Source organism: Paraburkholderia sp. RL17-383-BIF-A, from assembly GCF_046028015.1.
Taxonomy (GTDB): Bacteria; Pseudomonadota; Gammaproteobacteria; order Burkholderiales; family Burkholderiaceae; genus Paraburkholderia.
Window position 1 is genome coordinate 1 of record NZ_JARESR010000033.1, and the last position, 87959, is coordinate 87959.

Annotated in this window: 92 protein-coding genes; 48 read left to right on the top strand and 44 right to left on the bottom strand. The window is 63.3% G+C overall.

Annotated elements, in window-relative coordinates; genetic code table 11:
* Window positions 1-343, top strand: a 343-nt coding sequence (locus P0D71_RS28745) for a hypothetical protein (RefSeq protein ID WP_408483208.1), incomplete at its 5' end; no start/stop codon positions are given.
* On the opposite strand, the gene P0D71_RS28750 is transcribed toward P0D71_RS28745, so the two are convergent.
* Window positions 331-1125, bottom strand: coding sequence for an SDR family NAD(P)-dependent oxidoreductase (locus P0D71_RS28750; protein ID WP_408483209.1), 795 nt, complete (start codon window positions 1123-1125; stop codon window positions 331-333). The two genes, P0D71_RS28745 and P0D71_RS28750, sit on opposite strands and share 13 nt — an antisense overlap.
* A 248-nt stretch (window positions 1126-1373) precedes the next feature.
* Here P0D71_RS28750 and P0D71_RS28755 point away from each other — a divergent pair, with 248 nt between their 5' ends.
* Window positions 1374-1904 (top strand): MarR family winged helix-turn-helix transcriptional regulator, encoded by a 531-nt coding sequence (locus P0D71_RS28755; RefSeq protein WP_408468809.1) that lies wholly within the window; start codon window positions 1374-1376, stop codon window positions 1902-1904.
* A 185-nt stretch (window positions 1905-2089) separates the two neighbouring features.
* Here the strand turns inward: P0D71_RS28755 and P0D71_RS28760 are convergent, their stop codons facing one another.
* The 3 genes from P0D71_RS28760 to P0D71_RS28770 all read right to left on the bottom strand — a co-directional run bounded on the left by P0D71_RS28760 (window position 2090) and on the right by P0D71_RS28770 (window position 5094).
* Window positions 2090-2806: a helix-turn-helix domain-containing protein gene (locus tag P0D71_RS28760; protein WP_408483210.1), complete on the bottom strand. Its 717-nt coding sequence runs from the start codon at window positions 2804-2806 to the stop codon at window positions 2090-2092.
* Window positions 2807-3095: 289 nt separating this feature from the next.
* Window positions 3096-4208 carry an NADH:flavin oxidoreductase gene (locus P0D71_RS28765; RefSeq protein WP_408483211.1) on the bottom strand — a complete coding sequence of 371 codons (1113 nt, stop codon included), beginning with the start codon at window positions 4206-4208 and terminating at the stop codon, window positions 3096-3098.
* Between the two features lie 82 nt (window positions 4209-4290).
* Complete coding sequence (locus tag P0D71_RS28770) at window positions 4291-5094, bottom strand: SDR family NAD(P)-dependent oxidoreductase (protein ID WP_408354442.1); 804 nt, start codon at window positions 5092-5094, stop codon at window positions 4291-4293.
* A gap of 140 nt (window positions 5095-5234) precedes the next feature.
* Between P0D71_RS28770 and P0D71_RS28775 the strand changes: the two genes are divergently transcribed.
* A complete protein-coding gene (locus P0D71_RS28775) occupies window positions 5235-6155 on the top strand; it encodes a LysR family transcriptional regulator (RefSeq protein ID WP_091793403.1) in 921 nt (306 codons plus the stop codon).
* 248 nt (window positions 6156-6403) lie between these two features.
* A complete protein-coding gene (locus P0D71_RS28780) occupies window positions 6404-6880 on the top strand; it encodes a nuclear transport factor 2 family protein (protein WP_091793405.1) in 477 nt (158 codons plus the stop codon).
* 235 nt (window positions 6881-7115) lie between these two features.
* On the opposite strand, the gene P0D71_RS28785 is transcribed toward P0D71_RS28780, so the two are convergent.
* From P0D71_RS28785 to phnA, 3 genes are all read right to left on the bottom strand, one after another.
* Complete coding sequence (locus P0D71_RS28785; RefSeq protein WP_353615888.1) at window positions 7116-7640, bottom strand: MmgE/PrpD family protein; 525 nt, start codon at window positions 7638-7640, stop codon at window positions 7116-7118.
* Window positions 7641-7844: 204 nt separating this feature from the next.
* Complete coding sequence (gene phnY, locus P0D71_RS28790; RefSeq protein WP_408483212.1) at window positions 7845-9299, bottom strand: phosphonoacetaldehyde dehydrogenase; 1455 nt, start codon at window positions 9297-9299, stop codon at window positions 7845-7847.
* Window positions 9300-9313: 14 nt separating this feature from the next.
* The gene (gene phnA, locus P0D71_RS28795) at window positions 9314-10549 is read right to left on the bottom strand and encodes a phosphonoacetate hydrolase (protein WP_408303322.1); all 1236 of its coding nucleotides are present in this window, start codon (window positions 10547-10549) and stop codon (window positions 9314-9316) included.
* 223 nt (window positions 10550-10772) lie between these two features.
* Between phnA and P0D71_RS28800 the strand changes: the two genes are divergently transcribed.
* From P0D71_RS28800 to P0D71_RS28820, 5 genes are all read left to right on the top strand, one after another.
* Window positions 10773-11828: a putative 2-aminoethylphosphonate ABC transporter substrate-binding protein gene (locus P0D71_RS28800; protein ID WP_091793411.1), complete on the top strand. Its 1056-nt coding sequence runs from the start codon at window positions 10773-10775 to the stop codon at window positions 11826-11828.
* Between the two features lie 119 nt (window positions 11829-11947).
* Window positions 11948-13039, top strand: coding sequence for a putative 2-aminoethylphosphonate ABC transporter ATP-binding protein (locus tag P0D71_RS28805; protein ID WP_091800390.1), 1092 nt, complete (start codon window positions 11948-11950; stop codon window positions 13037-13039).
* Complete coding sequence (locus P0D71_RS28810) at window positions 13036-14763, top strand: putative 2-aminoethylphosphonate ABC transporter permease subunit (RefSeq protein WP_408483213.1); 1728 nt, start codon at window positions 13036-13038, stop codon at window positions 14761-14763. Before P0D71_RS28805 ends, P0D71_RS28810 begins: the two co-directional genes overlap by 4 nt.
* Before the next feature lie 35 nt (window positions 14764-14798).
* Window positions 14799-15929: a 2-aminoethylphosphonate--pyruvate transaminase gene (locus P0D71_RS28815; protein ID WP_408354464.1), complete on the top strand. Its 1131-nt coding sequence runs from the start codon at window positions 14799-14801 to the stop codon at window positions 15927-15929.
* A 94-nt stretch (window positions 15930-16023) separates the two neighbouring features.
* Entirely contained in the window at window positions 16024-17412 is a 1389-nt protein-coding gene (locus P0D71_RS28820) for an FAD-dependent oxidoreductase (protein ID WP_408483214.1), read from the top strand.
* A 9-nt stretch (window positions 17413-17421) separates the two neighbouring features.
* Here the strand turns inward: P0D71_RS28820 and P0D71_RS28825 are convergent, their stop codons facing one another.
* Together P0D71_RS28825 and yghU are read right to left on the bottom strand one after the other, a co-directional pair.
* On the bottom strand, window positions 17422-18144 hold the full coding sequence (locus tag P0D71_RS28825) for a phosphonate utilization associated transcriptional regulator (protein WP_091793417.1): 723 nt from the start codon (window positions 18142-18144) through the stop codon (window positions 17422-17424).
* Between the two features lie 185 nt (window positions 18145-18329).
* Window positions 18330-19205, bottom strand: a complete 876-nt coding sequence (gene yghU / locus P0D71_RS28830; RefSeq protein ID WP_408303331.1) for a glutathione-dependent disulfide-bond oxidoreductase — start codon at window positions 19203-19205, stop codon at window positions 18330-18332.
* Between the two features lie 316 nt (window positions 19206-19521).
* On the opposite strand from yghU, the gene P0D71_RS28835 reads away from it, so the two are divergent.
* The 3 genes from P0D71_RS28835 (at window position 19522) to P0D71_RS28845 (ending at window position 20850) form a co-directional block, all read left to right on the top strand.
* On the top strand, window positions 19522-19941 hold the full coding sequence (locus tag P0D71_RS28835) for a DUF1810 domain-containing protein (RefSeq protein WP_408483240.1): 420 nt from the start codon (window positions 19522-19524) through the stop codon (window positions 19939-19941).
* A gap of 67 nt (window positions 19942-20008) precedes the next feature.
* The gene (locus P0D71_RS28840) at window positions 20009-20521 is read left to right on the top strand and encodes a hypothetical protein (protein WP_408483241.1); all 513 of its coding nucleotides are present in this window, start codon (window positions 20009-20011) and stop codon (window positions 20519-20521) included.
* On the top strand, window positions 20518-20850 hold the full coding sequence (locus tag P0D71_RS28845) for a DUF2964 domain-containing protein (protein WP_408483215.1): 333 nt from the start codon (window positions 20518-20520) through the stop codon (window positions 20848-20850). Before P0D71_RS28840 ends, P0D71_RS28845 begins: the two co-directional genes overlap by 4 nt.
* A gap of 24 nt (window positions 20851-20874) precedes the next feature.
* On the opposite strand, the gene P0D71_RS28850 is transcribed toward P0D71_RS28845, so the two are convergent.
* From P0D71_RS28850 to P0D71_RS28860, 3 genes are all read right to left on the bottom strand, one after another.
* Window positions 20875-21351 (bottom strand): hypothetical protein, encoded by a 477-nt coding sequence (locus P0D71_RS28850; protein WP_408483216.1) that lies wholly within the window; start codon window positions 21349-21351, stop codon window positions 20875-20877.
* A gap of 36 nt (window positions 21352-21387) precedes the next feature.
* On the bottom strand, window positions 21388-21762 hold the full coding sequence (locus P0D71_RS28855) for a DUF3564 domain-containing protein (protein ID WP_408185733.1): 375 nt from the start codon (window positions 21760-21762) through the stop codon (window positions 21388-21390).
* 95 nt (window positions 21763-21857) lie between these two features.
* On the bottom strand, window positions 21858-22193 hold the full coding sequence (locus P0D71_RS28860; RefSeq protein ID WP_091793432.1) for a c-type cytochrome: 336 nt from the start codon (window positions 22191-22193) through the stop codon (window positions 21858-21860).
* 227 nt (window positions 22194-22420) lie between these two features.
* Here P0D71_RS28860 and P0D71_RS28865 point away from each other — a divergent pair, with 227 nt between their 5' ends.
* Together P0D71_RS28865 and P0D71_RS28870 are read left to right on the top strand one after the other, a co-directional pair.
* On the top strand, window positions 22421-22705 hold the full coding sequence (locus tag P0D71_RS28865) for a DUF1488 family protein (protein WP_091800397.1): 285 nt from the start codon (window positions 22421-22423) through the stop codon (window positions 22703-22705).
* A 102-nt stretch (window positions 22706-22807) separates the two neighbouring features.
* Window positions 22808-23794, top strand: a complete 987-nt coding sequence (locus P0D71_RS28870) for a zinc-dependent alcohol dehydrogenase family protein (RefSeq protein WP_408185734.1) — start codon at window positions 22808-22810, stop codon at window positions 23792-23794.
* A gap of 89 nt (window positions 23795-23883) precedes the next feature.
* Here P0D71_RS28870 and P0D71_RS28875 read toward each other — a convergent pair whose 3' ends face one another.
* The 7 genes from P0D71_RS28875 to P0D71_RS28905 all read right to left on the bottom strand — a co-directional run bounded on the left by P0D71_RS28875 (window position 23884) and on the right by P0D71_RS28905 (window position 29789).
* Window positions 23884-24618 (bottom strand): helix-turn-helix domain-containing protein, encoded by a 735-nt coding sequence (locus P0D71_RS28875; RefSeq protein WP_408185786.1) that lies wholly within the window; start codon window positions 24616-24618, stop codon window positions 23884-23886.
* A 46-nt stretch (window positions 24619-24664) separates the two neighbouring features.
* The gene (locus P0D71_RS28880) at window positions 24665-25096 is read right to left on the bottom strand and encodes a response regulator (RefSeq protein ID WP_408483217.1); all 432 of its coding nucleotides are present in this window, start codon (window positions 25094-25096) and stop codon (window positions 24665-24667) included.
* A 208-nt stretch (window positions 25097-25304) separates the two neighbouring features.
* Window positions 25305-25955, bottom strand: coding sequence for a response regulator (locus P0D71_RS28885; RefSeq protein WP_408185735.1), 651 nt, complete (start codon window positions 25953-25955; stop codon window positions 25305-25307).
* Window positions 25952-27310, bottom strand: a complete 1359-nt coding sequence (locus tag P0D71_RS28890) for a PAS domain-containing sensor histidine kinase (protein ID WP_408185736.1) — start codon at window positions 27308-27310, stop codon at window positions 25952-25954. The genes P0D71_RS28885 and P0D71_RS28890 overlap by 4 nt, the downstream gene beginning before the upstream one ends.
* 274 nt (window positions 27311-27584) lie before the next feature.
* The gene (locus P0D71_RS28895; RefSeq protein WP_091793444.1) at window positions 27585-28412 is read right to left on the bottom strand and encodes a universal stress protein; all 828 of its coding nucleotides are present in this window, start codon (window positions 28410-28412) and stop codon (window positions 27585-27587) included.
* A complete protein-coding gene (locus P0D71_RS28900) occupies window positions 28409-28915 on the bottom strand; it encodes a universal stress protein (RefSeq protein WP_091793446.1) in 507 nt (168 codons plus the stop codon). The genes P0D71_RS28895 and P0D71_RS28900 overlap by 4 nt, the downstream gene beginning before the upstream one ends.
* 37 nt (window positions 28916-28952) lie before the next feature.
* A complete protein-coding gene (locus tag P0D71_RS28905; RefSeq protein ID WP_091793448.1) occupies window positions 28953-29789 on the bottom strand; it encodes a universal stress protein in 837 nt (278 codons plus the stop codon).
* A 229-nt stretch (window positions 29790-30018) separates the two neighbouring features.
* Between P0D71_RS28905 and P0D71_RS28910 the strand changes: the two genes are divergently transcribed.
* On the top strand, window positions 30019-30534 hold the full coding sequence (locus tag P0D71_RS28910; protein ID WP_091793454.1) for a flavodoxin family protein: 516 nt from the start codon (window positions 30019-30021) through the stop codon (window positions 30532-30534).
* Between the two features lie 173 nt (window positions 30535-30707).
* Here P0D71_RS28910 and P0D71_RS28915 read toward each other — a convergent pair whose 3' ends face one another.
* The gene (locus P0D71_RS28915; RefSeq protein WP_408483218.1) at window positions 30708-32339 is read right to left on the bottom strand and encodes an oleate hydratase; all 1632 of its coding nucleotides are present in this window, start codon (window positions 32337-32339) and stop codon (window positions 30708-30710) included.
* A gap of 172 nt (window positions 32340-32511) precedes the next feature.
* Window positions 32512-33729, bottom strand: a complete 1218-nt coding sequence (gene chrA / locus P0D71_RS28920; RefSeq protein WP_091800400.1) for a chromate efflux transporter — start codon at window positions 33727-33729, stop codon at window positions 32512-32514.
* A gap of 255 nt (window positions 33730-33984) precedes the next feature.
* On the opposite strand from chrA, the gene P0D71_RS28925 reads away from it, so the two are divergent.
* From P0D71_RS28925 to P0D71_RS28935, 3 genes are read left to right on the top strand one after another with little or no spacing between them, the layout of a single operon-like run.
* Window positions 33985-34350: a hypothetical protein gene (locus P0D71_RS28925; RefSeq protein ID WP_091793458.1), complete on the top strand. Its 366-nt coding sequence runs from the start codon at window positions 33985-33987 to the stop codon at window positions 34348-34350.
* Window positions 34351-34390: 40 nt separating this feature from the next.
* Window positions 34391-34864, top strand: a complete 474-nt coding sequence (locus P0D71_RS28930; protein WP_408185740.1) for a universal stress protein — start codon at window positions 34391-34393, stop codon at window positions 34862-34864.
* Between the two features lie 42 nt (window positions 34865-34906).
* Window positions 34907-35947, top strand: a complete 1041-nt coding sequence (locus P0D71_RS28935; RefSeq protein ID WP_091793462.1) for a zinc-dependent alcohol dehydrogenase family protein — start codon at window positions 34907-34909, stop codon at window positions 35945-35947.
* Between the two features lie 329 nt (window positions 35948-36276).
* Here the strand turns inward: P0D71_RS28935 and acs are convergent, their stop codons facing one another.
* From acs to P0D71_RS28960, 5 genes are all read right to left on the bottom strand, one after another.
* Complete coding sequence (gene acs, locus P0D71_RS28940) at window positions 36277-38253, bottom strand: acetate--CoA ligase (protein ID WP_091793464.1); 1977 nt, start codon at window positions 38251-38253, stop codon at window positions 36277-36279.
* 312 nt (window positions 38254-38565) lie between these two features.
* The gene (locus P0D71_RS28945) at window positions 38566-39237 is read right to left on the bottom strand and encodes a nitroreductase family protein (protein ID WP_408185743.1); all 672 of its coding nucleotides are present in this window, start codon (window positions 39235-39237) and stop codon (window positions 38566-38568) included.
* Window positions 39238-39276: 39 nt separating this feature from the next.
* Window positions 39277-40308, bottom strand: a complete 1032-nt coding sequence (locus tag P0D71_RS28950; RefSeq protein ID WP_091793468.1) for an Acg family FMN-binding oxidoreductase — start codon at window positions 40306-40308, stop codon at window positions 39277-39279.
* A 100-nt stretch (window positions 40309-40408) separates the two neighbouring features.
* On the bottom strand, window positions 40409-41872 hold the full coding sequence (locus tag P0D71_RS28955; RefSeq protein WP_408483219.1) for an MBL fold metallo-hydrolase RNA specificity domain-containing protein: 1464 nt from the start codon (window positions 41870-41872) through the stop codon (window positions 40409-40411).
* 68 nt (window positions 41873-41940) lie between these two features.
* A complete protein-coding gene (locus P0D71_RS28960; RefSeq protein ID WP_091793472.1) occupies window positions 41941-42180 on the bottom strand; it encodes a type 2 periplasmic-binding domain-containing protein in 240 nt (79 codons plus the stop codon).
* Between the two features lie 546 nt (window positions 42181-42726).
* Between P0D71_RS28960 and P0D71_RS28965 the strand changes: the two genes are divergently transcribed.
* On the top strand, window positions 42727-42987 hold the full coding sequence (locus tag P0D71_RS28965) for a hypothetical protein (protein WP_408185747.1): 261 nt from the start codon (window positions 42727-42729) through the stop codon (window positions 42985-42987).
* 13 nt (window positions 42988-43000) lie between these two features.
* Window positions 43001-43861, top strand: a complete 861-nt coding sequence (locus tag P0D71_RS28970; RefSeq protein WP_408483220.1) for a potassium channel family protein — start codon at window positions 43001-43003, stop codon at window positions 43859-43861.
* Here the strand turns inward: P0D71_RS28970 and P0D71_RS28975 are convergent.
* On the bottom strand, window positions 43806-44933 hold the full coding sequence (locus P0D71_RS28975) for a PAS domain-containing sensor histidine kinase (protein WP_408483242.1): 1128 nt from the start codon (window positions 44931-44933) through the stop codon (window positions 43806-43808). The two genes, P0D71_RS28970 and P0D71_RS28975, sit on opposite strands and share 56 nt — an antisense overlap.
* A 269-nt stretch (window positions 44934-45202) precedes the next feature.
* On the opposite strand from P0D71_RS28975, the gene P0D71_RS28980 reads away from it, so the two are divergent.
* Window positions 45203-45673, top strand: coding sequence for a hypothetical protein (locus tag P0D71_RS28980; protein WP_091793479.1), 471 nt, complete (start codon window positions 45203-45205; stop codon window positions 45671-45673).
* Between the two features lie 162 nt (window positions 45674-45835).
* Here P0D71_RS28980 and P0D71_RS28985 read toward each other — a convergent pair whose 3' ends face one another.
* Window positions 45836-47485, bottom strand: a complete 1650-nt coding sequence (locus P0D71_RS28985; protein ID WP_408483221.1) for a bifunctional aminoglycoside phosphotransferase/ATP-binding protein — start codon at window positions 47483-47485, stop codon at window positions 45836-45838.
* A 307-nt stretch (window positions 47486-47792) separates the two neighbouring features.
* On the opposite strand from P0D71_RS28985, the gene P0D71_RS28990 reads away from it, so the two are divergent.
* The 3 genes from P0D71_RS28990 to P0D71_RS29000 all read left to right on the top strand — a co-directional run bounded on the left by P0D71_RS28990 (window position 47793) and on the right by P0D71_RS29000 (window position 49344).
* A complete protein-coding gene (locus P0D71_RS28990) occupies window positions 47793-48221 on the top strand; it encodes an Hsp20/alpha crystallin family protein (protein WP_408483222.1) in 429 nt (142 codons plus the stop codon).
* A 74-nt stretch (window positions 48222-48295) separates the two neighbouring features.
* Window positions 48296-48946 (top strand): BON domain-containing protein, encoded by a 651-nt coding sequence (locus tag P0D71_RS28995; RefSeq protein WP_091793486.1) that lies wholly within the window; start codon window positions 48296-48298, stop codon window positions 48944-48946.
* A gap of 86 nt (window positions 48947-49032) precedes the next feature.
* Window positions 49033-49344, top strand: a complete 312-nt coding sequence (locus tag P0D71_RS29000; RefSeq protein ID WP_408185750.1) for a UDP-glucose 4-epimerase — start codon at window positions 49033-49035, stop codon at window positions 49342-49344.
* An 84-nt stretch (window positions 49345-49428) separates the two neighbouring features.
* Here the strand turns inward: P0D71_RS29000 and adhP are convergent, their stop codons facing one another.
* Complete coding sequence (gene adhP, locus P0D71_RS29005) at window positions 49429-50454, bottom strand: alcohol dehydrogenase AdhP (RefSeq protein WP_408185751.1); 1026 nt, start codon at window positions 50452-50454, stop codon at window positions 49429-49431.
* A 265-nt stretch (window positions 50455-50719) separates the two neighbouring features.
* Here adhP and P0D71_RS29010 point away from each other — a divergent pair, with 265 nt between their 5' ends.
* Together P0D71_RS29010 and P0D71_RS29015 are read left to right on the top strand one after the other, a co-directional pair.
* Window positions 50720-51409: a CBS domain-containing protein gene (locus P0D71_RS29010; protein ID WP_408185752.1), complete on the top strand. Its 690-nt coding sequence runs from the start codon at window positions 50720-50722 to the stop codon at window positions 51407-51409.
* A gap of 44 nt (window positions 51410-51453) precedes the next feature.
* Complete coding sequence (locus P0D71_RS29015; protein WP_408303364.1) at window positions 51454-51954, top strand: phasin family protein; 501 nt, start codon at window positions 51454-51456, stop codon at window positions 51952-51954.
* 65 nt (window positions 51955-52019) lie between these two features.
* Here P0D71_RS29015 and argF read toward each other — a convergent pair whose 3' ends face one another.
* Genes argF through arcD form a run of 3 tightly spaced genes read right to left on the bottom strand, consistent with a single transcriptional unit; the run spans window position 52020 to window position 55790 of the window.
* Window positions 52020-53018 (bottom strand): ornithine carbamoyltransferase, encoded by a 999-nt coding sequence (gene argF / locus P0D71_RS29020; protein ID WP_408185754.1) that lies wholly within the window; start codon window positions 53016-53018, stop codon window positions 52020-52022.
* Window positions 53019-53063: 45 nt separating this feature from the next.
* Window positions 53064-54281 (bottom strand): arginine deiminase, encoded by a 1218-nt coding sequence (locus tag P0D71_RS29025; protein WP_408185755.1) that lies wholly within the window; start codon window positions 54279-54281, stop codon window positions 53064-53066.
* A gap of 27 nt (window positions 54282-54308) precedes the next feature.
* Window positions 54309-55790, bottom strand: coding sequence for an arginine-ornithine antiporter (gene arcD, locus P0D71_RS29030; protein WP_408483223.1), 1482 nt, complete (start codon window positions 55788-55790; stop codon window positions 54309-54311).
* Between the two features lie 261 nt (window positions 55791-56051).
* On the opposite strand from arcD, the gene atpD reads away from it, so the two are divergent.
* From atpD to P0D71_RS29080, 10 genes are all read left to right on the top strand, one after another.
* Window positions 56052-57527 (top strand): F0F1 ATP synthase subunit beta, encoded by a 1476-nt coding sequence (gene atpD, locus P0D71_RS29035; protein WP_408483224.1) that lies wholly within the window; start codon window positions 56052-56054, stop codon window positions 57525-57527.
* Window positions 57524-57982: a F0F1 ATP synthase subunit epsilon gene (locus P0D71_RS29040; protein WP_091793526.1), complete on the top strand. Its 459-nt coding sequence runs from the start codon at window positions 57524-57526 to the stop codon at window positions 57980-57982. The genes atpD and P0D71_RS29040 overlap by 4 nt, the downstream gene beginning before the upstream one ends.
* Window positions 57979-58296 carry an AtpZ/AtpI family protein gene (locus P0D71_RS29045; RefSeq protein WP_408303371.1) on the top strand — a complete coding sequence of 106 codons (318 nt, stop codon included), beginning with the start codon at window positions 57979-57981 and terminating at the stop codon, window positions 58294-58296. Before P0D71_RS29040 ends, P0D71_RS29045 begins: the two co-directional genes overlap by 4 nt.
* Complete coding sequence (locus tag P0D71_RS29050) at window positions 58289-58582, top strand: N-ATPase subunit AtpR (protein ID WP_091793530.1); 294 nt, start codon at window positions 58289-58291, stop codon at window positions 58580-58582. The genes P0D71_RS29045 and P0D71_RS29050 overlap by 8 nt, the downstream gene beginning before the upstream one ends.
* Window positions 58579-59274: a F0F1 ATP synthase subunit A gene (locus P0D71_RS29055; protein ID WP_408483225.1), complete on the top strand. Its 696-nt coding sequence runs from the start codon at window positions 58579-58581 to the stop codon at window positions 59272-59274. The genes P0D71_RS29050 and P0D71_RS29055 overlap by 4 nt, the downstream gene beginning before the upstream one ends.
* On the top strand, window positions 59271-59519 hold the full coding sequence (locus P0D71_RS29060) for a F0F1 ATP synthase subunit C (protein WP_091793534.1): 249 nt from the start codon (window positions 59271-59273) through the stop codon (window positions 59517-59519). The genes P0D71_RS29055 and P0D71_RS29060 overlap by 4 nt, the downstream gene beginning before the upstream one ends.
* Window positions 59520-59528: 9 nt before the next feature.
* Entirely contained in the window at window positions 59529-60278 is a 750-nt protein-coding gene (locus tag P0D71_RS29065; protein ID WP_408354573.1) for a F0F1 ATP synthase subunit B, read from the top strand.
* Window positions 60256-61824: a F0F1 ATP synthase subunit alpha gene (locus P0D71_RS29070; RefSeq protein WP_408483226.1), complete on the top strand. Its 1569-nt coding sequence runs from the start codon at window positions 60256-60258 to the stop codon at window positions 61822-61824. Before P0D71_RS29065 ends, P0D71_RS29070 begins: the two co-directional genes overlap by 23 nt.
* The gene (locus P0D71_RS29075) at window positions 61821-62672 is read left to right on the top strand and encodes a F0F1 ATP synthase subunit gamma (protein WP_091793541.1); all 852 of its coding nucleotides are present in this window, start codon (window positions 61821-61823) and stop codon (window positions 62670-62672) included. Before P0D71_RS29070 ends, P0D71_RS29075 begins: the two co-directional genes overlap by 4 nt.
* 216 nt (window positions 62673-62888) lie before the next feature.
* Complete coding sequence (locus P0D71_RS29080) at window positions 62889-63365, top strand: universal stress protein (protein WP_408185763.1); 477 nt, start codon at window positions 62889-62891, stop codon at window positions 63363-63365.
* A 61-nt stretch (window positions 63366-63426) separates the two neighbouring features.
* Here P0D71_RS29080 and P0D71_RS29085 read toward each other — a convergent pair whose 3' ends face one another.
* Window positions 63427-64080 (bottom strand): nitroreductase family protein, encoded by a 654-nt coding sequence (locus P0D71_RS29085; protein ID WP_408185764.1) that lies wholly within the window; start codon window positions 64078-64080, stop codon window positions 63427-63429.
* 336 nt (window positions 64081-64416) lie between these two features.
* Window positions 64417-64704, bottom strand: a complete 288-nt coding sequence (locus tag P0D71_RS29090; RefSeq protein ID WP_408185765.1) for a hypothetical protein — start codon at window positions 64702-64704, stop codon at window positions 64417-64419.
* A gap of 456 nt (window positions 64705-65160) precedes the next feature.
* On the opposite strand from P0D71_RS29090, the gene P0D71_RS29095 reads away from it, so the two are divergent.
* The 4 genes from P0D71_RS29095 (at window position 65161) to P0D71_RS29110 (ending at window position 70072) form a co-directional block, all read left to right on the top strand.
* The gene (locus P0D71_RS29095) at window positions 65161-66114 is read left to right on the top strand and encodes a universal stress protein (RefSeq protein WP_408354588.1); all 954 of its coding nucleotides are present in this window, start codon (window positions 65161-65163) and stop codon (window positions 66112-66114) included.
* A 133-nt stretch (window positions 66115-66247) separates the two neighbouring features.
* Entirely contained in the window at window positions 66248-66736 is a 489-nt protein-coding gene (locus tag P0D71_RS29100) for a carboxypeptidase regulatory-like domain-containing protein (protein ID WP_091793556.1), read from the top strand.
* A 2-nt stretch (window positions 66737-66738) separates the two neighbouring features.
* Window positions 66739-69231 carry a cation-translocating P-type ATPase gene (locus P0D71_RS29105; protein ID WP_408483227.1) on the top strand — a complete coding sequence of 831 codons (2493 nt, stop codon included), beginning with the start codon at window positions 66739-66741 and terminating at the stop codon, window positions 69229-69231.
* A gap of 190 nt (window positions 69232-69421) precedes the next feature.
* The gene (locus P0D71_RS29110; RefSeq protein WP_091793560.1) at window positions 69422-70072 is read left to right on the top strand and encodes a BON domain-containing protein; all 651 of its coding nucleotides are present in this window, start codon (window positions 69422-69424) and stop codon (window positions 70070-70072) included.
* A 24-nt stretch (window positions 70073-70096) separates the two neighbouring features.
* Here the strand turns inward: P0D71_RS29110 and P0D71_RS29115 are convergent, their stop codons facing one another.
* Window positions 70097-71104, bottom strand: a complete 1008-nt coding sequence (locus P0D71_RS29115; protein WP_408483228.1) for an LOG family protein — start codon at window positions 71102-71104, stop codon at window positions 70097-70099.
* A 34-nt stretch (window positions 71105-71138) separates the two neighbouring features.
* Window positions 71139-71720: a lipocalin family protein gene (locus P0D71_RS29120; protein ID WP_408185770.1), complete on the bottom strand. Its 582-nt coding sequence runs from the start codon at window positions 71718-71720 to the stop codon at window positions 71139-71141.
* A 419-nt stretch (window positions 71721-72139) separates the two neighbouring features.
* On the opposite strand from P0D71_RS29120, the gene P0D71_RS29125 reads away from it, so the two are divergent.
* Window positions 72140-73150 (top strand): acetyltransferase, encoded by a 1011-nt coding sequence (locus P0D71_RS29125; protein ID WP_408483229.1) that lies wholly within the window; start codon window positions 72140-72142, stop codon window positions 73148-73150.
* A gap of 11 nt (window positions 73151-73161) precedes the next feature.
* On the opposite strand, the gene P0D71_RS29130 is transcribed toward P0D71_RS29125, so the two are convergent.
* The 4 genes from P0D71_RS29130 to P0D71_RS29145 form a co-directional block, all read right to left on the bottom strand.
* The gene (locus P0D71_RS29130; protein WP_408483230.1) at window positions 73162-73836 is read right to left on the bottom strand and encodes a phosphoribosyltransferase; all 675 of its coding nucleotides are present in this window, start codon (window positions 73834-73836) and stop codon (window positions 73162-73164) included.
* Window positions 73837-73932: 96 nt separating this feature from the next.
* Window positions 73933-74865 (bottom strand): 1-phosphofructokinase family hexose kinase, encoded by a 933-nt coding sequence (locus P0D71_RS29135; protein ID WP_408483231.1) that lies wholly within the window; start codon window positions 74863-74865, stop codon window positions 73933-73935.
* 37 nt (window positions 74866-74902) lie between these two features.
* Window positions 74903-77329 (bottom strand): phosphoenolpyruvate synthase, encoded by a 2427-nt coding sequence (gene ppsA, locus P0D71_RS29140; RefSeq protein WP_408483232.1) that lies wholly within the window; start codon window positions 77327-77329, stop codon window positions 74903-74905.
* 122 nt (window positions 77330-77451) lie between these two features.
* A complete protein-coding gene (locus tag P0D71_RS29145) occupies window positions 77452-77925 on the bottom strand; it encodes a hypothetical protein (protein ID WP_091793578.1) in 474 nt (157 codons plus the stop codon).
* A gap of 394 nt (window positions 77926-78319) precedes the next feature.
* Between P0D71_RS29145 and P0D71_RS29150 the strand changes: the two genes are divergently transcribed.
* From P0D71_RS29150 to ftsH, 3 genes are all read left to right on the top strand, one after another.
* On the top strand, window positions 78320-78970 hold the full coding sequence (locus P0D71_RS29150) for a BON domain-containing protein (RefSeq protein WP_408303395.1): 651 nt from the start codon (window positions 78320-78322) through the stop codon (window positions 78968-78970).
* Window positions 78971-79091: 121 nt separating this feature from the next.
* Window positions 79092-79604 (top strand): BCAM0308 family protein, encoded by a 513-nt coding sequence (locus P0D71_RS29155; protein WP_408483233.1) that lies wholly within the window; start codon window positions 79092-79094, stop codon window positions 79602-79604.
* A gap of 49 nt (window positions 79605-79653) precedes the next feature.
* Window positions 79654-81627, top strand: coding sequence for an ATP-dependent zinc metalloprotease FtsH (gene ftsH, locus P0D71_RS29160; RefSeq protein ID WP_408483234.1), 1974 nt, complete (start codon window positions 79654-79656; stop codon window positions 81625-81627).
* 91 nt (window positions 81628-81718) lie between these two features.
* On the opposite strand, the gene phaZ is transcribed toward ftsH, so the two are convergent.
* Window positions 81719-82945 carry a polyhydroxyalkanoate depolymerase gene (gene phaZ / locus P0D71_RS29165; protein WP_408483235.1) on the bottom strand — a complete coding sequence of 409 codons (1227 nt, stop codon included), beginning with the start codon at window positions 82943-82945 and terminating at the stop codon, window positions 81719-81721.
* 343 nt (window positions 82946-83288) lie between these two features.
* Here phaZ and P0D71_RS29170 point away from each other — a divergent pair, with 343 nt between their 5' ends.
* The 4 genes from P0D71_RS29170 to P0D71_RS29185 all read left to right on the top strand — a co-directional run bounded on the left by P0D71_RS29170 (window position 83289) and on the right by P0D71_RS29185 (window position 85969).
* The gene (locus tag P0D71_RS29170; RefSeq protein WP_408185780.1) at window positions 83289-83909 is read left to right on the top strand and encodes a LemA family protein; all 621 of its coding nucleotides are present in this window, start codon (window positions 83289-83291) and stop codon (window positions 83907-83909) included.
* A complete protein-coding gene (locus tag P0D71_RS29175) occupies window positions 83906-84763 on the top strand; it encodes a TPM domain-containing protein (protein WP_408483236.1) in 858 nt (285 codons plus the stop codon). Before P0D71_RS29170 ends, P0D71_RS29175 begins: the two co-directional genes overlap by 4 nt.
* 2 nt (window positions 84764-84765) lie before the next feature.
* Window positions 84766-85263: a TPM domain-containing protein gene (locus tag P0D71_RS29180; protein ID WP_091793592.1), complete on the top strand. Its 498-nt coding sequence runs from the start codon at window positions 84766-84768 to the stop codon at window positions 85261-85263.
* Between the two features lie 136 nt (window positions 85264-85399).
* The gene (locus P0D71_RS29185) at window positions 85400-85969 is read left to right on the top strand and encodes a hypothetical protein (RefSeq protein ID WP_408483237.1); all 570 of its coding nucleotides are present in this window, start codon (window positions 85400-85402) and stop codon (window positions 85967-85969) included.
* 228 nt (window positions 85970-86197) lie between these two features.
* Here the strand turns inward: P0D71_RS29185 and P0D71_RS29190 are convergent, their stop codons facing one another.
* The 3 genes from P0D71_RS29190 to cydB all read right to left on the bottom strand — a co-directional run.
* The gene (locus P0D71_RS29190) at window positions 86198-87217 is read right to left on the bottom strand and encodes a transporter (RefSeq protein ID WP_408483238.1); all 1020 of its coding nucleotides are present in this window, start codon (window positions 87215-87217) and stop codon (window positions 86198-86200) included.
* A gap of 181 nt (window positions 87218-87398) precedes the next feature.
* Window positions 87399-87524, bottom strand: a complete 126-nt coding sequence (cydX, locus tag P0D71_RS29195) for a cytochrome bd-I oxidase subunit CydX (protein WP_091800412.1) — start codon at window positions 87522-87524, stop codon at window positions 87399-87401.
* 56 nt (window positions 87525-87580) lie between these two features.
* A partial coding sequence (gene cydB, locus P0D71_RS29200) for a cytochrome d ubiquinol oxidase subunit II (RefSeq protein ID WP_408483239.1) occupies window positions 87581-87959 on the bottom strand: 379 nt, incomplete at its 5' end.

An 87959-nucleotide genomic window follows, 5' to 3' on the forward strand; every position in this document is an offset into this window, starting at 1 on the left:
CGTTGGAATTCCGATGTTCATTTACCCACTTACCTTCTGGTTAAACGTGCTCTTTGAATTGCATGTGCTCAATAGCTGCGTGTTCAATTTCGCCTTGCTTATCCGTCGTCCCCTGATTGATCGAGACAACAGCGAAGGGGAGGTGCAAGCGCTCGGGCAGAGTGATTCCGATATCGAACCGCCATGGCGTCGCCGCGACACTCGATCTATCGGCGCCGCCGTGGGGCAAATCGTATCGAGCGCCGATACCGCCGTTGTCGGAAACAGGATTCCGGCAACGGCGAATGTCCCGTCACTCAAAGATTTGGGCGGCCCGCAGCTTCGCGCGCGTTACGCCTTCTGATAGCGCGGCGCGGGCGTGCCGGTCTGGGTAGCGGCGAACAGAGCGGCGCGAGCGGCGTCGTACTTTTCCCACAGGCTTTCATCAGCGACCGACGGCCACGTCAACTTCTCGCCTCGGTCAAAACCAATCAGGGCTGCATCGACCATGTTTTCGGTGCTCATCACACTCTCCTCGCGCAAGGCCGACAGAGGGATACCCGACTCGTCCCAGATCTCGGTTGCCGTGGTCGCCGGCAGAACAACCTGCAGTCTCACACCCGTGTTCTTCAATTCATCCTGGAGACCGCGGCTGAATGCCAGAACGAAAGACTTGGTGCCGCTGTACACGGAGCTGACCTCCCACGAGTGGACCGATAGCACCGACGCAACATTGATGATGTCCCCTTCATTACGTTCGAGGAAACGGGGCAGCACAGCGTGGGTGAGTCGTGTCAGTGCCGCGATGTTGAGATTGATCTGTGCCATCGAGTCGCTGACGGGCGTCTTCCCCAACGGGGTGAAGCGCGCCAGGCCAGCATTGTTGACCAGCAGTGTCACGCTGGAATCGCTGGCCAGCACGTGCTCGACCTTGGCGAGTTCAGCTTCCTTGGCGAGGTCCGCTACCAGGACCTGAACCTTGACGCCATAGGTTTCCGACAATTTCTGCGACAGTGCCGACAGGCGATCCGCGCGCCGGGCAACCAGGATCAGGTCGTAGCCGCGCGCAGCCAGACGGTCGGCATAGACGGCGCCAATGCCTGACGAGGCACCGGTGACCAGGGCGGTTTTGTTGCTTGCAGTCATTTTGCTACTCCAGTGGGTTAGGTTGAGCCTTCAACCATATTGATTGAGGGCTCAAGTATAAAGCCGGGCTATAGGCTCGTGTCAATAGTGAAGTGCTCAACTATTTTTTGTCAGGAGAAAGTTTCAGCGATCGAACTGAAGGCGGCAGCCCCGATCGCAGAGGGGCGCCGGGCGTCGACCGTGCCGATCTGCGGAAACAAATATTGCGGGGGCTTGTCAATACTGCAGTACTCAACGATCCTTACGCCATGAAGAAGAAATCTGCTGATATGGCGGGCGCTGGCAGCCCGCGCGTGCCCCGGAACGAAGAAAAGAGCATCTTCGAGTCGTTGGTGTGCACAAACACTGCGCTCAGGCGAGCCGCGCGCCGGTTGGGCACGCTGTACGACGATGCGCTCGCACCGCTCGGGCTGAAGGCCACTCAGGTGGGATTGCTGGCGGAAATCGAGCGGATGACTGCCGAGTCCGGGGGGCAGGCCCCCACGCTCCAGGATCTGGCGACGAAACTTGCGATCCAGATTTCTGCCGTTACACATGCGCTGAGACCCCTCGTCCGAGATGGTTTTGTCGAACTGCAGCCCGACGAGCACGACAGACGGGCGAAGCGCGGAGCGCTCACCACCGCTGGGGAGGCGCGGCTGCACGAGGCTCTTGTGCTCTGGGCTACCGCAAATCAGCGAGTCGAACAGGTCCTTGGGAGCGATTCCGCCTCCGCATTGCGCGCTTTGGCTGACCACGTCGCATCCGATGAGTTTCTGGCGGCGTACGGTCGCAGCTAGGCGAAAGACGCTCGCCAGACCGTGTTCGCCCGGAGACCAGTTCGATAGCGTGTGGATTCTCGCAATCTCTGGACATTGACGACGGCTCGGGTGTAGACGCCAGTGCAAGGAGGAGCGCCGGTATTCGCGCGTGCCTGGTACAGGGAATGCGCGGAACGGCCGCGGGCGATTCATGGCAGCGATGTTCATGATGTTGCTGCCTCTTCTGAGCAACGCGTTGGCGAGATGGCAGCCACGGGGTGATCCACCATCGCCCGCCAGGAAGCGGGCGTCTCGCCGACTATTTTCTTGAACACGGTCGCGAAATGCGCATGCGACTGGAAGCCGCACTCGAGCGCGACGTCGAGCACTCTTTGCTGGGACGATCGCAACAGTTGCTGCGCGCGGTCGATACGTCGTTTCAGCAGATACTCATGAGGCCGCACGCCGGTGGCGCGCCGAAACTGGGAGGCGAAGTGCATACGCGAGAGACCCACGCTCGCGGCAATGTCTTCCAGCTTGACCTGCTCAGACAGGTGATCCTCGATAAAATCCATCGCGCGATTCAGACGCCATGGTTGCAACGGTGCCGCCTCACGCTGGACAGCAACGCGAGCATAGTGGCGAGCGACGATTCGCGACACGACGGCGAGGCTCACCTGCTCGACGAACATCTTGCCGAAGAGAGCGCCGTTGCTCCGTGCGGCAATGAGCGCCTGGCTGAGACTTTCAAGCACCGGATCGCGGATCATGTGGGGACTGTCGAGCATAATGGCGCCTGCGCTGGCACCCTCGAAAATGTCCTGATAGCACTCCGCCAATATCTGCTGTGAAACGAACAGATGAGTCAGGTCGGCGGACGAGTTGAAAATGGTTCGGGTCGATACGCCCGGCGCAGTGACCTGCGCAATGCCCGGCGTCATTCGACCCTGCGCGACGCGCCGGCCGGCATGGCTGAACGTGAAGTTAGCCCACTTCAGGTTCAGCGCAATACAATGCAATTCGTCATTGCCCGGGTTCGCCACTTCGAGTGGTGCATCACCGGCGTGAGTCCATCGCGTCACGACGACTGCGCCAGGATTCGCACGAGCCTCAACCCGATCTGCGTCGGCGCAGCGCCAGTGCACTTCGCTAGGAATGCTCGATGGGGGAAACGATGCCATAGCGTGTCCGTCCTTTCACAATGTTGAGCTTCGACATGGCGGCAGCCAGTCAGATCAGTTCTGCCAAGGTCGACTGCTCGAAGGTCACGATCGAGTCCTGAGCGCCGTCCCTGACTTTCCTCACCCAATTCGGATCAGCCGCCAGCGCACGTCCAACCGCAACGAGGTCGAACTCTCCATCGCCGAGGCGGTGCAACAGCGAGTCCAGCGAGGCAGCCTGGTGCTGGCCGTATTGCCGATCGGTGTCTCGAGCGTGGAGCGTGTGCAGAAAATCCGGCCCTTCGAGACCGATGGAGCCGACAGTCATAGCCGGCAAGCCGGTAATCTTTTTTGCCCAGCCCGCAAGATTAAGTGAGGAATCCGTAAATTCAGGTTCCCAAAAACGGCGCGTCGACGCATGAAAAATGCTCACACCTGCGTCCGCAAGAGGAATCAGCAGTTGTTCCAGTTCGCCGGGCGTGCGGGCTAGCCGGCTGCTGTAATCCTGAACTTTCCACTGCGAAAAACGCAGCGACACGGTGAAGTCATAGCCGACCCGGTTGCGGATTGCCTTGACGATTTCAGTGGCGAATCGAGTGCGTCCAGCGATGCTGCCCGCGTACGAATCGGTGCGGCGGTTCGTCGCCTCCCAGAAGAACTGGTCGACAAGATAGCCGTGCGCACCATGTATCTCGACGGCGTCGAAGCCGATCGCGCGCGCTGTTTGTGCGGCTTGCGCAAAAGCTTCTATCGCGTCCGCGATCTCGCTGTCGGTCATTGCATGCGAGTGGGCTCCCTCTGAGGAGGGACCCTCAGACGGTGCGCTGGGTTCGGGGCCCGTGCCGGGTTCGCGCCGCAGCCCCATATGCCAGAGCTGGACCGCAATCTTGCCACCGGCAGCATGGACGCCGTCGACTACATGCTTCCACCCGAGGATGCTTTCGGGCGAATGGATGTTCGGAATGGCTTCGTCACTCGACGCCGCCGGCCGCCCGATCGTCGTTCCTTCAGTGATGATCAGGCCGACGCCTCCCTCGGCGCGGCGTCGATAGTACGCAGCCACGTCCTCACCAGGAACGCCGCCCGGGCTCTTACGCCGCGTCATCGGCGCCATCACGATCCGGTTCGCCAATTCAAGTCCCGCGCCGTTAAACGGAGTAAACAGGTTAGTCTTTTCGCTCATTCGAAGCCTCGAATCGGTTATGCCGATAAACTTTGCGGCTGTGTCGGCGGTTCGCCAACGAACCCCATTCATGCAGAAGCGGTTACGCGACGTTGTAACGGGAAGCCGGCTTACCCGATTGGGATGCCAGGAACAGCTTTTCGCGCGCCTGGTCGTACTCTTCCCACAACCTCAAGTCTTCAACCGACGGCAAGGTGATCGATTCGCCTTGTGCCAAACCGGCCAACGCGGCGTCGACGAGATGGTCGGCGCTCATGACAACGCTCTTATCCAGGTTGGAGACAGGGAAGCCCGCGATGTCCCAGAAACCTGTGTGAGTCGCCGCCGGCATGACCAGTTGGACTTTTACGTTGGTGCCCGCGACTTCCTGCTGAAGCCCGCGAGTGAAGCTCAGGACATAACCCTTGGTGCCGCTGTACACGGTGCTGACAGGAAGTGTATGAAGCGCGAGGACGGAGCTGATATTGACGAGCGTCCCTTTGTCCCGCTGCTTGAACAACGGAAGAATGGCGTACGACAGGTGGACGAGTGCATCCACGTTCAGTGCGTTCATCGTTTCGAGGTTGCTGAGCTTCGAGTCCGTGAAACCGCCGAGCGTGCCGGCGCCGGCATTGTTGACGAGCATCGTGATGGTTGCGTCACGGGTAATGGCGGTCACCACCGTCTCGACGCCGGATTGTGTCGTCAGGTCTTCGGCGAGGAACGTCGCACGAATGCCAAACTGCGCTGACAGGCTTTGGGCCAGTTCGCTCAGACTATCGGCACTCCGGGCGATCAACAGGAGGTCATATCCCTGCTTTGCAAGACGGTTGGCATAGACCTTGCCGATGCCGGCCGATGCGCCAGTAATGACTGCAGTACCTTTGCCTGAAGAATGGGTGCTCATAAAACCTCCGTGGGACGGGTTGGATTGCGTGCTGGGTGGATCTCGCTTTCGATGGGTGGACTTTGCTGGTTTTTTTGGCATTGATATAGACGGTGGGCGCTCATATCATTAAGTCCACCCGGGAATAGGTGCCGCTCAAAATGGATAAGCTGCAGGCCATCACCGTCTTTGTCCGCGTCGTCGAGGCAGGCAGTTTTTCGGCGGTCGCACTTCAAACCAACACGACGCAGAGCGCAGTCAGCAAACAGGTGGCGGCGTTGGAGCGCGAACTCGGCACCAAACTGCTGACGCGTACGACCCGCTCGCTCGCCCTGACGCAAGAAGGTGAACGCTATTTCAACCGGGTGCGACGCCTTGTGGCCGAGATGGACGAGGCCGAGGGCGAGTTGCGGCGCGGTGAGCAGCAACTGGTTGGATGGCTGCGAATCGCGGCGTCGGTTGGGTTCGGTCGAATCAAGCTCATGCCAATGATTCAGACCTTCCTGGCTGCGCATCCCGCGGTGAAGATCGATATCCGTCTGCAAGACAGCGTTGTCGATCTGGTTGAAGAGGGAATCGATGCGGCGGTTCGTATCGGCGACATGCCGGACAGTACTTTAATTGCGCGTAAGGTCGGCACTTCTCCCCGGCACATCGTCGCACACAACCGCTATTTGTCGTCGCTTCCGAAGGGACTGATGGCGCCCGTCAAGCCTGAGGATCTCGCTGCGCACAACTGCGTTGTCTACACGGAATTGCCCATGCGCAACAACTGGACTTTTACCGCGGGCAGCGCTGCGCTGGAGCCAGAAGGGACAACGCGAGTCGTTCGTGTAGCGGGTAATCTGCAAAGTAACAGCAGTGAAGTGATCCGTGCATCGGTCCTCGCGGGAATGGGCATCGGGTGTTCGCCGACCTGGCTTTTCCATGAAGAAATCGCCAGCGGCGAGGTCCAGCTACTGTTGGCCGACTGGCGACCTCCGCCGGTCTCTATTCATCTGGTCTATCCACGCGAACGACGGAACTCAGCGAAAGTGAAGGCCTTCGCGCAGCACGTCGCGAGCGCATTGGCTGACGGGTAGCAGTACTGTTGGATTAGCCAGGTCAATCTGGCGGCACATAAATCGCTCCTGCACGAATGACGACTCAGAGGCAGATCAAAACTTGAGGGGCCCGCTTCGCGCGGACAATGTTTCCGTGCGAATCCTAAATCGCTCGGCGCGGAGTAAAGCCCCTGTCGAGGTAGTCAGACAGACTGGCGGCGTCTCAACACAAAAGCGTCGCCGGTGTTTCTCTGCATGCGGCGGCGCCCGCAACCAAAGGAGCTGTCATGTCTGAAAATACCCCCATCCCTCCGTTCCCACCGTTCACTCTGGAGACAGCCACGCAAAAGGTGCGCGCCGGGGAAAATGGCTGGAACTCTCGCAATCCGGAGAAAGTGTCTCTTGCCTACACGGTTGATAGCCGTTGGCGCAACCGTTCCGAATTCATCACCGGCCGCGAACAGATCGTGCCCTTTCTGCGCCGCAAGTGGGAGCGCGAGCACGAATACCGCTTGATCAAGGAGATTTGGGCGTTCACGGAAAATCATATTGCAGTCCGATTCGCTTACGAGTGGCACGACGATGCGGGCAACTGGTACCGTTCATTCGGTAACGAAAACTGGCAGTTCGCCGAAAACGGTCTGATGGCTGTGCGCCATGCATCCATCAACGATGTGCCGATCAAAGAAGCCGATCGCAAGTTTTTCTGGGCGCTGGGCCCTCGCCCGGAGGATCATCCGGGACTCAGCAGTTTTGGGTTCTAGAAACGACGCCGGTCTCTTTCTCGTCGGTTCATACTCCTCTGCCGCGCGAAATGTAAGGGGGCGATACCTATCGTCGACTCAATGTCGGATTGCGGCAGGGGAGTACTCATGTGGCGGTGAATTTGCGGCGATGCCGTTGCGTTCGAAACGGGTCGTTCGTTCAAGCGGTGAGCGCGGCCTCGCCAAACCTTCAGTCTCCTTCGCGAGCCGGTGAGACGCCACTTCCGGCTGCTTTTCAGCTACTGTGGCAGCGCGGACAAGGCGATTCTCCGGCGCTGTCCAGTTGTTCGACGTGCCAGCATGTGTCGATCAGTTTGCGGGTCCTATCCGGCGATAGAATTCCTTCGGCCAGGTCCGAGAATTTCTTCTCGAGTTGCTGATCGGTCATCGGCACTTCGGTGCTGCCGATCGCGTGCTGGATGAATTTATGCAGCTTGCGCCCGTCCTTCAGTGTGATCGTCATGTCGACCTGCTCCGGCTTGATGGCCTGGTCGACGATGGTATTCACCTTCTGGCGCAGTGCCACCGTCATCGGGTCACGCACCTTCGCGTCGCTGAACTGCTTCTCACCCGCCGCGCCGTCGATCACGGCAATTGCCACCGCGTGATAGATGCTGAACTTGCCCTCGAGTCCGATCTGCGGGGTCTTCTTGCCGGTCGCCGCGGCCGCACCGAATACGCCACACGGGCGGCGCGCCGATTGATTAAAACGTCGGGCCGAGATAGCCCGGAAGTCCCGGTGCGCTTTGCTGTTCGCCAGTCGAAGCGCTCGTCGCTGTCCGGACGAGGCAGTGCGGAGCGGAAAAAGCGGCCCAACGGAATTCTTTCAGCTTCGTGGTGGGTGAAAGATAAACATCTATCACCAACCACGAGACGAGCAATGTTGCTGACCGCCGGAACGCCTGCACACGGTCCCACGCGGTCAGTGTCAACTCAGCATAAAAGGCGCCTCAACATATCTCCCTCACCATGGCAGCGAGTAGGTCTTGGTATTGGTGAAACTCTTCATGGCTTCCTGCACGCCTTCCTTATAACCGAGTCCCGAATCCTTCACGCCGCCGAACGGCGTCAGTTCGAGTCGATAACCCGGTACTTCGCGTACATTCACGCTGCCCACTTCCAGTTCGGTGACGAACCGCGTGATGTAGTCGAGTCGGTTCGTGCAGACCGACGATGACAACGCATAGTCGGTGCAGTTGGACATGCGGATCGCTTCGTCGATATTGGAGAAGCGCATGATCGGCGACACCGGCCCGAACGTCTCGTATTTGACGAGCGGCATGTCGGGCGTGACTCGATCCACGACGGTCGGCGAGTAGAGCGCGCCATCCCGGCAGTTACCCGCCAGCAGCCGCGCGCCGCGCGACAACGCGTCGTTGACCTGCTGCTCGCAGAACCGCGCGGCCGCCTCGTCGATGACGGTGCCCATGTCGACCGCGCTATCCGCGGGATTCCCGTATTTCCACGCGCGCGTCTTGTCCACGACGAGTTCGGTAAAGCGATCGGCAACCGACTCATGCACCAGCATGCGCTTGATTGCCGTGCATCGCTGGCCGGAATTCTTGTAAGAGCCCGACACGGCGAGTGAGCTGGCTTCGTCCAGATCGGCATCTTCCATCACGATGATCGGGTCGTTGCCGCCGAGTTCGAGCACCGCGCGGCGGTAGCCCATCCGGGCGGCAATCGATTTGCCGATCGACACGCCACCCGTAAACGTAATGAGATCGATCGCGGGGTTCGTGATCAGCTCATCGGCAATGACGGCAGGGTTGCCGGTCAACACTTGCAGCATCTGCACGGGCAGACCCGCCTCATAGAGAATGTCCGCCAGCAGATAGCACGACAGCGGCACCTTCTCCGACGGTTTGACGACGATACGATTGTTCGTGGCGATAGCCGGCACGATCTTGTGCGCCACCTGATTCATTGGATGGTTGAACGGCGTAATCGCGGAAATCACGCCGAGTAACGGATCGCGTTGCGTATAGACGCGGCGTTTTTTTCCGTGAGGCGTGAGATCGCACGAGAAAATCTGGCCGTCGTCTTTCAGCACCTCGCCCGCCCCGAAAACCAGCACGTCGGCGACGCGGCCGGCTTCGTAGGTCGAGTCCTTCCAGCACAAGCCGGCCTCCGCCGTGATGAGCGCGGCGATTTCGTGCGTGCGAGCCCGCACCGCGTCGGCTGCGCGCCGCAGGATCGCCGCCCGCTCATAGCGGGTGAGGGCGGGGCGATACGCGCGCGCAAATTCGAACGCGTGACGCACGTCTTCCAGCGTCGCTTTAGGCACGGTGCCGACCAGCGTGCCGTCGTAGGGATTACGCACTTCGATCACTTCGTCGCGATGGACTTTTTCTCCACCAATACGCAACGCTTCATGACGCACCTGCCACTGAGCTTTCGTTTCCGCAATAGCGTTCATATCCGGTCCCCGGTTCATTGAAGGTGATTGAGTGCGATATCGATGATGTCGAAATTGCGCAGCCGTGCCCGCTCGACAACGGATTTCGCGACCGGTTGATTGAACAGCAGCGGCACGATCTGTTCGGCGAGGCCGCCGTGCGAGCGCAGCGGTACATCGAGGCCGGACAGGTCGTGTTTGATGCGCCGTGTGCCGAGCACGACATCGCGCGTCGAGATCACGATCAGGTCGCCCATGCGCGCGGGCGGAAGTTCGAAGCGCGCGCAGCCTTCGGCGCCCGTCAGCACGACTTCGATGCCGGGTTCCGCCGAGAGCCGACGGCGCATCGCCTCGACATCGGCCGAAGGCGGAAGGTAGACCGTGGCGAACGATCCCAGCGCGCCGTGATGCACGACGTAGGGGTCGGTGATCGGCAGAATCACGCGAGCGGCGTCGTGGCCGAGCCACTCGTCAAAGCGCTCCTGAAGATAAATCACGTTGGGTTCGCCGTCTTCGTTGTGCTTCGCATTCATGCCGTGATCAGCCGTGATGGCGACAATCGCACCGAGTTCGTCGAGCCGCCGCAGGTAGCCGTCCATCATCTGGTAAAACGCGTTCGCACCGGGCGTGCCGGGCGCGCACTTGTGCTGGACGTAGTCCGTGGTCGACAGATACATGAGGTCGATCGCGCGGGTTTCGAGCAGGCGCACGCCTGCAGCGAATACGAATTCCGACAGGTCGGCGCTGTACACGCTCGGCACCGGCTTGCCGACCAATTCCAGCAGGTTGTCGATACCGTTCTCCTCGATCGTCGCCTCGTCGGCTTTCTCCGCGGAGAAGCACACGCCCGCCAGATCTTTGCCTAACAGGCGGCGCAATTTGTCTTTCGCGGTGACGACCGCCACATGCGCACCCTTTTCGGCGAAACCGGCCAGCACGGTGGGCGCGACGAGGTACTTCGGATCGTTCATCAGCACCTCGGTGCCGCTGTCGCGATCGAAAAAATAGTTGCCGCTAATGCCGTGAACGGCAGGTGGCACGCCCGTCACGATCGACAGGTTGTTCGGATTCGTGAAACTCGGCACGACGCATTCCCCCTTGAGCGCCGTGCCGGGATGCAGCAACTTGCCGAGAAAGGGCGCAACACCCGCCGCTGCCGCCATCTCCAGATATTCATAGGCACAGCCGTCCACACAGACCACAACGACGGGTCGATGCATCCAGTTGTAGCTACGGCCGTTCACTTCGATGGAAACCGGTGTTGCGCTCATGACGTGTCCTTTGGCTAGGGTAAGTCGGGTGTTGGGGATGAGGCGTTATGTGGCAAAGTGTGGCAATACTTGACATTAAAATTGATGTTTTGTAGATTGTCAACAACAGACAACATTCTCGAATCCAAAAAAAGCAGTCGTCACGAAGCTCGTAAGCAGCAGTCCCGTAGCACCGGTCGTTTTCGTCGCTGGCCGCGACGCCACTTTCTCAAGGGGTCTGGAAATGAAGGATAAGCAGGGGTCAAAGGGTCGCAGCAGTCGCTGGAATGTGGCGTTGCGTGGTCTCGTTGCCGCCGCCGTCGCATTCGGCGCGGTCCAGTTCGCGCAGGCGAAAACGCAGTTGCTCGTCTATACCGCGCTCGAAGACGAAGCCATGAAGCCGTACAAGGACGCTTTCGAAAAAGCCAACCCCGACATCGAAATCCGCTGGGTGCGCGATTCGACGGGCGCGGTGACCGCCAAGCTGCTCGCTGAAAAAAGCAATCCGCGCGCCGACGTCGTGCTCGGACTCGCGGCATCCAGTCTGACGCTGCTCGATCTGCAGGGAATGCTGATGCCCTACGCGCCGAAAGGCTTCGACAGCCTGACGCGCAAGTACAGCGACGCCAATACGCCGCCGCACTGGGTCGGCATGGACGTATGGGGCGCGACGGTCTGCTACAACCGCGTCGAGGCAGAGAAGCGCCACCTGCCTAAGCCGACCTCATGGGAAGACCTGACCAAGCCCATCTACAAGGGGATGATCGTGATGCCGAGCCCGGTGTCCTCCGGTACGGGCTATCTGGACGTGACCTCGTGGCTGCAAACGTTCGGCGACGACAAGGGCTGGAAGTACATGGACGCGCTCGACAAGAACGTCGCGCAATACGTGCACTCGGGTTCGAAGCCCTGCACGCTGGCCGGCACCGGCGAGTTTCCGATCGGCATCTCATTCGAATTTCGCGGGCACGAGTTGCAGGCCCAGGGCGCCCCGATCGATCTCATCTTCCCGAAAGAGGGACTGGGGTGGGATATGGAAGCGACGGGGATCATGAAGACCACCAAACAGCCCGAGGCGGCCAAAAAACTCGCGGATTTCATGGCCAGCAAGGAGGCCAATGAAATCACCGCGCAATGGTGGGCGATCGTTGCGTATCCCGGTGTCGCGAAGAAGCTCTCCGGCATTCCCGACAACTACTCGGAACTGCTGGTGAAAAACGATTTCACCTGGTCGGCGAAAAACCGCGACGCGATTCTCGGCGACTGGCAGAAGCGCTACGGCAGCAAAGAGCAGAAGTAGGAGCGGCTTCGACAGGGCTTTGAGGAGCGCCGGGCGTGCGGTACGCACGCCCCGAACAAACGGTGAAGCAACGCGCGGCGGCGCGTCGCCGCCATGCAGGCTTGGCATCGGAGGAGTTTATGACAGCGTATTTGAGCGTGCAGAACGTCTACAAGCGGTTCAATGACACGCCGGTTCTGGAGGACATCAACCTTGGCGTGAAGCAGGGAGAGATGATCTGTTTCCTCGGCCCATCGGGATGCGGCAAGACGACTTTGCTGCGCATCATCGCAGGCCTCGAAACGCAGAGTGCCGGCCAGATCACGCAGGACGGCCGCGATATTTCGCGGCTGCCGCCCCAGCTTCGCGATTACGGCATCGTCTTTCAGTCGTACGCGTTGTTCCCCAATCTGACCATCTTCGACAACGTGGCCTACGGTCTCGTGAATCGCAAGATGAAGCGCGCGGCGATCGCCGATCGCGTCAACGAACTGCTCACGCTCGTGGGCCTGCCGGACGCGCAACGCAAACATCCGAATCAGCTGTCGGGCGGTCAGCAGCAGCGTATCGCCCTGGCGCGGGCGCTTGCCACCTCGCCGGGGCTGCTGTTGCTCGACGAGCCGTTGTCAGCGCTGGATGCGCGTGTGCGAGTGCGGCTGCGTCAGGAGATACGTCAGTTGCAGCAGCGGCTCGGCGTGACCACGATCATGGTCACGCACGACCAGGAAGAAGCGCTTTCCATGGCCGACCGGATCGTGGTGATGAATCAGGGCGTGATCGAGCAGATCGGCACACCGCACGAAATCTATCGCGAGCCGGCGTCGCCGTTCGTTGCCGATTTCATCGGCAAGGTCAACCTGATTCCCGCCGAAGTGACACGCGACGGCAACCTCAAGGCGGGCTCGCTGGCACTGCGCTACGGGTGCGGAACGCAGCGCGCGGTGCCGGGCTCCAGAGTGTCCGCCTTCGTTCGTCCGGAAGACATCCATATCAGCGCGCCGGGTAGCGCCGCGGACAATCTGCTGCCGGCTTCGGTGGAGAAACTGGAGTTCCTCGGCGCGTTCTGCCGGGTCAGTTTCAAGGTGGACGGTCTCGGGGAGCAGGAAATCGTCGCTGACCTGTCGTTTCACGAGATGCATCGGACGAGTCTGCAGCAGGGGGCGCGCTTCGATCTGGCCATTAGCCGCGAGCACGTGTGCGTGTTTTCGGCTGCGAAGGAGCGACTTCAATGAGTGCCGTTCTGTTGGAGCGTCGCAGCGGCGACGAGGCGCACGCCGAAGTGCGTCAGAAGAGCCATTGGCACGACCGGGTCGCGCAGTTGGCGCTCGTGCTGATGTCCGCGTTTCTCGGCGTGTTTTTGCTGCTGCCGCTGGCTCTGGTGGTCGGTAAATGCTTTGTGGACGCGGACGGTCATTTTGTCGGATTGGTCAATTTCAAAGGCTATCTGGCAGATTCGGGCGTGTGGACCTCGACGCTGCATTCGGTCACGGTCGCCTGCCTGGTGACGGCCATCGTGATTCCGATGGCATTCACGTTTGCCTACGCGCTGACCCGTTCGTGCATGCCGATGAAAAACGCCGCGCGCACGGTCGCGTTGTTGCCGCTGCTCGCACCGACGTTGCTCTCCGCTGTGTCGTTCATCTACTGGTTCGGCAACTCGGGCATCCTGAAACCGTTGCTTCACGGACATTCGATCTACGGGCTGCCGGGCATTGTATGCAGTCTGGTCTATGCCGCGTTTCCGCATGTGCTGATGATTCTCGTGACGGCGCTCTCGCTGTCCGACGGGCGCCTGTACGAAGCAGCGGACGCAATGGGCACGCGCCGCATGCGCAAGTTCTTCACGATCACGCTGCCGGGCGCGAAGTACGGCCTGATCAGCGCAACGATGGTGTCGTTTACGATCTGCATCAACGATTTCGGTGTGCCGGTCGTTATCGGCGGGCCTTATTCGGTGCTCTCCACCGACATCTATAAGCTGATCATCGGCTTGCAGGATTTCAACCGGAGCGCGGTTGTCAGCCTGCTGCTGCTGTGTCCCGCGCTGGTTGCGTTCGCGATCGACTTTTTCATTCGCCGCAAGCAGCAGTCGCAACTCGGCGCGCGTTCCACGCCTTATCAGCCGAAACCCGCGCGCGGCTTCGACATGGCCATGCTCGGCTACTGCGGCCTCGTGTGCGCTCTGGTGCTGGCAGTGGTCGGCATTTCCGTGTTTGCCTCCTTCGTGAAGTTCTGGCCGTATCAGATGAGTCTCGGCTTGCAGCACTACAAGATGGGCCTGATTGGCGCCGGGATTTTCGACGCCTACAAGAACAGCCTGAAGATGGCGGCATGCGTGGCGATCGGCGGCACCATCATCGTGTTCGGCGGCGCGTATCTCGTCGAGAAGACGCGCGGACCGCGCTGGTTACGCGGCTTTATCAATCTGTGCGCGATTCTGCCGATGGGTGTGCCGGGGCTCGTGCTGGGCATCAGCTACATCTTTCTTTTCAACTCGCCCGCCAACCCGCTCAACGGCCTTTACGGCACGCTCGCGATACTCGCGATCGTGACTGTGGTGCATTACTACTCGTCGAGTCATCTGACCGCCGTGACCGCGCTGCGTCAGATCGACAATGAGTTCGAGGCCGTCTCCGCGTCCTTGAAAGTGCCTTTTTACAGAACGTTTTTCCGCGTCACCGTGCCGGTCTGCCTGCCGTCCATCCTGCAGATTGCTCGCTATCTCTTCGTCAATGGCATGACGACCGTGTCCGCCGTCGCGTTTCTTTATTCACCCGACACGCAACCGGCCTCGGTCGCCATTCTCAATCTCGACGACGCCGGACAGATCGGACCGGCCGCGGCGATGGCCACGCTGGTCCTCGTGACAGCGGCGCTCGCCTGTCTGCTGTTTGCCGGCGTGTCGCATGGCGTATTGCGCAGAACCCAGGCATGGCGCACGTCGCGTCGTGGCTGAAACAGAAACTTCATCTGGATCTACAAGGAGCTACCGTGAATCTGTCCTCCGCACCCATTCTGCTTACTCCTGGTCCGCTCACGACCTCCGAGCGCACGCGTCAGGCGATGCTGCGCGACTGGGGATCATGGGACGGCGATTTCAATCAGATCACCGCCCGTGTCCGCCAGCAGACGCTGCGCATCGTGCATGGCGAAGACACGCATGAGTGCGTGCCGTTGCAAGGCAGCGGCACCTTCTCCGTGGAAGCCGCGATCGGCACGCTGGTGCCACGCGACGGACGGGTGCTGGTGCCGAACAATGGCGCGTACTGCCAGCGCATCGCGAAGATTTGCCGCGCACTCGGCCGGCGCCATCAGACCATCGACTATCCGGAAGACACGCAGGTCAAAGCGGCGGATGTCGATCGCGCGCTGGCGGCCGACCCCGACATCACGCATGTCGCGCTCGTGCACTGCGAAACCGGGGCGGGCGTGCTCAACCCGCTCCATGAGATTGCCGAGGTGGTCGCGAAGCACGGGCGCAGTCTGATCATCGACGCGATGAGTTCGTTTGGCGCCATTGATATCGATGCACGCCGAACGCCATTCGACGCGGTGGTGGCGGCCTCCGGGAAGTGTCTCGAAGGCGTGCCCGGCATGGGGTTCGTGATCATTCGCCGCAGCACGCTGGAGCGCTGCGAGGGCAATAGCCCATCGCTCGCGATGGATCTGTACGATCAGTGGGTCTATATGAACCGCACCACGCAATGGCGCTTCACGCCGCCTACCCATGTCGTCGCGGCACTCGACGAGGCCATTGCGCAATACGTGGAAGAGGGTGGTCTCGAAGCGCGCGGCGCACGCTATGCAGGCAATTGCCGCGCGCTGATCGAAGGCATGGCGGCACTCGGTTTTCGACCCTTTCTCGATCCGTCGATTCAGGCGCCGATCATCGTCACGTTTCACGCCCCCGACGATCCTCGCTATGACTTCAAGACCTTCTACACGGAAGTGAAAAAGCGCGGCTACATCCTGTACCCCGGCAAGCTGACCCAGTTGGAGACGTTCCGTGTCGGCTGTATCGGGCACTTCGGCGAATCGGGCATTCCGGGTGCGGTCGCGGCGATTGCCGACACGCTCAGAGTGATGGGAATCGAGCGGGTTTCGGCGAAAGCGCTGGCCTGAAGCGGCCGGCGCGGAGGCTTGTTCTTGCTTGAAGCGCGAGCAAGCCTCGCTTTCTCCGAATGGAATACAACCGTTGGGTCAATGCGAGCCATTTATGCGTCCGTTCTGGATTGAACAAGCACTCTTTGCCGACGGTTCGTTGGCGCCCGCCTTGCAAGGCGCGACGACTGCGGATGTCTGCATCGTCGGCGGCGGCTTCACCGGTTTGTGGACGGCCATTCAAGCCAAACAGAAAAAGCCCGACCTCGACATTGTGATCATCGAGAGCGATCTGTGCGGCGCGGGCGCGAGTGGCCGCAACGGTGGCTGTCTGCTGACGTGGTCGACCAAGTTCTTCACGTTGCGGCGACTGTTTGGCGAGGCGGAGGCGATCCGGCTGGTGAAAGCGTCCGAAGCGGCCGTCGGGCGGATTCGCGACTTCTGCGCCGACAACGCGATCGACGCCGAACTGCGGCTCGACGGCACGCTCTACACGGCGACTTCACGCGCGCAAATCGGCCTGCTCGACCCGGTCATTGCCGCGCTGAGCGAACACGGCATCAATTCGTATCAGCATCTTTCGCCACAAGAAGTGGCGAGCCGATCCGGCTCCGCGCGCAATCTCGGCGGCGTGTATTCGCCGGTCGCCGCAACGGTCCATCCGGGCAAGCTCGTGCGCGGGTTGCGGCGCGTCGCGATGGCGATGGGTATTCGTCTTTACGAGCGCACGCCGATGCTAGACTTCGCCGCCGGCGAACGCGTGACGGTGCGCACACCCGCCGGCAGCGTCACCGCGTCAAAACTGGTGCTCGCGATCAATGCGTGGATGGCGAGCCGCTTCCGGCAGTTCGAGCGGACGCTGGCGGTCGTTTCAAGCGACATGATCGTCACCGAGCGATGCCCGGAGTTGCTGCAGCAAATCGGTTTGAAAGACGGTGTGTCGGTGCTCGACTCGCGGATCTTCGTCTACTACTACCGCAGCACGCCGGACGGGCGGCTGATGCTGGGCAAGGGCGGCAACACGTTTGCCTGGCGAGGCCGGATCGCCCCGGTGTTCGATCAGCGCTCGCCTTATGAAGCCGATTTGACGCGAGGTCTGCACGATTTCTTTCCGGCGCTGCGCGACGTGCCGGTCACCGCGAGCTGGAACGGCCCATCGGATCGGTCTGTCACCGGCTTTCCTTTTTTCGGCCGGCTCGACGGCGCACCAAACGTGCTCTACGGCTTTGGCTATTCCGGCAATGGCGTTGGACCGACGTATATGGGCGGCCAGATCCTGTCCTCGCTGTTGCTCGAACTCGACAACGAGTGGACGCGTAGTCCTTTGACGAACGGCCCGTTAGGGTATTTTCCGCCCGAACCGATCCGCTTCGTGGGCTCGATAACGGTGCGTGATGCAATCCGGCGCAAGGAGCGCGCGGAAGACGAGGACCGCCAGCCGTGGCTCGTCGATCGCCTTCTCAGCAAACTGGCGAGCGCCGCCGGCAAGTCGGATAAAGGGTAGCGGCGCCGCTCAGCCGGTCTGGCTCGCGGTGGGCAGCGGCGCTGAAGCAACCCAGCGCTCGTGGGCGCGCCGCATTCTGGCGAGGCCGTGCGCCACGTGTTCCCGCACGAGCGCGACGGCGCGCTCGGCGTCGCCTTTCGCGAGCGCGTTGACGATTTTTTCGTGCTCCGTGACCGACGTTGTCAGCGCGCTCTTTTCCGTTTCGATGGCCGCTTGACGCAGTAACCCTAGCTGACGCACGAGATGGCGATACGTTTCGAGCAAATGCTGGTTGCCCACGCCCGAGACCATGGCGTCGTGCAACTGGACATTCAGTGTCGTGTACCGGGCGAGGTCGTGGTCTTTCTTCGCCGATTTCATCGCGGCGATGATGCCTTTTAGCGTGGCCAGCGTTTCAGGCGTCATTCGCTCGGCTAGTGCGCGGGCCACCGATTCGTCCAGCATTGCGCGCACTTCGTAGATCTCTTCCGCTTCGCGCAGCGACAACGCGCGCACCGTGACGCCACGGTTCTTTTCGGTTTTCAGCAAACCCGCCTGTTCCAGCGCTCGAAACGCTTCGCGCAAGGGTCCGCGCGACACGTTCAGCCGCGCGGAAACTTCGACTTCGTTCAACTTTTCGCCGGGGGCGAATTCGCCCGAGGCGATACCGCGTTCAAGCGTTTCCTGGACTAACGTGGCAAGCGAGTGCCGCTGCAGCAATTCAATCGCGCTGGATGGGGTTGGCGTGGTCATTGATGAGCGGTTGAAAGTGAGGGTTTGGAGTGCGTAGGGTTGGCTTTCCGAACATAGCGTGACGCCTTGTTTATTGTCAACAACGATCCGCACGGCGGTGCGGGCCGCGGGGGTTTCGATCAGGAGCTCGTGACCGTTGAACGCTCCGCGATGTCCGCCCAACTCCCGCTACTTCGCTACTCCCGCTACTTCTGTGCGGCCAATACGGCCTGCGTGCCCGTCTCGAAGTCGGAGGCGTCGTGGCGCTCGTGTAATTGATCCGACAGCTCGCCAAAGACACGGTTGACCATCCGTCCGCGACGCACGGCCGGGCGTTCGCCGATCGCATTAGCCCAGCGCTGAACGTGCCGATAGTCCTGCACCGACAGGAATTCGGCCGCATCGTAGAGCCACCCTTTGACGAGGCCGCCGTACCAAGGCCAGATCGCCATGTCGGCGATCGTGTACTCACTGCCCGCCACGTATTCGTTATCCGCGAGCCGCTGGTCGAGCACGTCGAGCTGACGTTTGACTTCCATGGCGAAGCGGTCGATCGCATATTCGATCTTTGTCGGCGCGTATGCGTAGAAGTGGCCGAGGCCGCCGCCCAGATACGGCGCGCTTCCCATCTGCCAGAACAACCACGACAGGCATTCGGCGCGAGCGCCGGGCTCGGTCGGCAAAAACGCGCCGAATTTTTCGGCGAGATAGAGCAGGATCGAGCCGGACTCGAAAACCCGGATCGGCTTGGGGCCGCTGCGATCCATCAGCGCGGGGATCTTGGAGTTCGGATTCACCTCCACGAAGCCGCTGCCGAACTGATCGCCGTCGCCGATCCTGATCAGCCACGCGTCATACTCCGCGCCGCTATGACCGCTCGCGAGCAGTTCCTCGAGAAGTATTGTGACCTTCACGCCGTTGGGCGTTGCCAGCGAGTACAGCTGAAGAGGATGGCGGCCAACCGGCAGTTCCTTCTCGTGCGTGGCGCCCGCGATAGGGCGGTTGATGTTCGCGAAGCGGCCACCGTTCTCCTTGTTCCAGGTCCAGACTTTCGGCGGCACGTAATCGGCGCGGTCACTCATGCTCAAGCTCCTTGTGTCTCGGGGGACAGGGTGTTTTCGCAGTGAGATTAACAAATCGGCGCGAAATGCGCTGGCGGCCGCGCGCCACCAGGACATGGACCGGGCGCGGCCCGCAGCCTGTCGATCGTGCCTGCGATACGCGTTGGCGCCGTGCGATCCGCATGGACAGGAACGGGGAGTGCTGAGGCAGGGAAATGCGCGTCTGCGCGATTCCCAGGCACCCGGCCACTCAGTCGTAGTGAAAAGATGCTTTGTGGGCTTACCATTTAACACATTGAAACCGCTTCGCATCCAATGCCTGACAAAGGAGCTCATGATGGACGATCCGTACGATCTTCAGCGCTTTGTCGATGCCCAGAACCCGGTCTATGCCGACGTTCGCGAAGAACTCGCCGCAGGGCGGAAGCGCAGCCACTGGATGTGGTTCGTATTTCCACAAATCAGCGGCCTCGGCTCGAGCGCGATGGCGCACCGTTTTGCAATTTCGTCGTTGCCGGAGGCGGAGGCCTATATGCGGCATCCGGTGCTCGGCCAGCGTCTTCGGGAAACGGCGCGGCTCGTCAATCTGGTGCCGGACCGCTCGATCGAGGACATTTTCGGCTATCCGGATTATCTGAAGTTCCGCTCGTCGATGACGCTGTTCGCGCGCGCAACGAGCGACAATGAAGTGTTCGTCGAGGCGCTGCGCAAATATTTCGATGGCGATGCCGATCCCGACACGCTGCGTTTGCTATAGATGCGGCGCAATCGGCCGTGCATCGTGCGGTTGTGATTCGCGGCGTCACTTCGGGGAGCAAGAACGCATGCCAAAAGCTTCTGCATCGACTCCGTTTCGTGTTTTCGAGCGTGTGGTCATCAGCCTCTATGACGGTGGCGTCCTGTCGCCAGCGGTACTTGAACGTGTCATTGGGGCATTTGCGCAAGCGGGTACCGACTGGCGCAGCGCCTTGGGTGCGAGGTCCGTAGATAACCGCTCGCTGCATGAAATCGTCGTGCTGACAATGCTACCGGGCGAAGCCCCGAAATCGGCTTCAGCTTCGTTCATGACCGTGGTCGAACACATTGCCGGAGAGTCGCTGCCGACTCGCGCCGCAAGCGAAAGTGCAAGCGCCGACGACGCTCGGCCTGCCCACGCAAAAAACAGAAAACAGGCCGATACGGACGACGACAACGCCACGGAAGAATTACTCGTGCAATTGTCCGGCAGCGCGCAACCGGACAAACGCCGGCGCACAAAAAAAGCGAGCCCGCCGGCCCGCTCGAATAGCTTCAATCCCTTCCTGAATGCGGCGTTGCCGCGTACAAAGAAGTCATGACGAACCACGGCTCGCCGCTGCTTTGTCGATTTCTTGCCGCCGCACGCCTGCGATTGATGTTCGTCAAACCCAATCAGCCCGCTGGACCGATGATGTCTTCACTACTCCGCTTGGACTCCATGGAGCACATCATGATCCGCTCAGAAAGCAGAATCATTTTTGCGGCAATCGCCGTATTCGTCGCACTGGCAGGTATTGGGGCGTCGATCCGCGGTTTGCTCTTCGACCAGCCGCCGGTGTTTCGCTACGGCGTCGCGGCCCTGATCGTCGGCGTCGCGTGCTTTGTCATGTTGCTCAATTCGACGGCCGACAGCGATCGGCAAAGGTAAGTGCAGGGTATTGCGCGGCAGTGCTTATGCAGGATCCGCGCGGTGCTCGTACTTCGCAGCTTCCGGCGCCTCGGCCGGATCCGCGGGCGAAAGCCGCAGCGCGCCCCAACCGAGCGGCGCAAACACGCGGCCGCCAGCCAGTTCCACGAGTTCGACGAACCTTTCGAGCGACACCCCCGCGACGATCTGAACCGGCGCATTGTTGACGAAATCCTGAGTACGCAGCCATGGTGCGTCGCCGCGGTTGATTTCGTTGACGCTGCGCGCGCGACCGTCGTATCCGGCGTCGGGCGGCAACAGCGGCCCGTCGAACGCAACGGTCAGGATCTGCTGCGCCGCGTCCTCGTAAGGCAGGCCGGCGTGCCGCTCGTAGGGCGCGCGTTCCCAGCCGTCGCCCCATTGCTCGTTGAGCGGCAAGCGCGTGAAATAAGCCCACGGTACGCGCACGAAGCAAAGCCCGTAAGCGTGACGCACGCCGTCCAGATCGGTGCTCAGTCCCATGGCGATGGCCTCGGTAATGTGGATGAAATCAGCGCTTCACACGTCGCTGTCGGAGGCGAACAGGCCGTGTTCCGGCTGCACCCGTTCGTTGTCGATACATTGCACATGCCAATGGCCGGTCATCAGGGCGCGGCCGCGTTCCGCGCACCACTGGGCGCGTCCGGTCTCGCCTTCGAACGGCCCGTCGAGTTCGTTCAGATCGAGCCCTTCGAGCACACAGACGGGCGTCGTGTCGTGCGGGCCGCACACGAGCGTGTTGCCGCAATCCATATGCAGCGTGCCCCAATCGGGCAGTTCGAGACCGAGGTGGCCTTCACGCGACCACTGCCGCGCATCCTTATCGAGCCACAGGATTGCAAAAGCCATCGGATGGACACGATCGAACGTGTCGAGGTGGACAGTGAGACGCATGAAATTTCTCCGAAACGTACGGTCGTCGTTCAATCCAGGCAGACCGCGGATAACGCGGCCTCGATGGGCGGGCTTATCGACTGCTCATCGACTCCTTATTGACTCAATACCCATTGCACCAGCGTATGCGCGTCTTCAGCCGACAGTGGGCCGCCGCGGTCGCCCGGCAGCGGCATCGGCATATCGCCCCAATGCGCTTTGCCGCCGAGGCGCAACTTGTGCTCGAGCATGAACTGCGCATTTGGCACGTTGCGATAACGCTCGGCGATCTGCTGGAACGACGGGGCGAGGAATGGCGCATCGTGTGTGTGGCAAAACATGCAGTGCTGCTGGTCGACCAGGGCGGTCGGTTCCGGTTCGGCATGAGCGGAGCCGGCGGCCAGCACTAACACGGCACATGCAGACAGACAGTTTCGGACTAAGGCGATCACGGCACGTGCTCCTGTGCAAAGGATGAGTCCAGTGTACGGAGGCCAGATTGGGTGCCGTTGACTTTCGTCAATCAGGACGCAATGCCTGAATTTGACGTACTGTGTAGAGGTCCTATGCTGCTGACAGGCGGGCGACGCATAGGTCGCATTCGCCCCGGTGCGTGGCGCGCGACGCGTAGGTGCGCGAATACGACCGTTCCAGTCTTGCGACCTGCGCAGTGAACCAGGTGACGGTCATGAAGATTCATTTTCCTGAAGAACTTCCGGAGTATTGTGCGCGCGATCTCGTCATCGCGTTTCCGGCCGAAGTGGACGGCGAGCGCGTGCAGTGCGCGATCACCGCTGAGGCCCTCGAAGATCATTTCGGTGCCGCGTCGCTGCGCGAAGACGATCTGATTGCCGCGTTCAACTCGAACCGGCATCCCATCGAACACGCTGCAAGACAGTTGCTCCACGAGATCGGCGGCAAACCGGTGCTGATGCATAGCGGCTACTTCCGCTTTTGCGAGTGAGCGCGTGCGAGGCAGCCGGCGGTCGCTGCAGTGTCCTTATCGCCATGCCGCCGCGGCAGCACTCGATGTGTACGCCGGCTTACCCGGTTTGAGGAGAACCTTATGCGTGCGATGGTGTTCGACGGTAGCGCAGCGCTGCTGCGTGAGCAGGAGGTGCCGGATCCGACGCCCGGTCCCGGGCAGATCCTCATCCAGATTCACGCATGCGGCGTGTGCCGCACCGATCTCCATCTGGTCGATCATGAACTCGAGCATCCCAAGCAGCCTGTGATCCCGGGCCACGAGATTGTCGGCACCGTGGCCGGGCTCGGTGCGGGGGTGACGGGCTTCGCGCTCGGCGACCGGGTGGGTGTGCCATGGGTCGGCCATACCTGCGGACATTGCCGCTACTGCCTGTCGGCGCGGGAAAATCTCTGCGACGCACCGGGCTTCACGGGCTACACGATCGACGGTGGTTACGCCGAGCGCACCGTCGCCGACAGTCGCTACTGCTTCCATCTGCCCGCGCAGTATTCGGATATCGAAGCGGCGCCGTTACTGTGCGCGGGACTCATCGGATATCGCACGCTGAGCATGGCGGGCGACGCCCAACGGATCGGTATTTACGGTTTCGGCGCAGCGGCGCATATCGTCGCGCAGGTCGCGCGTCATCAAGGGCGCACGGTGTATGCGTTCACGCGCCCGGGCGATCACGCGGCCCAGCAACTCGCGTTGCGTCTCGGGGCAGCGTGGGCGGGCGGCAGCGACGAAATGCCTCCGGCTGAGCTGGATGCAGCCCTGATTTTTGCGCCGGTCGGCGCGCTCGTTCCGCAAGCATTGCGCGCTGTCGCGAAAGGGGGGACGGTGGTGTGCGGCGGGATTCACATGAGCGACATTCCGTCGTTCCCGTACGCATTTCTGTGGGGCGAGCGGCACGTGGTATCCGTCGCCAATCTGACACGCGAGGACGGACTCGCTTTCATGCGAATTGCTACCGAGCATCGCCTCGAGATCGACACGACAACTTATGCGCTGACGGAGGCGAACCGGGCGCTCAGCGATCTGCGGGAGGGCAAGTTGACAGGTGCCGCAGTGCTCGCCGTTGGGTAGCGTGCGCGGATACTCGCTCATTGGCCACCTTTGGCGCCTGTTTCGCGCCGACGGCGGGTCATGACTTCCGAGCGAACGCCGAGCGCGAATCAAACCCGCACGAGACCCTCATGGTCGAGAATCCGGATATTTTTGCCGTGTGCGTCGAGCAGTCCATCACGCTGGAATTTGGAGAGCATCCGGCTCACCGTTTCAAGCTTGATGCCGAGATAGCTGCCGATTTCCTCACGCGTCATGCGCAGGTAAAACTCGGCCGGCGAATAGCCGCGCAGTCTCAAACGGTCCGACAGATTCAGAAGGAACGTCGCGACGCGCTGTTCGGCGGACATCGTGCCGAGCAACATCATCTGCGAGGATTCGCGCACGATCTCGCTGCCCATCATGCGGTGCACGTGTTGCTGGACCGCCTTGACCTCGCGACACATCGCTTCGAGTAGATGGAACGGGATAATGCACATCTTGCTGTCCTCGAGCGCGATGGCGTCGCAGTTGTGATGACCGGAGCACACGCCGTCCAGCCCGAGCGAATCGCCGGCGAGGTGAAAGCCTGTCACCTGTTCGCGGCCGTCGCGATGCATGACGACGGTCTTGAACGAGCCGACGCGCACCACGTAGATACTCTGGAACGAATCGTTCGCGCGATAAATGGTCTCGCCTTGCTTGATCGTGCGCGACGGGCAGATCAATGATTCGACCTGTTTGATCTCCGCCGCCGTCAGACCTTGCGGCATGCAGATCGAGCGCATCGAGCAGGTCGTGCAGCCCAGCGCGTCCTTGCGCGGCACTTGCACGGGCACCGGCACTTCCCGGGCAACGGGCGACATCGGCGGGAAGACGGCAACAGGCGCGGGGACGGAATAGGCGAGGACGTCAGACATGATGTGCTCCGGATTGTAGAAAGGCGCGCGTGCGATGTTCGCTGGCGATCCGCTGGATCGTGCTTCGTGCGAGATCGAATTCGCTGGTCTTGTCGAAAAAGTAGTGGGCACCGCTCATCAGGCATGCGCGCCGAAACCATGCACCCGAGTGGTTCGTCAGCACGATGGCGATCACATGAGGCATTCTTTTGGCAAGCGATGCGAGCAACTCCATGCCCGTGCCTCCGCTCAGATGCAGTTCCGTCACGACCAGATCGGCTGCGCCAGTCTCGACGCCTGCAAGCGCGGCGCCGGATTCCTCGGCTTCACCGACGATTTCCACGCCGTCCAGCGCGCCAAGCAGCGCGGCCATGCGGCGCCGGACCGATAGTGCGTCGTCGACCAGAAAGACGCGGAGGGTAAGGTTCTCGGGGCTTGAGTTCATGGCTCGAAGTATCGGCTGCGCTGTCTCAAAATAAAATCGGCGCCGAATGAACTTCGAGTAGGTGAGCGTGAAGCTTTGTAGGGAGTTTCCTACATGGAGATGGGGCGCACCAGGAGAGTCCCTGGGTGCGAAAGGAGCAGGCTTTGTGGTTCGGGTCGGCTAGGGAACATGCGGCGCTCGCCCGCGAGCGGAGGCGCCGCGAAGCCGTCTAGATGTCGGCGTCGTCGTCGGCGACCAGTTTGTGGCGCATCGCGTAGCGCACCAGGGCGGCCTCGTGCGGCATCTGCATCTTCTCCAGGATGCGCGTCTTGTACGTGCTGACGGTCTTGCTGCTCACACACAGTTCGACCGCGATTTCCGTGATCGTCTGGCCTGCGGCAATACGCTTCAGAACATCGAATTCCCGATCCGACAGACGCTGATGCGGCAGCAGATCCGCCGGTTCGTTCAGGCTCTGCGCGAACCGCTCCGCCATGGCAAGGCTGACGTAGACGCCGCCGGCCGCGACTTTGGTCACGGCGGCCACCAGTTCGGCGCTCGCGCTTTCTTTGGTCAGGTAACCGGACGCGCCGGCCTTGAACGCCCGCACCGCGTATTGCTGTTCGGCGTGCATGGTCAGCACGAGGATGCGCAGCGCCGGCTTTTCCTCCTTGATCTGCTTGATCAACTCGACGCCGTTGCGCCCCGGCATGGAGAGATCGAGCACGAGCACGTCGGCGGGCCGCTCGCGGATCAGCGCAACGGTGCTGGCGCTGTCGTCTGCTTCCCCGATCACTTCGAAGCCGCTTGCGTTCTTCAGGATATGGCGCAGACCGTCGCGCACCAGCGCGTGGTCGTCGGCGATCAGAACGCGGGTCATAGTTGCATCTCCTGCATCTGCACGTTTTCAGCCGGAATGGTGACGGTGAGCACGAAGCCCTGGCCGTGGGCGGTTTGAATGTCGACGGCGCCGCCGAGCATGTGCGCGCGTTCGCGAACGCCGAGCAGGCCGAAGGATTTAGCTGCCGGCTCGGCCGTGCGATGCACGCCGCGGCCATTATCGGCGATGCGCAGCACGAAGGTCTGATCCCCCGCCTGCAGGCTCAGCGTGACCAGCGTGGCGTCGGCATGGCGCGCCACGTTCGTCAGCGCTTCCTGCACGATCCGGAACAGCGCGGTGGCGCCTGCCGGGCTGAAACGCGCGTCGCCGGTTTCGATGTCACGCTCCACGTCGATACCGTAGCGGTTGGTGAAGTCGGTGGCGAGCCACTCGATCGCGGGAATCAATCCGAGGTCGTCGAGCATGACCGGACGCAGATCGGCTGCAATGCGGCGGACCGAGGCCACGGTCACGTCGATCAGTCGGCGCATGCCTTGCAACTGTCCACGCACCGGCTCGCTCGCCGACCCCTCGAGCGCCTGTTCGACCGACGAAATGTCCATTTTCAGCGCGGTGAGTTGCTGGCCGAGGTCGTCGTGCAGTTCGCGCGCAATACGCGTTTTCTCGTCTTCACGGATATTCTGCAAATTGGCCGACAGCTCGCGCAACTCCTCGCGCGCCTGCCGTTGCGCGCGCTCTGCTTTGACGCGTTCCGTGATATCGCGCAGCATCACCGTATAGAGGCGGATGTCGCCATCGCGGATCTGCGAGATGGACGCCTCGAGCGGGAATTCCTCGCCGTTGGCGCGTAAGCCCGCCAGCACGCGTTGTTTGCCCATCTGGCGGTCGGACACGCCCGTCACGCCGAACTGCGCGACGTGCTGCGCGTGCGCCGCCCGAAACCGCTCCGGGATGAAACGGGCAAGCGGCGCACCGATCGCATCCATCGCTGAGCAGCCGAACACCTGTTCCGCCATCGGATTGAAGATGACGACCCGGTGCTGGTCGTCGATGGTGATGATCGCTTCCATCGACGAACGGATGATCGCCATCATGCGGGCTTCATTCACGGCGGACTGATTGTTCCGGGTGCTGGCCTCGCCGCGTGCGGATACGCTTTCGCGCCGCGCGCGCACCAGCAAAAACGCGCTCGTGGCCAGCAGCAGGGCGGCGGCGACGCAAATCAGCAGTGCCGGGTCGAACCAGTGCCGCGCTGTCAGCATGGCGGCCAACGTGACGACGAACGCGGCAGCGGCCGCGAGCGCGGGCCGCGCCGCAAACGAACCCGCAAACGAACCAAATCGCTCACGCAAATTCGCACTGCGCGATGTGGGCGCTTTACCGCTGACGGACATGTGCATCTCTTTGGAATGACTGCAGACAAGGATAGCGCGCGCCGCCCGAGAGCGTCTGTACGGCGGCGTGCACGGCAAGCACGTCTATTCCGGGCGATTCCGTGGTTCGTGTGGCCGCAGGCCGGCGAAACACCGCGCGGATAATTTGTGTTTGCGCTCATTGTCCGTGAAACGCCGGGTTCATGCCAGTCCCGCCGGGTGTCGCAGGCCGTGGTCGTCCGGCTCATTCCATCAAGACGGGCGCTCGCTCGCGCCCTCACTATCGACGCGGTGCTCAATGGGACATCAGCACCGGCACGGTCATCGACTGAAGCATGGTGCGCGTGACGCCGCCGAGCAGCCGCTCCTGCGCCCGCGCGTGGCCGTACGCACCCATGACCAGCAGATCGATGTGACGGTCGGCCAGCGCATTGAGCAGCATCGCGCCGGTGTGGACGCCGGACACTTTCGGCATGGCCGTGAAACTCGCCTCGATGCCGTGCCGCGCGAGCCAGGCGGCCACGTCGATGCCGCTCGGCTCACCATATTGCGGATGGCGCTCGACCTTCATGATCGTGACGAAGCCGGCGCCGCGGATGAGCGGCAGCGCATCGGTCACCGCCCGCGCGCATTCCCGTCCGCCGTTCCACGAGATCATCACATTCTCTATCTGAGGCCGTACCGGTCCCGCATACGGCAGTACGATTGCCGGCCGCCCGGAAGCGATGATCACGTCCTCGACGAAATCGCGCGCGATAAAGGCGCTCCTGTCTTCCGGATCGTCCTGGCCGAGGATCAGCAGATCCGCGTGGCGCGCATGCAGGATCGCCGTGCCGGTCGGTACTCCGCCCGGCGCGCGCCATTCGACGCTGCGCCCGGCGCGCTCCGCCGCGGCAAGAAAAGCCGCGTGCGCGTTCTTGAGATTCTTGTCCCGTTGCACCTGACGGCTGGCGGTCCAGATGTCCTCTCCGTGCAGAAAGAGCGGTCCCTCGGGCTCGTCGCAAACCAGGTAGAGGCCGATCAGATGGGCGTCGTGGCGAGCGGCCAGGTCGAGCGCATAGTCGAGCCGGGCGGCGCTGTGAGCGCTGTCGTCGAGATGCACCAGCAGGGTTTTGCAGTTCATGACGGATCCTTGACAGGCTCGCTCTCGGTTTTTGCGGGGCTTGCGGCGGGCGCCGGGCAATGCGCGGAGATCAGCAATACCGGACAGGTGGCGATGCGCAGAAAATGTTCAGCCACGCTGCCGAGCACCAGCCGTTGCACACCGCGCCGGCCGTGCGTGCCCATCACGACGACGTCGGCGTTGAATTCCTGCGCGGCAAGCAAAATGCGGTGCGCGGTGTCGTCGCCCGTCAGGTCGGTTTCGACCATGCGCGAGGGGCCGATCACGCCTGCCGCGGTCATCAGCGCGGTGGCGTCGGCGAGCACGTGCTTGCCTTCCGCGACGAGGGCATCGCGCACATAGGACGGGTCGTAACCGGGCACGTCGTAGGACATCAACGGCACGTCCACCACGTAGAGCGGCTGAAGCCGCGCGCCCGAGTCGCGCGCCAGTCCGATCGCGGCGGCCAGAGCGCGCGACGAGGTTTCGCTGCCGTCGACGGCAACCAGAATCTGTTTATACATGGCGAACTCTCCAGAATCAGAAGGACGGGTGCCGCGATCAGTGCGACATCAGTACCGGCACGGTCATCGAGCGCAGAATCGTGCGCGTAGCGCCGCCCATTACCAGTTCGCGCCAGCGGGCGTGGCCATAAGCGCCCATCACCAGCAGATCGGCGCCGCTGTCGGCGACCTGCGAGAGCAACACCTCGCCAACCAGTCCGCCCGGTCCCGTTTCGATGTCGGCGACCTCGACCCGCACGCCATGCCGCGCGATCACTGCGGCGATATCCGCCCCGGGAATGCGGGCTCCTTCGCCGTTGTGCTCGCCATTGATCGTGAGAATCGTGGTGCTGCTCGCCGACTGCATGAACGGCAGTGCGTCGTGCACGGCGCGCGTGGCTTCGCGGCTGCCGTCCCACGCGACTAATACGCGGCCGCCCGTCGACCGTTCATTGGTGGCGTAGGGCACGAGCAATACCGGGCGGCCGCTCGACAGAACGAGGTTTTCCGGAAAGAAGTCGCCGACATACGACTCCGGATCCGCCGGATTGTCCTGACCGGCCACGATGAGGTCGGCGCAGCGGCCCACGCGCGGGATCGCGACACTGGCGGGCTCGTCGATGGCGACCCATTCCCCCGAGACGCCGGCGCGCCGGAGTTCGGCGTGGAACAGCCGTTCGAGCGCCGCGCTGCGCTCCGCGCGCATTTCCTGATGCGTTCGGTAATACTCCGCGGTTCCGGCCATCACATAGAGCGAACGCGGGTCCGGCGAGAACACGGCGAACGCGCCGGTCAGATGCGCGCCGAACTGATTGGCCAGACGCAGCGCGATCTCGAGCCGCGGATGGGCGTGCTGGCTGGTGTCCAGATGAACAACGATGGTTTTGTAGCTCATGACAGTCGCTCCGCGAGAGGGGGTGACGCGCAGGCTTGACGCGCGAATCAGTGAGCTTGAGTCTAAGAACGGCGGCGCCGGTCTCATTGACGCAGATCAATGGTGCTTCCAGCGCGCCGCGTGAAAACGTTTTTTGACTTGCGTCATGAAGCCGCGCCTGCTCCCACCTATGCTCCGGACATGCATGGCGTCATGCGCGCTCGTGCGTTTTCCCCAGAAGGAGCGAGTCATGTCTGAAGCCCGTGTTCTAGTCGTCTTCTTTTCGCGGACCGGCACCACGCGCACGCTCGCGTTTACGCTGGCAAAGATGCTGTCTGCCGATCTCGAAGAGATCTGCGATTGCACCGATCGGCGCGGCGGCTTGGGCTATATGCGCTGCCTGATCGACTCGTGGCTCAAGCGGCCCGCCGAGATCGTCCCGGCCGGGCGGGACACCGGGCAATACGATCTCGTGGTGGTGGGCACGCCCGTTTGGGGTGGCGCCGTCTCCGCACCGGTTCGCGCATATCTGCTCGAAAACCGGTGGAAGTTCAGACATGTCGCGTTTTTTTGCAGCCTGGGCGGCCTCGGCAGTCAGGCTGCCTTTGACGAAATGCGCGCGCTGGCCGGCAAGGCGCCCGTCGCGCAATGCAAGGTGCGCGCAGCCGAAGTGCAGCGCGGCGCGGTGGCCGCTTCATTGGTGCTGTTCGTGAGCGTGCTGAAACGCCATCTCGCCAACTATGACGCGCTCGCATGGACTAGCTGAGCGACGCGCCGTTCAGGTCGGCAGCACGATCATCAGCGCTGCCGCGCGCGGCACCTTCGCCGCGACCGGTGCAAGGGCAAGAAGCCGCCGAGTCGCCTACGACTCGCGGTGAAAGCGCGAAAGCGCCCGTCATCGAACGCTCATCGAACGCTTTGCGACAGGCTTTGCCGTTTTCAGTGGCCGTGCAAAGCGGAAACCGCGCCATACACCACACGCGGATCGTGCTGGCCTTTGTACACTGCCGGCGCGCATCGGTTCAGGCCGAGCAGCGTATACACAGCCGTTTGCGCGGAACGTACCGAGTATTCGACCGTGAACACGACATCGTTCGGCAACTCGCAAAACTGTCCGATGAACGCGAGGTTCGCCCAGCCCTCGGGCACCACCTGCGGGCGATCGCCGCGCCTGCGTCGCAGGAACTGGCTGGTAATGAACGGCATCAGACATGGAATGCAGACGGCGTCGTCGAGAATGCGCGGCGCTTCCGCCTGAATGTGCAGATGACCGAGCAGCTCCTTCATGATTTCGCGGCCCGTGCACTCGGCCATCGGCTTGTTGACGAAATTGCCCGGCCGGTCAACGAATAGTCCATAACCCCAGAACACCTCGACGCCCTTGGGCTGACCCATGAAATGCGGCTGATGAGGCAGCACGATCGAGGCGAGCCAGTTTGAGTGCGGAAAGGTAATCAGGCCGCCTTCGCCGGGCACGTTGCCGCTCAGATCGCGGATCAGGCGGAACAGCGTGCGGTCGTGCAGCGTCGCGGTGAAGGAAAGCCAGGTCGATTCGTCGATGTGATCGGCGAAGACCGACGGATGGCCGAACTCGGCACGCCCCGCGGCGATGGTTTTCCACAGCGCCCACGCGCCGCTGCTGTCGTCATGGTTGAGCACGGCGGCGCGGTCCGTGCCGCCGAGGCTCGAACCTGCCGTCATTGAACCGAGCGTGACGATGACCTTGTCCTGTGCGGAGACGGGGATCTCGATACGCCGGTCGTCCTGTTCGCAGACAATGCCTGCCACCCGGTTCAGTTCGCCGCTTTCGTCATAATGCAGATCGACAACACGCGTGTTGGTTCGAAATCTCACTCCGCGTTCGTCGAGCCATTTGCGCAGCGGCCGCACCATCGAATCGTACTGGTTGTAGACCGTGCGCATGATGCCTTGCAACTGGTTGAAGCCCGACGTCATATGCGCGAAACGCAGCAGATAGCGCCGGAATTCGGCGGCGCTGTGCCAGGGCTGGAAGGCGAACGTCGTGCACCACATGTACCAGAAGTTGGTTTCGAAAAAGTCCGGCTCGAAGTGATCGGAAATCCGGCTGTCGCCGAGCATGGCTTCCGGTTCGATCGAGAGGCGCCCGAGCGTCAGCAGATGCGTTTCGGCGAGACCGTAAGAGGGCGCGTCCTCGCGCTGGCCGTCGCGCACGAAGCGTGCTTTCGACGAGGTGCGGATCGTTTCGTTCCAGTCGAAGATTTCCTTCGTGACGCTACTGTGGCCGTCTAGCGTGGGAATCGAGTCGAACAGATCGTAGGTGCATAGATACTTGCTCTCGAGCATTCTGCCGCCGCGCACGACATAGCCTTCCTGTGGCGAGCCGGCGCCGTCGAGGCTGCCGCCGGGCTTGTCGAGCGCCTCGAGGATCGTGATGCGGGAGCCGGGCATATCGGCGTCGCGAATCAGAAAGGCGGCGGCCGCGAGTGACGCGATGCCGCCGCCGACGAGATAGAAATGACCCGCTGCGTTTGCTTTGTCGCGGGCCGGATCCGCGGCCGCTTGCGTGGCCAGGTAATCGGAATTTTTCATGTGATGATCCCCCGAGGGATGATGGCCGTGGACGTATTGCTAAACCATACTCGCGCGGCGGGGGAATCTCGTTGAGTTGGATCAACGCGGTGCGACGGGGCCGGGCAGGGCGGCGCGAGTGATCCGCGCGCCTGTTCGGCAAGCGAGCGCTCGCGGCCCGCTATCGGCCTCCTTACACGAACCACCACGCGAGCACGACCGTTATCAGCACGACCGCCCACGACGGTACTCGCCACCACCCGAGCAGCACGAGCGCGGCGACGACCAGCGCGAAATCGCGGCCGGTGTGCACGGCGCTGGTCCACACGGGGTCGTACAGCGCGGCGAGCAGGATGCCGACTACGGCGGCGTTGATGCCGGCCATGGCGCGGCGCATCGACGCGAACGCGCGCAACCTGCCCCAAAGCGGCAAGGCCGCGCCGACCAGCAGGAACGAAGGCAGGAAGATCGCCACCGTAGCGATCAGTGCGCCCGCGAGGCCTGCCGGATGACCGCTGCTGGTGGCGCCGAGAAACGCGGCAAACGAAAAGAGCGGGCCGGGAACCGCTTGCGCCGCGCCGTAGCCTGCCATGAAGGTGTTCGCGGGAACCCAGCCGCGCGGCACGACGACCGCTTCCAGCAGTGGCAACACCACATGGCCACCGCCGAATACCAGCGATCCCACCCGGTAGAACGCCGCGAACAGATCGAGCGGATAACTGTGCAGATAGGCCGCTGCCGCAGGCAGGCCGAACAGTAGCAGTGCGAAGGCCGCGAGGCAGGCGAGCGCGCCGGTTCTGGACCCGGGCATGCCGGGTGGCGCGCTCGGCACCTCGGTCGAAGAAGTCAGCAGCGCCGCGCCGGCCACCCCCGCGGCAACGATCGACGCGATCTGCCCGAAGCCCGCGCCGAGCAGGATCACCGTGATCGCGGAAGCCGCCGCGATTGTCGCGCGTAGGCGGTCGGGACAGAGCATGCGTCCCATCGACCAGACAGCCTGGACGACCACCGCGACCGCCGCGATTTTCAGCCCTCGCAGCAGATGAAGCGAGGTCGCATCCGACAGCAGCGTGAAGCCGTATGCGAAGACCACGAGCAGGAGCACCGACGGCAGCGTGAAGCCGAGCCAGGCCGCGAGCGCGCCGGCAATGCCGCCACGCAGACGGCCGATTGCGATGCCGACCTGGCTGCTGCCCGGGCCCGGCAAAAACTGGCACAGCGCGACCACGTCGCTGAACGTGTGTTCATCGAGCCAGCGGCGGCGGCTGACGAATTCATCGCGGAAATAGCCAAGATGAGCCGCCGGCCCGCCGAACGAAGTCAGGCCGAGCCTCAGGAAAATGCAGAACAGCGTCCACGGCGAGCTGTGTGACGACAGGTCGAAGGACGTCTCTGTTTTGGCGTCATGCATGGGAAAGTTCATACACCGGTTGTACCGCGTTGGGCTCCAGAAAATAGCACACGCCGCCCGTCTCCGGGTCGCAGCATCTCGCCAACGCGGCCGCGTTCGAACACGCGCTCACGCACGCTGCGTGGCACTGCCCCGCCGTTGATGCAGGTCAATCGCAAGACGCCAATAGTGCCGATGATCTCTTAATCGGCTCGTTGCCTATGTGGCTTCGCTGCAGCAACGGTCGACCGGCGGGACAGCACGCGCGGAGGCAGTATGGGAATTGATATGCAGATCGTCTACTTCGGATTTGCGGGATCCGCGCAAATCGAATCCGAGGCAGCGGCGCAACTGGTGCGGCTCGAGCGGTTCGGCAGATTCATCTCCGGTTGCCATCTGGCGATCGAGGCCATTCACGAGCGGTCGCTCTACGACATGCCCGGCGCGCGAGGCGCCGAGCCAGGGACGGCGCCAGGCGCGGCGCCGAACCACACCCTGTTCGACGCACGTCTCGATCTGGTGCTGCGCACGGGTGAACTGGTGCCGCTCGAGCATCGCCAGGGTCACGATCCCGATGGCGCGATACGGGAGGCCTTCGATGCGGCCGAACGGCTTCTCGAACAGGGTGCCGCGCGCCACTGATTGGCAACGGATGTTTCAGCGTCTTCTTCAGGAGTGAGTCATGTACACCAACATCGTAGTGGCCCTGGACGGCAGTGAAGCCTCAAAGCGGGCGCTGTCCGAAGCGATCCAGCTCGCCAGGCTCGCGCGCGGCAAATTGACGGCGGTTTTCGTGCTGGATCAGTCGGCGGCTTTCACGTACGCGGGCGCCTGCGATCCGCATCTGCTGACAGACGCGGCGCGGCAAGTTGGGCAAAGCTTCCTGACCAGCGCGCTCGACCAGATGCGCGAACTCGATGTCGCGGGCGATACGGAAATCGTCGAGACGCAAGGCATCGCCGAGGACATTGCCAGCGCGTTGCTGCGCTGTGCGGAACGCCGTGGCGCGGACCTGGTCGTGATGGGCACGCACGGGCGCCGTGGTTTGCGGCGCATGGTGCTCGGGAGCGTGGCCGAGCGGTTCGCGCGCTTTGCGACGTGTCCGGTGCTGCTGGTTCGCGAAGAGGCGGACACGGAGCATGACACACCGGCGTGATGCTCATCTCGCGGCGGCCCTGACTGATCAACGAGGAAAATCATGAAAGCATTGGTGTATCACGGCCCTGGAAAGAAATCGCTCGACGAGCGGCCCATGCCGCAACTCGCCTGCGCCACCGACGCCATCGTCAAGGTGACGCGCACGACGATCTGCGGCACCGATCTTCACATCCTGAAGGGCGACGTTCCGACGTGCCAACCCGGCCGCATTCTCGGTCACGAAGGGGTGGGCATCGTACAGCAGGTCGGCGCCGCGGTGAGTTCGTTGAAAGAGGGCGATCACGTGCTGATCTCTTGCATCTCCTCGTGCGGCAAGTGCGAGTATTGCCGGCGCGGTATGTATTCGCATTGCACGACCGGGGGCTGGATTCTCGGCAACCGCATCGACGGCACACAGGCAGAGTACGTGCGCATTCCGCATGCGGAGACGAGTCTTTATCCGATACCCGCCGGTGCCGACGAAGAAGCGCTCGTGATGCTCTCCGACATCCTGCCGACCGGTTTTGAATGCGGCGTCCTCAATGGCAAGGTCCAGCCTGGCAGCACTGTCGCAATTGTCGGCGCGGGCCCGATTGGACTGGCGTCGCTGCTGACCGCGCAGTTCTATTCGCCGGCCCAGATCATCATGATCGATCGCGATGCAAGCCGCCTGGAGGTGGCGAGCCGTTTCGGGGCGACAGCGTGCATCGACAGCGGAATGGCCGAACCCATAGCCGAGGTGATGAAACTGACCGGCCATGTCGGCGTGGATTGCGCGATCGAGGCGGTGGGCGTGCCTGAAACTTTCGAGTTGTGCGAGGCGCTGGTCGCCCCTGGGGGCGTGATCGCCAATATCGGCGTGCATGGGGTCAAGGCGGATCTGCATCTGGAAACGCTCTGGGACCGCAACATCTCCATCACCACACGCCTTGTCGATACCGTCAGTACGCCGATGTTGCTGAAGACGGTAGGTTCCGGCAAGCTCGATCCTGCCAGGCTGATCACCCACCGCTTCCATCTCGAAGACGTGTTGAACGCCTACGAGACTTTCGGCTCCGCGGCGGATTCCCATGCGTTGAAGGTCATCATCGAAATGTCGTAGCGGCGGTGTCGGGTCGGCACAGCCGGGAGCCAGGATGCTGGCGAGGAAGTCGATTCGATCTGCCGCAGCGCCGCTCAGTTCAGGGTGGCGTCAGGGTGGCGCAACCGCAACGCTGTGGCAGCAAGCACCGTGCGCAGAAGGCCCGGTTAATGCGTTGCGCCGCTTTTCCTGAACCACGGGTGCCACACAGGAGCATACGGCAACGCTGAAACGAGGGTTGCGCGCGTGCACTCACGGCGCACGCGCGGCATGGGATTGCGTCGGGCATTGCTTCGGAAGAGATGAGCGAGGGCTAGTCGCTCATCGGGTTGGCGGCAGGTCGCGGCAGGTCAGGTGGCGTCGGCGAACTGCGAAATCACCGCGGGGTTCTCCACCGTCGAGGTGTCTTGCGCGATGACCTCTCCTTTGGCCACCGAACGCAGCAGCCGGCGTACCACCTTGCCGGAGCGCGTTTTCGGCATCGCGTCGCCGAAGCGGATGTCCTTGGGCTTGGCGATCGGGCCGATCTCCTTGCCGATCCACGCGCGCAATTCGTCGGCCACGCGCTTCGCGTCGGCTCCGGACGGGCGCTCGGCCTTCAGCACCACGAACGCGACGATCGCCTCGCCGGCTGTTTCATCGGGGCGCCCGACCACCGCGGCTTCAGCCACCAACGGATGCGCGGCCAGCGCCGACTCGATTTCCATCGTCCCGAGCCGGTGCCCGGACACGTTCAGCACGTCGTCGATACGGCCAGTGATGGTGAAGTAGCCGGTCTCGCGGTCGCGGATTGCGCCATCGCCCGCGAGATAGAGCTTGCCGCCGAGTTCGTCGGGAAAATAGCCGTTGCGAAAACGCTCCGGATTACCCCAGATGGTCCGGATCATGGAAGGCCACGGTTTGCGGATGACGAGCACGCCGCCGTTTCCATTTGGCACGTCCTGGCCGGTTTCATCGACGATTGCCGCGTCGATACCGGGCATCGGCAAGGTGCATGAACCCGGCACCAGCGGCGTCACGCCCGGCAGCGGGGAGATCATGTGTCCGCCCGTTTCCGTCTGCCAGAAGGTGTCGAGCACAGGACAACGACCACCGCCCACGTGCCGCGCGTACCACGTCCAGGCGCTCGGGTTGATCGGCTCGCCGACCGTGCCGAGCAGACGCAGACTGCTCAGGTCGAAGCTGTCCGGATGCACCGCATGATTCGCCTCGGCGGACTTGATGAGTGAGCGGATAGCTGTCGGCGCCGTATAGAAGATGCTGACCTTGTGGCGCTGGATCATCTCCCAGAACCGTCCCGCGTTCGGGTAGGTGGGCACGCCTTCGAAGATCACCTGCGTTGCGCCGACCGCGGTCGGGCCATAGCAGATATAGGTGTGACCGGTGATCCAGCCGATGTCAGCCGTACACCAGAACACATCCGCCGGCTTGATGTCGAAGGTCCACTTCATCGTCACGGCAGCCCACAGCAGATAACCGCCGGTGCTGTGCTGGACGCCCTTGGGCGTGCCCGTCGAACCGGAGGTATAGAGCACGAACAGCGGATGTTCCGCGCCGACCCACTCGGGCTCGCAGGTGTCCGGCTGGGCCGCTTCGAGTTCGTGAAGCCATTTGTCGCGCTCGGCGATCCACGGAATCTGGCCGCCCGTGCGCCGATAGATCGCCACCGTCTTGATGCCGGCGGTGCCGCCCATCGCGAGCGCTTCGTCGACGATCGTTTTGAGGGGCAGCGTCTTGCCGGCGCGAACCTGCTCGTCGGCGGTAATGATGGCGCACGCGCCGATATCGACGATGCGTTCATGCAGCGACTTGGCGGAGAAGCCGCCAAACACCACCGAGTGCGGTGCGCCGATGCGCGCGCAGGCGAGCATCGCGACCACGCCTTCCACCGACATCGGCATATAGATCGCCACGCGGTCGCCTTTTTTCACGCCACGCGCTCGCAGCGCATTGGCGAGACGGCATACGCGGTGATACAGGGCCTGATAGGTGACATGAGTGATCTTGCCGTCGTCCGATTCGAACACGATCGCGGTCTTCTCCGCCAGTCCGTTGATCAGATTGCGATCGAGGCAGTTGTACGAAGCGTTCAGTTCGCCGTCTTCGAACCAGCGATAGAACGGCGCGTCGGTATCGTTCAGCACTTTCGTGAATGGGCGGCGCCAGTCCAGGTGTTCCCGGGCAAGACGCGCCCAGAAAGCTTCGTGATCCTGGCTCGCTTCGGCAACGAGGGCGCGATAGGCTTCCATGCCGTCGATGCTGGCATCCCGGGTAAGGGGTATTTGCAATGCGGTGGAGTCGGACGGGGCGGTATCGATGGTAGACATAGTCTCCTCACATGAGTCATGAAGGGATAAAGCACGTTAGTGCTTTACCGATGCGGGATGGCTCTTGTCGGCCATGCGGCGCCGGCATCCGAACTCGCATTGCAGCGTGGACGGGCCGGCGTCAGATCAGCGTGCGTATGGAGCCACTATGAAGGCGCGGCGGCTGGCGCCATTGATACACATCAACTGGAACGCGCCGCGCCGCCAAGGTCGTCGTGGGATTTTCCGCGCGCGACACGAGCCGCGGGCGTCAAATGCGCAAACGCGGGGCAGCGGATGCCGCGCACAGGCGCCGCATCTAAGCAGGATCGTTCAGGAAGCCGGATCGCTAAGATCGAAGTGGCCGACGGTTTGTGCCAGCACGGGCAAGCTCTCACGCGAGAGACGCATTTCGGCGCCCAATGCGCTGCGGTTGAGCCAGCTTCGCGCGGCAACCGCGAGCCCCGCGGCGGCGCAAAACAGGTAGACGTTCTGCACGATCGTGCCGGCGCTTGCATACGCGAACGGCTCACGTTGCGACGGGGCGATGTCGTGCATGCGTGCGAGGTCAGCCACGTAGACCAGTTCGAGTGGCGCTTCGCCGACGAAGTCCTGGTAGCCCGTCAGTGCGCGCAAATCGGCAGCGCTCACCAGTTCGAGGCAGTGTTCCAACGGGTCGTAGCGGTACATGCCGCCGGCCAGCGCCGCATAGATGTCGATTTCGTGCAGGGCGAGGACCGATGGCGCCGTGCGTCCGCCACTGTCATCGGCCCCGCTGCGGTTGACGCCGTTGGCGGCCCAGAGCAACTGGCCAAGCGTTGCTTCGTCGAGTTCGGTCGTCGCGAAGCGGCGCGTGGTGCGCCGCTCCGAGAAGGCGTCCATGATCGGTCGGCCGCCGCTGCGCACGGGCGGTGGCAGCGTGATATGCGAGACCGGGTGGCCAACGACCGGGCGCGCGCGAGCGGGATCGCGCGTGGCGGTGCCGAGTCTGAAGAAATGTTTCATCGCAGCCTCATCGAACAGGCGTTGGGCAGGCGTCGGTCCTCAGGACACGACTTCGGCAAGCGGACGGCGCGGCGAATGAGGCGCCGGCTTGCCGCGGCCGACGCGCAGCAGCAGTTGCGGTACGGCGTCCATGGCCAGCGTGGCGCCCAGCCGCTCACGCAGAAGGGTCAGTTCGATCGGCTGGTTCAGATACGACGCCGTGATCCCGGCATTTGCGGCGACCAGCAACAGTCGTTCGAGCGCCTGGCCGGCTGCCAGCCACGCGGAGGCGTCGTCCGTCGATGTCGATATGCAGATGAGCAGCGGCGACCCCGCGGCCAGCGCATGATGGGCCGCGGCGAGTCCGCCGCCGAGGTCGAAGGTCCGGATCACCGACGTGAGCAACGGCGCGGCCAGATCGAGCAGCACGGTCATCCCGGCGGACAGCGCGGGCATGCCGTCTTCACGGCGCCGCGGATGAATCCAGCTAGCCAGTTCGCGGCGAAAACGCGGGTCCTTGAACTGGACCCGATCGGCCTCGGCGACCAGCTCGGCAAGACTCTCGCGCAGCGGCGCGCTGGAGATGCAGACCACATCCGCGCCTTCCGCCTCGGCGGCATCCGCGAGTTGTTGCTGGATCAGCGAGGGCAGCGGCTCATCCGCAAAAATTTCGCGGGTCGTGACGCGGCGGGCAATCGCCTGGAAGAGCGGCGCAAGACTGGCGTCGCAATGACCGTCGTGAACGATTCGCAAATGCGCCAGCACGTCGGGATCGGCGCGCGATGGAAACAGCGTGATGGCGTACGCGAGCCCGAAGTAACTCAGCGCCACGCGCAGATTGAACAGCGCCGCGCCGCAACTCATGATCAGTTCGCGATCGAAGGGATCGACCACGGGCAGTGCGCGCAAACGATCCGCGCACACGGTCACGCTGTCGCCATCCAGAATGAAGTGCCACGGTTGCGTGTTGTGGTTGGACGGCGCCAGCACCGCATAGCGCAGCGCAAATCGCAGTTTCGCTTCGACGCTGGCGGTGGGGTCAAGCTGATGTTCGTCGACGGCCCAGGCGCCCGTCTGCGGCAGTGCGCTCATGTCATGGTCTCCTGCACGATTCCATTCTGCCACTGTGTCAGGTGCGCGCCGCGCGCGGATTGATCTGGATCAGTTCGAATTGAACGGAGAGCGACGGCTTCTATTCGTTGGACCGGTCGCTTGCGCCAGTCGGCGTCGGCACGCTGTGGTCCGGCGCTGCATTCGCGATGGCGGCACACGGATCGACGCCCACCGTTCCCGCCGATCCGGGCAATTCGACGCTCTCGAGGTAGAGTGGCACCTCGCAGCGCCAGTGAAAGGTTTCCTCGATGTGACGGCGCATCGCATCGGCGGCGGCGGGTTCGCCGTGCGTGACGAAGGTGCGCTGCGGCGGCTGCGGAATCGAGCGTAGCCACGACAGTGTCTCGGCGTAATCGGCATGGGCCGACAACGACGACAGGCTCACCACCGAAGCGCGCACACGCACGTAGTCGCCGTGAATCTTGATCGTCGGCGCGCCGGCGGCGAGCGCCGCGCCGCGCGTGCCGGCCGCCTGGTAGCCGACCAGCGCGATCGTGTTGCGAGGATCGGGGGCGAAGGCTTTCAGGTGATGCACGACCCGGCCGCCCGTCGCCATGCCGCTGCCCGCGATGATGACTCGTGGACCATTCAGACCCAGAATTGCTTTGGATTCTTCGACGGTGTGCACCATGTGCGCGGCGTTGCTGATTGCGTTGGCTTCTGTCGAACTCAGCCGGTGTTCGCCGACGTGATGCCGGTACAGTTGCGTGACGCTCGTCGCCATCGGACTGTCGAGAAAAACCGGCACGTTCGCCATGCGGCCGGTGGCTTTCAGTTGCACGATGTAGTGAAGGATCGATTGCGCGCGCCCCACCGCGAAACAGGGAATCACGACGACACCTCCGCGCCGGAAAGTGCTCGCGAAGACTTCCGCCAGTTCGGTGGCGGGATCGGTCCTGTCGTGCAGGCGGTCGCCGTAAGTGGATTCGACGATCAGGTAGTCGGCACGGGCGAGCGGCATGGGCGCGCGCATGATCGGGTCGTCTGGGCGGCCGAGGTCGCCCGAGAAGGCGATGACCTTGCCCTCGACGCACAGCACCACGCTCGCGGCGCCGAGAATGTGCCCGGCCGGCAGCAGGCGGAAACACGCATGGTCGTTCAATTGTTTCGGCACGTCGAACTCGCGCGGCTTGAGCAGCTCAAGCGCATTCTCGGCATCTTCCAGCGTATACAGCGGCAGCGCCGGATGATGTTTCGACAAACCGTGGCGGTTGGCGTAGGCGGCTTCTTCTTCCTGCAGTCTGGCGCTGTCGCGCAGCATCACCTGGCACAGGTCACGGGTGCCGCGAGTGCAATAGACCGGCCCGCGATAGCCCATGCGCCTGAGCACCGGCAGGTAGCCGCTGTGATCCAGATGCGCGTGGGTCAGGATAACGGCGTCCAGTTTTGCGACGTCGATTGGCAAGGGATTCCAGTTGCGCAGACGCTGATTCTTCGTGCCCTGAAACAGGCCGCAGTCGATCAGAATCCGCAGGCCAGCGCCTTCCAGTAGATACTTCGAGCCGGTGACGGTTTCCGCCGCACCAAGAAAGGTCAGCTTCATGTCGCACCTTCCGTCAGAAATGGCCGCGCGTGGCCGTGAGTGATGTTCAACGCGAGTTCAACGCGCGTTCAACGCGCCGCGGTTTGCGTGGAGCCGTTGCAAAGCGCTCGAGCGAAGCGCCGGAAGGCGTTGAGCGAGCCGGCAATGCTCTGGTATTTTTCGCCGCCGATCTGGCCGTCGAGCGTGACCAGCATGCCCGCCTCGCGGGCCAGCGTGAGAATCCGGTTGATATCGTCGGTGGCGTCGAGTGCTTCGCGCAGCGTGCCGTCAGGCGACATCGTGTGGGCGTGCAAAGCGGTGGTCGGCATGATGGTCTCCTGATGACAGGGCAGGTATGACAAGACTGCGTTTCCTGCCGCGTGAACGTATCGATTGGTGCTTCGGATGAATTCAGTATTGGTCATCGAGCAGGCGGGTTAAATCAGGTGTCGCTGAGACTAGGGTAGGTGTTCCTGCGTCAATGTCAGCCTTTCCCTACACGGCCGGGCACGATGGATGTTAGGGAAAACGCGGCGTAGCGCCATGCTGTTCCCACGCTGGACGATGATCCAGGTCAAATGCCTTGGGGCGTCCTGCCCATACTTTTGTAAATGGGTAACTTTCTAAAAACAGGCCAGTGGTGTGCAACGGCGCATTGCGCGGTTGAACGTAACAATGGGCAGGCTGATATGAAATACGGGCGGCTGGCAGCTTTTGCGCTGCCGATAATCATCCTTGCTGGCTGCAGCACCGAAGCGAGCGTCTCCGCGCACCGCGACACCGAGATCGCGCTGGAAACGGCGCGCGAACAGGCGCACGTGGACTGTTCTTCTTCTGCCGAATGCGAACGGCTATGGAGCCGCACGAGACTGTACGTGGCACAACGCTCAGTGACGCCGATCCGGCGCGCGGACGACACGGCGATCGAAACGGCAGAGCCGCACATGTTCGGCGCCGTCTATGTGTGGGCAACGCGGACAAGCAACGCCAGCGGCGTGTCGACCATCGAGGTCAAAGGCATGTGCCGGGGTATGTACCGCGCGGACGGCAATCCCGGATGGTTGTACGGAACGTGTGCTAAACAGATCCGCTCGGTCGAAACGGATTTCCGCGCGTTCGTCGGCGCGGCGTCATGACAACGGTGGCGATATGAAGGAGAGTTGGCGCATTGCCGGTCTCGCCGGCGTCGACCCTCACGACGACGCGCGAGCTGTGCGGGCATGGCGCTGGATGCAGTGGGTGTTGTTCGCTTTGAGCCTGCTCGCCATTCCCGCGTTCTATTTCGAACTGGCCGCCGCCTCCCCGTTTCATCTGGCCGGCCGTGCGCTCTACGCCTGCATGTCCGCCGGATACGTGGTGGTGCTGGCGCGAATGGCCTGTTTGAGCCGCAAGCCCAAGCGTTTCCTCATGCGCAACGGTTACGATGTCCTGATCGCGGCCAGCTCGGCGATCAGCGTGGCGTGGGGCGTGTCGACGTGGTCGTCTGCCGAATGGGTGTTGCGCATTGTTTTCGTGGGGCTGGTGGCGGCGCGGATCGTGTTGTCGTTACGAGGGTTTTTCTCGCCTGGGCGCTTGGGGTTGCTGCTGGTGACAGCCGTGTTGCTGCTCGCGTCCGCGGGCGCGGGGTTTTACTGGCTCGAACCGGGCGTGCATACCTACGCTGAAGGCGTCTGGCTCGCATTCGAAAGCAGTGCGACAGTCGGCTATGGGGACATGGCGCCGACCACGCCTGCGTCACGTGTTCTCGCGGCCTTCGTGGTGTTGCTCGGCTATGGTCTGTTGTCGCTGGTTTTCGCCAGCATTGCCGCGATTTTCGTCGAACAGGAAGAGCGGATTCTGCGGCGCGAAATGCATCGCGACATCAAGGCGTTGCGCGACGAGATTGCCGAGTTGAGAAAGGATGTGCAGTCCGCAGGCGGCGAAACACGCGTTGCTGCGGTTGCATGCGAGCCTGTCAGCCCGGCTGCGTCTCATCCGGGCGAATCGCACTCAGCGGAATCTTCGCGGTGATTCGGAAGCCGTGGCCTGGCGCGGTGTCGATCGCCAGGCGGCCATGCAGTTGACGTACGCGTTCGCCCATACCGAGCAGACCGAACGAGCCGCGCCTGCCCGTGTCTTCGAGCAGCGCCCCGCAGCCGTTGTCTTCGATATGAAGCGAGCAGGTGTTTGGATCGCTCGATATTTCGACCACCACCCGGCTAGCCTGCGCATGCCGGGCCACATTCGTCAGCGCTTCCTGCACGATGCGAAAGAGCGCGGAAGACGCGAAAGGCGTGAAGCCCGTATCGTCGACGGTGTTGTGAAGCGTGGCAACCACGTTGAAGCGTTGCGTGAAATCGTCGGTCAGCCATTCCAGCGCCGCGACGAGGCCGAGGTCGTCCAGCAATGGCGGGCGCAAGTCGGAGGCGATACGCCGTAGAGACGCCACCATACCGTCGATCTGACGTTGCAGTTCGCTCGCGGCGGTGAGTCCTTCCGGATCACTCGCGTTCTCGCCCATGCGCCGTTCCAGCGCGACGACGCCCATCTTGAGCGCCGTGAGCTGCTGGCCGAGGTCGTCATGCAGTTCGCGGGCAATTCGTCTTTGCTCGTCTTCGCGCGTGCGCTGAATCTGCGCGGCCAGTTCGCTCGCATGCTCGAGTTCGGCGAGGCGCATGCGTTCGGTCATGTCGCGCGTAACCTTGGCGAAACCGAGCAATGCACCGGCCGCATCATAAACTGCCGTGATCGTCACGTCCGCCCAGAACCGCGAGCCGTCGCGCCGAACGCGCCAGCCCTGATCCGCCACCCGGCCCTGCGCGATAGCGAGCGCCAGTTCGCGTTCCGGCTTCGCGGCGGCGACGTCTTCGGGGGTGTAGAAGACCGAAAAATGGCGGCCGATGATTTCGCCGGGCGCATAGCCCTTGATCTTGTGCGCGCCGCCGTTCCAGCTCGCCACGCGGCCGTCCTGATCGAGCATGAAGATCGCGTAATCCTGCACCGCGTCGATCAGCAAATGATAGCGGTCCTCCACCGGTACGTCGGAGTCGTTGGCTGAGGCGGATTTACGGTTTGCTTCTTTCCAGTTGAACACCACCGGCATCTCCGAAAAGTTGGTCAATGGCGAACGACCGGTCCACTGCAATGATAGCGAGATCCACCGAGGTTACGCCGAATAATTCCTTTCCGCCGACGATAGCCGGCGCAACTGCGCGTGCCATCTACGCGCGCAGCAAGCCATTCGATGATTGATGCATGTCAACCGGCTTCCAGGGGGCACGCCTACATTGGACTGACTACTGCCGTGCGCGTGCTCGTCGCTGCGTCCCACAGCGCGCAGGCGGACCGCTTCATCACGTCAGGAGGTCCATTATGACCGGCAAATCCGTCACGCCCTTCGAGCTGTTCCGCGCCAATCTCTCGTTCGCGCTGCAGGCGCTGAGCTTCGGCCACCAGGCCCGGCAGCAGGCATGCGAGTTCGAGATGCAGCGTATACGGCGTGATCTGGAGGCGGCACGCGCGATTGGCAATGCCGCTTCGGCAGCAAAGGACTGGAGCGCGCTCGCCGTATCGTGGCAAACGGTGTTGCGCGACTACATGGCGACCACAACGAATCTCTGGCAGCAAGGCCTCGGCGCGGCGGTGCGGCTGCAAACCGGATCCTTCGAAGGCATGCGTGAAGCGTTTGCGACCTGGCAGGCGGTTTCGACTGACCAATGGCCCACGCAGGCCGCGATGAATCCCGTCATGCAGCCTTGGCAGGAGTGGCTGCAGCGCGTGGAAAGCGCGGCGGGCATGCCTCGCGGGCGAGCACTCGGCGGCGATGTCCTCCATGAACGCTAATCGGCGAGTTCGGCCGCGGCGCCTACCGCCGGTAAGCGCCGGTGGACCAGCCGCAGGAGCGAGGGCATCCTGTCGGCTAAAGGCGTTGCGTCCATCGACGGCGGCATGCACATGCGCTGAAACGTTGAAGGTTTACCGTTTTGGTGGGTGTGTGCATCCGCGCTAGCCGTGCGCCGCTTCCGTCGGCGCGGCCGCTTCGGGTTCGCACAGCCGCCGCAGCAGTTTTCGCCAGTAATCCAGACGTCCGAAATCAGCGAGCGGAACCTCCGTATCGAAGCTCACCGTTCGCTGCATTTCTTCGGCGGAAAGCGGTTCCTCGTTGGCCATCTGGCGAATCAGCACGAGCGGGCCGGCATCCGACGCCGTGTGCGAAGCGGCGGCACGCGCCTGCACACGTTGTTCGAGTTGACGCGCTCGCGCATGAAAATCGAGCAGGAAAACGGGCACGCCGAGCGAGCGCGCGAGCGCGACGAAGCGGGCACGATGCGCTCGCTTGAGAAAAGTCGCGTCGACGAGCGCGGGGTAGCCCGCCAGCAGCACCTGTTGCGCCAGCCCTTGCAGCAGGTCGTAATGCTGATCGATCGAGTGCGGCGTGTACGCGTTTGCTGGCAGAGGCCGGGGATCGACGGGGGTGAACGGACGACCGCGTTTGCGCTCGATATCGCTCGACAGTCGCACGGCGCCGAGCAGGTTCACTAGCGCTTCGCTCGCCACCGATTTGCCCGAACCGCAATAGCCGTGACATAGCAGCAAGTAGTGCCGCTGTGGCGCGCTCAGGCGCTCCGCCAGATTCAGGTAGGCAGCGGCTCGCGCGAAGTGCTCATCGTGCGGTTGATTTCGTGTTTTCAACAAGGCGACGAGGGCACGCACCAGCGCGCGATAGACCATGTAGTAACGCAGCGCAAGCAACGCCGCGAAATCTCCCGTGCGTTGCAGCCAGCCGTTCAACAGCCGTGCTGCCAGATCCTGCCGTCCGCATGCCTGCAGATCCATCAAGGGAAAGCTCAGGTCGCTGGCGACGTCGATCCAGCGCAAGGCGTCGTCGAACTCGATGCAATCGAACATGAGCACGCGCTTGCCGCGGCGCACGATGTTGTCGAGGTGCAGGTCTCCATGACACTCGCGCACAAAGCCGCCTCTACGGCGCGCGTCGAAGTGCCCGGCAAGGCGTTTGCCTTCGCTCTCGCACCAGGCAGAGAGGCGCGCAGGCAAGCGCGCCCCGGTCTCACGTTCGAGCGCCTCCAGCACGGTGCGCATCTGCTGCTGAACAAACGGCGCCGACCCGAAGACCGCCCGAGTCGGCTTGCGTGGTGACTGCCGGTGGACCGTGGCGAGTTGCGCGGCCAAGGCGTCTATTTCGGCAAAGCCGAGTTCGCCGCGCGCCTGCAACGCCTTGAACACGTCGTGTTCGTCGAAGCGTCGCATCCGGACCGCGTGCTCGGCGGTGTCGCCTGTCCCTGCGATGCGATACGCGCGTCCGCGGCGCGTAATCGATACGACGCCGCAATAGAGTTCACGTGCGAGCCGCCGGTTCAGTCTGAACTCGTCGGCGCACGAGCGCTCGCGCGCTTGCCCCTGCGTGAAGTCCACGAAGCCCGGATCGACGCGCTTCTTCACTTTGTATGCGTAACGCCCGGCCAGGTACACGACCGAGATATGTGTCTCGATACGGCGAATGCGTCCCGCCGGATGGCCGTAGGTAGACGACCTCTGCATGGCGCGGTCGAGCGCACGCCAGCCTCGTTGCGCGAGCCGCTCGCGCTGCCGTAGGTGAACCGGACGCTGATGTGCCGGTGAAAAGTCAGCAGGCATGGAACTCTCCGTCGCACGATCATGGTTTCTTCAGAATAGATGCGGCCCATCGTGCGGGGTTGACCGACGTCATGCTTTTCGAGGTCTCGGACTGCGATGTGGGCCGCTTGACGCACGTCAATTCGCGAGTCGAAGGCGAGCATAGAGTTACCGGTACAGCCTGCTCGTCGCGACGGTGAACGCCGTGCATCGAAGCGCGCTGCAGTGCACCGCTCCCGTCCTGAAGATCTAGCGTGAAAGAGGCGGTATGAGGCGTGCGACGCGAATGCAAATCCATGATGTGATTGACTAAATCAGGAGCAGTACGATGAGCAACTTGACCCGATTTGATCCGTTTCCCCTCGAACCCATGTCCGAACTCTTTCAAGGTTTGTTCCGGCCGCTGCGCGGCGCGGGCGGCGAAGCGCCGCTTGCCGATATCAAGGTCGACGTGACGGAAAGCGATAACGCGTACACCGTGAAGGCCGAACTGCCGGGCGTCGAGAAAAAGGACATCGACGTAAAAATCGACGGCAACCTTGTTTCGATCAGCGCGAAAGTCGAACGGAATCAGGAAATGAAAGAGGGCGAACGGGTGATTCGCCGGGAACGCTATGCAGGCGCTGTCAGCCGCGCCTTTTCATTGGCGAGCGAAGTCGACGAGAGCGCGGCGGCAGCGGAGTACAAGGACGGCGTGCTCTCGCTCACGCTGCCGAAGAAGGCGGCTTCCGAACGCAAGCGCCTGCAGATCAATTGATCCGGGGCCGCGCGGAGCACCGCGGTTTCGTGGGCCGCGCGGGCTTTTAGCCGTATGCCAACAAGGAGCACGCAATGAAGTCGGACATGGAATTGAAGCAGCAGGTCGAAGACGAACTGGCTTGGGATCCTGCGGTGACCGTCACGGACATCGGCGTTGAAGTGCATGACCGGGTCGTGACGTTGTCCGGGCATCCAGTGAGCTATGCGGAGAAGCTCGCGGCGGAAAAGGCTGCGCAACGCGTGGCCGGCGTGAAGGCTGTCGTAGTGGAACTGAACGTTCGCCTGCCGCATTCCGACGTGCGCACCGACGAAGAAATCGCCAACGCCGTTCGTTCCATCTTGCGCTGGACGGTCGGTTTGAGCGAAGAGTCGGTCAAGGTGCAGGTCGAGAAAGGTTGGGTGACGTTGAGCGGCGAGGTCGACTGGGCGTATCAGAGCCATGTCGCGATGCGTACCGTGTCGCACATGCGCGGCGTGACAGGGGTCTCGAACCTCGTGCGGATCGGCGGTAACGTGGCCGCGCTCGATATCGGCGAACAGATCGGCAAGGCGCTGCAACGTCACGCCGAACGCGAGGCGAAGCACATTGCCGTGAAGGTGGATGACGGAACCGTCACGCTGACGGGCTCGGTCGATTCGATGGCGGAGCGCTCCGCCGTGCGAGGTGCGGCGTGGTCGGCGCCGGGTGTCCATGCGGTTATCGACAATCTGACCGTGGGATAGACAGGCGCCATGCGCCGCCCGGCTGCGGACGGGACGGGCGCCGCGCAGGTGGCGTGAGCCGTGCGCGGGCGCATGAACGGTGCAGCATGGACGGCAATCCATGGGCGGCGCACATTATCAAGGAGCGACACATGACGATCTCGGGTAGTGTGGGTGACGGCGACTGGTCGGTCGCCGCAACCACACATCGCACAGCGGGCGGCTTCGATTGCTCGATCCAGCTCAGCCACCACACCCCAGAGGGCATCTTCAAACACGAGTTCAGACACAGCAGTGTTTTTCCTACCGAGCGCGAAGCGGTTCTGGCGGGTTTGCGCGAAGGCATGGACTGGGTCCGCCTCAAGATGTCGAATACGCTGTCGGTTCTGCCGGGGGGATGTCCGGCCGAGCCTAAGTGATTTCTGACTTTTGTCGCGCGTTCGGTTTAGTTCGCTTTTTTTAGTTCGTTTATCTCGCCATCCCGTCACTCGCTCAGTCGACCTTCAGTCGAGCTTCAGGACAATACGTCCATCTACCTTCCCGCTCTTCAAATCGGCGAAAACCTGATTGATATTGTCCAGCCGATCGAGATGGATTCGAGCGCGCACACGGCCTTGCGCGGCGAATTCGAGCGATTCCTGCAAGTCCTTGCGCGTGCCGACAATGGAGCCGCGCACGGTAATGCCGTTGAGCACGGTCGAGAAAATCGGCAGCGGGAATTCGCCCGGCGGCAGACCATTCAGCGCAATGGTGCCGCCGCGCCGCACCATGCCCAGTGCCTGAGCGAAGGCGCTGCGCGATACGGCGGTGACGAGTACCCCGTGCGTTCCGCCGATTTCCTTCTGGATCGCCGCCGCGGCGTCGCATTCGGAAGCATTGAACGTGAGCGTAGCGCCGAGTTCGCGGGCGAGAGCGAGCTTATCCGCTGAGATGTCGACCGCTACCACGCGCAGGCCCATGGCAATCGCGTATTGAACCGCGACGTGGCCGAGCCCGCCGATCCCCGAAATCGTGATCCATTGACCCGGCCGCGTGTCCGTCATGCGGATGCCTTTGTAGACGGTCACGCCCGCGCAGAGGATCGGCGCGATATCTTCGAACGTGACTTCGGCTGGCAGATGGCCGACATAGTCCGGATCGGCCAGGACGTACTCCGCGTAGGCGCCGTTCACCGAATAGCCCGTATTCTGCTGCTCGTGGCACAAGGTTTCCCAACCGCCAAGGCAGTGCTCGCAATGACCGCAGGCGGTATAAAGCCACGGCACGCCGACACGATCGCCTTCCTTCACGTGTTTGACGCCTTCGCCCACAGCGGCGACGTAGCCGACCCCTTCGTGGCCGGGAATGAAGGGCAGCGTGGGCCTGACCGGCCAGTCGCCGTCAGCCGCGTGCAGATCCGTGTGACATACGCCGGACGCCTTGATGTTGACAAGAATCTGACCGCGACCGGGCTTCGGGACGGGGACCTCTTCAATGCGCAGCGGAGCGCCGAACTCGTGAACGACAGCAGCTTTCATCACTTGGGCCATAACCTTTTCTCCAGACGTTGAACGCGTGGCGACCAGTATCTCTGTCACGCATACGGTGCAATTGACTTGGGTCATCCAATGGCTACGCGGCGCTATTCGGATCACGCTCGCGCTGTACCACCTTCGAGATGATCCACGTCAAACGGGAGGATGCGGTGGCGGCCTAATCTGAAGTCACCCGAGGGCTCACCGGCTTCGAGATATTGACAATCGAGACGGGCCGGTCCCGCGAATTCAATGATCCTAACTGTTCAGGAGGCTCACTATGCGCGCATCCGATGTCATGACCACCAACGTCATCTCTGTCACCCCCGACATGACCGTGCGGGACGTCGCCAGAATTTTCGTCGATAACGGCATCAGCGGTGCGCCGGTGCTGGATCCGGAGGGTCGCATCGCGGGCATGATCAGCGAGGGCGATCTGCTTCGCCGCACCGAAATCGGCACCGACGAGCGCAAGCGCGCTTCATGGCTCGACGTCTGGTCCGCGAACCATGAAGCGCGGGATTACATCAAGACCCATGCGGTGAAGGTGCGCGATGTCATGACCGCCGACGTGGTGACCGTTCAGCCCGACACGCCGCTCGGCGAAGTGGCCGGCATTCTCGAGACGCGGCGCATCAAACGTGTTCCCGTGACGCAAGCGGGACGGCTCGTGGGTCTCGTGAGCCGCGCCAATCTTGTGCAGGCGCTCGCAAGCGTGCCGGACGAGCCGACATCGGATGTAACGCTCTCGGACGCCGAGATCCGCGCGATGCTGATGGGCGAACTGGCGGGCCGCAAATGGAGCTTCGCCGGCCGCAATATCGTCGTTACCGATGGCGTGGTGCACCTGTGGGGCGTATTTCATGCGCTGGAAGCCGTCGACGCAGTTCGCGTGGCGGCGCAGAACATTCCCGGCGTCAAACGTGTGGAGGATCACACCGAGCCGTATCCAGTGATGCCGGGCATCTAGCGGACCAGCGAGCCGGCGCGTTTCGGCAATCAATTTTTGGAGGCATGATGGCTCAGATCATTCCCGGGCAATGGCTCAACATGGAAAGCGCCGGTTTCGACAATCTGTTCGGCGTAACGACGCGCAGCTTCGAGGCTTTTGAGCGGCTCACCGCGTTGAACCTGGAGGCGATCCGGTTTGGACTTGCCGAAACGCAGGAGGCGATGGCCCGGACATGCGCGGCAGACAATCTGCCGGAGATGCTGTGTCTTCCCACGTTGCTGGCGCCTGTGGGCGTGGCCCAGGCGCTCTCGTACAGCCGGCAGTTCTTCGAGATCCTGTCGGACCTGCAGCGGGACGCCGCGCCGCCCGCCGTTGGCGCGGGGCGGCAACGGCATCCGGCCGACAGCCTGGTGGGGGGGCTCGCCACCCAGGCGCTCGTGCCTGCCGAGGTGGTGGGCGAGCCGCAGACGTCTGCCGCGCCCGCCGTCGCAGGGGCGGACGCTACTGAAAATGAGAAAACGTCTGCGCACAAAAAGCCCATCCAACCGATGCACACGGAATAGCGGACTTCGGTCGGAGGTTCGGTCGGTGTCGAGTCAGTGTCGAAGCTGCGCATCGTGCGCCGACTTTAAGCGAGGGTCGCCACAAGCACGGCCTTGATCGTGTGCATGCGGTTCTCGGCTTGCGAAAAGACGATCGACGCATCCGATTCGAATACCTCGTCGCTGACTTCGAGTTCGGACACGCCGAAATGCTCGTGGACCATCCGGCCGGTTTCGGTGTCCAGATTGTGATAGGCCGGCAGGCAATGCATGAAGCGGGTGCGCGGGTTGCCGGTCGCTTTCATCAGCGCGGCGTTGACCTGATAGGGTTGCAGGAGTTCGATCCTCGGACCCCACGCGTCCACAGGTTCGCCCATCGACACCCAGACGTCCGTGTAGACGAAATCGACGCCGCTCACCGCCTCATGCGGGTCCTCGACGATCGTCACGCCGGCGCCGGTGCGCTCGGCGAGCAGGCGCATTTGCGCGACCAGTTCGTCATGCGGCCACAATTCGCGTGGCGCCGCGATGCGCACGTCCATGCCCATCTGCACGCCGCCGATCAGCAGCGAGTTGCCCATGTTGAAGCGGGCGTCGCCGAGGTAGCAGAACGACAGCTCATGCAACGGCTTCTCGCCGAATTCCTGCATGGTGAGCAGGTCGGCGAGCACCTGAGTCGGGTGGAACTCGTCGGTGAGGCCGTTCCAGACTGGAACATGCGAATAGGTCGCAAGATCTTCGACCACGCTCTGATGAAAGCCGCGGTATTCGATACCGTCGTAGAGCCGTCCGAGTACCCGTGCCGTGTCCTTGAGCGACTCCTTGCGGCCGAGTTGTGAACTCGCGGAGTCGATATAGGTGACGTGGCCGCCCTGGTCGTGCACGGCAACTTCGAATGCGCAGCGCGTGCGCGTCGAGGTCTTTTCGAAAATCAACGCGATGTTCTTGCCATTGAGCCGCGGGACTTCGTTGCCCGCGTATTTGGCGCGCTTCAGCTCGGCGGCGAGATCGAGCAGGAAGCGGATGTCGCGCGGCGCGAAGTCCTGCATGTTCAGCAGACTGCGATTGCGTAGATTGAATGCCATAGGCGAATTCTCCAAAGGGTGCGGCGCGTGTTTCGCGTCAGAGGGTCAGAGGGGGGCGCGTTCGATCGGGCAGGTCATGCAATGGCCGCCGCCGCGTCCGCGGCCCAACTCGCCGCTCGGGATCGTGATGACTTCCACCCCCGCCTTGCGCAGCAGCGTGTTGGTGTACACATTGCGGTTGTAAGCGACGACGATGCCCGGCGCGAGCGCGATCACGTTGTTGCCGTCGTCCCATTGCTCGCGCTCGGATTCCCACGTGTCGCCGCCGGTGGCGACGGTGCGCAGCGTGCCGATGCCCAGCGCCCGCGCGACCACTTGCAGAAACGGTGCGCTTTCGGGGCGCACGTCGAGCTGACCCGGTAGCTTGCCGGGGCGCAGACTCGTGCAACGGATGGCATCGACCACTTCCGGAAAGATCGTGACCAGGTCGCGATCGCAGAAGGTGAATACCGTGTCGAGGTGCATCGCGCCGCGCGAGCGCGGCAGTTGTGCGGCGATCACCTGCTTGACCGATTCGCGAGCGAACAGCGCGCGTGCGAGTTGCGCGACACCTTGCGGCGAGGTCCGCTCGCCCATGCCGATCAGCACGACGTCGCGCGACAGCGGCATGACATCGCCACCCTCGAGCGTGGCGCCACCGTGGTCCGCCTCCGGGCCGCCCCACCAGATGCGCGTCCCGCTGCTGAAGAGCGGATGGAAGCGGTAAATCGCGGCGGCGAGCAGCGTTTCCTGTTGCCGCGCCGGCCAGTACATCGATCCGAGCACGAGGCCGTCGTTGATCCAGCAACTGCTGTCGCGCGTAAAGAGCGTGTTGGGCAGCGGCGGGAGGATGAATCCCGCAGGCAGCGTGCATTGCGCGAGCAACCCGTCGGCCTTGAACGGCAATTCCGCCCGAACGATTCCGCCGATCAGGCGAGTCGCCAGTTCACTCGGCTCCATCTCCTGGAGCCACGGCCGCAGTTGTGCCGCCAGTTCCGCATCCACGGTGCCGGGCGCGAGCTTGTGTTCTAGCACCCAGTCGCGCGCCTCACGGCCTCGCAGAATGTCGGCCAGCAGATCGTGCATCTCGAGCACGTCGACGCCGTGCTCCTGCATCGTGCTGACAAACGCGTAATGGTCGTTCTTCGCCTGCGATACCCACAGCACGTCGTCGAACAGCAAGTCGCGGCAATTGGCGGGTGTCAGGCGTGCCTGCGCAAGTCCCGGGCGGCAGACCATGACCTTGCGCAGCGTGCCTGTTTCGGAATAGACGCCGAATGTCATCGAGTTTCTCTCCTGAAGATCGCCGGATTACAAGCCGAGCGCGCCGGTGGACAGCAGCCACGCCGCCACGGCCGCAAGAACGAGCAGGCCCGCGAGGATCGCCGCTTCGAACGGCTTGAACAGACGTGCGCCGCGTTCGCGCTTTGCCCAGCCGTACAGAAGCACGCCAGGCGCATAGAGCAGGGCGGAGAGCAGCAGATACTTGGGCCCGGCGGCGTAGAGCAGCCAGCAGCAATAAACGGTTGCGGCCGCACCGATCAGCATGTCGCGGGTTCGGGTGCCTTCCGCCGCCGCGTAGCCCTCGCCGCGTATGGCGATGCGAGTCGCGTAGACGGCGGAGAACAGGTACGGGATCAGGATCATCGAAGTCGCGAGCGAGATCAGCGCCAGATAAGTCGCGTTGGAGACGAGCGTGATGATGAGAAACAGTTGCACGAGTCCGTTCGTGACCCAGAGTGCATTGGCGGGTACGCCGTGACTGTTTTCGCGCGCCAGAAACTTCGGCATGACGCCGCCGTTCGCCGGCGTGAAGAGTGTTTCCGCCGCCAGCAGGGTCCACGCCAGTAACGCGCCGCCGACCGATACCAGCAGGCCGAGACTGATGAGCACCGCGCCCCAGGCGCCGACGGCCTTGTCGAGCACGCCGGCCATCGACGGATTCTTCATCGCGGCGAGTTCGCCTTGCGGGACGATCCCGAGCGACAGCAGGGAGACCGCCATCAGCAGGACCAGTACGACCGCGAAGCCGAGCAGGGTGGCGCGGCCGATATCCTCGCGCCGCTGCGCGCGGGCTGAGAACACGCTGGCGCCTTCGATGCCGATGAACACCCACACGGTGATCAGCATGGTGCTTTTGACCTGCGTGAAGACGCTGCCGAGCTTCGCATTGCCCCAGAAGTCCTGCGCAATCACATGGCTTCTGAATGCGATGGCCGCGAGCACGATGAACAGCACGAGCGGAATCACCTTGGCAACGGTGGTGATCGCGTTGAGCACCGCCGCGCTGCGCACGCCGCGCAGGATCACCGCATGCATGATCCATAGCGCGATGGAGGCGCCCAGCACGGCCGCGGGCGTATTGCCCTCGCCGAACACGGGGAAAAAGTAGCCGAGCGTGCCGAACACGATGACGAGATAGCCGACGTTGCCGATCCACGCGCTGACCCAGTAACCCCAAGCCGAATTGAAGCCGACGAAGTCGCCGGCACCGGCCCGCGCGTAAGCGTAGATGCCGTTGTCGAGTTCGGGCTTGCGGGTCGTGAGCGTCTGGTAGACGAAGGCGAGCATCAACATGCCGACGCCGGTGATCAGCCAGCCGATCAGGACAGCCGCGGCGCCCGCGCCGGAAGCCATGTTCTGCGGCAGGGAAAACACGCCGCTGCCGATCATCGAACCGATCACCAGCGCGGTGAGCAGGCCGAGCCGCAATGGTTTTGCCACGGCGTTGCCACTCCGGCCGGCCGGCGCGGGAGTGGAGGGTGCCGAAAATGAATCTGCCAGGTTCTTCATGACGGACCTCACCGTTCATCAGATAGCTGGATTAGGTCACTTCGTGAAGGCTTGGCCGTTGATCTGGATCAGTCCGCGCAAGGTCGCGCCTTAGCGGGGCATGTCAGGCGATTGGGCGAACGGTTTGCGCGGGTCTGTGCGCAGCCTACGTATTTCTCGGTCCTATCTCTCAGACATTTGATGAAAGTCAGTTTCGCGGCGCATTCCAGGAATATCTTTTGATTGGTCAGCCACCGCCGCGCAAACCCGCAAACCCCGACCATGCCCACTCGTCCAGCAGCAGCGTTTTCAGCCAGCCCGTCGACTGCACGGGATGGCAGCGTTGTTGCCGTGCGCGGCGCGATCGTCGATGTCCGGTTCGACGGTGATTCGCTTCCCCCCGTCGGCGATGCGCTCGTTGTCATGCCGGACGATCTCGCGCCGGTGCTCGCCGAGGTGCAGGCGCATCTGAGCGAAACCATGGTGCGCGCGCTGGCCTTGCAGACGACCGCCGGGTTGCGGCGCGGCACGCGCGTGCGAGCCAGCGGCGGCCCCATTGAAGCGCCGGTCGGCGAAGCCGTGCTCGGCAGGCTGCTCGACGTGACCGGCGCCACCCGCGACGACGGCCCGGCGCTTCCCGCGCAGATCGAGCGTCGTCCGATTCATCGCGCGGCGCCGCCGCTAGCTTTGCTGAAAGGCACCAGCACGCTGTTCTCGACCGGCATCAAGGTGATCGATCTGCTCGCGCCGCTCGCGCAGGGCGGCAAGGCGGCCATGTTCGGCGGCGCCGGCGTCGGCAAGACCGTGCTCGTGATGGAACTGATTCACGCGATGGTCGAGCGCTATGAAGGTATCTCGGTGTTTGCCGGCGTCGGCGAACGCTCGCGCGAAGGACACGAGATGCTGCTCGATATGCGCACCTCCGGCGTGTTGCCGCGCACGGTGCTGGTGTACGGGCAGATGAACGAGCCGCCGGGGGCGCGCTGGCGCGTGCCCTTCACGGCATTGACGATTGCCGAATACTTCCGCGACGAACGCCGGCAGAATGTCCTGCTACTGATGGATAACGTGTTTCGCTTCGTGCAGGCGGGCGCCGAAGTGTCGGGTCTGCTCGGGCGCATGCCCTCGAGAGTCGGCTATCAGCCCACGCTGGCCAGCGAAGTCGCGAGCTTGCAGGAGCGCATCGTGTCCGTGGGCGGCGTGTCGGTGACGGCGATCGAGGCCGTGTACGTGCCGGCCGACGATTTCACCGACCCCGCGGTGACCGCGATTGCAGCACACCTCGACAGCATGGTCGTGCTGTCCCGCGCGATGGCCGCCGAAGGCATGTATCCCGCCGTCGATCCGATCGCGTCGTCGTCGATCCTGCTCGATCCGCTGGTGGTGGGCGAAGAGCATGCGGCCGTGGCCACCGAGGTGCGCAGGATCATCGAGCATTACCGCGAGTTGCAGGACGTGATCTCGTTGCTCGGCGTGGAAGAACTGGGCGCCGAAGATCGCGCGCTGGTCGGCCGCGCCCGTCGCCTGCAACGCTTTCTGACCCAGCCGTTCGCGGTCACCGAAGCGTTTACGGGCGAAGCCGGCCGCTCGGTGGCGCTCGCCGACACGATTGCCGGCTGCAAAGCGATTCTCGCGGGCGAGTGCGATACGTGGCAGGAGAGTTCGCTGTACATGATCGGCTCGCTCGACGAAGGGCGCAGCAGGGAAGCGGCTGCCGCACAGCGACCCGCTGCTGCGGAGAAGGAGCCCGTGGCATGAGCAACAGCGCATTGAAGCTGACCATCGCCACGCCGTCGCGGGTATGGTTCGACGGCGTCGACATCGTTTCCTTGCGCGCGGAAGACGCAAGCGGTTCGTTCGGCATCCGTATTGGTCATGCCGATTTCGTCACGCAACTGACCTCTTCGGTGGTTCGCTGGACGGGTGCCGACAACGTGTCGCACTACTGTGCGGTGAACGGCGGCGTGCTGCTGGTATTGGGCGGCGCCACCGTGTCCATCGCTTGCCGCGAAGCGATTCCGGGCGATTCGCTGGAAGGCCTCGAGGTGCTGGTGCGCAGCCGCCACGCCGACGAAGACGACGCGGCGCGCCGTGCCCGGGTCGACCAGTTGCGGCTCCATGCGCGCGCGGTGCGTCAGATGCTGCGCTATTTGAGGCCGCGGCCCGGAACCGACAGTGCCAACCCGGCCGGCTCGGGAGCGACACCGCAATGAGCACGCCACGGCACGACAAGCGCAATAGCGAAGCCGACAGGCTGGCCGGCGCGGCGCAGCAGGCCGCGGAGCGCGCGGCGCGCGGGCGCGAAGAGCCGGAGCCGTCGCTCGGCAGCCGGCTCGGCCAGATCGGCATTCTTGGCTGGGCCATCGTCGTGCCGACTTTGCTCGGGCTCGCGTTGGGGCACTGGCTCGACCGCACATTCGGCACGCGGGTATTTTTCTCGGCGCCGCTTCTGATGTTAGGGGCGGCGCTCGGTTTCTGGTCCGCGTGGAAATGGATGCATCGTCAACAGGGAACACACCGTGAATAGCGCGCTGGCATGGCCGCTACCGCCGCTCGCCGCCCAACTCGTGATCGGACTCACGCTCGGCATGGTGGCCGGCGCGTGGCATTTCCTTTCGTTGCGCTGGAACTGGCCGCTGTTCGCAACGGGCAAAACGGCTGCGGCGCTCGCGCTGCAACTCGCGCGCATTGCGTTGACCTGTGCGGTGCTGCTGGTGCTCGCACGCATCGGTGCGCTCGCGCTGCTCGCCGGCATGGCAGGCGTGCTGCTCGCACGCAGGATCGCGCTACGGCGTTACGGAGGCCTGTCATGATCGAATCACCGCTCACGATCGCGCCGCTTCTGCGGATTGGACCCGTGGCGCTTACCTCGCCCGTGTTGATCACCTGGGCGATCATGGCCGTCGTCACGTTGGCGGCTGTCGTGCTGAGCCGAAGACTCTCGCTTGCGCCCGGCAAGACGCAAACCGCGGTTGAGCTGCTGGTCGAAACCATCGACCAGCAGATTCGCGACACCATGCAAACCGAGGCCGCAACCTATCGCGCGCTGATCGGCACGCTGTTCATCTTCGTGCTGGTCGCCAACTGGTGCGCGCTGGTGCCGGGCGTCACGCCGCCCACCGCGCACCTCGAAACGGATGCCGCGCTCGCGTTGATCGTGCTTGGCGCGACGGTCGTCTATGGCATTCGCAGCCGGGGTGCCACGGGCTATCTCGCGTCGTTCGCGGAACCGAGCTGGGTAATGATTCCGCTAAACGTCGTCGAGCAGATCACGCGGACGTTTTCACTCGTCGTGCGCCTGTTCGGCAACGTCATGAGCGGCGTGTTCGTGATCGGCATTCTGCTGTCGCTTGCCGGCCTGCTGGTGCCGATTCCGCTCATGGCGCTCGATCTGCTCACGGGCGCGGTGCAGGCCTACATTTTTGCTGTTCTCTCGATGGTTTTCATCGGTGCCGCGATCGGCGATCCGCACCATGTCAGTGTCAAAAAGGGCGAAGTCTCATGAATAACCTTATCGAAGTGGTCAGTATCGCCGCGGCAGCGCTTGCCGTTTCGTTCGGCGCGATCGGGCCGGCGCTCGCGGAAGGCCGTGCGGTCGCCGCGGCGATGGATGCGATCGCTCGGCAGCCGGATTCGGCGGGCACCGTATCGCGCACGCTGTTCGTCGGGCTGGCCATGATCGAGACGATGGCGATCTATTGCCTCGTGATCGCCTTGCTGCTGCTGTTCGCCAACCCGTTTGCGAAATAGGCGGACTCCATGCGAATCGACTGGTGGACGCTTGCGCTCCAGACCATCAATGCACTGGTGTTGATATGGCTGCTCGCGCGTTTTCTGTTCCGCCCGGTCGCCGGGATCATCGCCGAACGTCAGAAGGCGGCGCGCGCGCTGATCGCCGATGCCGAGGCGGCGAAGCTCGCAGCCATTCAGGAGCGCGACAAGGCGGCCCACGAAACGCAACAGCTGGCGGCGGCGCACGGCGAAGCGATGAAGGCGGTCGCCGTGGAGGCCGCGGCGCAAAAGCAGGCGCTTCTGAGCGCCGCGCAAGCCGACGCGGACGCCTTGCGCTCGGCGGCGAAAGGCGAGGCCGCGGGGGCGCGCGCCGAGCAGGACAAGCTCGCGTCCGAACGGGCCAGCCGGCTTGCCGTCGATATCGCGGCAAAGCTGCTCGACAGGCTGCCCGAGAGCGTGCGCGTGAGCGGCTTTATCGACGGTCTCGCCGAGGGGGTCGCACAACTTCCGGAAACCGCCCGCGCGGCGCTTTGGGGCGACGGCGCGGTGCCGACACTCGCCGCGCCGCGTGTGTTGAGCGAGCAGGAACAGCAGCAGTGCCGCACGATGCTCGCAACCTGCCTGAAACGTGATGTGCCGGTCAACTTCGAAGTGGATCCGCATTTGATCGCCGGCCTCGAACTGCGCTCGCCGCATGCCGTGGTGCGCAACAGCTTCGGCGCGGAACTCGTCCGGATCAAGGAGGCGCTGCTCGATGACAGTCATGCTTCCCGCTGAATCGAGCGACGACGCCTGGCTTGCGGCGCAGCGCGGGGCGCTGGCCCGCACGGCATGCGCGCCCTATGCCGATACGCTCGGCCGTGTCGAGCGGATCGGTGACGGGATCGCGTTCGTCTCGGGACTGGCCGATGCGGCGCTCGACGAACTGCTGCGATTCGAAAGCGGCGCGAGCGGCTTCGTGCACTCGTTGGAGGCCGATCTCATGAGCGTCGTGTTACTCGACGACGGCGCCACCGTCGAAGCCGGCGCGCGCGTGACGCGCACCGGCGCGGTGATCGAAGTGCCCGTGGGCGAAGGCTTGCTCGGTCGTGTGATCGATCCGCTTGGCCGGCCACTCGATCGCGACGAACCTGTGTCGGCGGTGAAGCGTATGCCGATCGAGCGGCCCGCGCCGGCGATCATCGATCGCGATCTGGTCAGCGAGCCTGTCGAAACCGGCGTGCTGATCGTCGACGCGCTCTTCGCCGTCGGACGCGGACAGCGGGAGCTGATCATAGGCGATCGTGCAACGGGCAAGACCGCGTTGGCGCTCGACGCCATCGTCAACCAGAAGCACTCGGACATGATCTGTGTCTACGTGGCGATCGGCCAACGCTCGACAGCGGTGCAGCAAGTGATCGAATCCGTGCGGCGGTACGGCGCGCCCGAGCGCTGCGTGTTCGTGGTCGCGGCGGCGGCTTCGGCGGCTGGATTGCAATGGATCGCACCGTTTGCGGGCGTCACGATCGCCGAATACTTTCGCGACCGCGGACAGCATGCGCTGGTCGTGATCGACGACCTCACCAAACACGCCGCGACGCACCGGGAGTTGGCGCTGCTGACACGCGAGCCGCCAGGACGCGAGGCCTATCCCGGCGACATCTTCTACGTGCATGCGCGATTGCTGGAGCGCGCGGCGAAACTGTCGGCGGCGCTCGGCGGTGGGTCGTTGACTGCATTGCCGATTGCGGAAACCGACGCGGGCAACCTGTCCGCCTATATCCCGACCAATCTGATTTCGATCACGGACGGCCAGATCGTGCTGGACACCGCGCTGTTCGCCGCCAACCAGCGTCCGGCCGTCGATGTCGGGTTGAGCGTGAGCCGTGTCGGCGGCAAGGCGCAGCATCCCGCCTTGCGCGACGTGTCAGGCCGCTTGCGGCTCGATTACGCGCAGTTTCTGGAGCTGGAGATGTTCTCCCGCTTCGGCGGTCTGACGGATGCCCATGTGGCCGGCAAGATCGCACGCGGGGAGCGCATCCGGGCATTGATCGCGCAGCCACGCTTCAAGCCGCTGCGCACGCTCGATGAAATCGCGTTGCTGGCCGCGTTGTCCGAAGGCGTGTTCGACGGCGTGCCACCAGCCATCGCCGCCGAAGTGCGGAGCCAGCTCGCCGAACAATTGCCGGGCGGCAGCATGGCAGCCGGATGGGCGGATGCGCCGCTGGACGCCTCGACTCAAGCGGGGCTCGTCACGGCGGTTCGCGAACTGGTGCAGCGCCTGACGTTGCAAGCGACGCTGCAAACGCCAAACGGCGCCGCCTCGGCCGGGAGCGTGAAATGAGCGGCCGACTCGCGGAAATCGAAACGCGCACGGCGACCGCGCAACAACTGGACGCCGTGATCGGCGCAATGCGTGGCATCGCGGCGGCGCGTTCGCGTGAAGCGCAGCGGCGGCTGCCGGGTATCCGCTCTTCGGCCGCGACCGTGGGGGCTGCGATCGGCGCCGTCCTTGCTCATGGAAGAGCGGCGCAAGCCGCCCTGTCGGAGCCGGATCATGGCGCGCGGATCGTGATCGCGCTGTGTTCTGAACAGGGCTTTGTCGGCTCGTTCAACGAGCAGGTTCTGGACTATGTGCGGCCTCGTCTGGATAACGCGCGGTGTGAACTCCTGCTCGTCGGCACGCGCGGAGAGATGGCGGCGAACGAACGCCACCTTCCGGTCGCATGGAGCTCGCCAGCGGCGTCCCATGCCGATGACGTGCCGTCGCTGGCCAACCGTGTCACGGATGCGCTCTATGTGCGTCTTGGCGCTCGCGCGGTGGACCACGTCTCGATCATCCATGCGCTGCCTGGCGTCGCTGCTGCCAGCGAGATGGTCGAACACCGGTTGATTCCGTTCGATTTTTCGCGGTTTCCGGTGGCGGCGCGCGCCGTGCCACCGTTGCTCACCTTGCCTGTCGAACGTCTGCTGCCTGGGCTGGTCGAGGAATATGTGTTTGTCGAGATATGCGAAGCGTTGATGCTCTCGTTCGCCGCGGAAAACGAAGCGCGGGTGAGGGCGATGCTGGCCGCCCGCACCAATGTGAGAGACACGCTCGACGAACTGACGCAAAGCTATCGCCGGGTCCGCCAGGACGAAATCACCGCCGATATCGCGGAACTGGCGGCGACCGCCACGCAGCCGATCTAGCGGAGCGGCGGGTGGTGGCGCCCGGCGCCGCTCGCCTTATTCAGGGCGGCGCTCGCCGTTATCCCACGGCGAGATCGCCACTCCCGGCTTGCAGCGCGATTGCTTGACGCAGGTCAGGCCGATAGAGCCATTCGCGCCGATCATTCATCTAGTCTGCAACGATGGGCAGTGTCGAGACGCCGAGCGGGCCGGTGCAACGTCTACGAGGAGCGAACCATGTATCAGAAGATTGTCGTGGCTCTGGATGGCAGCGAGTCGTCCAGATGGGCGCTGTATGAAGCGCTCGAATTTGCTCAGCTGACGCACGCGCGGCTTCACGCGGTGTACGTCGTCAATCCCTGGTGCGTGTCGCGCTACGCGGGCTATTTCAATGCCGAACAGCTTCGTAACGTGCTGCGCGAAGACGGCCGTCTCGCGCTCGAAGAAGCGCGCCGGGCCATGGCCGAGCGCGGCGTGCCCGGCGACACCGAGATCGAGGAGACAGAGAATGCAGCGGACGATATCCCGCATTGCCTCGCCCGTTGCGTGCAGCGCCAGGGCGCCGGCCTGGTGGTGATGGGCACGCAAGGGAGGCACGGCATAGGAAGGTTGTTGCAGGGCAGCGTTGCGGAAACGTTCTTGCGTAGCGCTCACGTTCCGGTGCTGCTGGTCAGGACTCCACGCGATCAGGACGAGATACCGTCGGGGCTGTAAAAAGGACGCCGGCGGCCGGGCGTCAGCGGCCGTCGCCGCCACGCCCAAGCTCTCAATGCCACTAGTGCTGGATCGGACTGAACCCGACTGTCTGCGCGAGAATCGGCAGTTCGTCTTCGTTGAGCGACAGCGCATTCGCGAGCAGTTGCGCATTGATCCAGCCGCGAATCACGCAGGCGAGCCCCGCCGACGCACAATACAACGAGACGTTCTGCGCGATCGCTCCGGCCGTCACGGCGGAAAACCGCTCGCGCTGCTGCGCGGGCATGTCCAGTAAGCGCGACGTGCGAACTACGTAGACGAGGTCGAGCGGCGCCTCGCCGACGAAATCCTGGTAGCCGGTCTGCCCGCGCGCGTCGATGGCATGTTTGAGAACCAGTTGATGGTTCGGCGCGTCGTACCGGTACACGCCGTTTTGCAGTGCGGCGTAGATGTCGATTTCGTTGAACGCGTGCGGTGAGGGCGCGGTGCGGCCGCCGGTTGCGGGCCGGTTGATACCGTCGGCAGCCCAGAGCAACTCGCCCAGCACCGTGGGCGGCAATGCTGTCGGCGCGAACGAGCGGCAACTCGCGCGCTGCGCGAAGGCGGTCATCAGCGGCACGCCGGTATGCAACTCGGGCTTGGGCAGCGTAATGACAGCGGGAGTTTCGCCGGTGGCGAGCGGCGGCCGCAGGAGAGGCGCGGCCTGGTACGCAAGGAGTGGCATGTCGGTCATATCGGACTCCGTTGAATTGCGCCGAGGGTGGCCGTGGCACCGCCACGCTGCCCACGACAAGTGTCATTCCACGTTAGTCCGAAATCCCCGCTGCCGATTGATACAGATCAGGCGAAGCAGGTCCCTGCTTGCAGAGACGCTCGCGAGCAATAACGCCCATGCCTGTTGTGCAAAGACGCGAAACGGATCGCGTCGATCCGGTCGAGTCCCGCTGTGTCGAGCAACGCATTGCCATGCTGCGCTGGACGAACATGAGCGCGAGTTCGCGCAGGTCAATGGCCAGCGCACGCCAGCATCGGGCGCGCAAGCGCACGAGCGAATGCGTCATCACGGCATTTAAAGGCCGTGGGTCGTTTCATCGATCGATTGCTTGCGCTTGGCGCGCGGTTGCGCCGATGCGCCGTCGAGGGCATCCAGTTTGGCGAGCAGCGCTGACGCCCGCGCGCCTATCGGGCTCTGCGCGTCGGTTTGGGCCGCCGCGGACTCGATTCGCGCTCGCCAGTAGGCCGGCTGGAAAACAAAGTGAGCGGAGCGCGGCGCTTCACACTGGAGTAGCCGTTCGAGTTGCCCGATCATCGAACCGATATGGGCAAGGTCTCGTTCATTGGAATCGATTCGAGCCATGTGCGTGACGGGCCCCATTTCGTGATGACAGGACGTGTTGCGATCCGACGAGACAAGTCCATGACGGGGCCATGTGAATGCGCCGCAACGCGCGACTCAGTCCCGCTGTATCGACCAGCATAGAGGTGCGCCCAGATGGTTTGATTGATCGCCGTCAAGGGCGCGTGACGTAGATCACGCGAAAACGCCTGTTTAATTCAATTTGCCGTGTGAGCTTGTGTGGACCGCACTTGTCTCCGCATGCTCACTGTGGTGTATCGGACGAGTGGTTTCCGCTCGCGACCGCTGTCCATTCCTGTGCATAGGCGGGCCGGAACTCCAATCTGCATTTGGCACCGGTCATCCGGGCGGCGGTGATAGTGGCTTGACGTGTATCAATGAGTGACCAGGCAGGGCGCAGAGAATCAGATATCGACGTCAGCTGGGCGAACGCACGCCCTCTTTGGGGACCCGATCATGAGCACAACGCACCTTGGCGGTCATGCCATTCACTCAATCCGACGCATCCTCGTGGCTGTGGACACTTCGCCGGAGTCAGCGCGCACAGCGGCGTATGTGTGTCACCTGAAGCTGCCCGGCGCGCGGGTCCGCGTGGTGAGTGTCGCCGAAAATCCCCGCACCTTGTTGCCGCTCGGGTCGATGACGGATGGCGAACTGCAGCTTGCGCGCGCCGAACTTGCCCGCGACGCGGGTGACGCCGTGGCGCGCGCAAAAAGCATATTCGCGGATGCCGGCATCGATGTCGAGTCGGACGTCGTGGAAATTTCGCGGCAAGGCGGCTATACCGCGAACGCGTTGATCGACGCCGCGGCGCAATGGCAGGCGGATCTGCTCGTCGTGGGCGCGCGTCAGCATCACGGTATGTTGCGCTGGATCGAAGGTACGGTTTCCGAATTCGTCACCACCCAGGCACCCTGTTCGATTCTCGTTGTGCCGGCCAGTTACGAAACGGAGATCCAGTCGTCGCCGCGCCGGATCCTGTTCGCGCTGGATGGAAGCGCCGCGTCGCGCGACGCGTTGCATTTCGGGCTGCAACTCGCCACACCCGAGGCCCGCCTTCGCGCCATCTATGTGATAGATCGCGCCGTCCGGCTAACCGATATCGTGCCGATCCGCATGCTCGAGGAGGCGTTCGTCGAAGAAGGAAAAGTGATTCTGGCCGCCGCAGCGAAGGACTTTGCCGAATTGCCGAATCAGGCCGAGACCGCGGCGCTCGAAACGGCCCCCGCACGTGACGACGTCGCACACGCGATCATCCGCGACGCGCAACAGTGGAACGCGGACCTGGTCGTCGTCGGCACCCATGGGCGGCGCGGCGTCGCGCGCTGGTTTCTCGGCAGCGTGGCCGCGCGCACCGCGCGTCTCACCGGCACGCCTTTACTGCTGGCGCGACCGGGCCACGAAACGTGAAACGGGCGACGGACATCGGCTGAACATACTGCGCGCCTGTCGCGCCATGCGAGCGCGGAAGTGGCCGAAACGCCGGCGCGAAACGCCGGCTGACACACCTCCGGGCGCTCACGAACCTGGGGATCTTTCCGACATGTCGATCTTTAACTCACACGCGCTGCGCACCGCCGTTGCATTCGGGTTTCTTGTCCTGAGTGCCGCGGTTGCCGGGCAGTCACTGCCCGAGGCGGTCAGCCGTGACGGCGTGCTGTACATGACGGGCGGCATCGGCGAGGACGACGCGAAAGCCTTTCGCGCACTCGCGCCTCGCTACAGCCTGCGCATGATGTTTACCACGGCTGCGGGCAACTATCTCTCCGATGTGGATGTGACGATCGCAAGCGCATCGGGGCGCGCTGTCCTCGACACCCGCACCGAAGGGCCGTTCCTGTTCGTCATGCTGCCGGCCGGACGCTATCGTATCGTCGCACATGCCGGGAGCACGGAGATCGGGAAGACAGTCGACGTGCCGCGCCGCGGCGGGGCGGATCTGCACATCGTGTTGCAGGAACGTGCCACCGGCAATGCGCGGACCAACTGTGCGCATTGCCGTGCACCCATGCGCGGCCAGAGCGAACCCTGATCATGGCGACGCAAGGCGCGACATCCGACGTGCCGGCGTCCGCCGTGCCTGCTCGGCATACGGCGGGTGGACTGACGCACGCGGAGGTCGTGGCATTGCAGGTGCGACACGGCCGCAATGTGATCGCGCGGGGCAATCGCCATCTCTGGTGGAGCACCGTGCGCGATGCATTCACCGAGCCGATGTTCCTGCTGCTGCTCAGCGCGAGCGGCCTGTATGGTCTGATCGGCGACATGACGGAGGCATCGACGCTGCTCGCCCTGGTCGTTGCCGTGCTGGTGCTGACCATCGTCCAGAGCCACCGGACGGCGAGCGTGCTCGAAGCGCTGCGTGATCTGTCGGCGCCGCGAGCGCAGGTATTGCGCGACGGCAAGCGGGAATACGTATCGGCGGCGGAATTGGTGCCCGGCGATCTTGTCATTATCGAGGAAGGGGCGAAGGTGCCGGCCGACGGTGCGGTAACGGAAGCCCACGAACTGAGCGTCGACGAATCGCTGCTCACCGGCGAGTCCGTCGCCGTCGAGAAGTTTGCCGGTTCATCCGGCAAATCGCCCGCAGACCCGTCGCGGAGCTGCCTGTTTTCAGGGTCGATGGTGGTGCGGGGTCAGGGCCGCATGTACGTCACGGCGACGGGCGCGCAGACCGAGCTTGGCCGGCTCGGCGCAAGCCTTGCCGAAGTGAGCGAGCCACCTTCACCCTTGCAGGTCGAGATGCGCGGCTTCGTCAGGCGGTTTGCGACGCTCGCGGTGATCATCTGTGTGCTGCTCGTCTTCGCCTATCGCTGGCGCATGGGCGGCTGGATACCGGGTCTGCTGGCCGGCATTACGCTCGCGATGGGCATTTTGCCCGAAGAGCTGCCGGTGATATTCACCGTCTTCATGGCGCTGGGCGCGCGCCGGATCGCGAGGGAGGGCGTGCTGACACGGCGTCTGAGTGCCATCCAGACGCTCGGGCAAACCTCGGTGCTATGCGTCGACAAGACGGGCACGCTGACCCAGAACCGTATGTCCGTGCGCGTGCTGTATGCACGCGGCGAAGAGCTATGGCTGAAGGACGGCGCGGTCAAGATCGGCCCGCAGTTTCATGAACTGCTGGAGTACCTCGTGCTCGCGAGCGAAATCGAGCCGCTCGATCCCATGGAGCGCGCGTTCCACGAGACGGGCCGCTCCTGTCTGGCCGGCACGGACCGGCTGCATGAACAATGGTCGCTCGTGCAGGAATACGCATTGACGCCTGAACTGCCCGCCATGTCGCATGGATGGGAGAGCCCCGAACTCGATCATCGGCTGGTGGCGTGCAAGGGTGCGCCTGAGGCGATCTGCTCGCTGTGCCACCTCGAAGCCGGTGAGGCGCGAGCGCTGATGGAGCGCGCCACGCATATGGCGGAAAGCGGGTTACGCGTGCTCGGCGTGGCGCGGGCGCGGCATTGCGGCGAAACGTGGCCTGATCAGCAGCACGACTTCGCGTTCTCGCTGGTGGGGCTCGTCGGGCTGCTCGACCCGGTGCGCCCGGAGGTGGCAGGCGCGGTTGCGCAGTTGAAGGTCGCGGGCGTGCGGGTCGTGATGATTACCGGCGACTATCCGTCGACGGCGCGGGCGGTCGCGGCGGAAGTCGGCATCGACAGCGCCCGCGTCGTAAGCGGCGCCGACCTTGCCGGCATGGACGATGCCGCGTTGCAACGCGCGATCGTCGACGCAAGCGTGTTCGCGCGGGTCAGGCCGGAGCAGAAGCTGAGGCTCATCGACGCGTTCAGGCATGCGGGCGAGGTCGTCGCGATGACGGGCGACGGCGTCAATGATGCGCCCGCGTTGAAAGCCGCGCATATCGGCATCGCGATGGGCACGCGGGGCGCGGAGGTTGCGCGCGAGGTGGCGTCGCTGGTGTTGCTGCGTGACGACCTGACGCCGATCGTATCGGCCCTGCGGCTCGGCCGGCGCATCTACGAGAATCTGAAGATGGCGGTGGCGTACACGATCGCGGTTCATATTCCGATGATCGCCGCCGCGACCCTTCCCGTGGTGGCGGGTTGGCCGCTCATGCTCGCGCCGGTGCACATCGTGTTCCTCGAAATGATCATCACACCCGTTTGCTCGATTGTCTTTGAAAACGAACGGGAGAGCCGCTCGCTCATGCGTGATCCGCCGCGGCGAATCGGCGAGCGGCTCATGTCCAACCGCATCCTGGGGCTGAGCATTGCGCTCGGGTGCGTAGCCGCCCTGATCGTCGTAGGCGTGTATGCGGCACTGCTCGGGCGCGGATTCGATCCGCTCGACGCTCGCACGGCCGGCTTCCTGCTGCTCGTGGCATGCAACGTCGGGCTGATGTTCGCCGTGCGCGCGTTGCCGCACCGGCCGTCGGCGCGCCGCGCACGCCAGACGAACTTTTATGGGTGGGCCGTCGTGTTGCTTACGACGCTCGCTGCGGGCGTATTGATGACCTGGCCGGCGCTTGCCCGGCTGTTCGCTCTGCGTCCTGTTCTTGCCGTATGGCTGTGAGTCTGTCCATGCGGCGAAGCCATCACGGCAGGTTTGACCTCGATCAATCACATCGTGCCGCAGGGCCATAGTCTGAGGAGGTGGCGCATTGCCGGTGGGGCGCAACTTATTTGCGGGAATGCTTGCCGCGTCGAATCAGTTCGCAGCCGCGCGCAATCGCGCTGCCAGGTCATGCCGGAGGAGAAATTCCATGAAGTCGGACAGTCAATTGAAGCAGGAAGTCGAGGACGAACTGATGAGCAGTCCAGCCGTCGACGCAAACGGGATAGGTGTTGCCGTGGTCGACCGCGTGGTCACGATCACGGGACACGTTCCAAACTATGCGGCGAAAGTCGCGGCCGAAAAATGCGCGATGCGAATCGCCGGTGTCGTCGCGGTGGTTGTCGGTATCGACGTGAAACTGCGCGAATCCGAGCGGCGTACCGACGAGGACATCGCCTTGAGCGTGCGCGCGGCCCTGGACTGGATCGCCGGCCTCGAAGAGCATGCGATCAGGATCAAGGTCGAGAAAGGCTGGGTGACATTGAGTGGCGAAGTCGAGGACGGTTACCGCAGCCACATCGCCGAGAAAAATGTCGTCCATATGCGTGGTGTGACGGGCGTGACGAATGAGATCAGGATCCGCGGTTCGGCTTCTCCGCTCGACATTGAGTACAGCATCCGCAAAGCCATTCAACGGCATACCGATCGCGAGTTGAAGCATGTGGGCGTCGAAGTCGACGACGGCAAGGTAACCTTGTCGGGGCGTCTCAGTTCGGGCGTCGAACGCTCCATCGTGACGGGCGCGGCGCGCTCGACGCCGGGTGTGACGGCCGTTGTCGACCGTCTGGTGGTCGGTTGACGAAGCAGACCGCTGCCGCCGCGCTCATGGTTGTCGTGAGCGGTTGTCGAGCGCGGCGTGTGCTTCATGCCAACGGACGATGGCGGACCAGATATCCGCCGCCGTCTCGCAGAAAATGAATAGTGCGGCGTCCTGTGGCGCGATCATGCCTTCGCTGATCAGAAACTCGAAATTGATCGCGCGGCGCCAGAACGATTCGCCGACCAGCACGACGGGCAGCCGCCGGATCTTGTTCGTTTGCAGCAGGGTCAACACTTCGAACAACTCGTCACAGGTTCCAAAGCCGCCCGGAAAAAACACGGCGGCTTGCGCGCGTTCCAGCAGATGGAGCTTGCGAATGGCGAAATAGTGAAGCTTGAAGCAGAGTTCAGGTGTGAGGTAGGGATTGGGTTCCTGCTCACGCGGCAACGCGATATTCAAGCCGATGCTCGGCGCCTTGAGTTCGTACGCACCTCGATTCGCTGCTTCCATGATGCCGGGTCCGCCGCCCGTGACGACGGCGAGCGACGACAGCGCTCCCGTGCACCGCACGCTGCCGACAATACGGCCGAATTCGCGCGCGATCCCGTAGTAGCGACTGCGTTTGAGCAGTTGCTTCGCGACTTGCAAGGCGCTCTCGCTCTCGGGGTCGCCGGGCCGGCTTTCGAGCGTCCGCCGCGCTTCCTCGACCCGGCGGCGGGCGGCGGCCGGCGCGATGATCCGTGTGCTGCCGTACACCACGATCGTGTGCTGAATCGCATGGCGCTGCAACGTCTCTTCAGTCTTCCAGTAGTCGAGTTGCAGACGGATGCCGCACATTTCCGGGCGTCGCAGAAAGGCGAGGTCTTCGTCCGCTTCCAGGTAGGTTGGGCTTTCGATCATATGGCGCACGCGCGCCGAACGTTCGGAAGGGGCGTCCGCGTGGAGACGCCGCGCTCTTCGCACGGATTCGGCCACGGCGGGCGCGTCCTGACACTGCGCGCACGCGGGGTCCGCACGATGCTCGACCACCGTGCCGACACGCGTTGCCTCGTTTTTATGGATGCTTGTCATGCGCGCTCCCGCCCGCTTCGTTACCGCAAAACTTTCATTGAAAGCCCGGTTGACCGATTTGCCCGGCGCTTTGCGCAACCCGCCGTAGCCTGTCGGTGTTGAAGCCCATCGCGGCTAGCCGGGCGAGCATGCCGGCGTAGGTGGCATCGTCCATCGCCGGCGCGCGTGCGAGTACCCACACCATGTTGCCGTCTGCCATGCAGCGAATCGTGTAGCGATAATCGGGGTCCACATACGCGGTGACGACCACCACTTCGAACGGCCAGATCAGTCCCACTCGCCATTTCGTGTTGCCGGTTCCGGGCATCACCTTCGCGACGAACTGGCTTCCCGTCGGCGGCTGATCGAAACCGTGACGCCGGCCGAGGTACTTGTCGTCGATGCTTCCGTCGTCGCGCAAGGTCCACTCGTCGTAACTGCCGACATAATCGGATTCGCTGAGAAACGGGGTGTCCGCGATCACGTACCAGCGGCCCATGTACCGCTGCAGATCGATTGGCGGTCCTGCCACGCAGGCGGACTGGGATGCTTGCGCGTGCGGCGGGACCGCCGGATCATGCGCGCACCCCGCAAGGAGCATGGCAAGCGAGGCGATGCACGCCATTGACTTGTGCATAGGGTTTATCCGATGGGTTAGCGATGAAGCAACCTTGCCCGGATCCCCGCACACGAGCGCCCGGCCTTCGTCAATGAACTGGACAGGCCGCTGAAGTTCACGATCTCGCGGCGAAGGCGCGGATGAATACAGGCGAGGCCGAGGACGAGGAACGCGCCCGGCAGCATTAAAAGGCCAACGAGTATTGTGCTTCTCAACATATCGCCTCCGGACCCCGATTGGTTTCTCCATTGATCGAGCATAAGGTTCGCGGCTCATGGCAGATTGACGTGTGTCAAGGCTGCGACGGGCCCCGCGAAAGTGACGGTAATACGCCCCAGGAGAGCGCCATGCGGGCCACAATGCGGACATCGGGGCACATTCACTGAGCTCGCGGATCTGCTTTTTGACGACGCTCCATCCTCGTACGGTGACAAGGCATGAAACATTTCGATGTGTTCAATGGTGACGCCGACGGAATCTGCGCGCTGCATCAGTTGCGATTGACGAAGCCGTTGAAGTCGTTGCTGATCACCGGCGTCAAACGCGACGTGGAACTGCTCGCCCGCGTTCCAGCCAGGTCCGGCATATCCGTGACCGTGCTGGACATCTCGTTGGACTCCAATCGGGCCGCGTTGCTCGAATTGCTTCGACACGGCGCCGAAGTCGAGTACTTCGATCATCACTTTTGCGGAGCCATTCCTGAGCATCCCAACCTGAAGGCACACATCGACACCGCGCCCGACACGTGTACGAGCCTGCTCGTGGATCGCCATGTGGGCGGGCGACACCGGCTGTGGGCTATCGTGGGCGCTTACGGCGACAACCTCCTGCACGCGGCGCGCACGCTTGCCGCGAGTTGTACGCTCGAGCCCGCGCAACTCGACCAGTTGCGTGAACTGGGCGAGTCGATCAACTACAACGCCTACGGAGAGAGTGAGGCGGATTTGCTGATCCCGCCTGTCAGGCTTTACGAAATTTTGCGCCCGTATGCCGACCCATTCGACTTTCTGACGATCGAGCCGATCGCGCGGACGCTCTGTGAATCGCTACGCCGGGACATGGCACTGGCGCTGAGTTTGCCGCCCGATACCGCGTTAGCGGGCGGAACCATCTATGTGCTGCCCAATGAACCGTGGGCACAACGGGTGCGCGGCGCTTTCGGCAATTTTCTGGCGACGAGTTCTCCTGATCGTGCTCACGCCGTGCTGAGCCAGAGCGTTCAGGGGGAATACGTCGTCAGCGTGCGCGCGCCGCTGGCGAATCCTTATGGTGCCGTCGAACTGTGCAGGCAGTTCTCAGGCGGAGGAGGGCGCGAGGCTGCGGCGGGTATCGGCCGGCTTCCGCATGATCGGCTGAGGGAATTTACGGTCGCGTTTGAACGAGCGTTCGCTGATGCGTCTCAGGATCAGACGCTTTCCGCTCAGGCTGCGGGGCCAGCCACGAAGTGACGCCGCGTGCACTACTGCGTGTCCTGAGATGGACGGGCGAGGAGCGCGCGTACTTCAGCGTCGTTGGTCTGCTCGAACTCCTGATAGAACTGGCCGACGCCGCCGAAATGACGCGCGCGGTGCAGACAGACGAACTCATCGGCGAGGGCGGCGAGCCGACTGGCCGTGCTTTCCGGCGCGACCGGTACGGCAACCACGATTCGAGCCGGCTTGCCGCTGCGCAACGCCGCAATGGCGACACGTACCGATGAGCCGGTAGCGACGCCGTCGTCGACGATGATCACTGTGCGGCCCTCGAGATTTAGCGGTGGATCCTGTCCGCGATAGAGCGCTTCTCGCCGTGCCAGCTCGCGGCGTTCATCGTTGAGTACGGTGACGACTTCCGACTGGCTGACGCCTGCCATCCGGATCGTCTGCTCGTCGAGATAAAGCGCGCCGCCCGAGGCGATCGCGCCCATGGCCATTTCCGGATCTTGCGGCACACCCAGCTTGCGCACGATCAGCACGTCGAGCGGGACGCCCAGTGCATGCGCGACCTCGTAGCCGACCGGCACGCCGCCACGCGGCAACGCCAGTACGATTACATCGGCGCGCCCTGCGTAGTCGCCCAATTGCCGCGCGAGCAGGCGCCCTGCGTCGGCGCGATCGCGGAACGGAGGCTCTGTCTCTATCCGGTTCCAGATCATGGCATCACCGCTTCGATCCACAATCGGCCCATCTTGCGAGGATAGATTGTCATGTCCCGTCTCCCTCCGAATGCGCGATACTGCGGCACTCGTCGCTCACCTGATCGATATCTCGCGATAGAGCCGCTCGATTTCCCCGCGCTCACAGAGCGTCGTGCCCGCACCGAGCAAAGTCGCCGATGCCGCAGCCATCCCATAGCGAAACGCTTCATCGATACCCGCATTTCGATTCAGCGCCCAGATCAGCGCGCCGACAAAGCTGTCACCGGCGCCGATTGAACTGGTCACTTTCATCGGCAGTCCCGCCGCCCGCAAGCACCGCTCGGCGGTGACCACCAACGCGCCTTGCTCTCCGAGCGTCAGCGCGACGATCCGGGCGCGACCGGCCCGCACGATCTCCTGCGCGGCGTCGATCCAATCAGGTTCTTCGAGCAGTGGCCGGCCCGTGAGATCCCGCAACTCGTTCAGACTCGGCTTGACGAGCCAGATGCCCGCGTCGAGCGCCGCGGTGAGTGCCGGGCCCGACGTGTCGAGCACGACCCGCGTGTCCTGTGCCGACGCGAGGTTCGCGAAGCGCGCGTAAATGTCGTCCGGCGCACCGGGAGGCAGGCTGCCGCTCAGCACCAGATAGCGCGGCGGTGCGCTCAGTGCGCGGATTTCGTCGATGCAGCGCTGCCATTCGAGCGCGGCGAGCGTCGGCCCCGGCAATACGAAGCGGTATTCCAGACCGGTGGATTGCTCGTGGACGGAGAAATTCTCGCGCGTTTCCCCGGCGATCTCGATGCACACGCCGGTGAACGCTTCGGCGTCCAGCAGACGTCTTAGCATCTGGCCGGTTGCGCCGCCCGCGAGATAGAAGGCCGAGCAGTCTCCGCCAAGACGCTGGATGACGCGGGCGACGTTGATCCCGCCGCCGCCCGGATCACGCCGCGCGGCGCTGCATCTGAGCTTGCGAGTATCGACCACCCGTTCGATCGATGTCGCGACATCGACGGCGGGGTTGAGTGTGATCGTCACGATGTCCGGCATGGTCGGCCAGTCTCCTTCGATTCGGCGCGGCGAGCGGCTAGGCCGCCGAAATCACCGGTACCGCCGATGCTTCCGATGCCGCTAACGCGGCCTGCTCGGCGGCGGCAACGCGTTGCTTGACCGCGATGAAGCTATCGGGGCTCACCGACATCGAATCAATGCCGCATTCGACGAGAAACCCGGCGAACTCAGGATGGTCGCTCGGCGCCTGGCCGCACAGGCCGATATGCACGCCCGCCTTGTGCGCTTCGGCCACGACACGCTCGATCATCCATCTGACGGCGTCATCCTGTTCGTCGAACAGTTCGGCGAGTTCGACGGAGTCCCGGTCCACGCCCAGGGTCAACTGCGTCAGATCGTTGCTGCCTATGGAGAAGCCATCGAAGCGTTGCGCGAAAGCCTTGGCCAGAATCACGTTGGACGGTATCTCGCACATCACATACACCTGGAGATCTGCTTCCCCGCGTTTCAGCCCGTTTTCCGCCATGACTTCGAGCACGCGGTCGGCTTCTTTCGTCGAGCGGCAGAACGGAATCATGACAACCACGTTGTCAAAGCCCATTTCGTTGCGCAGGCGGCGAATAGCCTGGCACTCCAGCGCAAAACCTTCGCGGTAGCGCGCCGAGTAGTAGCGCGACGCGCCTCGGAAACCGAGCATCGGGTTTTCTTCCTTCGGCTCGAACTCGGAGCCGCCGATCAGGTTGGCGTACTCGTTCGTTTTGAAATCACTCATACGAACAATCACGGGATGCGGGTATTGAACGGCGGCAATCCGGCCCAGACCCCGCGCGAGCCGGTCCACGAAATACTCGGTTCGGGGTTCATAGCCGGCGGTCAATTCGGCGATGGTCTTTTTTGCGTCCTCGTCTTTTAACGTGTCGTAGCGGACAAGGGCCATTGGATGAATCTTGATATGGTTGCTGACCACGAATTCCATGCGCGCCAACCCGACGCCGTCGGCGGGGATTCGCCACCAGCGGAACGCGGCAGCCGGATTGGCGAGGTTCAGCATGATCCTCGTGCGCGTTGCGGGGATGTTGTCGAAATTGATTTCCTCGACCTCATAGTCGGCGGTGCCTTCGTACACGAATCCTTCGCGGCCTTCGGCGCATGAAACGGTGACGTTCTGCTCATCGTGCAGCACATGGGTCGCATTGCTCGCACCGACGATAGCCGGAAGACCGAGTTCCCGGCTCACGATCGCGGCGTGCGAGGTGCGCCCGCCGAAATCGGTGACGATCGCGGCAGCACGTCTCATGAGCGGCACCCAGTCGGGGTCCGTCGTTCGTGTGACGAGAATCGATCCGTCGACGAAGCGGTCCGCTTCGCGCGGACTGTCGATCACGCAGACCGCTCCGGCTGCCACGGCTTCGCCGATGCTCACGCCGGATACGAGCTTGCGGCCCGCCTTCCTGACGTGATAAGTCTTGACGGCACTGGCCTCCCTGCGCGACTCGACAGTTTCCGGCCGGGCCTGAACGATGAAGATTTCGCCGGTAATGCCGTCTTTGGCCCATTCGATATCCATCGGCTGGCCGTAATGCTTTTCGATCGTGCACGCCCAGCGCGCCAGGGTGAGAATTTCCTCGTCGTTCAGTACGAACGCTGCGCGCTCCGCCTTCGAGGTCGGCACGTTTTTGGTGGGCCGCTCGCTCTCGTTCGTATAGATCATCTTGAGGCCCTTGCCGCCGCGTTTCTTTTCAATGATGGGCGACAGTTTGGGGTCGGACAGAAGCGGTTTGAACACTTCATACTCGTCGGGATCGACCGTGCCTTGCACGACATTTTCGCCGAGGCCCCAGGCCGCGTTGATCAGGACAATCTTCTCGAATCCGGTTTCGGTGTCGATAGAGAACATCACGCCAGCTCCACCCTGGTCGGAGCGCACCATGCGTTGTACGCCGACCGAGAGCGCAACCTTCAGGTGGTCGAATCCTTTCGCCTGCCGATAGCTGATCGCGCGGTCCGTGAAGAGCGATGCATAGCAGCGCCTGCAGGCTTCCAGCAACGCGCGCTCGCCCCTCACGTTCAGAAACGTTTCCTGCTGTCCGGCGAAGCTGGCGTCCGGCAAATCCTCGGCGGTCGCGCTCGAACGCACGGCCACGTCCATCTCGGTCGATCCGGCGCGGCGGTTCAGTTCCGCGTAGCCGCGGCGGATGGCTTGAGCCGTGTCATCGGGCCATTCACCGCGCAGGATGGCCCGGCGGATAGTCTGCCCGGCTTCGGCCAAAGGGATCTTGCCGTCAGCCAGTTCCGCAAGCACGGACGACAGTGTGTTCGCCAGGCCATTCGCTTCGATGAAGTGCCGGTACGCGTCGGCTGTGACGGCAAAGCCTGGTGGCACTTTAATGCCGCGCGCCCCGAGATTGGCCACCATTTCACCGAGCGAAGCATTCTTTCCGCCGACGCGAGGCACATCGGTGCGCCGCAGTTCCTCGAACCAGACAACGTGCTGATCGTCCATGTGCTACTCCTTTGCGGCGGCCAGATACCGATATGCCGGCAGACGTGAACCGACCGTGAACCAGGCGTGAACGTCGGCCGCGGCCGGCGAGATGGGCCGGACTTGTCGGCCCTGGCCCGGCGTCAAATCGTAAGGAAACCCTGGAAAATCCAGGGAAGCTTCAAACGGGAAGCGTGGGTCGGCTCATCGAACGGGCCGGTGCAGGAGCCGGAGAAGCCAGGACTGCCGTCGGATGAAAACGCCGGCACGAATGAATAGACGTCGTTAATCGTGACCAGAAAGTCGGGGTTGAACCGGGAAGGCGCGTAGATCGAAACGTTCTTGAAGAACTTGAGCGATGGCTCATCGAGCAGTGCGTCGGGTGTCGCGGCGCTCAACGGCTCCGCCGTGTCGTAGTGCGCGGGTAGCTCGAAGCGAAACTTTCCGTGTGTGACGGTCTCTGGCGGTGTGAAAGTCAGTTGGACGCCGGGATAGCACAAAGCGTAAGCCGGCGGCGCAACAGGCCCTTCCGGCCCGACAAGGAGGGGCGGATAGGCCCAGAGGGCGAGCGTCAGCGGGCTAGTCCGCTGAGCGAAATATTCGGCCAGCCAGTTCATGTTGTCTCCTCCTATGGGCATGGGGACGTCGTCGTTCCATGCCGGTCTTAACAGCGTCGGGTGTTCACGACGTGATGCAGGCGCGGATCTCGCCGCGCACCGAACCGCGCACTGAGCCGCGCACCGAACCGAATGGTCTGCATCGCTTCACCGTGACTCTTTCAGCATATGCGCGCGACCTTGGACGCCGTTGATGTGCATCAACCCTGAAGTCACTGCCGAACCAGAACGGCGCGACGCGGCGCATGAGCGTGACGTGGTCCGGGCGTGCTTGACTTGAGTCAATCGGGAGTCGCCGGCGCGGGACTATGGTTCACGCATCCGGTCCCGGATTCTTTCGCATTCACGGCGCGCATCGCGCGCGGCGAAGGGCGCATAGCGGCAGGAGATATCGATGAAATCAGATCTGGAACTCAAGCATGACGTGGATCAGGAGTTGCTTTGGGATCCTGCGCTCGATGCCAGAACCATCACCGCCACGGTGCTCAACCGCATCGTCACGCTCGAAGGTTCCGTGAACAGTTGCGCCCAGAAACTCGCCGTGCAGAAAGCCGTGCAGCGGGTGGCCGGCAGTCGTGCGGTGGTGCTCGACCTGGTGGTTCGCGCGCCGTCCCCGCTGAAGCACACGGACGAGGAACTGGCTGACGCGATCGTCTCGGCGTTGCGATGGCAGGAAGGACTTCCCGAAGACGCGATCCAGGTGTTGGTGGAACACGGTTGCGTCACGCTGACCGGCGAGGTGGATTACGGCTTCCAGCGTCAGATGGCCGAAGTACTCGTGAGCCGGATGCGAGGGGTCGTAGGCGTGGCCAATCAGATCGAGGTACGAATCGATCCGGTCGCCGCCGACGTCAGCAAACAGGTGGCCGATGCATTGCAACGACGTTCGCGGCATGAGTCGGGCGGTATTTCGGTCGACGTGCACGATGGCGTCGTCCGCTTGACCGGCGTGGTCGACTCGCTGCTCGACAAGCGGGTGGCCTGCGGCGTCGCCTGGGGCACCAAGGGCGTCCGGTGGGTGGTCGACCAACTGGTCGTCGCATGAATGGCATCGGCGCAGCATGCGCGCGCCGGAACGTCTGCGCTTGATCTGAAACACTGTGGGCGCTACGCGCCTTCCTACCCGGTTCGCAACTACTGCGACTTCTATGACGAGGGGTTCCGAAATGACCGCGATACAAGCACGATTGAAGCGCAAACAGATGCGCCGCGACAAACAGCCTCAGGCCCATATCTACGACAGTTACCGGCCGCGCGGACGGAGTGCCGGCGCATCGCGTTGCCCCGACTGCGGCGCGATCTATGACGACGGCCGCTGGACGTGGCGCATGTCGGCCGAGCAGATGCATCAGTTGCAATGCCCGGCGTGCAAGCGGATCCACGAGCAGGCGCCGGCTGGAGAAATCACGTTCGACGGTGACTATTTGCTGAGCCGCGCGGACGAGGTCCTGGCGCTGCTTCATCACCAGGCGGATGGCGAGAGCAAGGAACATCCGCTCGAACGGATCATGGATATCCAGCAAAACCCGGAGCATATCGTCGTGCAGACGACGGGGCCGCATCTGGTTCGCCGGCTCGGCGCGGCCATGTTGCATGCGCATCAGGGAACGCTGGAGATCAGCTACCGGGACAACGAAGGGCTACTGCGTGCCCATTGGGCCCGTTCATCGGCGAAGTGACAGGCGCGGCCGGTTTTCCTCAACTGACCGACGATCGACGCAAACGGCGATGAATGAAAAATCCAATTTCACTGGCTTCCTGATACCGATCGGCGTCGTACTCCTGCTGCTGGCGCAGATATTCCTGTACCGGCAGCCGATCGAACCGATCGCGTACAGCGACTTTCACCGGCTGCTGGTCGCGCGGCAACTCGACAATCTGGAAATCGGCACGGAGCAGATCACCGGCAGCGTCCGTATGCCCGGCGCGGCTGCGCTGTTGCCGGCCTCCGCCGCAAGCGGAATCGCCGCCAACGGCGAGCCGTGGCGCTTTTCGACCGTGCGGGTGAGCGACGAGCATCTGATCGAGGATCTGGCCGGCTCGGGCGTCCGCTATACCGGTGTGGCCGACAAGATGGGCTTGGCGGCATTGCTGGGCTGGATCTTTCCGGTCCTGATGTTTGCGGCCGTCTGGAGTGTTTTCATGCGGCGCGGTGGCGGTGGTTTGCGCGATTTCAGCGGGATCGGCAAAAGCAAGCCCAGAATCTACGTCGCGCAGGATACCGACGTTACGTTCGACGACATCGCCGGCATTGACGAAGCGAAAGCCGAACTGAAACAGATCGTCGAATTTCTGCGTAACGCCGAGCGCTATCGCCGCCTCGGCGGCAAGATTCCGAAGGGTGTGCTGATCGTCGGTGCGCCGGGTACCGGCAAGACCTTGCTCGCGAAAGCCGTGGCGGGAGAGGCGGGCGTGCCGTTCTTTTCGATTAGCGGGTCGGCGTTCGTCGAGATGTTCGTGGGCGTGGGGGCGGCGCGCGTGCGCGACCTGTTCGAACAGGCGCAAAAGAAGGCGCCGTGCATCGTCTTTATCGACGAACTGGATGCGCTGGGCAAAGTGCGCGGCGCCGGGGTCACGTCCGGCAACGACGAACGCGAGCAAACGCTGAATCAACTGTTGGTCGAGATGGACGGATTTCAGCCGAATTCCGGCGTGATCATTCTGGCGGCGACCAATCGCCCGGAGATTCTCGATCCGGCATTGCTGCGTCCTGGACGCTTCGACCGGCACATCGCGATCGACCGCCCGGACCTCAACGGACGCCACCAGATTCTGCAGGTCCACGTGAAGAAAGTGACCTTGGCCGCCGACGTCGATCTGGCCGAGATCGCATCACGCACGCCCGGTTTCGCCGGAGCCGATCTCGCCAACGTGGTCAACGAGGCGGCCTTGCATGCTGCCGAACTCGACAAGCCGGCGGTAGGCACGGCGGACTTCGACGAAGCGATCGACCGTGCGATGACGGGCATGGAACGCCGAAGCCGCGTGATGAACGAACAGGAAAAGATCACTATTGCCTACCACGAAGCGGGACACGCGCTGGTTGCGCTGAGCCGGCCGCATTGCGACCCCGTCAAGAAGGTATCGATCATTCCGCGTGGCGTCGCCGCGCTCGGCTATACGCAGCAGGTGCCGACCGAGGACCGCTACGTGCTGCGCAAAAGCGAACTGCTGGACCGGCTCGACGCGTATCTCGGCGGCCGAGTGGCGGAGGAGATCGTCTTCGGCGACGTCTCGACCGGCGCCGAGAACGATCTGGATCGGGCCACGGCGTTGGTGCGGCATATGGTGACCCGCTATGGAATGAGCGAACCATTGGGGCTTTTCACGTTCGACAGCAGCGATCCCGGCTTGGGTTATCCGTCGGCGGGCGGGCGCGGCGAGCGCTTCAGCGAGAGCACGGCGAAGCTGGTCGACGACGAGGTTCGGCGCACACTCGCCGAGGCGCATGAACGTGTCACGCGCACGCTCGCTGAGCGCCGCGAGCAGTTGGACCGCATCGCGAGGCGGCTCCTGGAGTGCGAAGTGCTCGATCAGGCCACCTTGCTGCAGGTGATGGCTGGCGACGCGGCGCCGGCCGCAGGGCGGCAACCAGGCACGCCGGAGGCGGAGATGCCAGGTGTCGCGCCGGGCGCTTCCGGCCGTGCGGCGCCTGAGGCGCACGTGGCAGGCAGTCCGTCTCCAGTCGAGCAACACGGTTGACCCGGATAGCGGTTAGCGATCCAAGCGCCGGACTGCCCGCGCCTGGACGGCACGGCAGCACCCGGCGATAAAGCGAACCGGAGCCGACGCGCTAATCGATGGAGCGCCAGAACGCGGTCAGCGCAGGGTAAATGACATCGTGCCATTTCGGCCCGGTGAACAGGTCGTAGTGGTCGCAATTCTCAACGGTCAGCATTTGCCGCATGGCCGGTGCAATACCGCTGCAAAGCGACTGGGCGGCATGTGTCTGGCCGGCTCCGGTAATGTCGTCGCGTGCGCCTTCGACCGTGCAGAGTGCCGTCGAAACGATATCCTGAGGCCGCACCGGTTGCGTGCCGATCTGCCAGGTCCCGCGAGCCAGCGAGTATTCCTGAAAAGACACACGGATCGAATCGAGAAAGTAGTCCTCGGTCATGTCGAGGACAGCCGCATATTCGTTCAGGCGCCGCAAAGCACTCGCGGTCGCCCGCTCATCGCCCGAACACTGGGCGGCCCAGTAGCCCGATTCGAGCGCCCATTGCCGGTCGGGGTTGGCGGCGACGAACGCCGCATGCTGGACGAACCCGGGATAGACGCGCCGGCCGGCGCCGGGGTGGGGCGGCGGGACCGTGTCGATCGCCGTGTTGCGAAACCAGTCGAGCGAATGGGTTCCAGCAAACTTGCCGATCTGCGTTGGAGCGATACGCGCGTCGATCGGACCGCCCATGAGCGTGATGCTGCGCGCGGGCAGCTCGCCGGCGCTTGCCGACAGCGCGGCGGCCGCTAGCGCGGGGCTCGTTGCCTGACAAACGGCGACGATGTGCAGCGCTGTGCTTCCCGTCGCGCGCAAGAACTGCTGGATGACGAGGACGTAGTCGTCGAGTCCGAATGACCCGGCGTCCAACGGCACGTCGCGCGCGTTCGCCCAGTCGGTGACGTACACGTCACCGTCCTGCAGCAGCGTTTCAACGGCTTCGCGCAACATCACCGCGTGGTGGCCCGCGAGCGGTGCACAGAGAAATACCGCCGGCGCGTCGCTGCCCGGCTCCGGCAGGAACGCCCCGACGTCCGGCGCGCGGCTGAACTTGCGCAGCGCGCAAAACGGCGTGCGCTCGATCACCTGCTCGACGACCGCAACGTCCCGTCCGCCGATGCGTACTGTCGGGATGTCGAAACGGGGCGCTTCCGCCGGCGGCTGAATCAGGCGATAGAGCCAGTCGTAACCCACCGCGGCGGCTCGCGTCTCGGGCGCTTGCATGCTGCCGTCGCCGGCAGGCAGACTCCACGCGCCAAGCATGCGCATCAGGTTGCGCTGTGTTTCCAGCCATGCGTACCACATGCTGCCTCCTCAAGGTTCTATTGGACCCGTCAGTCGATACCGGCGCCGATCGTTTGCCGCGCCTGCGAAGCCACGCGGGCGTTATTCGTGTGCTGTTCTTGCCTGTTCGCGGTCTCGCACGATTTCATACCTGCCCCGGAGAGCGATCCGGAGAATTCTCTGCATAGCCGAGGATAACGTTGCGCCGGCCAGTTCTCATGGGCTTGACCGTGATCAACGAAGCCAGGTTCACAGCGAATACTGTAGGTCTGCAGGGATACACGAGTTTGCGCCGGGTAGTGTGCGCCGATGCCTGCATTCATCAGCCCAGTCCACGGGGTCATTAAAACAGGGAGAAGGCTCAATGCGCATCCTATGTCTTGGTTTGCTGGCTGTCATGGTCATGGCGGTTTCCGGATGCGGTTACAACGCCATTCAGAGGCAGGACGAGCAGGTAAAGGCAGACTGGTCGGAGGTGGTCAACCAATACCAGCGCCGCGCCGACCTGGTGCCGAACCTCGTGAATACGGTAAAGGGTTTTGCTGGCCAGGAGCGGTCCGTGCTGATCGGCGTTACCGAGGCTCGCGCGCGTGTCGGATCCGTGCAGGCTACACCCGAACTGCTGAACGACCCTCAGGCGTTCGCCCGTTTCGAGTCGGCTCAGGCGCAACTATCGAGTTCGCTCTCGAGGCTGCTCGTCGTATCCGAGGCGTATCCGCAGCTGAAGTCTGACGCGAACTTTCGCGACCTGCAGGCACAACTCGAAGGCACCGAAAACCGCATTGCGGTGGCCCGAAACCGATACATCAAGGCAGTGCAGGACTACAACACGACGGTTCGGTCGTTCCCTTCCAATCTGACGGCCAGTGTGTTCGGCTACAAGGAAAAGCCCAATTTTTCGGTCACGAACGAAGCGGAGATCGCTCGGCCGCCGCAGGTCGATTTCACTACGGCGCCCACGCCGGCAAGCGGAGCAGCGAATTGAACCTCCTCAAACTCGCCGGCACATGGCTATTTGTGCTCTCAGCATTTTTGTCGTCCGGCGCCGGCGCGCAAGCGCCGATTCCGGCCCTGACCACGCATGTGACGGACGTGACGGGCACGCTCGCCGACGCTCAACGCGCATCGCTCGAACAGACCTTGCAGGCGTTCGAGGCGAAAAAGGGCAGCCAGATCTCGGTGCTCATGGTGCCGACCACCGCGCCGGAAACCATCGAGCAATATTCGCTTCGCGTTGTCGAGCAATGGAAGCTGGGCCGCAAGAATATCGATGATGGCGTGCTGCTGATCATCGCGAAGGAGGACCGGACGCTTCGAATCGAAGTCGGCTATGGCCTCGAAGGCGCGCTTACCGACGCGACGAGCAGTCGCATCATCAACGAGACGATCGTTCCGCGGTTCAAACAGGGCGATTACTACGGCGGCGTCGCCGCCGGCGTCGACAGCATCATGCGTGTGGTCGATGGCGAGCCGTTGCCGCCGCCGGACCAGCGCGCAAGCGGCCCGGCGCAGCTTGCACATTATCTGCCGGTTCTTTTCGTGCTGACGCTCGTCGCGGGCGGTGTGTTGCGCGTCTTGCTGGGGCGGTTGCCCGGCGCCGTCGTGACCGGGGGCGCGGTTGCGCTCGTGGCCTGGATGTTGTCGGGCGCGCTGTTCATCGCCGCCGTCGCGGGGGTGATTGCGCTCGCGTTTACGCTGCTCGGCAGCGGTCTCGGCGCGGTCGCCGGCGCTCGCGTGATCGGCGGGCAGCCCGGCAGGTTCGGCGGCGACTCGGGCCGCACGATCTTCCGGGGCGGTGGCGGCGGATTTGGCGGCGGTGGCGCGTCGGGCAGGTGGTAGCCATGAACCTCGAGCGCATCGTCAGACATTTGTTCCTGACTCGCTGGCATGTGAACCGGGCCTTTCCGGTCCCCGTGCTGCGCGCCATCGAGAAAGCCGTCCGCGACAGCCATCGCGCGCACATGGGGCAGATCCGGTTCGCGGTCGAAGGCACCCTCCACATCGCGGCGCTATGGGAGGGCATGTCGGCCAGAGAACGTGCGATCGACGTGTTTTCCCAATTGCGAGTCTGGGATACGGAGCACAACAATGGGATACTGATCTATCTGCTGCTCGCCGACCATGATGTGGAGATCGTTGCCGACCGTGGCGTGCATGCGAGGGTCAAGCCGGGCGAGTGGGAAGCCATCTGCCAGCGAATGGAGGCGGAATTCAGACGGGGTAACTACGAGGCTGGCGTGCTGAGTGGCGTCGCGCAGGTAACGGAGTTGCTCAAGAAGCATTTCCCCGCGGAAACCGGGACGTTCGAGGAACTGCCGAGTAAGCCGGCTATTCTTTGACCATGCGCGCGTTTGCGCAGGGCAGACAAGGGCTCCTCGAGCGAGTGGCCAGTGGTGTGATTCGGACTGTTTCGTTTGCACACCGGGCCGACATGCGCGGGGTTCGAAGAGATGTTGTGTGCAGGGAGTTGAAAACGTGAAAGATGCGTACGAGCGGCGTGCATTGCTGCTTCATCTGGGCGACGTGCTGGAGACGGTCAATCGTCTCATGGCTTGTGGCGCCGACAGGCAAACCGTGAACGAGGCGGTGGCCGCGAATGATTCGCTCAAGGGCTTACCGTTGCTCACGCACGTATCGCCCTCGATGAACTCACGGGATTTCATCGAGCATGTCGCCGCTGGTTTTGTTTCGTGGCCGAAAGCGTTGCTTGAATTGGAACTGGATCGCGAGCAGCTCGCGCGTACGGTGCGGCAGGCGCTGTTTGCCGGCAACGCGCAAGGCTGGCAGGACTATGCCGCGACACTGCGCGAGGCGGTCGCGTGGTTTGGCTCGGGTCAGGAACCGATGGAAGCGAGCGAGGCAGCCGACGAGGCCACGAGCAGTGATGCGGAACAGCCGGAGCCTCTGGCTCGCGACGCGCAGATGGCGCGGCCGGGGGCCGGCGATGTCGAACGGGAAAGTGGCGACCCGTTATCGGCTTCGCGTGAGAGCGTGGAAAACGACGAGCGCTTGTATCCGTCGTGGCCTTGGAAATCGGGAGTGTGACTGGTCTGATCAAATGATGTTCAGCGCGTGCCTTGATTCAGCACAAAGATGATCGGGCGGGGCCGCGATAAGGTTCGTATTGGGGGTGGGGACCCCCAAGGAGTAGCGTGTTGAGCCCGGTTCGTCCGGGCTTTTTTTTGCGCTTCCGCGCAAGAGGGGCTGCTCCCGTTGGTTTGCGAGCCCGCTCGGTGTTGGGCGAGGCCATGCGCGATGACGAGGCATCTAACATCAATCGCGCCTTGGGCGGAATATCAGCCACGCTGCGAGGCTGGTGAACAGCACCGCGATCGTGGCGATGATCCAGAATCCGTGCGTGTCGTATTTGAAGGGAAGGCCACCCACGTTCATCCCGAGCAAACCGGAGATCAGGTTGATCGGCAACGCGATCACGGTGACGGCGGTCAGGATCAACACGCTCCTGTTGGTATGCTCGGCAACGCGGTCGGCAATCTCCGCTTCCAGCAACTTGATGCGCTCCTCGAGGCTGCTCATGTCGCGCAATCTTAGCGAGAACTCCTCGGCGGATTGCCGCAGTGACTGCATGTCTTCGTCACGTGCCCATTTGGGCGGCCGGTTGACGAGGCGAAAGAGCGCGGCGGGCTCCGGCGCCAACAGGCGGCGCAGGCTGACCAGATCGCGGCGAATGATGCCGAGGCCCGAACGCTTCGGCAATTTACCGGCGAGCAGCGTTTCATCCACCTTATCGGCCGATCTCGCCGCCAACCGCACAATCCCGATCAGCACATCGGCCTGCTCTTCCAGCAGGTTGATCAGGAGCGACAGCGGGCTGCGAAAGGGTCGCCCGGCTTCGACAGCCAGTCTCAATTGATCGACCGAACGCAGCGGCCGAGCGTGCGCGCTGAGCAGACAGCGATCGCTGACATTGAGCCATAACGTTGCCACCTGGAGAGGCTTTTGCCTTCCGAAGTCGTATTCGACGTCGTTGAGTACGGCAATGACGTCGTCGTGTACGTGCGTCATACGGGTTGAACGGGAGCCTTCCCTGAGGGCTTCGGCGAAAGCCTCGGGCATGGCCACGCTGTGTTGCAACGGCAAACTCTCCAGCACGGCGGGGATATCATGAAAGTGCAGCCAGATGAATTCGCCGCTGTTGTCGTCGCGATTGGCTAACCACCGGGTCGCCGAGTCTGCGTCTATCTTGCGGCCCACGCCGTCAGCTGAAAACAGATAGCCGCGCTCCAGAGGGAATGCGTCTGTTGTCTGCGCTAGCGGCGTGGCGGTGCTCATTCGATGCTCCTTCCTGCCCGCCATGAGCGGTCGCGCTTCGACGATCTTGAGCGTGCACCCGTCCTTATCGGATCATCCGTTTTTTAGTCCGGACGGTGAGCGCGTCAGTCTCGCGGTTATCTCAGTCAAGCCGCGCGTGCGCACGGGCCTTGAATGCCGTGCCGACTCATGACCTCTCTGCTCAGGTCCTTCTCTGTTCAGGGCGCTTCGCTTCCTGAACCGGTTGGCGTGACTCAAGCCAGAGCGCGTTGACTATGCCGAACGAAAGCGCCACGCCAATACCAAGAATCCAGCTGAAATACCACATTGTGTGCTCCCGGTTGTTCAGGTCCAGTGATTGACGCAAAATTCGCGTATTGGCGATCAATACATCGAATGGTGATTTTCTTCGAGCGCTGCCGCAGTCACCTTGCCGCGCATCACGCGATACACCCAGCTCGTATAGATCAGGATGAGCGGCAGGAACACGATCACGGCGATCAGCATGATCTGCAACGTCATGCGGCTCGAGGTCGAATCCCACACGGTGAGGCTGCTGCGGCCGTCGAGCGAGGAGGGCATGATGAACGGAAACATCGAGAAGCCCGCCGTGAGGATCACGCCAATGATCATCAGCGAGGTCGACAGGAACGCGCTCTTTTCAAAGCGCGACCGCGCGAGCAACGCGGCCAGCACGCCGCCCACCAGGCCGGCTACGGGAGCGGCCACCATCCACGGATGGGTGGCGTAGTTGGTGAGCCAT

Excerpts from the sequence above, each read along its gene's own strand:
- P0D71_RS28850 (WP_408483216.1), bottom strand. The coding sequence starts at position 21,351 with ATGGGACTGAGCACCGATCTGGACGGCGTGCGTCACGCTTACGGGCTT.
- P0D71_RS29125 (WP_408483229.1), top strand. The coding sequence starts at position 72,140 with ATGAAACATTTCGATGTGTTCAATGGTGACGCCGACGGAATCTGCGCG.
- arcD (WP_408483223.1), bottom strand. The coding sequence starts at position 55,790 with ATGAAGAACCTGGCAGATTCATTTTCGGCACCCTCCACTCCCGCGCCG.
- yghU (WP_408303331.1), bottom strand. The coding sequence starts at position 19,205 with ATGAGTGACCGCGCCGATTACGTGCCGCCGAAAGTCTGGACCTGGAAC.
- P0D71_RS28960 (WP_091793472.1), bottom strand. The coding sequence starts at position 42,180 with ATGCCGACCACCGCTTTGCACGCCCACACGATGTCGCCTGACGGCACG.
- P0D71_RS28945 (WP_408185743.1), bottom strand. The coding sequence starts at position 39,237 with ATGAAACATTTCTTCAGACTCGGCACCGCCACGCGCGATCCCGCTCGC.
- P0D71_RS28835 (WP_408483240.1), top strand. The coding sequence starts at position 19,522 with ATGGACGATCCGTACGATCTTCAGCGCTTTGTCGATGCCCAGAACCCG.
- P0D71_RS29105 (WP_408483227.1), top strand. The coding sequence starts at position 66,739 with ATGGCGACGCAAGGCGCGACATCCGACGTGCCGGCGTCCGCCGTGCCT.
- P0D71_RS28780 (WP_091793405.1), top strand. The coding sequence starts at position 6,404 with ATGTCTGAAAATACCCCCATCCCTCCGTTCCCACCGTTCACTCTGGAG.
- P0D71_RS28915 (WP_408483218.1), bottom strand. The coding sequence starts at position 32,339 with ATGAAAAATTCCGATTACCTGGCCACGCAAGCGGCCGCGGATCCGGCC.
- P0D71_RS28935 (WP_091793462.1), top strand. The coding sequence starts at position 34,907 with ATGAAAGCATTGGTGTATCACGGCCCTGGAAAGAAATCGCTCGACGAG.
- P0D71_RS28820 (WP_408483214.1), top strand. The coding sequence starts at position 16,024 with ATGCGTCCGTTCTGGATTGAACAAGCACTCTTTGCCGACGGTTCGTTG.
- P0D71_RS29015 (WP_408303364.1), top strand. The coding sequence starts at position 51,454 with ATGATGGCTCAGATCATTCCCGGGCAATGGCTCAACATGGAAAGCGCC.
- chrA (WP_091800400.1), bottom strand. The coding sequence starts at position 33,729 with ATGCATGACGCCAAAACAGAGACGTCCTTCGACCTGTCGTCACACAGC.
- P0D71_RS28985 (WP_408483221.1), bottom strand. The coding sequence starts at position 47,485 with ATGCCTGCTGACTTTTCACCGGCACATCAGCGTCCGGTTCACCTACGG.
- phaZ (WP_408483235.1), bottom strand. The coding sequence starts at position 82,945 with ATGTGGTACGCATGGCTGGAAACACAGCGCAACCTGATGCGCATGCTT.
- atpD (WP_408483224.1), top strand. The coding sequence starts at position 56,052 with ATGCCCACTCGTCCAGCAGCAGCGTTTTCAGCCAGCCCGTCGACTGCA.
- P0D71_RS29000 (WP_408185750.1), top strand. The coding sequence starts at position 49,033 with ATGGACGGCAATCCATGGGCGGCGCACATTATCAAGGAGCGACACATG.
- P0D71_RS29065 (WP_408354573.1), top strand. The coding sequence starts at position 59,529 with ATGCGAATCGACTGGTGGACGCTTGCGCTCCAGACCATCAATGCACTG.
- acs (WP_091793464.1), bottom strand. The coding sequence starts at position 38,253 with ATGTCTACCATCGATACCGCCCCGTCCGACTCCACCGCATTGCAAATA.
- P0D71_RS28925 (WP_091793458.1), top strand. The coding sequence starts at position 33,985 with ATGGGAATTGATATGCAGATCGTCTACTTCGGATTTGCGGGATCCGCG.
- cydX (WP_091800412.1), bottom strand. The coding sequence starts at position 87,524 with ATGTGGTATTTCAGCTGGATTCTTGGTATTGGCGTGGCGCTTTCGTTC.
- P0D71_RS28930 (WP_408185740.1), top strand. The coding sequence starts at position 34,391 with ATGTACACCAACATCGTAGTGGCCCTGGACGGCAGTGAAGCCTCAAAG.
- P0D71_RS28800 (WP_091793411.1), top strand. The coding sequence starts at position 10,773 with ATGAAGGATAAGCAGGGGTCAAAGGGTCGCAGCAGTCGCTGGAATGTG.
- P0D71_RS28825 (WP_091793417.1), bottom strand. The coding sequence starts at position 18,144 with ATGACCACGCCAACCCCATCCAGCGCGATTGAATTGCTGCAGCGGCAC.
- P0D71_RS28805 (WP_091800390.1), top strand. The coding sequence starts at position 11,948 with ATGACAGCGTATTTGAGCGTGCAGAACGTCTACAAGCGGTTCAATGAC.
- P0D71_RS28900 (WP_091793446.1), bottom strand. The coding sequence starts at position 28,915 with ATGTATAAACAGATTCTGGTTGCCGTCGACGGCAGCGAAACCTCGTCG.
- adhP (WP_408185751.1), bottom strand. The coding sequence starts at position 50,454 with ATGGCCCAAGTGATGAAAGCTGCTGTCGTTCACGAGTTCGGCGCTCCG.
- phnA (WP_408303322.1), bottom strand. The coding sequence starts at position 10,549 with ATGAGCGCAACACCGGTTTCCATCGAAGTGAACGGCCGTAGCTACAAC.
- P0D71_RS29155 (WP_408483233.1), top strand. The coding sequence starts at position 79,092 with ATGACCGCGATACAAGCACGATTGAAGCGCAAACAGATGCGCCGCGAC.
- P0D71_RS28890 (WP_408185736.1), bottom strand. The coding sequence starts at position 27,310 with ATGTCCGTCAGCGGTAAAGCGCCCACATCGCGCAGTGCGAATTTGCGT.
- P0D71_RS29190 (WP_408483238.1), bottom strand. The coding sequence starts at position 87,217 with ATGAGCACCGCCACGCCGCTAGCGCAGACAACAGACGCATTCCCTCTG.
- P0D71_RS29070 (WP_408483226.1), top strand. The coding sequence starts at position 60,256 with ATGACAGTCATGCTTCCCGCTGAATCGAGCGACGACGCCTGGCTTGCG.
- phnY (WP_408483212.1), bottom strand. The coding sequence starts at position 9,299 with ATGAACGCTATTGCGGAAACGAAAGCTCAGTGGCAGGTGCGTCATGAA.
- P0D71_RS28840 (WP_408483241.1), top strand. The coding sequence starts at position 20,009 with ATGCCAAAAGCTTCTGCATCGACTCCGTTTCGTGTTTTCGAGCGTGTG.
- P0D71_RS28950 (WP_091793468.1), bottom strand. The coding sequence starts at position 40,308 with ATGAGCGCACTGCCGCAGACGGGCGCCTGGGCCGTCGACGAACATCAG.
- P0D71_RS29150 (WP_408303395.1), top strand. The coding sequence starts at position 78,320 with ATGAAATCAGATCTGGAACTCAAGCATGACGTGGATCAGGAGTTGCTT.
- P0D71_RS28845 (WP_408483215.1), top strand. The coding sequence starts at position 20,518 with ATGACGAACCACGGCTCGCCGCTGCTTTGTCGATTTCTTGCCGCCGCA.
- P0D71_RS29095 (WP_408354588.1), top strand. The coding sequence starts at position 65,161 with ATGAGCACAACGCACCTTGGCGGTCATGCCATTCACTCAATCCGACGC.
- P0D71_RS28910 (WP_091793454.1), top strand. The coding sequence starts at position 30,019 with ATGTCTGAAGCCCGTGTTCTAGTCGTCTTCTTTTCGCGGACCGGCACC.
- P0D71_RS28955 (WP_408483219.1), bottom strand. The coding sequence starts at position 41,872 with ATGAAGCTGACCTTTCTTGGTGCGGCGGAAACCGTCACCGGCTCGAAG.
- P0D71_RS28760 (WP_408483210.1), bottom strand. The coding sequence starts at position 2,806 with ATGACGCCGGGCATTGCGCAGGTCACTGCGCCGGGCGTATCGACCCGA.
- P0D71_RS28775 (WP_091793403.1), top strand. The coding sequence starts at position 5,235 with ATGGATAAGCTGCAGGCCATCACCGTCTTTGTCCGCGTCGTCGAGGCA.
- P0D71_RS28765 (WP_408483211.1), bottom strand. The coding sequence starts at position 4,208 with ATGAGCGAAAAGACTAACCTGTTTACTCCGTTTAACGGCGCGGGACTT.
- P0D71_RS29040 (WP_091793526.1), top strand. The coding sequence starts at position 57,524 with ATGAGCAACAGCGCATTGAAGCTGACCATCGCCACGCCGTCGCGGGTA.
- argF (WP_408185754.1), bottom strand. The coding sequence starts at position 53,018 with ATGGCATTCAATCTACGCAATCGCAGTCTGCTGAACATGCAGGACTTC.
- P0D71_RS28995 (WP_091793486.1), top strand. The coding sequence starts at position 48,296 with ATGAAGTCGGACATGGAATTGAAGCAGCAGGTCGAAGACGAACTGGCT.
- P0D71_RS29055 (WP_408483225.1), top strand. The coding sequence starts at position 58,579 with ATGATCGAATCACCGCTCACGATCGCGCCGCTTCTGCGGATTGGACCC.
- P0D71_RS28970 (WP_408483220.1), top strand. The coding sequence starts at position 43,001 with ATGAAGGAGAGTTGGCGCATTGCCGGTCTCGCCGGCGTCGACCCTCAC.
- P0D71_RS28750 (WP_408483209.1), bottom strand. The coding sequence starts at position 1,125 with ATGACTGCAAGCAACAAAACCGCCCTGGTCACCGGTGCCTCGTCAGGC.
- ppsA (WP_408483232.1), bottom strand. The coding sequence starts at position 77,329 with ATGGACGATCAGCACGTTGTCTGGTTCGAGGAACTGCGGCGCACCGAT.
- P0D71_RS29045 (WP_408303371.1), top strand. The coding sequence starts at position 57,979 with ATGAGCACGCCACGGCACGACAAGCGCAATAGCGAAGCCGACAGGCTG.
- P0D71_RS29145 (WP_091793578.1), bottom strand. The coding sequence starts at position 77,925 with ATGAACTGGCTGGCCGAATATTTCGCTCAGCGGACTAGCCCGCTGACG.
- P0D71_RS28975 (WP_408483242.1), bottom strand. The coding sequence starts at position 44,933 with ATGCCGGTGGTGTTCAACTGGAAAGAAGCAAACCGTAAATCCGCCTCA.
- ftsH (WP_408483234.1), top strand. The coding sequence starts at position 79,654 with ATGAATGAAAAATCCAATTTCACTGGCTTCCTGATACCGATCGGCGTC.
- P0D71_RS29115 (WP_408483228.1), bottom strand. The coding sequence starts at position 71,104 with ATGACAAGCATCCATAAAAACGAGGCAACGCGTGTCGGCACGGTGGTC.
- P0D71_RS28980 (WP_091793479.1), top strand. The coding sequence starts at position 45,203 with ATGACCGGCAAATCCGTCACGCCCTTCGAGCTGTTCCGCGCCAATCTC.
- P0D71_RS29025 (WP_408185755.1), bottom strand. The coding sequence starts at position 54,281 with ATGACATTCGGCGTCTATTCCGAAACAGGCACGCTGCGCAAGGTCATG.
- P0D71_RS29010 (WP_408185752.1), top strand. The coding sequence starts at position 50,720 with ATGCGCGCATCCGATGTCATGACCACCAACGTCATCTCTGTCACCCCC.
- P0D71_RS28810 (WP_408483213.1), top strand. The coding sequence starts at position 13,036 with ATGAGTGCCGTTCTGTTGGAGCGTCGCAGCGGCGACGAGGCGCACGCC.
- P0D71_RS29060 (WP_091793534.1), top strand. The coding sequence starts at position 59,271 with ATGAATAACCTTATCGAAGTGGTCAGTATCGCCGCGGCAGCGCTTGCC.
- P0D71_RS29080 (WP_408185763.1), top strand. The coding sequence starts at position 62,889 with ATGTATCAGAAGATTGTCGTGGCTCTGGATGGCAGCGAGTCGTCCAGA.
- P0D71_RS29075 (WP_091793541.1), top strand. The coding sequence starts at position 61,821 with ATGAGCGGCCGACTCGCGGAAATCGAAACGCGCACGGCGACCGCGCAA.
- P0D71_RS28880 (WP_408483217.1), bottom strand. The coding sequence starts at position 25,096 with ATGAACTCAAGCCCCGAGAACCTTACCCTCCGCGTCTTTCTGGTCGAC.
- P0D71_RS28990 (WP_408483222.1), top strand. The coding sequence starts at position 47,793 with ATGAGCAACTTGACCCGATTTGATCCGTTTCCCCTCGAACCCATGTCC.
- P0D71_RS29100 (WP_091793556.1), top strand. The coding sequence starts at position 66,248 with ATGTCGATCTTTAACTCACACGCGCTGCGCACCGCCGTTGCATTCGGG.
- P0D71_RS28855 (WP_408185733.1), bottom strand. The coding sequence starts at position 21,762 with ATGCGTCTCACTGTCCACCTCGACACGTTCGATCGTGTCCATCCGATG.
- P0D71_RS29110 (WP_091793560.1), top strand. The coding sequence starts at position 69,422 with ATGAAGTCGGACAGTCAATTGAAGCAGGAAGTCGAGGACGAACTGATG.
- P0D71_RS28905 (WP_091793448.1), bottom strand. The coding sequence starts at position 29,789 with ATGAGCTACAAAACCATCGTTGTTCATCTGGACACCAGCCAGCACGCC.
- P0D71_RS29135 (WP_408483231.1), bottom strand. The coding sequence starts at position 74,865 with ATGCCGGACATCGTGACGATCACACTCAACCCCGCCGTCGATGTCGCG.
- P0D71_RS28755 (WP_408468809.1), top strand. The coding sequence starts at position 1,374 with ATGAAGAAGAAATCTGCTGATATGGCGGGCGCTGGCAGCCCGCGCGTG.
- P0D71_RS29180 (WP_091793592.1), top strand. The coding sequence starts at position 84,766 with ATGAACCTCGAGCGCATCGTCAGACATTTGTTCCTGACTCGCTGGCAT.
- P0D71_RS28875 (WP_408185786.1), bottom strand. The coding sequence starts at position 24,618 with ATGTCGCCCGTTGCCCGGGAAGTGCCGGTGCCCGTGCAAGTGCCGCGC.
- P0D71_RS29120 (WP_408185770.1), bottom strand. The coding sequence starts at position 71,720 with ATGCACAAGTCAATGGCGTGCATCGCCTCGCTTGCCATGCTCCTTGCG.
- P0D71_RS28870 (WP_408185734.1), top strand. The coding sequence starts at position 22,808 with ATGCGTGCGATGGTGTTCGACGGTAGCGCAGCGCTGCTGCGTGAGCAG.
- P0D71_RS28770 (WP_408354442.1), bottom strand. The coding sequence starts at position 5,094 with ATGAGCACCCATTCTTCAGGCAAAGGTACTGCAGTCATTACTGGCGCA.
- P0D71_RS29170 (WP_408185780.1), top strand. The coding sequence starts at position 83,289 with ATGCGCATCCTATGTCTTGGTTTGCTGGCTGTCATGGTCATGGCGGTT.
- P0D71_RS29090 (WP_408185765.1), bottom strand. The coding sequence starts at position 64,704 with ATGGCTCGAATCGATTCCAATGAACGAGACCTTGCCCATATCGGTTCG.
- P0D71_RS28885 (WP_408185735.1), bottom strand. The coding sequence starts at position 25,955 with ATGACCCGCGTTCTGATCGCCGACGACCACGCGCTGGTGCGCGACGGT.
- P0D71_RS29130 (WP_408483230.1), bottom strand. The coding sequence starts at position 73,836 with ATGATCTGGAACCGGATAGAGACAGAGCCTCCGTTCCGCGATCGCGCC.
- P0D71_RS28895 (WP_091793444.1), bottom strand. The coding sequence starts at position 28,412 with ATGAACTGCAAAACCCTGCTGGTGCATCTCGACGACAGCGCTCACAGC.
- P0D71_RS29085 (WP_408185764.1), bottom strand. The coding sequence starts at position 64,080 with ATGACCGACATGCCACTCCTTGCGTACCAGGCCGCGCCTCTCCTGCGG.